Source organism: Synechococcus sp. RC10A2, from assembly GCF_047502605.1.
In genome coordinates this window covers 49,091-164,433 of the sequence record NZ_JANSHP010000097.1, presented here as the reverse complement: position 1 = coordinate 164,433, position 115,343 = coordinate 49,091, and the positions used below count along the sequence as shown (strand labels likewise).

Annotated in this window: 97 protein-coding genes and 3 pseudogenes (1 of these 100 cut by a window edge); 56 read left to right on the top strand and 44 right to left on the bottom strand. The window is 62.1% G+C overall.

The genetic code is table 11. The annotated features are described in order from the left end of the window. Both rpmE and NW848_RS13855 read left to right on the top strand, forming a co-directional pair. A protein-coding gene (gene rpmE, locus NW848_RS13860; RefSeq protein ID WP_414511330.1) for a 50S ribosomal protein L31 crosses the window boundary here: on the top strand, positions 1 to 104 show its final stretch. 115 nt of this gene lie to the left of the window's left edge; only the last 104 of its 219 coding nucleotides appear in the window; the start codon falls outside the window, past its left edge; the stop codon is at positions 102 to 104. Further along, a complete protein-coding gene (locus tag NW848_RS13855; RefSeq protein ID WP_414511329.1) occupies positions 101 to 1,060 on the top strand; it encodes a DUF1385 domain-containing protein in 960 nt (319 codons plus the stop codon). Before rpmE ends, NW848_RS13855 begins: the two co-directional genes overlap by 4 nt. A 15-nt stretch (positions 1,061 to 1,075) precedes the next feature. Here the strand turns inward: NW848_RS13855 and NW848_RS13850 are convergent, their stop codons facing one another. After that, the gene (locus tag NW848_RS13850) at positions 1,076 to 2,281 is read right to left on the bottom strand and encodes a YeaH/YhbH family protein (RefSeq protein WP_414511328.1); all 1,206 of its coding nucleotides are present in this window, start codon (positions 2,279 to 2,281) and stop codon (positions 1,076 to 1,078) included. A 94-nt stretch (positions 2,282 to 2,375) separates the two neighbouring features. On the opposite strand from NW848_RS13850, the gene NW848_RS13845 reads away from it, so the two are divergent. The 8 genes from NW848_RS13845 (at position 2,376) to NW848_RS13810 (ending at position 9,960) form a co-directional block, all read left to right on the top strand. After that, a complete protein-coding gene (locus NW848_RS13845) occupies positions 2,376 to 4,349 on the top strand; it encodes a tetratricopeptide repeat protein (RefSeq protein WP_414511327.1) in 1,974 nt (657 codons plus the stop codon). Positions 4,350 to 4,511: 162 nt separating this feature from the next. Next, the gene (locus tag NW848_RS13840; RefSeq protein ID WP_414511326.1) at positions 4,512 to 5,099 is read left to right on the top strand and encodes a cob(I)yrinic acid a,c-diamide adenosyltransferase; all 588 of its coding nucleotides are present in this window, start codon (positions 4,512 to 4,514) and stop codon (positions 5,097 to 5,099) included. Continuing rightward, positions 5,096 to 6,088: a YgfZ/GcvT domain-containing protein gene (locus NW848_RS13835; protein ID WP_414511325.1), complete on the top strand. Its 993-nt coding sequence runs from the start codon at positions 5,096 to 5,098 to the stop codon at positions 6,086 to 6,088. The genes NW848_RS13840 and NW848_RS13835 overlap by 4 nt, the downstream gene beginning before the upstream one ends. Before the next feature lie 83 nt (positions 6,089 to 6,171). After that, positions 6,172 to 6,354 (top strand): DUF433 domain-containing protein, encoded by a 183-nt coding sequence (locus NW848_RS13830; protein WP_414511324.1) that lies wholly within the window; start codon positions 6,172 to 6,174, stop codon positions 6,352 to 6,354. Positions 6,355 to 6,399: 45 nt separating this feature from the next. Beyond that, positions 6,400 to 6,846 carry a hypothetical protein gene (locus NW848_RS13825; RefSeq protein ID WP_414511323.1) on the top strand — a complete coding sequence of 149 codons (447 nt, stop codon included), beginning with the start codon at positions 6,400 to 6,402 and terminating at the stop codon, positions 6,844 to 6,846. 162 nt (positions 6,847 to 7,008) lie between these two features. Further along, positions 7,009 to 7,725, top strand: coding sequence for a hypothetical protein (locus tag NW848_RS13820; protein ID WP_414511322.1), 717 nt, complete (start codon positions 7,009 to 7,011; stop codon positions 7,723 to 7,725). Between the two features lie 266 nt (positions 7,726 to 7,991). Next, a complete protein-coding gene (locus tag NW848_RS13815) occupies positions 7,992 to 9,302 on the top strand; it encodes an HD-GYP domain-containing protein (RefSeq protein WP_414511321.1) in 1,311 nt (436 codons plus the stop codon). 1 nt (position 9,303) lies between these two features. After that, positions 9,304 to 9,960 carry an HD-GYP domain-containing protein gene (locus tag NW848_RS13810; RefSeq protein WP_414511320.1) on the top strand — a complete coding sequence of 219 codons (657 nt, stop codon included), beginning with the start codon at positions 9,304 to 9,306 and terminating at the stop codon, positions 9,958 to 9,960. On the opposite strand, the gene NW848_RS13805 is transcribed toward NW848_RS13810, so the two are convergent. After that, complete coding sequence (locus tag NW848_RS13805; protein ID WP_414511319.1) at positions 9,931 to 10,998, bottom strand: 6-phosphofructokinase; 1,068 nt, start codon at positions 10,996 to 10,998, stop codon at positions 9,931 to 9,933. The genes NW848_RS13810 and NW848_RS13805 overlap by 30 nt on opposite strands. A gap of 103 nt (positions 10,999 to 11,101) precedes the next feature. Between NW848_RS13805 and NW848_RS13800 the strand changes: the two genes are divergently transcribed. Then, complete coding sequence (locus NW848_RS13800; RefSeq protein ID WP_414511318.1) at positions 11,102 to 12,415, top strand: hypothetical protein; 1,314 nt, start codon at positions 11,102 to 11,104, stop codon at positions 12,413 to 12,415. Here NW848_RS13800 and fliL read toward each other — a convergent pair. Continuing rightward, complete coding sequence (gene fliL / locus NW848_RS13795) at positions 12,402 to 12,881, bottom strand: flagellar basal body-associated protein FliL (protein WP_414511317.1); 480 nt, start codon at positions 12,879 to 12,881, stop codon at positions 12,402 to 12,404. The two genes, NW848_RS13800 and fliL, sit on opposite strands and share 14 nt — an antisense overlap. A 115-nt stretch (positions 12,882 to 12,996) precedes the next feature. On the opposite strand from fliL, the gene NW848_RS13790 reads away from it, so the two are divergent. Beyond that, positions 12,997 to 13,203 carry a ribbon-helix-helix domain-containing protein gene (locus NW848_RS13790; RefSeq protein WP_414511316.1) on the top strand — a complete coding sequence of 69 codons (207 nt, stop codon included), beginning with the start codon at positions 12,997 to 12,999 and terminating at the stop codon, positions 13,201 to 13,203. A gap of 9 nt (positions 13,204 to 13,212) precedes the next feature. On the opposite strand, the gene NW848_RS13785 is transcribed toward NW848_RS13790, so the two are convergent. Beyond that, positions 13,213 to 14,739 carry an ArnT family glycosyltransferase gene (locus tag NW848_RS13785; RefSeq protein WP_414511315.1) on the bottom strand — a complete coding sequence of 509 codons (1,527 nt, stop codon included), beginning with the start codon at positions 14,737 to 14,739 and terminating at the stop codon, positions 13,213 to 13,215. Next, complete coding sequence (gap, locus tag NW848_RS13780; protein ID WP_414511314.1) at positions 14,664 to 15,677, bottom strand: type I glyceraldehyde-3-phosphate dehydrogenase; 1,014 nt, start codon at positions 15,675 to 15,677, stop codon at positions 14,664 to 14,666. Before gap ends, NW848_RS13785 begins: the two co-directional genes overlap by 76 nt. 86 nt (positions 15,678 to 15,763) lie before the next feature. Here gap and NW848_RS13775 point away from each other — a divergent pair, with 86 nt between their 5' ends. Continuing rightward, positions 15,764 to 16,477 (top strand): rhomboid family intramembrane serine protease, encoded by a 714-nt coding sequence (locus tag NW848_RS13775; protein ID WP_414511313.1) that lies wholly within the window; start codon positions 15,764 to 15,766, stop codon positions 16,475 to 16,477. A 1-nt stretch (position 16,478) separates the two neighbouring features. On the opposite strand, the gene NW848_RS13770 is transcribed toward NW848_RS13775, so the two are convergent. Then, entirely contained in the window at positions 16,479 to 16,841 is a 363-nt protein-coding gene (locus NW848_RS13770; RefSeq protein ID WP_414511312.1) for a type II secretion system protein, read from the bottom strand. 280 nt (positions 16,842 to 17,121) lie between these two features. Between NW848_RS13770 and NW848_RS13765 the strand changes: the two genes are divergently transcribed. From NW848_RS13765 to NW848_RS13755, 3 genes are all read left to right on the top strand, one after another. After that, positions 17,122 to 18,039, top strand: a complete 918-nt coding sequence (locus NW848_RS13765) for a DNA adenine methylase (RefSeq protein ID WP_414511311.1) — start codon at positions 17,122 to 17,124, stop codon at positions 18,037 to 18,039. A 93-nt stretch (positions 18,040 to 18,132) separates the two neighbouring features. Then, a complete protein-coding gene (locus tag NW848_RS13760) occupies positions 18,133 to 19,371 on the top strand; it encodes a serpin family protein (protein ID WP_414511310.1) in 1,239 nt (412 codons plus the stop codon). Between the two features lie 103 nt (positions 19,372 to 19,474). Continuing rightward, complete coding sequence (locus NW848_RS13755; RefSeq protein ID WP_414511309.1) at positions 19,475 to 23,680, top strand: hypothetical protein; 4,206 nt, start codon at positions 19,475 to 19,477, stop codon at positions 23,678 to 23,680. A gap of 60 nt (positions 23,681 to 23,740) precedes the next feature. Here the strand turns inward: NW848_RS13755 and NW848_RS13750 are convergent, their stop codons facing one another. The 5 genes from NW848_RS13750 to NW848_RS13730 form a co-directional block, all read right to left on the bottom strand. Next, positions 23,741 to 24,265 carry a thioredoxin family protein gene (locus NW848_RS13750; protein WP_414511308.1) on the bottom strand — a complete coding sequence of 175 codons (525 nt, stop codon included), beginning with the start codon at positions 24,263 to 24,265 and terminating at the stop codon, positions 23,741 to 23,743. Next, entirely contained in the window at positions 24,240 to 24,590 is a 351-nt protein-coding gene (locus NW848_RS13745) for a hypothetical protein (RefSeq protein WP_414511307.1), read from the bottom strand. The genes NW848_RS13750 and NW848_RS13745 overlap by 26 nt, the downstream gene beginning before the upstream one ends. A 16-nt stretch (positions 24,591 to 24,606) precedes the next feature. Next, positions 24,607 to 24,915, bottom strand: a complete 309-nt coding sequence (locus tag NW848_RS13740; RefSeq protein WP_414511306.1) for an NAD(P) transhydrogenase subunit alpha — start codon at positions 24,913 to 24,915, stop codon at positions 24,607 to 24,609. Positions 24,916 to 24,984: 69 nt separating this feature from the next. Continuing rightward, positions 24,985 to 26,220: a DUF4097 family beta strand repeat-containing protein gene (locus NW848_RS13735; protein ID WP_414511305.1), complete on the bottom strand. Its 1,236-nt coding sequence runs from the start codon at positions 26,218 to 26,220 to the stop codon at positions 24,985 to 24,987. An 18-nt stretch (positions 26,221 to 26,238) separates the two neighbouring features. Further along, positions 26,239 to 26,643, bottom strand: coding sequence for a DUF2089 domain-containing protein (locus tag NW848_RS13730; protein WP_414511304.1), 405 nt, complete (start codon positions 26,641 to 26,643; stop codon positions 26,239 to 26,241). A gap of 530 nt (positions 26,644 to 27,173) precedes the next feature. Between NW848_RS13730 and NW848_RS13725 the strand changes: the two genes are divergently transcribed. From NW848_RS13725 to NW848_RS13715, 3 genes are read left to right on the top strand one after another with little or no spacing between them, the layout of a single operon-like run. Beyond that, positions 27,174 to 29,066, top strand: coding sequence for a UvrD-helicase domain-containing protein (locus NW848_RS13725; RefSeq protein WP_414511303.1), 1,893 nt, complete (start codon positions 27,174 to 27,176; stop codon positions 29,064 to 29,066). A gap of 53 nt (positions 29,067 to 29,119) precedes the next feature. Continuing rightward, positions 29,120 to 29,587: a hypothetical protein gene (locus tag NW848_RS13720; RefSeq protein WP_414511302.1), complete on the top strand. Its 468-nt coding sequence runs from the start codon at positions 29,120 to 29,122 to the stop codon at positions 29,585 to 29,587. A gap of 59 nt (positions 29,588 to 29,646) precedes the next feature. Then, positions 29,647 to 31,974, top strand: a complete 2,328-nt coding sequence (locus NW848_RS13715; protein WP_414511301.1) for a 3-hydroxyacyl-CoA dehydrogenase NAD-binding domain-containing protein — start codon at positions 29,647 to 29,649, stop codon at positions 31,972 to 31,974. A gap of 12 nt (positions 31,975 to 31,986) precedes the next feature. On the opposite strand, the gene NW848_RS13710 is transcribed toward NW848_RS13715, so the two are convergent. The 5 genes from NW848_RS13710 to rpsU all read right to left on the bottom strand — a co-directional run bounded on the left by NW848_RS13710 (position 31,987) and on the right by rpsU (position 36,610). Then, positions 31,987 to 33,381, bottom strand: a complete 1,395-nt coding sequence (locus tag NW848_RS13710) for a hemolysin family protein (protein WP_414511340.1) — start codon at positions 33,379 to 33,381, stop codon at positions 31,987 to 31,989. A 95-nt stretch (positions 33,382 to 33,476) separates the two neighbouring features. Beyond that, complete coding sequence (locus NW848_RS13705; RefSeq protein ID WP_414511300.1) at positions 33,477 to 34,289, bottom strand: diacylglycerol kinase; 813 nt, start codon at positions 34,287 to 34,289, stop codon at positions 33,477 to 33,479. Beyond that, positions 34,276 to 34,926: an rRNA maturation RNase YbeY gene (ybeY, locus tag NW848_RS13700; protein WP_414511299.1), complete on the bottom strand. Its 651-nt coding sequence runs from the start codon at positions 34,924 to 34,926 to the stop codon at positions 34,276 to 34,278. Before ybeY ends, NW848_RS13705 begins: the two co-directional genes overlap by 14 nt. Continuing rightward, positions 34,910 to 36,409, bottom strand: coding sequence for an HD family phosphohydrolase (locus NW848_RS13695; protein ID WP_414511298.1), 1,500 nt, complete (start codon positions 36,407 to 36,409; stop codon positions 34,910 to 34,912). The genes ybeY and NW848_RS13695 overlap by 17 nt, the downstream gene beginning before the upstream one ends. 33 nt (positions 36,410 to 36,442) lie before the next feature. Further along, complete coding sequence (gene rpsU, locus NW848_RS13690) at positions 36,443 to 36,610, bottom strand: 30S ribosomal protein S21 (RefSeq protein WP_414511297.1); 168 nt, start codon at positions 36,608 to 36,610, stop codon at positions 36,443 to 36,445. Positions 36,611 to 36,930: 320 nt separating this feature from the next. Between rpsU and NW848_RS13685 the strand changes: the two genes are divergently transcribed. The 3 genes from NW848_RS13685 to srlD all read left to right on the top strand — a co-directional run bounded on the left by NW848_RS13685 (position 36,931) and on the right by srlD (position 40,461). Next, the gene (locus NW848_RS13685; RefSeq protein WP_414511296.1) at positions 36,931 to 38,805 is read left to right on the top strand and encodes a thioredoxin-like domain-containing protein; all 1,875 of its coding nucleotides are present in this window, start codon (positions 36,931 to 36,933) and stop codon (positions 38,803 to 38,805) included. Between the two features lie 534 nt (positions 38,806 to 39,339). Continuing rightward, on the top strand, positions 39,340 to 39,672 hold the full coding sequence (locus NW848_RS13680) for a YbjQ family protein (protein ID WP_414511295.1): 333 nt from the start codon (positions 39,340 to 39,342) through the stop codon (positions 39,670 to 39,672). Between the two features lie 3 nt (positions 39,673 to 39,675). Next, positions 39,676 to 40,461 (top strand): sorbitol-6-phosphate dehydrogenase, encoded by a 786-nt coding sequence (srlD, locus tag NW848_RS13675; protein ID WP_414511294.1) that lies wholly within the window; start codon positions 39,676 to 39,678, stop codon positions 40,459 to 40,461. 77 nt (positions 40,462 to 40,538) lie between these two features. Here srlD and NW848_RS13670 read toward each other — a convergent pair whose 3' ends face one another. Continuing rightward, entirely contained in the window at positions 40,539 to 41,534 is a 996-nt protein-coding gene (locus NW848_RS13670) for a PEP-CTERM sorting domain-containing protein (protein WP_414511293.1), read from the bottom strand. Positions 41,535 to 42,078: 544 nt separating this feature from the next. Between NW848_RS13670 and NW848_RS13665 the strand changes: the two genes are divergently transcribed. From NW848_RS13665 to NW848_RS13650, 4 genes are all read left to right on the top strand, one after another. Next, the gene (locus NW848_RS13665; protein WP_414511292.1) at positions 42,079 to 43,008 is read left to right on the top strand and encodes a hypothetical protein; all 930 of its coding nucleotides are present in this window, start codon (positions 42,079 to 42,081) and stop codon (positions 43,006 to 43,008) included. A 24-nt stretch (positions 43,009 to 43,032) separates the two neighbouring features. After that, positions 43,033 to 43,650 carry a PEP-CTERM sorting domain-containing protein gene (locus NW848_RS13660; protein ID WP_414511291.1) on the top strand — a complete coding sequence of 206 codons (618 nt, stop codon included), beginning with the start codon at positions 43,033 to 43,035 and terminating at the stop codon, positions 43,648 to 43,650. Further along, positions 43,647 to 44,048: a SaoD/DsrE family protein gene (locus NW848_RS13655; protein WP_414511290.1), complete on the top strand. Its 402-nt coding sequence runs from the start codon at positions 43,647 to 43,649 to the stop codon at positions 44,046 to 44,048. The genes NW848_RS13660 and NW848_RS13655 overlap by 4 nt, the downstream gene beginning before the upstream one ends. A 154-nt stretch (positions 44,049 to 44,202) precedes the next feature. After that, positions 44,203 to 44,880, top strand: a complete 678-nt coding sequence (locus NW848_RS13650; protein ID WP_414511289.1) for a DUF1559 domain-containing protein — start codon at positions 44,203 to 44,205, stop codon at positions 44,878 to 44,880. Between the two features lie 79 nt (positions 44,881 to 44,959). Here the strand turns inward: NW848_RS13650 and NW848_RS13645 are convergent, their stop codons facing one another. After that, the gene (locus NW848_RS13645; protein WP_414511288.1) at positions 44,960 to 45,946 is read right to left on the bottom strand and encodes a TIGR03790 family protein; all 987 of its coding nucleotides are present in this window, start codon (positions 45,944 to 45,946) and stop codon (positions 44,960 to 44,962) included. 65 nt (positions 45,947 to 46,011) lie between these two features. Between NW848_RS13645 and NW848_RS13640 the strand changes: the two genes are divergently transcribed. Continuing rightward, entirely contained in the window at positions 46,012 to 47,064 is a 1,053-nt protein-coding gene (locus NW848_RS13640; protein WP_414511287.1) for an Mrp/NBP35 family ATP-binding protein, read from the top strand. Here the strand turns inward: NW848_RS13640 and NW848_RS13635 are convergent. Both NW848_RS13635 and folE2 read right to left on the bottom strand, forming a co-directional pair. Further along, entirely contained in the window at positions 47,061 to 47,792 is a 732-nt protein-coding gene (locus tag NW848_RS13635; protein ID WP_414511286.1) for a metal ABC transporter ATP-binding protein, read from the bottom strand. The genes NW848_RS13640 and NW848_RS13635 overlap by 4 nt on opposite strands. A 6-nt stretch (positions 47,793 to 47,798) precedes the next feature. After that, positions 47,799 to 48,596, bottom strand: a complete 798-nt coding sequence (gene folE2 / locus NW848_RS13630; protein WP_414511285.1) for a GTP cyclohydrolase FolE2 — start codon at positions 48,594 to 48,596, stop codon at positions 47,799 to 47,801. A gap of 91 nt (positions 48,597 to 48,687) precedes the next feature. Between folE2 and NW848_RS13625 the strand changes: the two genes are divergently transcribed. After that, complete coding sequence (locus tag NW848_RS13625; RefSeq protein WP_414511284.1) at positions 48,688 to 49,440, top strand: sugar phosphate isomerase/epimerase family protein; 753 nt, start codon at positions 48,688 to 48,690, stop codon at positions 49,438 to 49,440. 6 nt (positions 49,441 to 49,446) lie between these two features. Here NW848_RS13625 and NW848_RS13620 read toward each other — a convergent pair whose 3' ends face one another. From NW848_RS13620 to NW848_RS13600, 5 genes are all read right to left on the bottom strand, one after another. Then, positions 49,447 to 50,544 (bottom strand): hypothetical protein, encoded by a 1,098-nt coding sequence (locus tag NW848_RS13620; protein WP_414511283.1) that lies wholly within the window; start codon positions 50,542 to 50,544, stop codon positions 49,447 to 49,449. A 116-nt stretch (positions 50,545 to 50,660) separates the two neighbouring features. Continuing rightward, complete coding sequence (locus tag NW848_RS13615; protein ID WP_414511282.1) at positions 50,661 to 54,449, bottom strand: tetratricopeptide repeat protein; 3,789 nt, start codon at positions 54,447 to 54,449, stop codon at positions 50,661 to 50,663. A 22-nt stretch (positions 54,450 to 54,471) separates the two neighbouring features. Then, positions 54,472 to 56,031 carry a hypothetical protein gene (locus tag NW848_RS13610; protein ID WP_414511281.1) on the bottom strand — a complete coding sequence of 520 codons (1,560 nt, stop codon included), beginning with the start codon at positions 56,029 to 56,031 and terminating at the stop codon, positions 54,472 to 54,474. Positions 56,032 to 56,061: 30 nt separating this feature from the next. After that, entirely contained in the window at positions 56,062 to 57,390 is a 1,329-nt protein-coding gene (locus NW848_RS13605) for a hypothetical protein (RefSeq protein ID WP_414511280.1), read from the bottom strand. 38 nt (positions 57,391 to 57,428) lie between these two features. Further along, positions 57,429 to 58,280: an RNA polymerase sigma factor gene (locus NW848_RS13600; RefSeq protein ID WP_414511279.1), complete on the bottom strand. Its 852-nt coding sequence runs from the start codon at positions 58,278 to 58,280 to the stop codon at positions 57,429 to 57,431. A 323-nt stretch (positions 58,281 to 58,603) separates the two neighbouring features. Here NW848_RS13600 and NW848_RS13595 point away from each other — a divergent pair, with 323 nt between their 5' ends. Continuing rightward, complete coding sequence (locus NW848_RS13595; RefSeq protein ID WP_414511278.1) at positions 58,604 to 60,592, top strand: DUF6785 family protein; 1,989 nt, start codon at positions 58,604 to 58,606, stop codon at positions 60,590 to 60,592. A gap of 1 nt (position 60,593) precedes the next feature. On the opposite strand, the gene NW848_RS13590 is transcribed toward NW848_RS13595, so the two are convergent. Beyond that, positions 60,594 to 63,182 (bottom strand): VPS10 domain-containing protein, encoded by a 2,589-nt coding sequence (locus NW848_RS13590; RefSeq protein WP_414511277.1) that lies wholly within the window; start codon positions 63,180 to 63,182, stop codon positions 60,594 to 60,596. Positions 63,183 to 63,288: 106 nt separating this feature from the next. On the opposite strand from NW848_RS13590, the gene NW848_RS13585 reads away from it, so the two are divergent. Then, positions 63,289 to 64,632, top strand: coding sequence for a hypothetical protein (locus tag NW848_RS13585; protein ID WP_414511276.1), 1,344 nt, complete (start codon positions 63,289 to 63,291; stop codon positions 64,630 to 64,632). Positions 64,633 to 64,638: 6 nt separating this feature from the next. Here NW848_RS13585 and nusB read toward each other — a convergent pair whose 3' ends face one another. The 4 genes from nusB to NW848_RS13565 all read right to left on the bottom strand — a co-directional run bounded on the left by nusB (position 64,639) and on the right by NW848_RS13565 (position 68,562). After that, positions 64,639 to 65,091 carry a transcription antitermination factor NusB gene (nusB, locus tag NW848_RS13580; RefSeq protein ID WP_414511275.1) on the bottom strand — a complete coding sequence of 151 codons (453 nt, stop codon included), beginning with the start codon at positions 65,089 to 65,091 and terminating at the stop codon, positions 64,639 to 64,641. Then, positions 65,088 to 66,455 (bottom strand): acetyl-CoA carboxylase biotin carboxylase subunit, encoded by a 1,368-nt coding sequence (gene accC, locus NW848_RS13575; RefSeq protein WP_414511274.1) that lies wholly within the window; start codon positions 66,453 to 66,455, stop codon positions 65,088 to 65,090. The genes nusB and accC overlap by 4 nt, the downstream gene beginning before the upstream one ends. Before the next feature lie 27 nt (positions 66,456 to 66,482). Further along, positions 66,483 to 67,226 (bottom strand): phosphate ABC transporter ATP-binding protein PstB, encoded by a 744-nt coding sequence (gene pstB, locus NW848_RS13570; RefSeq protein ID WP_414511339.1) that lies wholly within the window; start codon positions 67,224 to 67,226, stop codon positions 66,483 to 66,485. A gap of 106 nt (positions 67,227 to 67,332) precedes the next feature. Next, positions 67,333 to 68,562: a Gfo/Idh/MocA family protein gene (locus tag NW848_RS13565; RefSeq protein WP_414511273.1), complete on the bottom strand. Its 1,230-nt coding sequence runs from the start codon at positions 68,560 to 68,562 to the stop codon at positions 67,333 to 67,335. A 59-nt stretch (positions 68,563 to 68,621) separates the two neighbouring features. Here NW848_RS13565 and NW848_RS13560 point away from each other — a divergent pair, with 59 nt between their 5' ends. Then, complete coding sequence (locus NW848_RS13560) at positions 68,622 to 69,176, top strand: Uma2 family endonuclease (RefSeq protein WP_414511272.1); 555 nt, start codon at positions 68,622 to 68,624, stop codon at positions 69,174 to 69,176. A 62-nt stretch (positions 69,177 to 69,238) separates the two neighbouring features. On the opposite strand, the gene NW848_RS13555 is transcribed toward NW848_RS13560, so the two are convergent. The 3 genes from NW848_RS13555 to NW848_RS13545 are packed head-to-tail and all read right to left on the bottom strand — an operon-like array spanning position 69,239 to position 72,355. After that, complete coding sequence (locus tag NW848_RS13555; RefSeq protein ID WP_414511271.1) at positions 69,239 to 70,204, bottom strand: 2-hydroxyacid dehydrogenase; 966 nt, start codon at positions 70,202 to 70,204, stop codon at positions 69,239 to 69,241. 14 nt (positions 70,205 to 70,218) lie between these two features. After that, a complete protein-coding gene (locus NW848_RS13550) occupies positions 70,219 to 71,160 on the bottom strand; it encodes a R2-like ligand-binding oxidase (RefSeq protein ID WP_414511270.1) in 942 nt (313 codons plus the stop codon). Between the two features lie 37 nt (positions 71,161 to 71,197). Beyond that, positions 71,198 to 72,355 carry a Gfo/Idh/MocA family protein gene (locus tag NW848_RS13545; protein ID WP_414511269.1) on the bottom strand — a complete coding sequence of 386 codons (1,158 nt, stop codon included), beginning with the start codon at positions 72,353 to 72,355 and terminating at the stop codon, positions 71,198 to 71,200. 222 nt (positions 72,356 to 72,577) lie between these two features. On the opposite strand from NW848_RS13545, the gene NW848_RS13540 reads away from it, so the two are divergent. Next, positions 72,578 to 72,820 carry a hypothetical protein gene (locus NW848_RS13540; RefSeq protein WP_414511268.1) on the top strand — a complete coding sequence of 81 codons (243 nt, stop codon included), beginning with the start codon at positions 72,578 to 72,580 and terminating at the stop codon, positions 72,818 to 72,820. Beyond that, positions 72,820 to 73,200 (top strand): HEPN domain-containing protein, encoded by a 381-nt coding sequence (locus NW848_RS13535; protein WP_414511267.1) that lies wholly within the window; start codon positions 72,820 to 72,822, stop codon positions 73,198 to 73,200. Before NW848_RS13540 ends, NW848_RS13535 begins: the two co-directional genes overlap by 1 nt. 46 nt (positions 73,201 to 73,246) lie before the next feature. On the opposite strand, the gene NW848_RS13530 is transcribed toward NW848_RS13535, so the two are convergent. The 3 genes from NW848_RS13530 to NW848_RS13520 form a co-directional block, all read right to left on the bottom strand. Next, on the bottom strand, positions 73,247 to 74,914 hold the full coding sequence (locus tag NW848_RS13530) for a ribonucleoside-diphosphate reductase subunit alpha (protein WP_414511266.1): 1,668 nt from the start codon (positions 74,912 to 74,914) through the stop codon (positions 73,247 to 73,249). Between the two features lie 60 nt (positions 74,915 to 74,974). Continuing rightward, positions 74,975 to 75,949, bottom strand: a complete 975-nt coding sequence (locus NW848_RS13525; protein WP_414511265.1) for a ribonucleotide-diphosphate reductase subunit beta — start codon at positions 75,947 to 75,949, stop codon at positions 74,975 to 74,977. Between the two features lie 201 nt (positions 75,950 to 76,150). Next, complete coding sequence (locus NW848_RS13520) at positions 76,151 to 77,038, bottom strand: alpha/beta hydrolase (protein ID WP_414511264.1); 888 nt, start codon at positions 77,036 to 77,038, stop codon at positions 76,151 to 76,153. A gap of 414 nt (positions 77,039 to 77,452) precedes the next feature. On the opposite strand from NW848_RS13520, the gene NW848_RS13515 reads away from it, so the two are divergent. The 13 genes and pseudogenes from NW848_RS13515 to NW848_RS13455 all read left to right on the top strand — a co-directional run bounded on the left by NW848_RS13515 (position 77,453) and on the right by NW848_RS13455 (position 89,604). After that, positions 77,453 to 78,331 carry an SDH family Clp fold serine proteinase gene (locus NW848_RS13515; RefSeq protein WP_414511263.1) on the top strand — a complete coding sequence of 293 codons (879 nt, stop codon included), beginning with the start codon at positions 77,453 to 77,455 and terminating at the stop codon, positions 78,329 to 78,331. 36 nt (positions 78,332 to 78,367) lie between these two features. Next, on the top strand, positions 78,368 to 79,444 hold the full coding sequence (gcvT, locus tag NW848_RS13510) for a glycine cleavage system aminomethyltransferase GcvT (protein WP_414511262.1): 1,077 nt from the start codon (positions 78,368 to 78,370) through the stop codon (positions 79,442 to 79,444). Between the two features lie 3 nt (positions 79,445 to 79,447). Beyond that, positions 79,448 to 81,049 carry a hypothetical protein gene (locus tag NW848_RS13505; protein ID WP_414511261.1) on the top strand — a complete coding sequence of 534 codons (1,602 nt, stop codon included), beginning with the start codon at positions 79,448 to 79,450 and terminating at the stop codon, positions 81,047 to 81,049. Between the two features lie 90 nt (positions 81,050 to 81,139). Continuing rightward, the gene (locus NW848_RS13500) at positions 81,140 to 82,060 is read left to right on the top strand and encodes a sugar phosphate isomerase/epimerase family protein (protein WP_414511260.1); all 921 of its coding nucleotides are present in this window, start codon (positions 81,140 to 81,142) and stop codon (positions 82,058 to 82,060) included. A gap of 2 nt (positions 82,061 to 82,062) precedes the next feature. Further along, positions 82,063 to 83,469 (top strand): tRNA lysidine(34) synthetase TilS, encoded by a 1,407-nt coding sequence (gene tilS / locus NW848_RS13495; protein WP_414511259.1) that lies wholly within the window; start codon positions 82,063 to 82,065, stop codon positions 83,467 to 83,469. A gap of 33 nt (positions 83,470 to 83,502) precedes the next feature. Beyond that, a complete protein-coding gene (locus tag NW848_RS13490; RefSeq protein ID WP_414511258.1) occupies positions 83,503 to 84,108 on the top strand; it encodes an RNA polymerase sigma factor in 606 nt (201 codons plus the stop codon). Continuing rightward, positions 84,105 to 84,908 (top strand): hypothetical protein, encoded by an 804-nt coding sequence (locus NW848_RS13485; protein WP_414511257.1) that lies wholly within the window; start codon positions 84,105 to 84,107, stop codon positions 84,906 to 84,908. Before NW848_RS13490 ends, NW848_RS13485 begins: the two co-directional genes overlap by 4 nt. Beyond that, positions 84,883 to 85,848 (top strand): S1C family serine protease, encoded by a 966-nt coding sequence (locus NW848_RS13480; RefSeq protein WP_414511256.1) that lies wholly within the window; start codon positions 84,883 to 84,885, stop codon positions 85,846 to 85,848. Before NW848_RS13485 ends, NW848_RS13480 begins: the two co-directional genes overlap by 26 nt. 17 nt (positions 85,849 to 85,865) lie before the next feature. Further along, a complete protein-coding gene (pgl, locus tag NW848_RS13475; RefSeq protein WP_414511255.1) occupies positions 85,866 to 86,753 on the top strand; it encodes a 6-phosphogluconolactonase in 888 nt (295 codons plus the stop codon). A gap of 107 nt (positions 86,754 to 86,860) precedes the next feature. Further along, a complete protein-coding gene (locus tag NW848_RS13470) occupies positions 86,861 to 87,460 on the top strand; it encodes a sigma-70 family RNA polymerase sigma factor (protein WP_414511254.1) in 600 nt (199 codons plus the stop codon). Continuing rightward, positions 87,457 to 87,552 (top strand): annotated as a pseudogene (locus NW848_RS13465) (anti-sigma factor family protein); the annotation flags it as partial. The gene NW848_RS13470 and the pseudogene NW848_RS13465, both read left to right, overlap by 4 nt. A 126-nt stretch (positions 87,553 to 87,678) precedes the next feature. Continuing rightward, complete coding sequence (locus tag NW848_RS13460) at positions 87,679 to 88,059, top strand: hypothetical protein (RefSeq protein ID WP_414511341.1); 381 nt, start codon at positions 87,679 to 87,681, stop codon at positions 88,057 to 88,059. A gap of 12 nt (positions 88,060 to 88,071) precedes the next feature. Then, positions 88,072 to 89,604 carry a Do family serine endopeptidase gene (locus tag NW848_RS13455; protein WP_414511253.1) on the top strand — a complete coding sequence of 511 codons (1,533 nt, stop codon included), beginning with the start codon at positions 88,072 to 88,074 and terminating at the stop codon, positions 89,602 to 89,604. A gap of 19 nt (positions 89,605 to 89,623) precedes the next feature. On the opposite strand, the pseudogene uvrA reads toward NW848_RS13455, so the two are convergent. Beyond that, positions 89,624 to 91,744: pseudogene (gene uvrA, locus NW848_RS13450) on the bottom strand (excinuclease ABC subunit UvrA); the annotation flags it as partial. Between the two features lie 477 nt (positions 91,745 to 92,221). Between uvrA and NW848_RS13445 the strand changes: the two are divergent. From NW848_RS13445 to rpoC, 3 genes are all read left to right on the top strand, one after another. After that, the gene (locus tag NW848_RS13445; protein WP_414511252.1) at positions 92,222 to 93,199 is read left to right on the top strand and encodes an NlpC/P60 family protein; all 978 of its coding nucleotides are present in this window, start codon (positions 92,222 to 92,224) and stop codon (positions 93,197 to 93,199) included. Between the two features lie 238 nt (positions 93,200 to 93,437). Beyond that, positions 93,438 to 97,487, top strand: a complete 4,050-nt coding sequence (gene rpoB / locus NW848_RS13440) for a DNA-directed RNA polymerase subunit beta (RefSeq protein WP_414511251.1) — start codon at positions 93,438 to 93,440, stop codon at positions 97,485 to 97,487. 12 nt (positions 97,488 to 97,499) lie between these two features. Then, entirely contained in the window at positions 97,500 to 102,101 is a 4,602-nt protein-coding gene (gene rpoC, locus NW848_RS13435) for a DNA-directed RNA polymerase subunit beta' (protein WP_414511250.1), read from the top strand. A gap of 6 nt (positions 102,102 to 102,107) precedes the next feature. Here the strand turns inward: rpoC and NW848_RS13430 are convergent, their stop codons facing one another. The 6 genes and pseudogenes from NW848_RS13430 to NW848_RS13405 form a co-directional block, all read right to left on the bottom strand. Then, positions 102,108 to 102,680, bottom strand: a complete 573-nt coding sequence (locus NW848_RS13430) for an LptA/OstA family protein (RefSeq protein WP_414511249.1) — start codon at positions 102,678 to 102,680, stop codon at positions 102,108 to 102,110. Positions 102,681 to 102,728: 48 nt separating this feature from the next. After that, a complete protein-coding gene (locus NW848_RS13425) occupies positions 102,729 to 103,484 on the bottom strand; it encodes a type II secretion system protein (RefSeq protein WP_414511248.1) in 756 nt (251 codons plus the stop codon). A gap of 1,277 nt (positions 103,485 to 104,761) precedes the next feature. Continuing rightward, positions 104,762 to 105,139 (bottom strand): annotated as a pseudogene (locus tag NW848_RS13420) (lamin tail domain-containing protein); the annotation flags it as partial. A gap of 181 nt (positions 105,140 to 105,320) precedes the next feature. Continuing rightward, positions 105,321 to 105,866, bottom strand: a complete 546-nt coding sequence (locus NW848_RS13415) for a ribonuclease HI family protein (RefSeq protein ID WP_414511247.1) — start codon at positions 105,864 to 105,866, stop codon at positions 105,321 to 105,323. A gap of 15 nt (positions 105,867 to 105,881) precedes the next feature. Further along, positions 105,882 to 106,919, bottom strand: a complete 1,038-nt coding sequence (queA, locus tag NW848_RS13410) for a tRNA preQ1(34) S-adenosylmethionine ribosyltransferase-isomerase QueA (RefSeq protein ID WP_414511246.1) — start codon at positions 106,917 to 106,919, stop codon at positions 105,882 to 105,884. Beyond that, complete coding sequence (locus NW848_RS13405; protein WP_414511245.1) at positions 106,895 to 107,128, bottom strand: DUF2905 domain-containing protein; 234 nt, start codon at positions 107,126 to 107,128, stop codon at positions 106,895 to 106,897. Before NW848_RS13405 ends, queA begins: the two co-directional genes overlap by 25 nt. Before the next feature lie 447 nt (positions 107,129 to 107,575). Between NW848_RS13405 and NW848_RS13400 the strand changes: the two genes are divergently transcribed. From NW848_RS13400 to NW848_RS13385, 4 genes are read left to right on the top strand one after another with little or no spacing between them, the layout of a single operon-like run. After that, positions 107,576 to 108,835 carry an RNA polymerase sigma factor RpoD/SigA gene (locus NW848_RS13400; protein ID WP_414511244.1) on the top strand — a complete coding sequence of 420 codons (1,260 nt, stop codon included), beginning with the start codon at positions 107,576 to 107,578 and terminating at the stop codon, positions 108,833 to 108,835. Positions 108,836 to 108,879: 44 nt separating this feature from the next. Further along, the gene (locus NW848_RS13395; protein ID WP_414511243.1) at positions 108,880 to 109,554 is read left to right on the top strand and encodes a redox-sensing transcriptional repressor Rex; all 675 of its coding nucleotides are present in this window, start codon (positions 108,880 to 108,882) and stop codon (positions 109,552 to 109,554) included. Next, positions 109,544 to 111,121 (top strand): L-aspartate oxidase, encoded by a 1,578-nt coding sequence (gene nadB, locus NW848_RS13390; protein WP_414511242.1) that lies wholly within the window; start codon positions 109,544 to 109,546, stop codon positions 111,119 to 111,121. Before NW848_RS13395 ends, nadB begins: the two co-directional genes overlap by 11 nt. After that, positions 111,118 to 111,453 (top strand): P-II family nitrogen regulator, encoded by a 336-nt coding sequence (locus tag NW848_RS13385; RefSeq protein WP_414511241.1) that lies wholly within the window; start codon positions 111,118 to 111,120, stop codon positions 111,451 to 111,453. The genes nadB and NW848_RS13385 overlap by 4 nt, the downstream gene beginning before the upstream one ends. A 4-nt stretch (positions 111,454 to 111,457) precedes the next feature. Here NW848_RS13385 and NW848_RS13380 read toward each other — a convergent pair whose 3' ends face one another. Beyond that, positions 111,458 to 112,039 carry a DJ-1/PfpI family protein gene (locus NW848_RS13380; protein ID WP_414511240.1) on the bottom strand — a complete coding sequence of 194 codons (582 nt, stop codon included), beginning with the start codon at positions 112,037 to 112,039 and terminating at the stop codon, positions 111,458 to 111,460. Between the two features lie 153 nt (positions 112,040 to 112,192). Between NW848_RS13380 and NW848_RS13375 the strand changes: the two genes are divergently transcribed. The 3 genes from NW848_RS13375 to NW848_RS13365 form a co-directional block, all read left to right on the top strand. Continuing rightward, positions 112,193 to 113,863: a DNA methyltransferase gene (locus NW848_RS13375; protein ID WP_414511239.1), complete on the top strand. Its 1,671-nt coding sequence runs from the start codon at positions 112,193 to 112,195 to the stop codon at positions 113,861 to 113,863. Between the two features lie 147 nt (positions 113,864 to 114,010). Further along, positions 114,011 to 114,469, top strand: a complete 459-nt coding sequence (locus NW848_RS13370) for a DUF6992 family protein (RefSeq protein WP_414511238.1) — start codon at positions 114,011 to 114,013, stop codon at positions 114,467 to 114,469. A gap of 15 nt (positions 114,470 to 114,484) precedes the next feature. After that, positions 114,485 to 115,343: cytosolic protein (locus NW848_RS13365; protein WP_414511237.1), on the top strand; the 859-nt coding region annotated here is incomplete at its 3' end.

Below are 115,343 nucleotides of genomic sequence, written 5' to 3'. Positions count from 1 at the left end.
GCCACCCTGCGTTCACAGGGGAGGGCACGCGCCGCGTGGTGGACACCGAAGGGCGCGTGGAGCGCTTCAAGCGGAAGTATCAAAACTACGGCAATCGCGGATGAACGCACAAAGACCCGCGTATTGGCGCTACGGGGGGCAGGCGGTCATCGAGGGCGTGATGATGCGCAGCCCTTGCTATTTCGTAATCGCCTGCCGCAAGCCCGACGGCGAAATGATTGTGCATGCCGAGCCAATCGAAAAGACCATTCTCGGCAAACTTCAATTCCTGAACCGCCCCCTGCTGCGCGGCATTTTCATGCTCATCGACGCACTCGCGTTGGGCATCAAGTCGCTCCATTTCTCCAGCCAGGTGCAGATTCAGCACGACCCCGAAATCAAGCCCGTTTCCAAGCCCGTGCAAGATATTGCAATTGGCGCGTCCGCGCTGGGCGGGTTCGCGATTGGGCTATTTTTGTTCTTCGTGCTGCCGACGCTGCTAACCGATTGGCTCGCGCGCGAGGGCTGGGGCTCAGTCGCGCGGAACATGGTGGATGGGGGGCTGCGCATCGCGATTTTCCTGCTTTATGTGGGGCTGATTGGGCTGATGCCCGACATTCGGCGCGTGTTCCAATACCACGGCGCGGAGCATAAGGCAATCAACGCGCTGGAGGAGGAAGGCGTCGTCTCGGTGGAGGCAGCACGCCGCCAAACGCGCTTGCACCCCCGCTGCGGCACCAGTTTCGTGCTGCTCGTGCTAATCCTGAGCATTTTCGTATTCGCGTTTCTGGGGCGACCACCTGCTTATATTCGAATACCGATGCATCTTGCGCTGTTGCCCCTCATCGCCAGCGTCACCTACGAGATTATTCGGTTGGCAGGGATGTTCAAGAGCGGGTTTCTGGCGCGGGTGTTGCTGGCGCCTGGGCTGTGGACGCAGTATTTGACCACGCGCGAGCCAACCGACGACCAGATTGAGGTCGCCGTCGTCGCGCTGCAGAAGGTGCGCGAGCTGGAAGAGGGACTGACCCCAGCGGAGAGCGTTGCGCTTGAGGCATCCGCCGCTGGGAACACGAGTTAGCGGAAGCGACTCTGCTCACCACTCCGCCGCAGCGACTTCGGGGTGCTTACTGAAAAACCGCTTCAGTGCGGGCCACACATCCTCTTTGGAGGTGATTTTGACCACCACCACGCGCGCGTCGTCTTGGAACGCTTCGGTGATTGCCTGCCCCAGCGGCGCAAGCCCGCCCGAACTGCCCCACAGGTCGTTGGCAATCTCGCCGTAGCCGATGAGGTTCGAATATTCCACCAGCTTGCGCATATACTCCACCACTTCCTGGTCGCCCCAGTTGTAGCCGTCGGAGAACATGAACGGGTAGATGTTCCACTCGCGCGGGTTGTAGCGTTTCTCGATGATTTCGAGCGCGAGTTTGTAGGCGGCGGAGAGGCGCGTGCCGCCTGAATCGCCTGCCGCGAAGAAGGCATGTTCGTCCACCTCCCTCGCCTCGGTATGGCAGGTGATGAACACAATCTCGGTGGCGGTGTATTTCGTGCGCAGGAAGCGCGTCATCCAGTAGTAAAAGCTGCGCGCGATATATGCCTCGAACTCGCCCATGCTGCCTGACACATCGCGCATCGCAATTACGACCGCGTTGCGCTGTTTTTCGGGCACAATCTCCCAGCTTTTGAACCGCTTGTCCTCGTCGCGAATCTCCCAGCCGGGCTTGCCCTCGATAGCGTTGCGTTTCCAAGCGTTGATAAGCGTGCGCTTTTTATCGATATTGGACTGGGGACCGCGCCGCGCGATGGTATCGAAGCGAATCTGGTCTGCCAAGATGTCTTTCGTGCCCTTCTCGCGCAGGTTCGGTAGGTGCAGGTCTTCGAAGACCATCTGCACCAGCTCTTCGATGGTGAACTCGGCTTCGTAGAAGTCGATGCCAGGCTCCGTGCCTGCCTGCTTGCCTGCGCCCTGCCCTTGTTGTCCTGAGCGACCGATGACATCGCCTGGTTGGCTCCCGCCAGGACCTTGCCCGACGCCCTTTTTGCCGTGCGGATCGAAGCGAATATGCGGCAGCTCCAGCCCGCGGATGGGGATCTTGATGATTTTGCCGTCCTCCGCCGTAATAATATCCTGCTGCCCGATAATCTCGCCCAGGTTCTGCTTGATGACCTCTTTGACCTTCTCGTTATGGCGCAGCCGATCCTTCTCGGCTCGGCGGTGCAAGTCCCACGAGTCGGTCGAAAGCCAGTAGCCCTGTCTGCCGTTTTCCACCGTGTTCAGCCCCCGCTTATAAGATACCATGAATTTCGGCGAAAGTTCCATTTTCGGTCAGCCCTGCCGCGCGAGTTTTTCGTGGGCGAGCCTATTTCTATCTCCGCTGCGTGTATACTATCGGGTGTTTCAGAAACGCACCGAGTGGACACTGCGCTTAGGGTTGCTTGCTGTGCTGGTTCTGGTGGGCGCGCTCTATGCCGCAACGCTCGGCTTCGGCTTTGTTTGGGACGACGATCAGATTATCTACGGGCGTGCGGACTATCGGTCGCCATCGCGTTGGTTGGAGGCGGTGCGCCAGCCGCTGGACTTCTCGCCGAACTATTTCCGCCCTCTCGCGCTGAGTAGCCTACTGGTGCAAATCTGGCTTTGGGGTGACAAACCTGCGCCATTCCACGCGGCGAATGTGCTGATTCACCTGTTGAATACCGCGCTGGTGAGCGCGCTGGGGGTGCGCCTCTTTCGGGGGCGCTGGTATGGGTTGCTGGCAGGCGCGCTGTACGGCATTCACCCTGCGCTGGTCGAAAGCGTGGCGTTCGTGTCTTCGCGGTATGACCTGATGGCGACGCTCTTTCTGCTAACGGCGTTGTGGCTGGAGGGACGATTGCGTGGCGCGGCGCGCGTAGCAGGCGTGGCGACGGCGTTCCTGCTGGCGCTCTTGTGCAAGGAGGTGGCGCTGACCCTGCCGCTCGTAATCGTGCTCTGGCAACTTGCCCAACAGGAGGGCAGTCGCTCGCGAGCCAGCCTTATGCGCTTGCTGCGTCAAGAACGCGCTCTGTACGGAGGGCTGCTACTTGCGCTCGGCGTTTACCTTGCGATTCGGTACGCCGCGCTGGGTTACCTGCTCACTGCCGTATCCAGCAGCGTCCAAATCGATATAGGAACGCCCCTGCAGCACCTGCTGTTGGTGGGGCGCACACTGACGACGCTCGTTGGGCTGGTGGTGTTCCCGTTTTTCAGCATCACGGCTGCACACCATTCGGATTTGCCCATCCCGCTGAGCGATAGTTGGGCGTGGGCGCAGCTGGCGTTCGCTGTGGCGATTGTGGCAGGCGTTGTCTGGTCTGTGCGACGCTACCCCCAGGCGGGGTGGTTGCTCACAGCAGGGCTGGTGGGGCTACTGCCCGTGCTGAACCTGCGCCCGTTGGAGATGGCATTCGGTATCTTCACGGCAGAGCGGTTCCTCACCTTTCCCTTGGCGTTGTTCCTGCTGGGGCTGACGATAGGCATGTTCGCATCGGCGTCGGCAGCGCAGACTCCCGTGCGCCGCCTTCTGGGTGCAGTTGCCGTGTGGGGCGTCGCGCTGTTCATCACCACTGCCTACAACCTCCCCAACTGGCGCGACTCCGAGTCGTTCTGGAAGTGGCTCGCAGCTGCCTCGCCTCGCTCGCCCATCGGCTACAGTAACTTGTCTGACCTCTATAATAAGCAGGGACGCCACACAGAAGCGTTAGAATATGCTGAAAAGGCAATTCAAGTTGCCCCCCGCAGCGGGATGGGCTATGTGAACAAAGGGGTCGCCCTGCTCAAACTGGGCAACCGCAACGAAGCCACTGCCCTATTCCGCCGCGCCACTGAGCTTGAGCCCCACAACATCATCGGCTGGAACAACTTAGCGGTGATGCTCTCGGAGCAGGGGGCAAACGACGAGGCGGAGCGAATCATTCGCGAACATGTGTTGGGACGCCCCCCTCAATTTATGGCGCATCAAGCGTTAGGGCTTATCTACTCGCGAAAGGCGCGGCTGGACTTGGCTGAAGCCGAGTTTCGCAAGGCATACGCGCTGCTGCCCATCGCGAAAGGCTCCGTCGCCGAGCAGGGGTTGCACGAGCTGCAGCGCGCCGACAAGTGGATTGCTGCTGCGCACTACTGGATGAACGAGCGCAACTTAGAGCTGGCGGAGCGGCATCTTCAAGGCGCCGTCGCGCGCGACCCGAATAAAATTGAGTACGGCGTCGCGCTAAGCCGCTTGCGCATCCTACAAAACCGCCCCGCCGAAGCGAAGCAAATTTTGACGGAACTCGTAGAAAGCGGTTATCGCACGGACACAATCGAAGGGCTTTTAAAAGAAGCGGAACAAATGCTTGCGCAGCAATGATACCCCCTCCCCCACAGAGTAGGAGGGGTTGGGGATGAGGACAACACAGCGCACTCACTCAGCGCGTGGCGAACCTCGCGGAAGAGGGTTCGCAAAAAGCGCTCACTCGCCGATTGATAGCGAGTTGCTGTCTGACATGAAAAGCGGGGTACACTTTGTGCGATGCGCATCTACACGCGGACGGGGGATACAGGCGAGACGGGGCTGATTGGTGGGCAGCGCGTGCCCAAAGATGACCCGCGCGTGGAGGCTTACGGCACAGTGGACGAACTGAACGCCGTGCTGGGCGTGGCGCGCGGCTACCTGCGCGACCAACACGAACTGGATGCCCTGCTGGAGCGAATTCAGAACGAACTGTTCGACATCGGCGCAGAGTTAGCCTCGCCGCCCGAACGCGCCGCCCAGTTCCAAACCATCGAGGAACGGCACATCAGGGCGATGGAAGAGGCAATAGACCGTTTCGAGGAGGAGCTGCCCCCGCTGCGCCAGTTCATCTTGCCAGGGGGAACGCAGGCAGCGGCGTACCTGCACTTGGCGCGTACCGTGTGCCGTCGCGCCGAGCGTCAGGTGGTGCGCCTGAGCCACAGCAGCACGATTAACGCCGCGATTGTCAAGTACCTGAACCGCCTGAGCGACCTGCTGTTCGTGATGGCGCGGGTCGCCAACCACCGCGCGGGCGTGGAAGATGTGAAGTGGGGCGAGCCGGGCTGGCGACGCAAACGCGCCAAATCACAGGAGGAGACGCCGTGAACGCCACCTACGCGCAAGTCGCCGAGTACGCAGGCTGGCTAAATCTGACCGACTGGGGGCTGGTGCGCCTCTTTGGCGCAGACCGCCTGCGCTTCCTGCAGGGGCAGACGACGAACGACCTGCGCCACCTACGCGAGGGGCAGGGCGTCTACACCGCGTTCTGCACCCCGACGGGGCAGTTGCTGTCAGACGGCTATGTGCTGGAGGCGGAGGACGGCTTCCTGCTGGTGTTGCCTGCCGAGACTTGGGGCGAAATCACCGCGCGGCTGAGCGAGGCGGTCATCTTGGATGATGTGGTGCTGATGCCCCTGCAGGAAGGGATGGGATTGCTGAGCGTGCAGGGCGGCGCGGCGGACGAGGTGCTGGAAGAGGTCGGGCTGGACGCGCCCCCGCGCGAGCCGCTAACGCACCATACGCGCCTCTGGCAAAAGGCGGAGATACGCCTCGTGCGCAACGACCGCACAGGCTTCGGCGGGGTAGACCTGCTGGTGCCCTACGCGGTGATGGAGGAGCTTCAGACGGCGTTGGTGGCGACGGCGTGCCTGCCCATCGACGACGCGCTGGCAACCGTGCTGCGCTACGAGGCGGGCATCCCGCAGGCAGGCATGGACTGGAGCGAGCGCACTCTCGCCGCCGAGATGGGCGAGCCGTTCGTGAGCCGCCACATCAGCTACACCAAAGGGTGCTATGTGGGGCAAGAGGTGCTGATGCGCATTCACGCGCGCGGGCACACCAACCGCACTTGGGTTCCGCTGCAGATGCAGGGCGAGGCGTTGCCTGCGCGCGGGACAGCGGTACATGCGTCTGACCGCGCCGATGTGGGCTGGATTACGGGCGCGGTGCGATCGCCCGCGCTGGGGGGCGCAATCCTGGCGTGGGGCTTCGTGCGCAACGAATACACTGCGCCCGACACGCGCCTGCAGATTGCGACCGAGCCATCTGCGGAGGCGTCCGTGCTGCCCTCCGCACCGCGCCCTGCGGAACGATAAGGGGAGCTGTATTCCGCGCCTGCGGGCATACTCGGTATAATGGTTGTATGCCGAATCCTGCGGTTGATTGGCGGGAATATATTGTGAGCGAGCCCGATACCTGCCACGGGCAGCCGCGCATTAAGGGCACGCGCATCCCGATTGCCGTGATTTTGGACAATCTGGCAGCGGGGGTGAGCGAAGAGGAACTGCTGAAAAGCTATCCGACTCTCTCGCCCGAAGCGATTCGCGCCGTCCTCGCCTACGCTGCGCAACACGAAGATTAACAATCGCAAGCCCACTCAACTGCGAATCAGGTACAATCCATTCGTATGTGGACGCGGAGAGAGTCGGCGAAGATACACTGGGTCTTTATTCTGTTTATCGCGTTGCTGGCGGTGTTTGCGGCGATGGCGCTTGCGCCTGTGGTGAGCGAGATGCGCCGCCCGCCCTACGAGGTGAAAGCCTTACGCTTTATGGAGCATATTCGCTTGAACCAGTTCCCTGAGGCGGCGAAACTGCTCGATATGGAGTCTGTACCCAAAGAGAAACGCGATCCAAAAAAGGTGCTGGAGGAGCGCATGCCGATGTGGGGTACGATTGAGAAGGTGACCTTAGTAGATGTCATTCAAAGCCCCGCTGATTTGAAGCACCCGAACGCCAAAGAGGGTGTGCGCGTGGATATCCACCTGCAGTGCTACTTGGCGCAGGGCAGCGCCTTCATCTACTTAGTGCCCAAAAACGGCGACTGGGTGATCGTGGACTACATTCTGCAGTAGGCTTTGACATAGCAGAGAGGGGCTATTTAACAGGAATTTGCCCCTGAATTCCCCGAAATTCTTGCAGGAGTCCGCTGACAAGGGGAGTATAATTGACACACCTTGCTAAAGGCATGACTCGCGAGGGTGAAAAGGGTCAGTTTCGTAGCGGAGGGCGGAGTCATGCCAGAACGCAGACATAGCGCCACACAAATAGAGGGTGTGCTAAGGGAGCTGCGCGGCGTATGCGGCGCACGAGTCGTTACGGATGAAAGCGGTCTGATTCAGGAGATTCACCTGCTGGTGGAAGCAGACCGCAATCCGAAGCAGGCAGTGCGTGATGTGGAGTCGGCGCTGCTAACGCACTTCGGGATTCATATCGATCATCGGAAGGTGAGTGTTGCCCAAAAGGGGAGCGCCTCGAAGCTAATTGACCCCAATCGCCTGCGCTGGCTGGATGTTCAAATTTCCCATGAGGGCACGCGCGCTACGGTTGCCGTGCTGCTGGAGCGTAGCGGCACGGTATTTCGGGGCGTGGCGTCGGGCGTGCGCGCCAGCACGCAGATTCCGCGCTTGGTCGCCGCGGCGTCTCTGCGGGCAGTGGAAGCGGCGCATGGGCTGTGCGAGCGCTTCGGGTTGGAGGATGTCTCCACCACTGCGACCGTCGGCGGCTACCCTGTGGCAATCGTGCTGGTAAGCGCGGTACGCGAGCAGGGCGAAGACCTGTTAGTGGGCAGCGCGCTCATCCGCCAAGATCCCCTGCGCGCGGTAGGGCTGGCAACGCTGGACGCGGTAAATCGGCGCGTGTCGGCGTTCCCAGCCGATGCGGAGGCAACTGCCGTCGCTCACATGAGCGAACCAGCAGCGGTAAGCCCAGAGAACGATTTGGGGCGCGCCTGAGGCGCTCTCCAGAGGCAAGGCAAGCAGGAGCGGAGCGACCATGAGCGGCTGGACCATTCTAATCACTGGAGGGACAGTCGATGAAACGGTGGCTCATTCTGATGGCAATGGTCGTCGCCATGATGTCCGTTGCCAGCGCGAAACGGGTCTACTACCCAAACCGGTGGGATGAACCCAAGGAAAGCGCGTCGCAGACAGTGCAGATACCGTAAGCTGAGCCAACACTGGGTAGGAAGCTTGCCTTGCCTTCCCTTGACTAACACACGATGAGTTGGCAGGAGCGGATTAAATACTGGACTGTTGCCTTAGGCGTCTTAGCGGTAGGGCTGCTGGTACTTACGGGGACGCCGCTGATTCACGAGCGATTGCTGCCAGACCTGCTTGGGATTGTGGCGTTGGCAATTACTGCTGAGCTCCTGCTGATTCGGTATCCGCTGCGTCCCGAATATAGCGATCGAGGCATCTGGCTGAGCGTCAGCACGCCGATAGTGATTGCTGTTGTTCTCGTTTACGGCTGGCAGTTCGGCGTCTGGTTGGACGCGCTTACCTCATTCGTGGCAGGGGTTGTTACTGCGCATTTACGAAATGTTCGCCTCCAGTGGGTTGCTGTGAACACGGCGCACAGTGTGTTGAGTGCGTCGGCAGTTGGACTGGTGGCGGTTCCGTTCGATGTATCCCAGGCGGGCGTGCTAAGCGCGGCAGCCCTTGGCGCGGTTGTGCTGGGACTGTTCGTCTACATGCTGGTCAACACGGCGCTGGTGAGCGCGACGGTCGCACTGGCGGAAGGCGTGCGCCTGCGCTGGGTGCTGGCGCAGACAACCCTGAGCCTCCCGCGCGACATCCTGCTGATGACACCTATCTCGTTTCTGGCGATGGCAGCGCTGAATGCCTACGGGGCTGTAGGGCTGCTTGGCGTCCTCGCGCCCTATTTGGCGTTGCGGCAGGCGTTCATCCTCGCGCTGCGCCAGCAGGAACTCTACCATCAGACCATTCGCAGCTTGGGCTTTTTGGTGCAGCGGGCGCATCCGTATACAGGGGGGCATCTGCAGCGCGTGTCGCTATGGGCGCGGCGCGTCGCGGAACGGCTGGGGCTACCTCCCGATCGATGCGAGTTGGTCTACGAAGCCGCGCTGCTGCACGATCTTGGCAAAACCGTGCTGGACGAGCGCATCCTCAATAAACCTGCCCGCCTCACAGCAGAAGAGTGGGAGGAGATTAAGAAGCACCCCCAGCTCGGTGCGGAGATTCTGCGTGATACTCCCTTCCTCGCGCCGATTATCCCGTGGATTGCGATGCACCATGAGCGCCCCGACGGCGCAGGGTATCCTTTCGGGCTAAGGAGCGAGCAGATTCCTGTGGAGGCGCGTGTGATTGCGGCGGTGGACGCTTTTGATGCGATGATTGGCGGCGAGGCGCCGAACCAGCGCCGCCCGCATAGACGCCCCCTAAGCCTTGACGAGGCGCTGACCGAGTTGGAGCGCGGCGCAGGCACGCAGTTTGATACGCAGGTGGTACGAGTCTTTAAAGAAGTCGTTCAGGAGTGGCGCGAACAGCGCGAGGCAAAGGCAGGCGCATAAGATGCAAGGCGCTTGGTGGGCATTCGGGATCACGATTGCGTCGCTTGCGGCGCTGGCTTATTACGCATTCGTAATATTGCCTGCGCGGATTCATCGCTGGCGGTGCGAGGGGCTGCGCGCCTTTGCACGGCTGATTGAACTGCGCACGCAAGGACGCTACGGAAAAGCCGAACCGATGGCGGAACTCGCCAGCGCAGTCGCCCAGCGGCTCGGCATCCCCTTACACGAACGCCGTCGCATGGAACTGGCGGTCTACCTGCGCGACATCGGGATGGTCGCTATCCCGTATCCCGTGCTGAACAAACGGACGCCGCTCACACCTGCGGAACGCGAACTCATCGGTCGCCACGCCGAAATCAGCGCCTCAATCACGGAACAGATTCCAGGGTTGTGGCATGTCGCGCCGATTGTGCGCTTGCACCATGTGGTCTACAGCGAGCAGCCTGACGCACCGCTGACTGCACACATTCTAAGTGCGCTCGATGATTGGCTTCGCATCGCCGAATGCGCTGATGCCGACACCGCCTCGTCGGTTCTCAAGCAAGGCGCTGGGGCGCGTTATCACCCACTGGCGACGCAGGCGATTCTCAGCGAGGTTCACCAGCGCGCGCTGAACAGTGTCCAGACGCTAACTCGCTCCGCTGCGCTGTGGTTGTAGCACGGCGCGCTGGAAGATCTGCCGCGCCTCCTCGTACAACTCGTAGGGCACGAGTTTCGGGGCTTGCAGGGCTTCCTCCAGCGGCACGGCGACAATCTCCACCCCGTGTAGCGCGGCAAGCATTCCGAATTGACCCGTGCTGACCAGTTCTGCCGCTTTGAGCCCCAAGCGCGTCGCCAGCACGCGGTCGTACACGGTTGGCGGTCCCCCGCGCTGAATGTGCCCAATCACCGCATCGCGCGTTTCAATCCCCGTAATCTCCTCGATGTAGCGGGCGACGCGCGAGCCGACAGCGCGCTCTTTAAGCACCTTGTGCCCAAACTCGTCGGTCTGGAGCGGTTCGTCGGAGCCAGCGAAAGGCAACTCGACGCCCTCCGAGACGACCACCAGCCCGTAGCGCTTGCCGCCGTGATAGACCTGCTGCAGGTAGTGGCACATCGCGTTCAGGTCTACGGGCACTTCGGGGATGAGGATCCAGTCCGCGCCGCCGCCAATCCCCGCATACAGCGCAACCCAGCCTGCGTGCCGTCCCATCACCTCCAGTACGATGATTCGCGCGTGCGACTTGGCGGTGTCGCGCAGCCGATCCATCGCCTCCACCGCGACGGAGACCGCGCTATCGAAGCCGAAAGTAAAATCCGTGCCGCCCAGGTCGTTGTCCATCGTTTTAGGCACGCCGACCACGCGCACGCCATGCTCGGTATACAAGCGTCGGGCGACGCCCAGCGTATCTTCGCCGCCAATCGCAATAATCGCGCCGAAGTTGAAATCCTCGATATTTTCCAACAATCGTTGCACATCGGCTGGGTCTTTAAATGGATTCGTGCGCGAAGTGCCCAGAATCGTGCCGCCTTCGCGGATAATCTCATCTACGCGCTCTTCGGTGAGCGGGACGGTCAAGCCCTCAATCAGCCCCTTCCAGCCTTGCAGGACGCCGATGGGGGTATGCCCGTCTCGGATTAGGCGCAGCGTCGCGCCCCGAATCGCAGGATTGAGTCCGGGGCAGTCGCCCCCGCCCGTCAAAATGCCAACTCGCATACTGTGAACCTCCTGATGTTCCCGTGCGATCGGGGCAGTCTCAGCGAATGGTCGCTGGCGTGTTAATTATAGCGCATGGCGAGGCGGTATCCTATAGCGGTCTATGAAAACGCGCGTGCAAGGCTCCGTTCTGTTTTGGCTTTGGCTGCCGTTGGCGCTGAGTTTCACCCTGATGATGTTGGAATCGCCCGTGACGAACGCGGCACTGGCGCGTTTTGCGGAGCCGTCGGTGCAGATTGCGGGCTTTGGTGTTGCGCTGGGGCTGTCGCTGCTGATTGAAAGCCCCGTGATTATGCTGTTGGCGACGGCGATTGCGCTGGTGCAGGGGCGCGAGTCGTTTTTTGCTGTGCTGCGCTTTGTGCTGACGCTGATAACGAGCCTCACGCTGCTGACTGCGCTGATTGCCTTCACGCCGTTGTATGACCTGATTGCGCTGCGCCTGCTGGGACTGCCTGTACGCGTGGCGGAGGCGGGACGCGGCGCGATGCAGGTTATGCTTCTCTGGACGGCGGCGATTGGCTGGCGACGCTTTTTGCAAGGCGTGCTGGTGCGCTATGGCGGCGCGCGCTTCGTGACTTGGGGCACTGCCATTCGTTTGGCGACGATTACGGCGGTCGCTGTGGGGCTACTCTGGTGGAATGTGCTGCCAGGCGCGGTGGCAGGTGCGTGGATTGTGATGGCGGGCGTGCTGGTGGAGGCGGCGGTTGCGACGCTATTTACCCTGCCTGTGCTGCGCGAGCGTGTATTGCCCCATCACGAGGCGACGCCGCCGCTTACTCAGCGCGTGATTGGGCGGTTTCACCTACCGCTGGCGGGCACGACGCTGCTGACGCTGCTGGTGCATCCGCTGACTGCCGCCGCGCTGGCACGCCTGCCCCAGCCTGAGTTGGCAATCGCCGCGTGGCAGGTGGTGTTCGGCTCGCTGCTGGCGGTGCGCAGTTGGGGCTTCGCGCTGCAAGAAGCCAGCGTCGCCGCGCTGCAGCAGCGCATCTCGGAGCGCGCGCTGTTTGCCTTTACAGGCAAGGTCGCGCTGGGCACGACGCTCGCGCTCGCGCTGCTGGCGTTCACCCCACTGGCGGGGCTGTTCACCGAGCGGCTGCTCGCGCTCAATGCAGAGTTGGCGTCGCCCGTAGTGTATGGGTTCCAGATGTGCCTGCTGCTGCCCGCGCTGACGGCGTATGGCTCCACCCTGCGCGGGGTGCGGATATACGCCAAGCAGACTGCCGTCGTCTACTGGGGGATGGCGGTGAACCTGTTGGTGAACGCGCTGGGACTGGCAGCAGGCGTGCTGTTGGCGCGGGCGCTGGGCGCGCAGTCGGTCGAGGCGTCGCTACTGGTGGGCGTTATGGCGTTCCAGCTCGCGGCGCTTGCCGAGATTGCCTACCTGTTGCGCGGTCGCACGCCTACTGCGTCGTAAACGAGGTGAAGTAGACCTCCAGCACGCTCTCTTTCGCGTGTGTCTTGTGTTCCAGCACCTCGTTCACGCGCTCGCGAATCTCCTCTTTGACCTTGTGCTTGCCTTCCAGCGAGTTCAGTTGCGAGCGCGTTTTGCCTGAGAACGCCATCAGCGCGGCGTCGCGCAACGGCGCGGTGTCCTCCTCCAGTTTCTTGGGGTCAATGCCCTCTTTGAGACCGAGCGCGACTCCCGCTTTGAGGTAATGTTCGTCGCCCAGATTGATGATAAACTCCCCCAAATCCAGCGTCTTGCCGACGGTTGGCGGTTTCGGAGGGGGCGGCGCTTTCGGCGCGAGGAAGTTTTTGCCTGCGAACACGCCGCCCGCCAGCCCCGCAATCAGCACGACAACCATCATCAGCATCGGGCTTTTGCCCTTGCCGACGCCTCCGCCGCCGTCGCCTTCGGATTTCTTCGCCTTGCCAGCCATAGGTATCCCCGAAGGGGTTATTCCACATTTTGCAGGCGGTCATTAGCGGCTGAAACTGCATTTCAGCGTTCCCCAAACATAGTGCTGTGTGGGTACAATATGCGAGGTGATCTCGATGACAACACTTCAAGTTAAGTTACCCGACCGTCTGGCGCAACTGCTCCGTGAGACGGTTCAGGAGGGCTGGTTTACAAGCGAAGAGGAAGCCGTGCGCGCGGCGCTCTGGGAGTTCTTTCGACGCTACCCACTTCAACTGACCGAACAGTTCCAGCTGGAGGACATCGAATGGGCGCGTCAGCTGCGCCAGAATCGCAACTTATAGTCCGTGAATTTAGCCTAAGTACCTTAAGCATCCCAATGCCAACGCCAACAGTACCCCCGTAATCCCCAGCAGCGCAGTCGGTCGATAGCGTTCAGGCACAAGCCGCTCCCAGCCGAGCGCCCAGAAGACGCTGATGGGCAGCAGCGCGGGGTAGAAGTAGCGTCCCTGCGTCTGGAAAAAGACGCGCACAAACAGCACGAAACTGACCAGCGTCAGCAGCAGGCACAGCCCCGCCAGCAGCAGCCACACCCGCGCCCACAGAGGCGACGGCTCGCGCAGGCGCAATGCAAAGCCGACCATCGCGCCCAGCGTCAGCGCGCCCAGCCCGAAATAGACGCTGCTCGGCAGGAAGTTCGGCAAGCCTGTGTGCGCCGTGTCGGGCACACCGTAGGCAAACCAGAAACTGCGAAAAGTCCAGTCCGCTACCAACTGCGCGTACTGTCCCCAAGTCATCCCCTGATCGAGGAAGTCCTGCGCCTTCGCCGTGCCTGCGAACACCTCTAGGAAGGTGCGCTGCAGCAGCGGGTCGTCATACAGAATATAGTTGCGCACAAGCCACCAGCTGCTGATACTCAAAGTGAGCAGGAGCGCGAGAAACCCCATACCCAATCCCCGAACCCAATCCCTGAATCGCAGCCATCCCCACAGAAGGGTACCGAGTAGCATAATCGGGATGAGCAGGATGCCTGTCGCTTTGGTTAGAAGGGTTAGCCCTGTGAGGATGGGGAGTAGGAATAGTTGATATAGACGCCCCCCTCCTGCAGGTTCCCCCCGCTTCGCGAGGGGAACCGAGTGGGGGCTGGGTTCCCCCCGCTTCGCGAGGGGAACCGAGGCGTGAGTGTCCCGCTTTTCAGGTTCCTCCCGCTTTGCGGGGGGAACCGAATCGGCGCGGTTCCCCCTGCCCGCAGGGGGAACCTTAAGGAGGGGGTTCGAATTTTCTGGCGCGGTAGTTGACGCTGTTGCGTTGTGCAGGTTGGTTAGCAGCGCATACAACACCGCTGCAAACAGCAGGTTGGTCAGCGCGTCGTTGCCGACTGCGCTGCCGATGGCGATGTGCATCGGCAAGAACGCCGCGAAGCCCATGCCTGTCAGCGCGAGCAGCGGGCGTTCAGGCGCGAGCCGACGCAGCGTCAGCCACACCAGCCACACCACACCTGCGCTGCAGAGCGTCGAGAGCAGCCGCACCGCCTTGCCCTCGCCGCCCGTGAGGGCGTAGACCACTGCCGCAAGGAAGTAATACAGCGGCGGCTGGTGCGCCTCGTAGCCGACGCCCGCGTAGCCCTCGAACTTCGGCAGTCGCCACTCCCGCGCGGCATACGCCACATACTGGAAATGTGCGCCTTCGTCGGGGGTGTTCGGGTAGCCGTTGTTGCCGAAAGGAGTCGCGAGGTTGTAGGCAATCGCCAGCAGGCTATGCGCCGCCAGCACGACCCACGGCGCATAGCCCAGCCACGAGGGGGTTAGTAGCCCTTGCTGGCGAGGTATTTCGCGAGGTCGGCGACGCGGCATGAGTAGCCCCACTCGTTGTCGTACCACGCCATCACTTTCGCCAGCCGCCCGCCCATCACCAGCGTCGAGGGCAGGTCGACAATCGCGCTGCGCTCGTCGCCGCGAAAGTCCATCGACACCAGCGGCTCGTCCGTCACGCCGAGAATGCCCCGTAGCGCGCCTTCAGAGGCTTGGCGAAACGCCTCGTTGACGGCTTCAGCGGTCGCCTCGCGCGAGAGCGTGACAGTGAGGTCTACAATCGAGACGGTCAGCGTCGGCACGCGCAGCGCAATCCCGTGCATGCGCCCCTTGAGTTCGGGCAGCACGAGGTGAATCGCCTTCGCCGCGCCCGTGGAGGTCGGGATGATGTTCGCCGCCGCCGCGCGCGCCCGACGCAGGTCTTTGTGAATCTGGTCTTGGATGCGCTGGTCGTTTGTGTAGGCGTGGACGGTGGTCATAATGCCGTGTTCGATGCCGAACGCCTCGTGCAAAACCTTGCTTACAGGCGCGAGGCAGTTCGTGGTGCAGGAGGCGTTCGAAATCACATGGTGCTGGCTGGGGTTGTACGCCTCGTGATTGACGCCCATGACGATGGTGATGTCCTCGTTGGTGGCGGGGGCGGTGATGATGACCTTTTTCGCGCCGCCGCGCAGGTGCGCCGCCGCCTTCTGCCCGTCGGTGAACACGCCCGTCGACTCAATCACAATATCCGCGCCGACATCGCCCCACGGAATCGCCGCAGGGTCTTTCTCGGCGAACACGCGGATGCGGTCGCCGTCGACGATAATCGCGTTCTCCTCTGCCTTCACTTCGCCTGAGTATGTACCGTAGGTCGTGTCGTACTTGAACAGGTGCGCGTTGCTGTGCGCGTCGGTCAAGTCGTTGATGGCGACCACATCGAAGTCGTTGGGGTAATGCTTGCGAATCGCTCGCAGGGTCATCCGTCCGATGCGCCCAAAGCCGTTGATTCCTATTCGAATAGGCATAGTCTCCTCCCAGAACGGCAGTAGTGTACCTGAATTTTGCGGGGAGGCTGGCAGGAGAGACGCGCCCGACAGGGAATAATGTCCTCGTGTTATTGCCGATACGCGACCACAACCCATCGCACAGTTTCCCGTTCGTGACGGTGGGGCTAATCGTGGTGAATGTGCTGGTCTACATCATGCAGGTCGTAGACCCGCGCATCACCTATGTGTACGCCGCCATCCCCGCCGAAATCACGGGGGCGGATGTGAACCCGCTGGTGCGGATGCAACTGGAGATGCAGCATGGCATCCGCGCGGAGCCTGTCGTCCATCCGTGGCTGACGATTCTGACCAGCATGTTTTTGCACGGCGGCTTTCTGCACATTCTCGGCAACATGTGGTCGCTGTGGATTTTCGGCAACAATGTGGAGGACGCGCTGGGGCACTTTCGGTACCTGCTGTTGTATCTGATTTGGGGGGTGGCAGCCGCGCTTTCGCATGTGGTGTTCAACTGGGCGTCGCCGATTCCTGTGGTGGGCGCAAGCGGGGCAATCGCAGGCGTGATGGGCGCGTATCTACTACTATTTCCACACGCGCGAATCGACTGCGTGCTGTGGTTCGTGATTATCACCTTCGTGGAAGTGCCTGCTATCTTCTTCCTAATTGTTTGGTTCGTGTCTCAGTTTCTGGTCTACAATCCTGGGGTGGCGTATCTGGCGCATATTGGCGGTTTCGTGGCGGGGTTCATTACCATCAAGTTGCTCGGCGGCGCGGCGCGCATTCTGCGCGGGCGACGGCACTGGTATTACGACGAGTGGTGATTCAGTAGCGCATGTGTCCAGGCGTGGTGCAGCGCACCTGTCCTGTGGTGGGGTCGTACTGGTAGGGTTGCCTGGAGACGGGGCATATCAGCATGCTGGCGGGCAGTCCCAGTTCGTTGAGGCTGGCGGGATAGGTCTCGTCGGTGGTCGTGCGCATCTGGATGGCGGCGCGGATTTGGCTAAGGTTGTTGCGGCATTCGACGCTTTCGGCGGCTTGGCGCACCTCGCCGACGCGACTGGCAGGCGGCGGGGCAGCAGGGTTGGACGCGCCATTGCCCGATGCGCCGCCCGTACCGTAATACAGCCACACCACCATCAGCACGCCCAATATCGCGATAGAGACCAGTATCCCGACAAGACGCACGATGTGAATTATACTCCAGTTCCTCAAGATCTTCGCACGCGCGGACAGCCGAGCCTGCTCGAGGTAAACTATGGGCGATGGAGCGTCCAGAAGACACTCTGCTTGCTCGTCTGCAGGAGCGTCTGCCCGTATTCAAGCAAGTTCTACAGTCGCCAGACGGGCGATGGAACGCACGCGGTATCGTTGATCGGGGGAAGCGACTGTATCCCCTTCCGCTTGAGAAACCACCATACTCAAGTTTGCAAGAGTATCTGCAAATCAAAGGGTCAGGAGGCGCACCATGAGGTGGAATGGCACAGGAAAGGTACGAGTCCCGCCCATAAAGTGTCAAGGAATCAAGACGAAGCTGGTTCCATTTATCGCGCGTTCTATTCGATGGCAGGGCGAGGGTCGATGGATTGAGCCTTTTCTCGGCTCTGGAGTAGTCGCGTTCAATCTTAAGCCGCGTCGGGCGCTGTTGGCGGATATCAACCCGCATATCATTCGTTTCTACCAAGCCATTCAGAGAAACGAGATAACCCCCCAAGTTGTGCGCGAATTTCTCACTGAGGAAGGAAGGCGATTGGTGCGTGAAGGCGAGGCGCACTACTACGCTATTCGGGAGCGATTCAACCGCGAACAGAATCCTTTAGACTTCCTGTTTCTCAATCGTGCGGGCTTCAACGGATTGGTGCGATTCAATCGGCAGGGCGAACTGAATGTACCTTTCTGCAGAAAGCCCGAGCGATTCAGCCCTGCGTATATCTCTAAGATCGTCAATCAGGTGCGTTGGGTCTACCAGCTGTTGCAGACGCATGAGTGGGAGTTTCGGGTGGCGCACTGGGAGCAGACACTCAGTGAGGCAACGCCGAGCGACTTTGCCTACTTAGACCCACCCTACGAGGGCAGGCATGCGGATTACTACAATCAGTGGGATACAGAAGATACGCACCATTTGCTGGAGATTCTGAAGCGGCTTCAGTGCGGCTATGCACTCTCGATGTGGTTGGAGAATCCGTATCGTCAGAACATGATAGTTTACTATCTCAGCCAGTCTCATGTGGTGAAGGTTTATGAGCATTTTTATCATGTTGGCGCGGAGGAGAAGAATCGGAACTGGATACGCGAAGCGCTTATCATCCATCCCGACTTTGCGTGTATGGAGGATACGCTCGTTTCACCCTGTTCTGTTCAAGCGGCGCAGGGGTCGTTGTTTTGACACCAGTTCGGCGAAGCCGTCCTTTGCGTAAAAGCCAGAGGGGTATGGGTACTCTCTTCCCTACCCGCTCGTCTAACACGGCAGGAGGAACCGATGATGCGTGCAACGATTCTGCTGTGCGGTGTGGCGGCGGCGCTGCTGAGCGGCTGCGGCGGCGACGCCAGCCCGAAACCGCCCAAGGAGGCAACCCAACCCGTGCAAATCAGTCCCGAAACACACGCGGCGAACACACAGTTCGCCCTGACGATGCTCCAGCAACTGGACGACCCCGCAGCTGGGAACAATCTGTGCTTTTCGCCCCTGTCGCTCGCGCTCGCGTTGAGCATGACGCTGAACGGCGCGGACGGCGACACCTACGACTCCATCGCCAAGACGCTTGGCTACACGGAGCAGAAACTGGACACCATCAATGCTCAAGCACGCGCCCTCAACCGCTTGCTCACCCCCGCCGACAAGAGCATCACCATCCACATGGCGAACGGGCTGTGGGTGCAGCAGGGCTTCCCGCTGAAGCCCGACTTTCTGCGTGCGTTGCTGACGCACTACGAGGCGCGCACGGAGACGGTGGACTTCCTGAAACCCGAAGCTACTGCCGACGCGATTAACGCTTGGGTCAAAGAGCAGACGCAGGGGCTTATCGAGAAGCTCTTCCAAGCGGGCGACTTCGATGAGCGGACGCGCCTTGCACTGGTGAACACGCTTTACTTTGAGGGCAGCTGGCAGTTCCCGTTCCCGAAGGACGCGACCAGCGACGCGCCATTTTACTTGGAAAACGGCAAGACGAAGCAGGTGCCGATGATGCGGTTGTCGGAACGGCTGCCGTACTACAAGGGGGACGGCTTCGAGGCGGTTGCGCTGCCTTATGGCAAGGGCGACTACCGCTTTTACCTGTTTCTGCCTAACAAGGGGCGCACAGTCGCTGACTTACGCAAGCAACTGACCCCCGATAACTGGGCGAAGTGGCTCGGAGCGTTCCGCGTGGAGCAGGGCAGTCTGCAGATGCCGCGCTTCAAGGTAGAAGCGAAGTACGACCTCAAGCCGCCGCTCACGGCGCTGGGGATGGGCGTTGCGTTTGACCCCGACCGCGCCGACTTCAGCCGAATCGCCGATGTAGCGCCCGAACGGCTGTTCATCCAGAAGGCGATTCAGAAGGCAGTGGTGGAGGTAGACGAAGAGGGCACGAAAGCCGCCGCCGCAACGGGCATTACCGTCGGCGTGACCTCCGTGCCCGTAGACCAGTTCAACCTCGTGGTGGATCGTCCGTTCCTGTTCGCGATTGTGCATCAGCCGACGGGCACGGTGCTGTTTCTGGGCATCGTGCGGGAGCCGTAGAGTGTTCTCTCTGGCGTGCAGAGGGGGATGACCTCCGCACGCCAAGCAGCAGGAATCCCAGCGTGCCTCCCGAACGAATTCCTACAGAGGAGGTATGGACAAGATGCGCTGGATTCTGTTGACTCTGCTTGTGGGGCTGGCGGTGTTCGCGTGGTCGCAAGATGCCCCCGATGTGCGTTCTATGGTGCGCGATGTGTTCCCCGTGTCGCAGCTCAAGCCTGGCATGCGCGGCTACGGGCTGACTGTGTTCAAGGGCACGAAGATCGAACGCTTCGAGGTGGAAGTGGTCGGCGTGCTGGACAACGCGCTGCTTGGCTACCCGCTGGTGATGATTACGATGCGCGGCGGCCCCATCACCGAGCGCGGCGCGATGGTGATTGCGGGGATGAGTGGCAGTCCCATCTTTATCGAGGGCAAGATTCTGGGCGCGCTGGCGTATGGGTTTCTCTTTCCGAAAGAGCCAGTCGCGCTGGTGACGCCGTTGGAGGCGATGCTGACGAATCTGCATCCGCGCGCGGAAGCGCAACTCGCCGACCTGCGTGGGGGACACTTGATACGCAAGCCCGTGCAGATTGCGGGCGTGCGCTACGCGGGGGTCTACATCGGGCACGAGGAGCCGACGACGCCGAATGTGGCGTGGGCGCGACCGCTGATGACCCCAGTTATGGTCAGCGGTGTCTCGCCTCGCACAATGAAGTACCTTGAAGCGTTGTTCAAGCGGTATGGGCTGACGCCGCTGCTGGCACCCAGCGGCGGCACAGGCAAACAGGTGCCCGTGCGGTTCGAGCCCGGCGCAGCAGTTGCCACGCCGCTGGCGACGGGCGACATCGACCTCTCAGTAATCGGCACGCTGACCTACCGCAAGGGCGACTATGTGCTGGCGTTCGGGCACCCGTTCTTCGGCTTGGGGACGGTGGAGATGCCCATGCACGCCGCCGAGATTGTGGATGTCTTCTCGTCCTATGCTATCTCATTCAAGTTGGGCAATCGCGCGCAGCCGCTGGGCGCGATTTACTACGACGGCGCGTTCGCCGTTGCAGGGCGCATGGGGCAGCGTGCGCGGATGATCCCGATGACCGCCCGTATCACGAACGCTGCCCGCGCTGTGCAACGCGAATACCGCTGCGAGGTGTTCAACCACCCGATGCACACGGGCTGGATTACCGTAATCGCTGTGTTGGAGTTTGTAGACCGCGTTCACTACGATCTTGGCGAGGCGAGCGCAACCGTGCGCTGGCGGCTGCAGACGCGCCCGTTCGGCGAGATTCGCTACGAGAACCGCGTCGCCACGCGCGACTCGCTGGCGTTCGCCGTGCTGAGCGACCTGAACTACGCGCTGAACCTGCTGCTGAACGCCCGCGAACAAAAAGTCGAACTGGAGCGAATCGAGTTAGAGGTGGAGATACAGCCCGGTAAAGGCGCGGCGGTCATCGACAGCCTGCAGGTAGACCGCTTCACCTACCGTCCTGGCGAGCGGATTGAGGCGACGGTGCAGGTGCGCACGCGCGACGGCACGGTGGACACCTACCGCACGAGCCTGCGCCTGCCCGCCGATATGATGCCTGGTCGGTATGTGCTGCAGGCGAGCGCAGGGGGCGGCGGCGTGCAGATGGGCGCGATGGGGCTGCTTGCCCTGCTGCTGGGCGAGGGTATCGTTGGCGGCGGCGGGGGCGATACCGAAGCGCAACTGCGCGAGTTTCTCAGCCGCGAGCGCAACTATCAGATGTCCGTCGCCCTGAATCTGCCGTTCCCGACGATTAGCATAGGCGGCGCGCCGCTGCTGCAACCCCCACCCCTGATGCGCAGCGTGTTCGTCAGCCAGCGCGTCTCCAAAGCGCAGCAGACGCCCGACCGCATCAAGCAGGTGGTGGACACGCCCCATGTGCTGGAGGGCGGTCAGAGCGTCGTGATTACCGTGCTGCCCGCCGACACGGGACGCACCCCGTTCGGGCGGTTCGTCCCGCCGCCGTTTGTGGAGGGCGAGGAGGCGCATGCGGAGCCGAGCGAGTCGGAGGGGTTCCCGCCTTCTGGCGGTAGCGTGGTGATTACGGATTTGCCGTCGCCGCCTTCGCCCGGCGAGCCGTCGTTCCCAGAGCCTGCGACTGAGGCAGGCGCGCGCCCCGAAACACGCACGGTCAGCCGCACGGCGCGCCAGTGGCAGCCCGAGCGGTTCGAACAGCTGCGGCGGGGCGTGTTCGAGGGCGCGGCGCTGGGGCTGGACGGCGCGATACGCCTATCGGTAGCTCCGCGCGCGTTGCCGAGCGCGCCACTAAGCTTTGTGTGGAGCGTCGCGCCTGACGGCGAGTCGGGGCTGCTGCTGGGCGGCGGGATTGGTGGACGCCTCGTGCGCGTCGGTGGCGAACCATCCGAGCAAGCCTATCCCGCTTTGCCAGGCGCGTTCGTGACCGCGCTCACGCGCAGTGAGAACGGCGACCTGTACGCAGGGCTGTCGCCTGAAGGGACGCTGTGTCGCGTCGGGCAGCGCGGCTCCGAGGTCGTCGCGCAACTAAACGCCCGCTATGTGAACGCGATGCGCTGGCACGAGGGCGTGCTGTACCTTGCCACAGGCTCGCCCGCGCAGGTGCTGGCGTGGGACGGCAACACGCTGCGACGACTGCTGACGATTGATGAGACGCACTTCAGCGCGCTGACCGTCGGCGCGGACGGCGCGGTCTACGCAGGCACATCCGAGCGCGGGATGGTCTATCGCATCACGCCTGCAGGGGCAATCAGCCCAGTTGCGACGCTGCCTGAGCCAAGCGTCGTCGCGCTGGCAACCGACTCGGCGGGCAACCTTTATATCGCCACGGCGCCGTCGGGGCAACTGTATCGCTGGACGCCCACAGGCGGGCTGACCCCCCTGCACAGCCAGCTAAAGCGCGAGTGGCGTGCGCTGGTCTTACACGAGAGCAATCTGTACGCGCTGACGCCCGAAGAGGTCTACCTCCTACCGACCGATTCGGAAAAGGCGCAGCCCGCGCTCATCTTCCGTCAACGGGGGCTGCAACTCGTCGGCGGCGGCGTGGTGGGCGAGCGGTTGCACCTGGCGTCGGCGGATGGACGCTTGTACGCGCTGGAGCCTGCCGCTGAGGGGGTTTATCTCTCGCCCGTGCTGGATGCAGGCGCGCCTGCGCGCTGGGGCGCACTGCGCTGGAGCGCGAGCCTGCCCGACGGCGCACAGCTTATGCTGCAGACCCGTTCGGGCAACACGCCCGAACCCGACGCGAGCTGGAGCCCGTGGACAACCGCCTACGAGAATGCGGAGGGGAGCGCGATTCTCAGCCCGCCCGCGCAGTACCTGCAGGTGCGCGTGCATCTGAAAAGCGCGGCGGACGCCTCGCCAACGCTGCACCGCTTCAGCGTAAGCTACCTGCCCCAGAACCGCCCGCCAGAGGTGCAACTGATAGGCATCACGCCCTACAAGGCGATTAGCGGGAAGCATACCCTGCGTTGGCGCGGGCGCGACCCCGACGGCGACACCCTGCGCTTCGAAGTGCAAATCGCGCGCGACGGCACAGGCAACTGGCAGCCGCTCAAAAACGGGCAGCCGAAACCGAATGGAAGCCCCACGCCTAACACGCAGACCGCTCCCGATACGACACCGCCTATCGACGCGCTGAACCTGGAAGACCTGCCCGAAGAGTTCCGCGCGCAGATTCAGCAGCAGATGGCGCAGGTAAGGCAGACGATACAGGTTCGTCTGGAGGTTAGCGCGATGGACGCGCCCGAACCCGAATCAGACGATGCGCCGAGTCGAGCCGAACGCCCCGACGCCAAAAACCGCTTCGAATGGGACACGACGCAAGTGCCCGACGGGGTGTACCTGCTGCGCGTAATGGCGACTGACGAACCCGCCTCGCCGACCGATTACGCGACGGTCTACTCGCCTGCTGTGCCTATCGTGGTGTGCAACACGCCGCCTGTGGTCTCCATCCGCGCGCGGGATGTCAAGGTCGCCGAGAACGGCGTTGCCGAGCTGTCGGGCGTCGCGTTCCAATACTTTGAAGAGCGCAAGGAAGGGGCAACAGAGGGCGACGAGCAAAAATCGGAGAACGCGCGCACCCGCCGCATCCTGCGCCAGAGCGCGCCGATAATCGGCGTGCAGTACCAAATCGGCAACGGCGACTGGTTCAGCGCGGAGCCGCTGGATGGGATGTTCGACTCGGCGTTCGAGCCGTTCCGCATTCGCACCAAGCCGCTGCCCGCAGGCGAGCATACCCTGCGAGTCAAGGTCTTCAACGGCGCGGGCAAGAGCGCGGAAATCGAGCAGAAGGTCTCTGTGCCTGCGAAGCAAACAGCGACCCAGTAAATGCCTTACAGGGTTCAGATTGAACAGGGCTGCGGGCGGGCTACGCCCGCAGCCTATTGCTTAGTGCTTCCACTTAATCGTGCAGCCAATAGGCGGCACATGGGAGACATGGGGGATGTCGTTTTCCAGAAGGTATCGGATAGCGTCCCGCACATACTCGTGGCGTACTTGGTCGGGATGCTCCCAGTTGTCGTCGAGCCGCCCGTGATACTTCAGGTCGCGCTCCTCGTCGAACACGAAGAATTCGGGCGTGCGCGAGGCTTTGTAGGCACGCGCGACCGATTGCGTCTCGTCGAACAGATACGGGAACGGGTAGTTTTTCTCTTGGGCGACGCGCTGCATGTTCTCGAAGCTGTCTTCGGGGTACTGTTTTGGGTCGTTCGAGTTGATAGCCACAAACGCCACGCGGTCTTTGAACTCGTTCGCGAGTTGAATCACGCGGTCTTCATATGCCTTGACATACGGGCAGTGATTACACCAGAAGAAGAGCACCAGCACAGGTTTGTCCGCAAAGTCCTTGAGCGAGTAGGTTTTGCCGTCCACCCCAGGCAGCTGGAAGTCATACGCCGATTGACCGATTTCCATAACCGTCACCTCCTTCAGTGGATGGGTTGCGCAGGGCGGCGCGTAGCGTCATAAGCGAGGGCAGGGGCGACAGTCGCCCGTCCTCGTGTTGAAACGCGCGGCAGGTCAGGCGATAGGGCAAGTGTGGCTGCGGCTGTATCTCGCGCCCATCGATGCGAATGGTGGGCGACCCCACGAACCGGTACTGCTCCGCCTGCTCCTGCGTGTCGATGCGAATCACTTCGATGTCAGCAGTGATGCCCTCCAGCGTCAGCGCGTCGCGGATTAGCTCCAGCGCACGCTCGTGCGACGGGCACTCAGGGTAATACAGCAGTTCGATTCGCATCGTCGCGCCTCCCAAGTTATTTTACCTGACGGTCGGGCAGTCCGCGACGGCTGGGCTTGAACATCTGCAGCATGCGGTCGGTAACAAGGAAGCCCCCAACCACATTGATGGTCGCCAGCACAACCGCCAGCACGCCCAGCACTGCGCTGAGCGTGGTGTGCTGCGCGCCCGCCGACAGAATCGCGCCGATAATCGTGATGCCCGAAATCGCGTTCGAGCCCGACATCAGCGGCGTGTGCAAGGTCGGGGGCACTTTCGTAATCACCTCGAAGCCCAGAAAAATCGCCAGCACAAAGACCGTCAGCGCGGCAACGAATGCCTCCATAGCCTGTAGGATACCCAAAAAAAGCCCCCGCAGGCGCGGGGGCGATTGGTCTCACCTTGAGTTGCTGGCTCAAGCCGTCTCGTGCGGTCGCAACGCGACGCGCACATCCCCGTGAACGGTCTCCAGCGCGAGGGTTCCCGTACCGTCGCCAGCAACGCCTGTATAATAGCCGCGCCCTGCGTCTACCGCCCGACACTCCAGCGCGCATTCGAGGTCGCCTGCGCTGGTGTGCATCTGCACTTGGCAGTCGTTGCCGTCGGGCAGGTGCACCGAGATGTCGCCTTTCACGGTGGTCAGGCGTACTTCGCCCTGCACGGGCGTCGTCAGGTCTAAACGAATATCGCCGCGCACGGTCTCCACCGTGAAATTACGGGCGGCGATGCGCTCGGTTTCAAGGTCGCCGTTGGTGAGGTGAATACGCGCCGTGTCCACTTGGAGGTCGCGCAGGGAGGCGTCGCCGTTGACGGCGGTGATGGCGACGCGCTCGCCCTGCAGGTCGTGAATAGCGAGGTCGCCGTTGATGGTCTCCAGTGTTGCGCTGCCCCGAATGTGGCGCAGGGTGATGTCGCCGTGCGGCGTGCGCAGGTCAACTGTGCCGTCCAGCTTCTCGATTTCCAGGTCGCCCTTATGTTCCAAGCGGATGCGGAGGTTCACTTGGCGCGGGATACGCAGGCGCAGGTTCACCTTCTGGCGCAGGTCGCCTTCCAGTTCGGGCGCGGTGATGCGCACGCCTGTGTCGGTCTGCTCGATGGTCAGGCTATAACGCTGCTTAGCTTGCTCCACGCTTTGCTGGGAGGCTCCCCGCAGGCGGATGTCGGCTTCGACCCGTCCCCCGTCGAAACCGCCTGTGAGGTGAATATCGCCTGCGGGGAGGTCGATGGACAGCGATTGCCCCCCTTCAATCGCGAAGTCCATCGTTTGCTGCAAGTCGGTCTCGTACTTGCCCCACCGTCCCAAGGACCAGTCGCCTTTTTCCAGCTCGTCGAGGGTTTTGCGCAGTTCGTCAAGACCGCGCTGGGTCTGCTCGCGCACGCTCTGCCCGATTTGCTGCCAGTTGACGCTGCGCACGGCTTGCCCAGTCGCGCGCACGGTCTCTTCCACAGTGCGTAGGATTTGATCAAGCAGCCCACGCGCTGGGTTGGCGCTGCCGTTGCCGTTCGTTTGGCTCGCCGCGCTTTCGGGCGGCGGTGCGGACTGCGCAGGCTCGTAGATGGCGTCGATCAAGTCCGCCGCCTCTTCAGGCGTTACCAAGCCTTGCTGCATCAGGTTCAGTATCCGCAGCAGCGTTTCTTGTCGCTCAGTCATTCCTACATACCTCCTCCTTCAGCGTAGGGTACGGAGTTTGCGCGCCGCCTCTTCGGCGGTGATTTCGCCTTGCTCGAGCAGATCCAGAATTCGGCGTCGTTGCTCGGCAAGATGTCCGTTCAAGTCCTGCGCCGTTGCAGGGGTTAGCCCCAGCGCCAGCAGCAGCGCGTCCAGCTTGTTGCGCGCTGTCGGATAGCTAATCCCCAACTCGCGCTCGACGCCTGCCAGCATGCCCCGATTGCGCAGGAATACCTCCAGGAACCGCAGCTGCTCCTCGTCGAGCTGGCTGAATCGATTGGGCGTGAAGTGTCCTTGTATCGTCACGCCGCACTCTTCGCAGGCGACCTGCGTTACGATAAGCTTCCCGCTGCAGATAGGGCAGCGCGTCGGTTGGGCATACGGCTTTTTCATAATGCGTTGCATGATACCCCATCGGAATCAAAAAAGTCAAGTCTTGACCCTCTCAGAATTCAAAAATTCTCAGGATTGTGTGCAAAATCTTGAGGGCGCAGGAGGGGAATGGGGTAGGAGGGAGCGTATGCAGTTCAGCCTGCGTGGAAGCGGCACAGCTAATCCAGTAAGCCCCGGTACGAATAGGCGTCGGAGATGCAAGATGCCCAAAAAGCAGGAGATTCAGTGATACTGGCGAATATCGTAGGCAGGAAGTAGGATGCTGTTCGTAGTCGCATCTGCCGCTGCGAACAGCGTGGAGGTGAACTATGGGAACTGCGGGACGCAGAGAAGTGTTTCGTACGCGCCGTTACTATAAGGCACGCGAACGATTGCCGCACTTTCACCGCGAGATCGACGAGAAGCTTGAACTCTTTTGCCATGACCCGCTTCATCCCTCGCTCCGATTCCACGAGCTAGATCGCTTAGCGTACAAAAACTGGTGGACTTATCGCGTGAACGACGATATTCGTGTTGTCGTCTCCGACCAGCAAGACTGCTGGGTGGTCTGTTATGTCGCTCACCATGACGACGCCTACCAGTGGGCAAGGCGCAAGCGTTTCACGCTGGACTTGTTGACAGGGAGCTACTCGATGGCGCCGCCTGTGAATGAGGTCGCCGAAACAACATCTGCGCCCGAAGAGACTCCAGAGGTGTTTCGGGTTCCGCTGCGCGGCTACACGCCCGAACAGATTATGCGATTAGGTATTCCCGACCGCGACTGGGCAGAGCAACTGACGCAGGCGACTGAAGAGCAGCTCGCGCGGATACTTGTGAAGGCGCTGGATGACGACTGGTTCCCCGAAGATGTGATTGAGCGGCTGATGCATCTGGCAGACAAGACGAAGCCCTATCGCGAGCTATTGCCCCCGCAAATATCGGTGTTGATGCCGTCGGAGCTGTTCCGTCGTCGCCCGCGTGATTTCTGGTCGCCTGAGAGTGAACAGGACATCCGCAAGGCGATTCAGCGCGGCTGGCAAGAGTGGATTATCTTTCTGCACCCCGCGCAGCGCGATGCAGTGAAGCGTGATTTGAAAGGTGCAATTCGCGTCGGAGGCGGCGCAGGCACAGGTAAAACCGTCGTCGCCGCGCACCGAACCGCGTGGCTGGCAACAGAACGCTATCCGAATGAGCCAATCTTGCTGACGACCTTCACGCGCGTGCTGGCGGACAACCTCAAGCATCGCGTCGAACAAATCATCGGACCGCTGCACGGCACGGGGATTGAGGTAATCAACCTGCACGCGCTTGCCGTTCGTCTGTTCACACAGAAACTGAACCGCACAGAAACCGTCGTTGATACGGAAGCACAGAACGCGCTGCTTGAGCAAGCGATCCGTGAGGTGAACTCTCCTTACAACCTTGCCTTCGTTCGTCCCGAATGGGAGACGATTATTGACCCGTGGCAGGTGCGCGACTTGGAGACCTACCTGCAGATTGAGCGCGTCGGGCGGAAGATGCCCTTGCAACGCACCCAGCGCGAGGAACTCTGGCAGGTGTTCGATCGGATGTGGCGTCTGCTGGAAGAACAACATCGGACGACCTTCAGCACTGTTTGCTATGCCGTTGCAGAGTACTTGAACCAGCATCCCGAAGCGCGCTATCGTTGCGTTGTGGTCGACGAGGCGCAGGATTTCGGACCTGCCGAGCTTACGCTCGTTCGCGCCTTAGCGCCGACCGATTTGGAGAACGCGCTATTTTTATGCGCGGATACCCGCCAGCGCATCTATCGTCCCGCTGTGCCGTGGGTGCGGTTCGGCATCGACACGCGCGGGCGCAGCTACACCCTGCGCGTGAACTACCGCACCACCCGCCAGATTCAAGACTTCGCGGAGCGCGTGCTGCCCGAAGCGATTGAAGGCGTGCAAGAGGACGAGACGCGCATCCTCTCTGACCGCCCAGTCGCGCTGATGCACGGGGTCGTGCCCGAGGCGCACGGCTACGAGAACATCCCCGCCGAAATGCGTGGGCTGAAGGACTGGATTTACCGATGCCTGAACGACAACATCCAGCCTGGCGAGATTGCCATCTTCGCGCGCAGTGAGAACGCACTCAAGGAGGTTGAACACATGCTGCGCGAAGAGGTTCTGCAAGAGCGTGGGATACAAGCGCGTAAGCTCCAACGCGACACCCCGCCCGTGCCCCACGAGCTTAACTACGGCACAGCGCACAACGCCAAAGGGCTGGAGTTCCGCGCAGTGGCAGTCGTGCGAGTCACGGCGACCTACTTCCCCCACTACTCGGCAATCAAAGATATTGTGGACACTGCCGAGCGCAAAGCGAAGGAGGACCAAGAGCGTCAGCTGCTCTACACGGTCTGCACCCGCGCCCGCGAGCGGCTCTATATCAGCTGGTCGCCGACCACAGGAAGCAGCAAATTCTTACCTAATCGCTGAACGATTCTCTGAATGGTTTACATTTGTCTACACGCGCGTCCCATAACAGTGGAATGCGCCGTTCGTTGTCGCGGGACTGGATTGCGCAGGAGATTGCGCACACCTTTCAGTTGCCGTTGGTCAGCCTGCCAGTACGGCTGGCGACGGAGGCGATTCACCATCTGGCGCGTCGCCAGCGCGATAAGAACGCCCGCCCGCGCCGCCTGCCTCCGCACCTCTGGCAAGCCGCCCGCGAGGAAGCCTGCCACTTCTGCCTGCAGACGCTGGCGCAACTGATTCAACTGGAACGCGGTCCCGACGCCTTGCCGCCCGAGACGGCGGCGATGTACGATGCATTCCTGACCGCCGTGCGCCACTACTTGGAGACGCCGCCGCCCCAGGTGTCCGACTCCATGCCCCAACTTTCCGCTTCCGAGCAAATCAAGCAGGAGCAACACCTGTGGCGTCAGGCGCGCGAGGCGTTGGAACTGTGCGAGAAGTGGCGCAAGGCGATGCACGCGCAACGGGACGACCGCCCATAGGCGACGCCAGCGCGCCGCCCCCCAGCAGGTATACTTACCCCCACCGATGGAGGGCTGGCATGGTTAACGGCAACTTGCGCAAAGGACACGCTGTCGTGTTGGGCGCGGGCACGATGGGCGGCGGCATCGCCGCGCTGTTGGCAAGTATCGGATGGCGCGTTCACCTGCTGGATCAAGGCGAGATTGCCCACCGCGCATTGGAACGGCTCCAGCAATCGGGCGCGTTTTATCAACCCCACGACGCGACGCGGATTACCCCCGGCTGTGTGGAGACCGATTTGGACTGCGTGCGCGACGCCGACTGGGTCGTGGAAGCCATCATCGAGCAGATTGAACCCAAGCGTGCGTTGTGGCGTCAGGTCGCCGAGCGAGTGAACCCTAACGCCGTGCTGAGTTCCAACACCTCAGGGCTGGGCATCGCCGAAATCGCGCAGGCGCTGCCCGAACATTTACGCAAGCAGTTTCTGGGCACGCACTTTTTCAATCCCCCGCGTATCATGCGCCTGCTGGAACTCATCCCCACCGAAGACACCGACCCCGACCTCACCGTGCGCTTCACGACCTTCGCCGAGCGGCTGCTGGGCAAGCGCGTCGTGCTGGCGAAAGACCGCCCTGGCTTTATCACCACGCGCATCGGCGTCTACGCGATGATGCAGGCGTTGACAAGCGCAATTCGGCACGGCATAACGCCTGAAGAGGCTGACCTCCTGCTGGGTACGCTGGTCGGTCGCCCGCGCAGCGGCGTGTTCCGCCTGACCGACCTTGTGGGACTCGATGTCGCCGACAACATCATCCGCAATCAGAAAGAGCGGCTGCCCGACGACGCCTACATCCAGTCGCTGGAGCCGCCTGCCCTCTGGCACGCGCTGATTGCGCAGGGGCGTCTGGGCGAGAAGGCAGGCGCGGGCTTCTATCGGCGCGAGGGCAAAGAGATATTTACGCTGGACTACGCGACGCTGGACTACCGACCGCGTATGGAGCCGAACCTACCGATAGATCCCAACCTGAGTCGTGCGCCTATCGAGGAACGCCTGCCCGCCCTGCTAAACCTGCCCGACCCGTATGGCGCGTTCATGCGCGAGGCGTTCCTCAAGCCGTTGGCGTATGGCGCGGCGGTGATGCCCGAAGTCGCCTACGACATCCCGTCGCTGGATATGGCGATGCGACTGGGCTACAACTGGGAACTCGGCGTGTTCGAGACTTGGGACGCGCTGGGCGAGGCGGGACGCGAGGCGTTGGCGCAACTCGACCTGCCCCAAGAGCCTGCCCCGCTGCGCGCCCTGCGCAACGCGGGGCTGAAGACCTTCTACGCCACCAAAGGCGCGAGCCGACTCTACTTCGAGCCGCGCGACGACCAAGGCGACTACGCGCCGCTGATGACCCCGCAGTTTTTCGTGCGCCTCGATGACCTCGCCCGCGCGGGCAGGGTGCTGGACGAGACGCCCGAATGCCGCATAATCGACCTCGGCGACGATGTGGCGTGCCTTGAGTTCCGCACGAAAGCGAATGTGCTAACGCCCAGCCTGATGGAGTTCATGCTGGCGTACTTAGAGCGCGCGGAACGGATGCATGTCGGCGTCGTGCTGGGCAATCAGGGGCGCATGTTCTCCGCAGGGTTCAACCTGAACCTGTTTTTGGACTATATCGCCCGCGAGGACTGGCAGGGCATGGAGCGTGGGCTGACGCTGCTGCAGGAACTGAGCCAGCGCATTCGGTATTGCGGCGTGCCTGTCGTGGCGGCGGTGCATGGCTACGCGCTGGGCGGCGGGCTGGAGGTCGTGCTGCCGTGCGTGCATGTGCATGCGCATGTGGACGCGGGGCTGGGCTTGCCCGAAGCGTCGGTCGGACTGATTCCTGCAGGCGGCGGCACGACGCTGATGACCCGACGCGCCCTGCAGCACCTGCCGCCCGAAGCCGACCCGCTGCCGCACCTGCGCGCGCCGTTCCTCACCCTCGCCTACGGCAAGCGTTCCAGCAACGCCTTCGAAGCCTACACGCTCGGCTTCCTACGCGAGCGCGACACCGTGTGCTGGAACCTCGACCGCTTGCTCTACGAAGCCAAGCAGCATGTGCTGGCGCTCTCGCGCGCGGGCTATCGCCCTCCAGAGCCGACGCCTATCTTGGCAACGGGCACAAACGGCTACAGCCGCCTAATGATGGAAGTCTACTGGATGCACCAAGCGGGGCAAATCAGTGACCACGACCGCCTGATTGCCGAGAAAATCGCCTTCGTGATGACGGGTGGCGACCTGCGCGACGCGACGCCCCTACCCGAAACGCACTTCCACGCCCTCGAACGGCAGGTGTTCCTCGAACTCTGCCAGACCGAGAAGACCGTCGCTCGCATCCGCCACATGCTGGAGACGGGCAAACCGCTGCGGAACTGAGGGTCGCTTCCCTCACCGCAGCACGCTTTCGGCGGTGTCGTCGCTGTCTTCGGCGGGTTCGGGCAGGCGCGCGGCTTGCACGGTGCGAATCCGATGCCCCTCAACCGTGTAGACGCGCAGCTCCCAGCCGTCCACGCGCACGGTCTCGCCCTCCGTCGGCTGATGCCCTAACTGCCCGAACACATAGCCGCCCAGCGTGTCGAACTCCTCCGATTCCAGCGCGATGCCCAGCAGCTCGCTCGCGTCGTCTAAGTGCATCCGCGCGTCGATGAGCAGCGAGCCGTCCTCGAGGGCTTCTACCATCGGCTCTGGCTCCACATCGTACTCGTCCTGAATCTCGCCGACAATCTCCTCCACGAGGTCTTCCAAAGTCACCAGCCCCGAAGTGCCGCCGTACTCGTCTTGCAGGATTGCCATGTGCGTGCGCTGGCGGCGCATCTCTTGCAGCAGCTCGACGACGCGCTTGCTTTCGGGCACAAAGAAGGCGGGGCGCAGCACCTCGCGCAGGCAGAACTTTGCCGTGCTGTCGCAGTAGCGCAAGAGGTCTTTCGCGTGGACGATACCGATGATATTATCGAGGCTCCCCTCGTAAACGGGGATTCGTGTGTGCCCCGTCTCGCGCACCAGCTTGATAATCTCTTGCGCGGTGGCGGTCGCAGGCGCGGCTTTGATGTCCACGCGCGGGGTCATCACCTCGCGGGCAATCGTGTCAGTGAACTCGAAGATGGACTGGATCATCTCTTTCTCTTGCTCTTCGATGACGCCTTGCTCCTCGCCCGCTTCGACCAGCACGCGCAGCTCCTCTTCGCTCACAACGGGCGCGAGGCGCATCATCTGGATGCCAAACAGTTTCAGCACCGCGCGCGTGACGGCGTTCACCAGCACAATCGGCAGCCAGAAGATGCGGTCAAACACAGTGATAGGCACGATTACTGCCAGCGCGACGCGCTCGGCGTGCGTGATGGCGATGCTGCGCGGCACGGTCTCGCCAATCACCACATTCGCGAAGGCAGTGAGGATTGCCACCAACGCGACGCTGAAGCCATACAGTTTCACTCCTGTCGCCGTTTCGAGGGGGCGTAGCAGCGCGTGCAGCGGCTCAGCGAGGTTCGTCGCGGCGACCGCCGACGCCAGGAACGCCACGATGTTTAGCCCGACCTGAACGGTAGACAGAAAGCGCGACGGCTCGCTCTTGAACGCCGCCAGATACGGCGCGAGGCGGTGCTTCTGGTCGGTCAGCATCCGCACCCAGCTGTGGCGGATAGAGGTTAGCGCACTCTCTGCCATCGAGAAGAACGCACTCAATAACAATAGCAAAAGAATAACCAAAAAGCTTGTTGCGGGAGTTAATCCCTGAGCAGGTGGCGTGTCTGCGCCTTCCGCTTGCCCGTAGGTCGCCCACAGCATGCCGAGCGCGGCGACACCTATCAGTAAACCGATTCGTGTTGCGTTCCACCGACGGTGACTGTTTGGGTTATCGGTCATAGGGCATTCGTTCCTCCTCATCGGGGCGTGAGCCAGAAGATGAGCGCGCCCAGTCCGACGCCGAGCAGGCTGCCCAGCACGACTTCGCGCCAGCTGTGGATGTCGGCGTCCACGCGGCTCTGGGCAATCAGCGCCGCCAGCAGCAGCGCCAGCACCGACGCCAGCAAGTCGCCCGACACGACGATAATCGCCATCGCAAAGAAGAAGCCCAGCGCGGCGTGCCCACTTAGTGCGCCCCCACGAAACAGGCGCACCCTGCCTTGCGTCGCCAGCACCTTCACCAGCGAGACGATGACGAATATCATAATCACTCCGATTGTCACGGCGACGGCTAAGGTCGGCTCTGCGCGTTCCATTCGCAGCCGAATCTGCTCCAAGCGCAGGTCGCCCATAAACAGCACCCACGCGACCACCACCGCGTTCAGTGTGGCTACCAGCACCGCACCCGCCGCGATGTCTTTGGCGAACTTCGCCTTCGGGTGGTACTCCTCCGTCACCAAGTCCACCGTCGCCTCAATCGCCGAGTTGAACATCTCGGCAATCAGCACGATAGAGATGGTAAAGAGTAGCACGAGCATCTCGCGCTTATCTAAACGGAAGAGCAACCCCATCAGCAGCACCAGCACGACGCTGAAGAAGTGGAATCGCATGTGTCGCTGGGTGCGCACGACGGCGACGATGCCTTCCAGCGCGTAGCGGAAGCCTTCCAGCGGATGGCGGCGTTCAGGAGGGGGTTCGGCGTCGGGCGTCTCCGATTCGCCGTTGCGCGGGGTCGGGTACGCCAGCGGTTCACGCGCCCGTTCAGGCGGCTCCGAGTCAGATTTTCTCATAACGCGACTGCCAGTCCTCGCGGGCAAGGTAGCCCAGCGTGTGTAGCGTCGACGCGGCGCGCCGATTCATCGCGGCGCGCGCAGCGTCGGTCGAGTCGTCGTAGCCCATCAGATGTAGTGTACCATGCAGGGTCAACATCAGCAGTTCGGTGAGCAGGTCGTGCCCGTTGAGCGGCGCTTGCCGACGGGCGGTCTCCACCGAAATCACGAGGTCGCCAAGCGGGGGGAGGTCGGGCAGTGTGTCCGCAGAATCGGTTTCGCCTCCCTCCTTAAGGTTCCCCCCGCTTCGCGAGGGGAACCCATCGGGAGCGGTTCCCCCTGCAAGCAGGGGGAACCTTAAGGAGGGGGTAGCGTCATCTGGTTTCCCATACCCGAAACTCAACACATCGGTCGGCGCGTCGACGCCGCGATAGAGGCGGTTCAGGGCGCGAATCTCGGCGTCGGTGGTCAGATAGAGGGAGACCTCATACACGCACGGGAACGGCTCGGCAGCCGTCAGCGCATCGACCGCCGCCTGAACCGCGCTGTCCAGACGCTCCGACCACTCCTCTCCAGCGAATCCCAACTCGGTCTGCAGCAGGGGCGCGACCTCAGGCGCGACCTGCACGGCAACCGAGAGGCTACGGGTGTACGGCATAGACGGGTTCATCGTCTTGTCGTGCGCCGCTGGGGTACTCGATGCGCCGATGACGCGCGGCAACCAGCACCCGCACGAACGCCTCCTCAATCAGGCTTAGATCGCGGAAGGTGAGGTTGCACTCATCGAGTTGCCCGTCCTGGCGGCGCATTTCGATCATCTCATGCACGAAGTTCGCCAGTCGCGCGGGGGTCACATCGCCCAGCACGCGCGATGCCGCTTCCACAGTATCTGCCAGCATCACAATCGCCGCCTCGCGCGTCTGGGGCTTGGGACCTTCGTAGCGGAAGTGCTGCTCCAGCACGGGGTCGTGCCCACCGCCGACGGCTTGGTGATAAAAATAGGTAATTAGCGAAGTGCCGTGATGCTGCGCGATAATGTCGCACACGGCGGTCGGCAGGCAATGCTGACGCGCCAGTTCGACCCCTTCGCGCACATGCGCGGCGATAATCCGCGCCGAAAGGGTGGGGTTGATGCCCGCGTGCAGCGTTTCGACGCCGTTCTGGTTCTCAATAAAGAATTCGGGCTTACTTAGTTTCCCAATATCGTGATAGTAGCCTGCGACGCGCGCGAGCAGCGAGTCCGCTCCGATGGCTAACGCGGCTTCCTCGGCGAGTTGTCCCACCTGTTGGCTGTGGAAGTAGGTGCCTGGCGCTCGGTCGCGCAGCTGGCGTAGCAGCGGATGTTCCAGCGCGGCGAGTTCCAGTAGCGTCATCGGTGTCGCCAATCGGAACGGTCGCTCCAGCAGGGTCAGCCCCAGCCAGAAGAGGGCGACCGCGCCGACGCCTGTTGCGACGCCCCACAGCCCGCTGCCCAGCGCGTCTACCCACGACGCCGACGCGCCCAGCGCAGTCCCGAACGCACCCGCTGTTAGCAGCACGCTTAGCAAGCCGCCTGCCCAGAACATATCCGTGCGGCGGCGCATCGACGCAATCGCCAGAATCGCGCCCCAGCCTGCCAGCCCCACCGTGCCGAGCGTGAACGCAGGTAAGCCACGCGAGACGGCTACACCTGCCAATAGCACCGCGAACACATAGAGCGCAAGCAGCGGGTGAATCAGCACACTGAGCAGCATCCCGCCTGCAATCAGCGGCGCGAAGCCCAGAAAGCCCAGTTCATGGGTCAAGGTCGTTCCCTGCCCGACCAGCGACGCCGCGCGTATCCCGACCAGGCTCATCAGCCCTATCAGGAACACCAGCGCCAGCCCGACTTCGCGCGTGCTGTGCGCCACAGGCGAGCGCAACGCCAGCCCTGTCGGACGCAGCAGGCCTGTCTGGTAGAAGAATGCGACGAGCAGCCCAACCTGCGCCGACGCTATCAGCAGTCGCGCCGCCCATTCCGCAGGCGAAACGCGCAGGTCGCCGTTCAGCAGTGCGAGCGCAAGCGTCGCTAACAGCCCCACTGCCACAGGCGCACGCCACAGCAAGCGCTTGGAAATCCGTAAAGCCGCGGATGGCTCCTGCGCGCGCGCCCCGCGCCGCATACTCCGCCTGAGAACGCGCATCGGCGTACAGAGCTACTTCTTGCGTCGCTTCAGCTTCTGGCGCCGACGCCGCTCGCTCGGCTTCTCGTAGTGCGTGTGGCGCTTATACTCCTGCAAAATCCCGCTCTGCTCCAGCGCTTTCTTGAAACGCTTGAGCGCGCTGTCAATCGACTCGTTCTGACGAACCTGTATCTGTGCCAACGGTTTGTCGCCTCCTTCACCTGGCAAGTCTCGGTAGACAGCAAGATTCGAGCCTTGCCGCAACCCTCCTGCCAGGTACGCCATGATTCTATCGGATTCTACCTCGAAAAGTCAAGGTTCTCGCAATCGCCCGAATCCGCCTACAGTGTACCCGATATTCGCGCCCTACCTCTAAAGCAAACGGGCATTTAGCATGCGGGTACAATACCTGCGCTATGAAAACCGCCGTTGCCTTGATAGCGTTCGTTGGAATCGCTATTCTCGCGCTGTGGCAACTGTTTTGGCGCAATCATCCGCGCCTCCCACAGGAGGGTCAACCAATGGAAGGCACAATCCACGCGCCCGACTTCCCTGAAGGCTTGCAGTGGCTCAACACGGAACGCCCACTCAGCCTGCGCGAACTGCGCGGCAAGGTCGTGCTGCTCGACTTCTGGACTTACTGTTGCATCAACTGCATGCACATCCTGCCCGACCTGAAGCGGCTGGAACGCAAATACGCCGACACGCTGGTAGTCATCGGCGTCCACTCCGCTAAGTTTTTCACCGAGCAGGAGACGGAGAACATCCGCCAAGCCATCCTACGCTACGAGATTGAACACCCTGTGGTGAACGACAATCAGATGCTTGTGTGGCAGCAATACGCTGTGCGGGCGTGGCCAACGCTCGTGCTGATTGACCCCGAAGGCAAAATCGTCGGCTACCGTTCGGGCGAGGGTATCTACGAGATTTTCGACCGCGCGATTGCGGAGGTGATACGCACTGCGGAAGCGAAAGGCACGCTCAAGCGGGGCGTGCTGAATATGCGACTGGAGCGCGACAAGGAGCCGCGCACCGTGCTGCGCTTCCCAGGCAAAGTGCTGGCAGACGAACGCACGAACCGCCTCTTTATCGCCGATTCGAACCACCACCGCATTCTGGTCGTCTCGCTCAAGGACAACCGTGTGGAGATGGTGATTGGCGCGGGCGCGATGGGCTTTCGCGACGGCGCGTTCGACAAGGCGCAGTTCAACAACCCGCAGGGGATGGCGTATGACCCCGACGCGGACGCGCTCTACATCGCCGACACGGATAACCACGCGATTCGCAAGGCGAACCTGCGCACGCGCACTGTGGAGACGCTCGCAGGCACAGGCGAACAGAGTCGCGCCTATCCCCCACGCCCTGGCAACGGGCGCGAGATTGCGCTCAACTCGCCATGGGACTTGGTGCTGCTGGGCGACACGCTCTACATCGCGATGGCAGGCTCGCATCAACTGTGGCGGCTGAACCTGAAGACGCTGGAGGCGGAACCTCACGCAGGCACGGGACGCGAAGCGTGCATCGACGGGAGCCTGCGCACTTGCGCCCTCGCGCAACCGTCGGGCATCACGACCGACGGCAAGAAACTCTACTTTGCCGACAGCGAGGTGAGCTGCATCCGTGTCGCCGATATTGACCCCGACGGCGTGTTGGAGACGCTCGTCGGCGGCGATTTGTTCGAGTTTGGTGATGTGGATGGCTTCGGACGCGCGGCGCGCCTGCAACACCCGCTCGGTGTCGTTTATGTGGACGGCACACTCTATGTTGCGGATACCTACAATAACAAAATCAAGCGGTTAGACCCCCGCACGCGCAAAATCGAAACCTTTCTCGGCACGGGCGCAGCGGGCGCACGCGACGGCGAGAATCCCACCTTCGACGAGCCAGGCGGCGTTAGCTACGCGCACGGCAAACTCTACATCGCTGACACGAACAACCACCTGATTCGCGTCGCTGACCTGAAGACCCGCCGCGTGGAGACGCTGGTACTAAAAGGGCTGGAGAGCGCGTCTCCGCCCGCGTTGCATCGCGAGCCGCCCAGCCAGACGCTGGAGCCTGTCGCCGTCGGCACAGAGACGCCTACCCTTGCGCTCACCCTCCGCCTGCCACAGGGACATAAGCTGAACCCGCACGCGCAGTCGCAGGCGCGAATCACGGCGGAAGGCGCGACGGTGCAGGGCAAGGCGGAACTTGTTGCGCCGCTGGCGTCGCTGGAGACCCGCTTCCCCGTGCAACTGACCGCCGACCGCGCGACGCTCACGCTCCACCTTCTGCTCTATCACTGTCGCGAGGGGCAGGAGGGGCTATGCTACCTCTACGAAACGCGGCTGACTGTGCCCCTCCAGCGCGGCGGCGAGGCGAATACGATCCCCCTCACGATAACCGTGAGCTTATAGTCAGTGTCGGGCACCTCTTGTTGCAGGCAGGCGTACAGGATGCCGCCCCCCTACTAATAAGTGTCTTTGCGTTGGTTTTTCGATATGCCCCCCCTCCTAACCTCCCCCGTCAACGGGGGAGGAACCGCGCCCCCTCCCCGTTGACGGGGAGGGTCGGGGTGGGGGCTATGTTTAAATCTCACTGCAAAGACACTTACCAATCGCGCATTCAGAATTTACAATCGCCCTTGCTTTTGTAAAGTATGCTTCAGCAATTGGTAAGTGCCTATGCGGTGGATTTTCGACATGCGCAACACTGCGCGTAAGGGGGGCAACCACAGAGGGTTGCCCCTACAAAACGGCGTCTCTGTAGGGGCAGACCCCCGTGTCTGCCCTGTTCGCATGTCGAAATCATATCGCGAAGGCACTTATTAGTGCATAGACACTTCGTAGGAGGGCGGTCGTTGAATATCGAAAATCCACTGCCGCGCCGCGCCAAAGGCGGCAGGAACCCCCTCCTTTTGGACGAACCCTACTCCCCGAAGGAGGGGAACGATGATTGTGACCACACTCGCAGAAGTGCCTGGCTACCGCATCGTGAAAGTGCTGGGCGTTGTGAAAGGGAACACCGTGCGGGCAACGCACCTCGGCAAGGATTTTTTGGCAAGCCTGCGTCAAATTGTCGGCGGCGAGATGAAAGAGTACACCGAGATGCTCTCCAACGCGCGCGCCGAGTCGGAACGGCGCATGCTGGAAGAGGCGGCGCGGCTCGGCGCGAACGCCATCGTGAATGTGCGCTTCGTGTCGGGCAACATCACCGCCAACGCCGCGGAGATTCTGGTCTACGGCACGGCGGTCGTCGTGGAGCCTGAGTCGCAGGGGGGATAGCCGATGCGCCTACAGGGGCAGGTCGCATGGATTACGGGCGCGGCGCAGGGGCTGGGCGAAGCGTTAGCGTACCGCCTCGCGCAGGAAGGTTGCACGGGGCTTGCGCTCAGCGATATTCAGGCAGAAAAACTCGCGGCGGTCGCGCACGCCCTCCAAGCCCAGCACCCTCACTGCCACGCGGTAGCCATCCCCTGCGACATCTGCCGTGAAGAGGCGGTCGTGCGCACCGCCAAGCAAATCGCCCAGCAGTTCGGCAGGCTGGACATCCTCATCGCCAACGCGGGGGTCATCCACTCCGCCGAGCTGACCGAGATGAGCCTCGAGCAGTGGCAGTGGCAGATTGATGTGAACCTCACGGGCTACTTTCTGTGCGCCCGCGAGGCGGCGAAACTGATGAAGCCGCAGGGCAAGGGCGTGATTATCCAGATTAACTCCAAGTCGGGCTTGAAGGGGAGCTACAAAAACTGCGCGTACGCCGCCAGCAAGTTCGGCGGGATCGGCTTGACACAGAGTATCGCGATGGATCTCGCGCCTTATGGCATCCGCGTGAACGCGGTGTGCCCTGGCAACCTGCTCGACTCGCCGATGTGGCAGGGCACGCTGTTCGAGCAGTACGCCCGCAAGTGGGGCTTGCCCGAAGACGCCATCCGCCGCTACTACGAGGCGCAGGTTCCGCTGGGACGCGGCTGCGCCTACGACGATGTGGCGAATCTGGTGGTGTTCCTCGCCTCCGACGAGGCGAGCTACATCACGGGCGAGGCGTACCGCGTCGCAGGGGGGCAGCTGTGAGAAAGGCGTTCTGAAAAAGAAGGGGACAGCCTACACGGCTGCCCCCACGAAGTCTCGATGGAAGGAGAGAGAGAATGCTACTTCCGTCGGCGGCGCAGCCCGATCAGACCCGCCAGCCCGACGCCTAACGCCAGCATCGACGCAGGCTCCGGCACATTCACCGCGACCGTGACCCAGCCGTTCGCACTCTCGCCTGGTCGCAGCGTGAAGCGCCACTGGTAAGCAGAGGTAACATCGATTGGTCCAATCTCTGTCCCCACTGCGGGGGCGTTTGTGAGATTCGTAATCACAGTATCAGTGAGTCCGAGGCGAGTGGATGTCCAAGCTGCTACTTGATATCCGACAAGATTTGCCCCAGAAGCGATGTAGTTGAAGCCATCGAAGTTGCCGGGCGCTACGCCAGGCGTCGTAAGGGGCGAGGTCGTATCCCACTGCTTAATCCAGCCTCCTATCGACCCACCAGGGTTCCAAATATCCACGCGAGCCCTGTCGTTGCTTCCCGCTGTACCCGAAGGACCGACTACATCCAAGTCTATGTAGTTAAAGAAGTTAACCTCGATGTCCCGATCTGAAGTGTTGGTGACTGTCCATCGGACGGACATAATCGCTACGCCAAGGTTCTGGAAGCCCACTGCACCGCTGTTGATGCCGTCGAAGGCGTAGCTCAGGCGGAAGCGCAGGGCGTTCGCCACGCCCGCGACAGGCTCGTCGTAAGTCAGCACACCAAAGGCGTATTGACCAGGCACCGCGCCAGCATAGCTGAGTGCTGGAACGAGGTTGGACAACGCAAACTCGCGCGTGTCTGCAGGTCCGCCAACGAAACTCCCCCTGTACCACCACCAGTGCTGGAACAGGTGGTCAGGAGCAGTGCCGCGCACATAGTTCGCCAGTCCGCCGCCTGTACCAGCCCGCGCGGCAGATGAGAAAGTGTTGTCCACCCGATAAGTCCACCCGCCGTCAACGAGTTGTAAGAAGCCTGGCGCGGTTGTGCCAATCGTGCCTACTTGCGGGAACGCGCTCCCTGCGGCGAGCAGGGCGCCGAAACATACTGTCAGTCGCGTCGATAATCTCATCGTTCTACCTCCTCGATGTGAGTTTGGGGAAGGGCGTCGGTTCTCGCCCTTTCCATGTAATTAAGACTCAAAAATCGCCCAAAAGCGGACAAATGCCCCTTGCATTTCCAATACACACTGGGGTATACTGAGTCTGCGATGCGACGCTGGGCGGTTTGCGTGGCGCAGCTGCTTAGCTTGCTGTGGGCGACGCTGTTCCTCACAGCGAGCTTACTACACCCGCTGACGCATAGCCCGCTGCAGCACGACGGGAGCGACTGTCTCGTGTGCGTGCTGCAAAAGACGCAGGTCGACGCGCCAGAGACGCCTCTCGCCAACTGGCGTCCCGCTCAAACGGTGGGCGAACCCGTCCTACTCCCCTCCGAATCGGTCGCCCTATCCCTCTCTATAACCTCTCTTCCTCTGGTTCCTCGTGCGCCTCCTGCCTAAATCCGCCTTCTGAAATTCCCTTAATCTAACAAAAATCTAACAAAACGCGCTACTGTGCGCGTGCCGTTTGGCTATCTTACGAACGCCTTTTCAGGCGTGTCAGGAGGTTCGAGCGATGAGGAACGCTATCGTCACACTATCGGTTTTAATGATTATCTCGCTGGGATGGGCGCAGCATGACGACGACCTGCTGTTTGGCAGGGACGGCAATCGGGTGGAGGTACTCCAGCCGCAGCCGCACCCGATTCGGCAGATGTCGAGCGTGCTGGGACGCTTCATCTTGGATGTCGGGCTGGACTTTTACTTCGATTACGATACGGGGCAACCGCACCTGCAGTTCTGCCGTGTGCAGCAGGTGTGGATTACCCCAGGACTGGTCGGCTCGAAGTCGGGCTTCGGCAACCGTTTCTGCGCGTCGGGTTGCGCGAACTTCTTCGACCTCCCGACAGGCGGCACGCCGCATCACCATTTTATCTTCGCGGCGAGCGCGCCGGGCGTCTATGTGTGGGATGTGCGGGGCATAAACGCCATCGCGTGGGACGGCACAGCCCTGCAGGATATGCCCTACGCCTACCGCGTCTACATGGTGGCGGGCAACCCGCTGCGCCTGTTTGGGAGCGTTGCGCCCGCGGCGGGCTATCAGGGCGACCTGTACGGGCTGATGTTGACCGTGCAACTGCGCCGTGGCGGGGCGACTGTCGCCGAAGCGAGCCTGCCCCCCAACCCAACGGCAATCCACCCCTACATGGTGGGCTTCAACCAGCCCGCGGGAAGCTACACGGTCGTCGCCAAGCTGAGCAAGCACCTCTCGCGGCGCATCGATAACCTGTCGCTGAGCGGCAACCACACCCACAACTGGAGCTTCACGACGCTGGGCGACCTGAACAACGACGACCGCATCGACGACGCCGACTTGCTCATCGTGCTGTTCGCGTTCGGTTCGAGCAGTTCTGAATCGGATGTGAACGGCGACGGTATCGTCGATGACGCGGACCTACTCATCATCCTGTTCAACTTCGGCGCTGTCGGGGAGGGCGCCCAATAAATGTCCCCGAAAGGAGGACACACCATGAAACGCTGGATGACATTCGGACTGACAATCGCGCTAAGCGCGCTGTTGAGCGTATCGTTTGCACAGCATGACCACGACCACGAAGGCGACATCCATCTGGGCTTGATGGATGGCGCCGCCGCCGTGATTGAACCTGAAGAGCTGGCGATGCCGCCCTACCGCATCCGCTACACGCTGGAAGAGCTGCTGCCAGGGCTGTTCGGCGTCGATGTCGGCTGGGATTTCCACACCGAAGAGGGCGACGACCACCCGCAACTACGGCGCGTGACGATTCAACAGGTGTTTATCTCGCCGCGCTTGGTAGGCGTCATCGAGGGTCAGGAGGACCCCATCTTCGGCGCGGGCTTGCCGGGCACTTGGACGCTGATCTACGACCCGAACGACCCCGACGCGGTACACCAGCACATCATCTTCGCGACCGACTTCCTGCCCAGCGAGGACAACCCGCTGATTTTCCAGTTCCGCTTGGTGGAGGCGGTCGCGTGGGATGGCACGGCGCTGAATGACTCGGTGGTCTACACGCTGGAGTTCGTGCCAGAGCCTGCGAGCCTGCTGGCGCTGGGCGCGGGTCTGGCGGGGCTGGTCGCGCTGCGCCGCCGAGGAGGCAAGCGATGAAGGTCGCCTATGTGTTTATCACGCCGCGCGCCGCGACCTACAAGCTGGGGCAGATGATACTGCCCCAGCTGGAAGTGGGTGTGCACGGCGTGGAGGTCGTCGGGATGTTCTTCTTCGACGATAACGCCTTCGTACTGCGCAAAGGCGACCCGATTGGCGAGCGCGTGGCGAAGATTGCGAAGGAGAAGGGCATCCTGCTGATGATTTGCGACGCCTGCGCGCTGGAGCGCAACTTAGCCAAGGGCGAGCTGCGCTGGTGCAACCCCGACGGCACAGGGCGCACCACTCCAGGCGACTGCGTGCCCTACAATACCGTCGAGGGCGTGCAGGTGGGCTGCTTCCCCGACCTCTACGCCGCGCTGGCGGGCAACCCACCCGACCAAGTCATCTCGCTATAGCACGAGGGTAAGGATGGAGCAACTTGTGCGTGTTGTGCCATCAACCTCAGAGCGGGAGAGGGGAAGGGCGAACAGCCGTTCGCCCCTACACCCCTCTCCCACCTTGTGGGAGAGGGGCTGGGGGTGAGGGCAAAAATATCTCAGAGGTGACCCTATGCAACGCAACGGCTTCACACTGATTGAACTGCTGGTCGTAATCGCGATTATCGCGATCTTAGCGGCGATTCTGTTTCCTGTGTTTGTGCAGGCGCGGGAGAAGGCGCGGCAGACGCAGTGTCTCAGCAACATGCGTCAGATGGGGCTTGCCGTGCAGATGTACCTGCAGGACTTCGACGAGCGGTTCCCGCTCGACAGCCACACAGGGTCAGGCGCGTACTGGACTTGGCTGTTCACGCTGGAGCCGTACACCAAGACGCGCCTGCTGTACCGCTGCCCCAGCGACCCCAGCACGAACTGGGAGCGACCGCGCCCAGGACAGCGCACGCCGCGCCGCGTCTCGTATGGCACGAACTTCTGGATGCTGCCCCCGCTGTGGGGCGAGCAGGACTGCCTGGGCTACAACAGCCTCGCCTCCATCGTCTCGCCTGCCAGCACTATCTACATCGCCGAGGTCAAAGAGAACACGACCATTGACCACTACCACCCAGGCGCGTGGCGGTTCCCGAACGAGTGCAGCAGTGTCTACTATGTGGAGCCGCACCGCGAGTTAGCGATGACCTGGCACAGCGGCGGGGCGAACTACACCTATGTGGACGGGCACGCGCGATGGCATCGCTTCGAGCAGACTTGGACACCCGACGGCGCGATAGACCGCTACGACCCACGCCGTTAACTTGTAGGGGCAGCTCTGCGTGGCTGCCCGTTGACGGAACAGCCCTGTGTGGCTGCCCGTCGTCGGAACAGCCCAATCATTAGGCGAACGGTGCGCACAGCGGGTCGCCGACCACGAGGTCTTTCCACAGAATGAACGGGCTGGCAGCCCACAGGCTCTCGGCAATCGTGCGCCCGCGCGTGTAAAGGTCGAACATTACCTCCGCGCGACACAGCGCCGCTGTGTACGGCTCCGACACATAGCCCTTCACGCCCGTCGCCCCCTGCGCAATCAGGTCAGCAATCAGCGACTGCCCCTTGTCCGTGAAACGAAAAGTGCGCGCGCTGGTGGAGACGGCGGTCTCGGCAATTGAACCCGGACGGAAGCGCAGACTGCGATAACTCAGCACATTGAACTTATGGTCGTTGCTGCCCCACGAGTAGTAGCCTATGATGTCGCGCACGGCGCCCACGAACGCCTCGTCCTCGTCCAAAATCACCTCGAAGCCGCGCGACTTGAGGAGTTTGGCGGCGGCACGCATGCTCTCGTTGATGGTGCGGTAGCCGCCGCTGTTGCGCTTGGGGTCTAAGTCCAGCACAAACACGCCGTTCGCACGCTTGGCTTTCAGCGCGTTGTCGATAAGGTCGCGAATGTGCTGCATCGTGTAGCCGTCCAAGCGTGTCGCCAAGTAGAAGCCATATTTGCGTCGGCTGAACCGCTCGTTTTTGCCGAAGTAGGGGTTCAGGTTCGCCTCCGTCGGCTGTGTGTTGAACGGTCGCTTGAGCGGGGCGCACATCAGCGCACCGTCCACCGAGAAGCCGCCCTCGCGAATGCGCAACGGCACTCCGCGCGTCAGCACCAAGTAGTCGACGCTCAACTCTAACCCGCGCTGACGCAGCAACTCCATCACGGGCTTCTCAATCGTGTCCCGATACTCCACCAACGGCACTTCCTCTTGGGGCACGCAGTTAATCGTGAAGAGATGCGTGCTGGGCAACTTGCGCTTCTCGGCGTAATACTGCGCAATAGAGACCGAGTCGGGACTGCGCCGTGTGGCAATCACCACCACATTGCTTGCCCGCTGCATACCCACAGTATACCCCCATCGGGTATACTCTTAGCCATGCTAAATATCGGCGCAGGAGACCAACCATGCCAACCGTGACGCGCGAGCAGATTTTGGACGCCTTGAGGAACATCGTCGACCCCGATTTGCACCGCGATATTGTCTCGCTGGGGTTTGTGAAGGAGGTCGCGGTCTGCGACGGCGCGGTCAAGACGGTGATTGAACTCACCACGCCCGCCTGCCCTGTGAAAGACCAGATGAAGGCGGAGGCGGAGCGGCTAATTGCGCAACTGCCAGGCGTGTCGGCGGTGCATGTCGAGATGACGGCGCAGGTGCGCGGGCGCAGCCTTGACCCCGAAGACATTTTGCCCGAAGTCAAGCATGTGATTGCGATTGCCAGCGGTAAGGGTGGGGTCGGCAAGTCCACCGTGTCGGTCAACTTAGCGGTTGCGTTGGCGCAGTCGGGCGCGCGCGTGGGGCTGCTCGACGCCGACATCTACGGTCCCAGCCTCCCCAAAATGATGGGCTGTCAGGGCGAGCATCCGCTGGTGGAGTCAGGGCAGATTATCCCGATACGCCGCTATGGGGTGTCGGTGATGTCCATCGGCTTCCTGCTGGAAGAGGAGCAGGCGGCGATGTGGCGCGGTCCGATTGTGGCGGGCACGGTGCGCCAGTTGTTTGTGGATGTGCGCTGGGGCGCGCTCGACTACTTGCTGGTAGACCTGCCGCCGGGCACAGGCGACGCGCCGATGACCACCGCGCAGCTCGTGCCGCTAACAGGTGTCGTGATTGTGATGACGCCGCAAGCGGTCGCCGCGTCGATTGCGGGCAAGTCGGTCGCGCTGTTTCGGCGGCTCAACGCGCCGATTTTAGGCGTGGTGGAGAACATGGCGGAGTTTGTGTGCCCCTGTTGCGGCACGCGCACGGCGATTTTCCCTGGTCCGGGCGCGCGCGCCTTCGCCGAGAGGTTGCATGTGCCGTTTCTGGGGTCGGTGCCGTTAGACCCTGCGGTTAGCGTCGCCAGCGACGCAGGTCAGCCAGCCGTGATTGCCGCGCCCGACTCGGCGCAGGCGCAGGCGTTCCGCGAGATCGCGGGCAAACTCGCCGCGCAGGTCAGCGTCGCGAGCATGGCAGGCTAAAGCCTATCGTCGTGTTGATGTGTATACACCCCCACAGGATGCCCGTACAGTTCCTCCAGCAGGGGCATCTGCAGCACCTCGTCGGGCGCGCCCGTGCAAATCAGGCGGTGGTGGATGCAGACCACGCGCATGGCGTAGCGGCTGACCACGCTTAGGTCGTGCGAGACAATGAGAATCCCCATCCCCTGCTCGGCGCGCAGCCGCTCGATGAGTTCGTAGAACTGCACGCGCACGCCGACATCGATGCCTGTGGCGGGTTCGTCGAGCAGGAGCAGTTTCGGTTGCTGCGCGAGCGCGGCGGCGATGATGACGCGCTGCAGTTCGCCACCCGAGAGCGTGCGGATGGGCTTGTCCAGCAGGTGGGCGGCGTCCACCGCCGCCAGCACGCCTTGCATCGCCGCGCGGTTGTGGAACTGCTCGCCCAGCATCGCCCACAGCAACTCGCGCGTGAGCAGCGGTAAGGTGTGGTCGAACTGCAACGCTTGGGGCACATAGCCAATCTGCTGGCGGTCGGCGCGGGTGAGCCGCTCAGGCGGTTTGCCCAGCACATACACGCGCCCCTGGTAGGGTAGTAGCCCCAGAAACACGCGCAGCAGCGTCGTCTTGCCCGCGCCGTTGGGACCAATCAGTGCGACCGTCTCGCCCGCATCTACTTGGAGCGAGACGCGCTCCAGCACCGCCCGCCCACCCAGCACAACCGACACATCGGCGGCGTCGATGAGCGCCATACGCCCTCACTTGCGCTTCGGCGACTCGTACATCGCGAAGGCGTTATGGTTATGAATCGACTCGATCGATTCGCACTCTACGCGGAACCAGCTTAGCTCCTCGCGTTCGGTCAGCCGCAGGGCTAACTCCCGCGCGACATCTTCCACAAAGCGCGGGTTCTCGTAGCTTGATTCCGTCACGAACTTTTCGTCGGGGCGTTTCAGCACGGGGTAGACGAGCGAGCTGGCGGATTCTTGAACCAGTGGCAGGTACTCATCGGGCAGGCGTGAGAGGTTGTCCTTCGTCTGCAGCCAAATGCGCACCAACGCGCGCTGATTGTGCGCCCCGTACTCCGAAATCGCCTTACTGCACGGGCAGAGCGTCATCGTAGGGAACTCGAACACGCTGATGGCATACGACGCGCCGTTGCTCAGCCAGCAGTTCCACTCCACTTCCACATCGAGCCAGCCGGGCGTCCTTGTGATGGGCGCTGCCAGTTGCAGGAAGTAGGGGAACTGCATCTTCAGTTGCGCCGAGCGGCTACTCATGCGGTCGCGCGCGCGCCTCAGCAAGGTTTTCACATCTTCGGGCGTGCGCGGCTTGGACGCCCATTCATACAGAGCTTCCACCAGTCGGCTCATGTGCGCGCCGCGCTGCTCAGCGTCTATGTCCACACTTAAATCGGTGACGGCGATTACTTGCTGCACAGTCTTGAGTGGAGTGTGCAGTAGGACGGGCAGCCGCAGCCCGCGAATGCCCACCGCATGCAGCTCGACTCCGCGCGAGTCGGGCTCTGCAGCAACATCGGGAAGCAATACATTCATTTTCATACCTGCAGAATCATACCCTATCGGCGCGGCTGTTTCAAAAACGGTCTTGGCAGGAGCGGCGCGACCCGCGTCGAATCGCGACGCTATGTTCGGACAGCGGAGGCAACGGAACCCCTACGCGCCGTTTCGGATGGGCGTGCAGAGCTACTCGATGCGCAAGATGGGGCTGGAGGCGATGCTTCAGGCGACTCGCGCGCTGGGGCTGGACGCTATCGAGGCGTTCATGGCGCACCTGCCGTACTTTGGCTCGCGCGAGCAGTGGGACGCTCTCAAGCGTACGGTCGCCCAGTCGGGCGTAGAGGTGCTGGCGTATGGCGTGGTGAGCTTCGGCGCGGATGAGAAAGCTGCCCGCACAATCTTCGAGTTCGCGAAGGCGATGGGCATCCCCGTAATCACCGCCGACCCCGCACCCGAAAGCTTCGCCTACTTAGCGCGCCTGTGCCAAGAGTACCGCATCCGCGTCGCGATTCACAATCACGGACCCAACACGCGCTACGATACCATTCGCACGGTGGAGGACGCCATGCGGGGGCAGCCCGACTGGATTGGCGCGTGCATCGACACAGCGCACTTCCTACGGTCGGGTGAAGACCCTGTCGAGGCGGCGCGGCGGCTCGGCAAGCGCGTGCATGCCGTTCACCTCAAGGATGTGAAAGACCGCACACGCTACACGCTGCTGGGCGAGGGCGACTTGGACCTGGTGGGCTTTTTGCGTGCGCTACGGCGGACGGACTTCAAGGGCTGCCTCGCGCTGGAATATGAGGAGAAGCCCGACGACCCGCTGCCCGACCTGCGCGCGTGCCTGCAGGCGATCCAGAGCGCGCTGCGGAAGGTATAGGTCGCCTCACTCCTCAAACTCGGCGACTCGTTGGCGGATACGCGCCTCTACCTGCTTGCGCCATGCGGCGACCAGCCGATCGTTGGGATACTCGCGGCTGGCGCGTTCCAAGCAGCGCAGGGCGTCCGTGTAGCGGTCATTTTCGTAAAAGACCGCCGCGCTTAGCAGGGGGTATCGCTCAGCGTTCTCGCGCGCCCAGCGCAACGCCCGCTGCTGCTCCGTGCTTAGCACATAAAAGTTGCGTTGGAACACGCGAGACCGCCCTTCTTGTTCCACGACAATTGTCAGCGTGTATTCGCCAGGGCGGAGTGGCTGCTCGAAGGCAAGCCGCGTCTGCCCGACCTCCAGAGCGACATCCACAACAGGCTCGGCGCGATTGGCTTGGATCAAGCGCACGCGATAGCCCTTGGCATTGTCTACGGGCGTCCATTCGAAGACAACAACGCCTGGTTCAATCGCGCTGTTGGACTCTATATCGGGTGTGCGTAGGCGCAGCCATGGCGTCTGGGATTGCTCGTCTGAGCGCAGCGTGAGTTGTGCGACGGACTGCTGGAGCCACTCCACCGCGCTTGCGACAAACGGCGGCGACTGGCGTGCGCGGCGGAGCTCCTCTTGTGCGCTGGGCGGCAGCGCGGCGGGCGCTGACAGGCGCGGGTCGGCAATTCGCGGCTGGGCGTCGCTCGTTGGAGCCTCTCCAGCAGGCGGCACTGCGTCGAGCGTGGCGGCGATAACGGATGGCTCGCCGACATTCTGAGGCACGCGGGTTTGCCACAGCACGAAGGCAAGCATGATAGCTACTGCGCTCACTACTGGGGCAAGCGTCAGTGCCATGGGAAAGCGTAGTCGCCTAAGCCAACGCACGAGGCTAGGACGCTGCGCCTCGATAATCCGGCGCGCCTGCAGATAGCTGCGTCGACACGCTGGGCACGAAATGATGTGCGCCATGTGCGCATAGTAGCCTTGCGCACGCCGTCCCCGACGCGCTAACTCCACGACCTGTTCGAAATCTAAGCATACCCCTGATGGAGCATGTCGCAGCCGTCGCGACAGCTTCCGCTCCAGCGGCGTATGCGCCTGCCTGCCCTCATGCATCTTGTTCCTCATAACTCGTATCCTCTTGCGGGATTTCGGTAGGTTCCCGCACTCGACCGCTCTGCTGTCTATTATACAGTCTGCGACTGCCCGTTCGTGACGGGGTTCCAGACTTCTATGCGGGCGATTCAGCGGCAATCGCCGACGATAATGAACCCTGCCCAATAGTAGGGCGGCTCATTGTTGCGCGCCATCGCTTGCTGCGCCTTTTGCAGGGCGCGGTCTTTGGGGAGCCTGTCTTTGACATAGGCGGCGTAGAATGCACTGACCAGCTCGGCGGTCTTTTCGTCGTCCACTTGCCAGAGCGTTGCGCCGACCGTCTTCGCGCCTACCGATAGGAAGGCGCGCGCCAAGCCAAGCACGCCCTCATAGCGATACGCTTTACCAGTACCTGTCTCACACGCACTGAGCATGACCAAGTCGGCGCGCAGCCGCCAGTGGGCAAGAATCTGCGCGGCGGTTACTTGACGGTCATCGTCCGTGCCGAACAGCAGCCGCGAATTGAGGGGCGCATCGCTATCGGCATCCGCGTGGCAGGCGAAGTGGAGGATACGCGCCATGCGCGCCTGTTCCCGCACCACTTCGGGCTGAACCGCCTCTTCGCGCAGCACGATGGCCCCCAAGAACAGGCGTTCGAGGTTGGCGACCTCTTGCGAGACATAGGCTAAGTTACCGAATGCGCGTCTTTGCGTAGCAGTCCGTTCATGGTCTAACGAATCGGCCTCGTACTGGGACACAGCGGCGATTAGCACTCCTTGGGACAAGGGTTCCATAAGCCGCGCGTAGCGATAGACCCCCACGGAAGGCGTTGTGTGGAGGGCGACGCGCTCGATCCAGTAGATAGGCTGGTCGTTGCGCACTTCGGCGACCAGCGCCGCCCACGGCAGCAGATTCAGCACGCCCTCCGAGCAGAGCAGCACGCGCTCATAGCCCTTCAACGCCGCTGCGACGGGCGCAATCAGCGTCTCGTAGAGCCACGCGCCCAACTCAACGACGCGCGAGTCGTTCCTTTCCTGGATTGCTTCGCGGAACTGCTCCACCGCACGGGTCAGCCGTTGGGCGTTAACCGCGCCGTAGTGCGCCTGCACGCCCTCGCGCGTGACCACGAGGATAAGCAGGTTGTTCTCTACCAGCGCGTGGTAGATGAGGGCGACATCAGGCTCTAACTGCTGCTGGATGAGCGCGAGTGTCAGTTGGGGCGGCGCGAGGACGCGCGCCGCTTCGGGAAAGCGTGCGCGCAGTTCCGCCTCCAGTTGCTGCTGCTCGCGCTCGATGGTTGCCAGCGCGTCGTAGAGCGGGCGCGCCTCGCGCTCGGCGTCTTCAGGCGATTTCCGCAGCGACTCGTCAGGAGGCGATTCCACCAGCGCGTAGAGCTGGCTAATCTGGCGGCGCAGTTCCAGCCGCTGGGCTTCCAGTCGTTGCTGTTGCGCAAGGAGAGTCATCAGTGCGGGAGGGGCGTCCACAAATTCCAGCCGATTGCGTTGAATCTGCTCGACGAGCGTGCGTGCGCGGCTCTGCTCCAGCAGCTCGACCGCGCGTGCGTACTGACCGCGCTCCGCCTCCAGCAGCGCGAGCAAGCTGTACGCCGCGTAGTAGTCCTCGCTGAAGGCGACTTGGCTCTCAGGGTCGGGGATGAAACTGCGTTGCTGCTCGATGATTTGGATCGCGCGCTGGAGCCGCTCCCGCGCTTGGGGGGCATCCCCACCACGATAATCGAGCTTGGCGAGGCTTAGCTCCGTCAACGCCACGAACAACGAGTTAGGCGCGAGTTGTTGATAGCGTTGCAGGGCGGCTTCAAAGTCGCTGCGCGCGGAGTCGCCCTCTCCCATACGCATGGACGCAACGCCACGATAGTAGAGCGCGTGCGCCAGCAGCAGCGGGTTGCCGCCTGATCGCTGGAGGGCGGCGACGGCTTGCTGGAGTGGTTCTCGTGCTGCCTCTATACGCTTGGCGCGAATGGCAGCGATGGCTATGCTTAGGTTCACGCGCGCGAGCAGTTCCGCTTGTGAGAAGCGCTCGGCGGCAGCGCGGGCGTTCTTAAAGAGCGTCTCGGCGCGTTCCACATCGCCAAGCTCCAGCGCAAGCGCGCCACGATTGAGTCGGATTTGTACCGCAAGGGGCGACTCGGGCGCGAATTGGTCTAATATCTGGTGGGCTTGCGTGTAGTAGCTCTCGGCGCGTGGGAGGTCGCGCTGGCGTAGGGCGAGATTGCCCAGCCCGCTTAGGGACTGGGCTTTTAGCAGCGGCATGCTCGGCAGTTCTGAGGCGATGGTGTGTGCAAGGGTATAGTGGCGGGAGGCAGCATCGAGTTCGCCGCGGCGCAGGGCGAGGTTGGCTAATCCGATGAGCGTTTGCGCATGGAGCGCGGTTTTGCCTGCGTTGTGTTTCAGCTGCGCCTGGAGCGCGTCTCGCAGGCGGGTCTCAGCTTCCTCGAACGCGCCTAACTCGGTCGCCACAAAGCCCAGCCCCATCAGGGCGCGACTGCGTTCCAACGGCTCCGCGTTCGCTGCGTCATAGGTTGCCAGCGCCTGTTCGAAATAGCGACGCGCCTGCACGAAGTCGCGACTGTAGAATTCCGTCAACCCCAGCGCGACCAGCGTATGGGCAACAGCGACAGATTGAGGCGCTTCTCGCTGGCGGATTTCCAGCGATTGGCGACAGAATTCACGCGCTTGCGCTATCTCGCCCCTCTCCAGCGCGGAAACTCCCAAATTGTAGAGCGTGCGCGCGATGTTCAACGGCGTATCAGGGAGGGCGCGCTGGCGCTCCAAGGCGCGCGTGAGCCGCTCGTGCGCGCCCGCAAAGTCGCCGTGGCGGAGCGCAAGGCGTCCCAGCTCGTGGTCTGCCTGAATCTGCTCGCTCGGCTCCAAGTTCGGGTTCTGAGCGGCTTTCAGGAGCCACTGTTCGGCTTCTTGCAATTGATTGGTTTCGAAGGCGACCGTGCCCAATCCAAGGTATGCCTGTCCCGCTTCGCGCGATTCAGGCGCAACCGATTCGGCGATTTGCCGCGCACGCTCGTAAAGGCTCTTCGCGTCGTCCCAGCGCTGCTGGCGGAGCGCAATCATGCCCAGCCCAATCAGCGTTTGTGCATGTTCGAGGGTGTCTGCGCCACTCTGCGCGTAGATTTGCAACGCGCGTTGATAGAAGCGCTCCGATTCTTCGGGGTTGTTCCGTCGGTACATCAGTTCGCCGAGCGCCTTGAGCGTCGCCGCAAGGGTGGGCGTGTCGGGGAGCAGTTGCTCCTGACTGTTGAGCGCGGCGCGTAGGTAGATTTGAGCCGTATCTAATTGGTTTTGGCGCAGGGCAACCACGCCGAGGTTGTAGCGCGTGCGCGCCAGAAGCGTCTCGTCCGCTTCCAACGCTTGCCGCATTGTGAGCGCGCGCTCCCACAGACGCTGGCAGATTGACCACTCCTTCGCTTCGAACCAATCTTCGGCGCAGAAACTGAGCACCTGTGCGAGTTCAAGGGAAATATCCTGCTCCGTGCGCAGCCGTTGCCAAACCTCTTCGAGCAGTTGTTCTGCGCGGGGGCGGTCGCTTTGCCAGTAGCAGAACGCCAACGAGAGGGTTGCCTCCACCTCGAGAGGGGTATTCCCGTATCGCTTGTAGGTTTGGCGGGTCTGCTCCCAGAGGGCAATGCATTCCTGACGGAGATCTTCGCGGCGCAGGCGGTGTAGCGTGCGCGCGCGTAGGTGCGTGAGAAACGCTTGCTCTAAGGCAGTTGCGCGCCCTTGCGGTTGCTGGCGCAACGCCTCAATCTGTTGTAGGGCGTCGTTATACTCCCGCTGTTCGATTACTTGCTCTATCGCGCGCAGGCGTTCCTGCAGGGTCTGCTGCGTCGTTGCCTCTTTCTGCGACCAGCCGACCAGCATACTTGCAAGGAGTCCCGCAACGACAAACCCGACTTTGGCTCGCATCGCTTCCCTCGTTCCCTTCAGGCTAGTATGAGAACTCGCCCAAGTCGAGGACGAACGCTTCGCGTCTGTCGGTTTCTGGGCAGTAGCCTTCGCCGACGATGTAGCGTCCGTTGGGCGAGATGGCGTAGGCGCGCTCCAACACTTCGCCCGTCGCGCGGAGGTGCGCGAAGAGCACATTGAGATCCTGCATCCCATCTTCTGGTGTCCAGAGAAAGGCGCAGAGACCGCTCTGTTCGTCCAATGCTTCGCCGACGATGCGCGTGCCATCGTAGGAGACGCTATGGGCTTGGCTGATGTCTTCGTCTGCTTGGCGGAGGGCGCACATCCCTTCGTTGGGCGTCCATCGGAAGGCGCGTCCGTCGCTTTTGCCCACGACCACAGTCCCGTCGTGCGAAACGGCGCGCGCCTCGCTTTGTCCACCTTCCAGTGTGCCTAATCGCTGAATCGCGCCCGAAACATCCCAGCGTACCGCCTGATGACGGATATGCCCCACGATATACTTGCCGTCGGCGGAGACGCCATAGGCGGCGCTGGGGTTATCCTGCGCGAGAACTTCAACGGCGTCGTGGTTCCACTGTACGGCGCGACCGTCCTGTTCGCCTACCAACACCTTGCCATCGGCGTTCACTGCGTGGATGTATCCGTTCTTGAGGTCGCGCTGTACCCCGTGCTCCAGTGTCCAACGGAGCGAGCATGCAGTGCTTGAGACGAACACGGCGCTGCCGTCTCCATTCGTGAGGCAGCGCGGCTGGCAGTTCTCGCCTAACTCGCCCAAGGTTTCAAACTGATAGGGTTGCCATCGGAACGCGCACGCAATGTAGACGGGGTAGTTGCCGCGGGTGTCGCTATAGCGGTACTCTTCGCTAAAAGCGACGCCTACGACGGTTCCATCGTCGGCGACGCTATGGGCAACGCTACTGTGCGGATACGCTCTCGGCGTGCCCAGCCAAGTCAATCGCTGTCCAAGCACATCCACGCGCGTCCGAAGCGTCGCGTCGACAGTGGTTGCCTCCCACAGTTTACGCCGTGCGCGTTGAAGAGTCTCCTCTACGGTCGACACAGGCTCTCGATGGAGCGCGGCGATCTCGGTGGGTGCGTAGCCGTTAACCACATAATCGTACCATGCAAGGAACTCGTCTGGGGACAGCGCTTGACGCACGCGGTCAATCAGTTCGCGCTCTTCTGCGCTGAGCGGTTGACGCGGCTGCATCGCTGCAAGTTCTTGCAGCAGGCGCGCTTCGTGTTCATGCAGCGACTCGCGCGGCAGGGAGGCAGCATGGTAAACGAATTCGATAAGCACAGCCCCCATCCAATGCTCGCACGCGAACTCGGTGTCTGCGTGAATCGGTAGAATCAGTGGGAGCCGCTCGAGGAAGGCGTTGGTGAGCCGCTCCGCTTCATGCCCGTCTTGAATCAACATGCGCACCATCTCTAACACGACGGGACGCAGTGCCGTGTTGAGCCGCTCGTAGGCGGCAGGCAGCGACGCCTCCATGGCGCCAATGCCTTCGCGAGCCGCGCGTTCTAATGCAAAGATTTCCAAGCATTGTCGGTTAATTTCGCTCCACTCACGCGATTTCATCGTGTTCACCTCCTGGGGTCGTTGCGGAGATTACTGTCGTGTGCGGGCGCGCAGGTTTTGCAAAGCGCGCGAGATTGCCTCGTCGTCAGGATAGAGTTGCTGGGCGCGTTGCAGCGCATCAATGGCTTCGCGGTAGCGTTCCAGCTGGTGGAGGAGTAGACCTGCCACTAAAGGCGCTTTGGAGGCGTTTTGGCGTGCCCAGCGCAATTCCTCGCGCTGTTTCTCGGACATTATGCGGAATCGAATCTCGGTTTTGAGTGTAGCGCGTTCGCCGCGCGGCGCGCTAAGTATCAGTTCGTACTCGCCCCCAGACGCAAGAGAACGGAGTTGGAACAGGGTCTGCGTTTCGGGCAACTCTTCTTCCAGAAGCGTCTCGCCCGTGTCGCGTCGGTGCAGGACAACCATGTATCTGGTTGCGCCCTCCACAGACTCCCACTGGAGGGTCACGGTCGTCTCCTCCAACAGGGCGGTCTCGCTCAGGTCAGGTCGAAGAACAGGGATTTGCTGGACGCCTCGCGCGCTGCGCCCGCCGCGCACCGCTCTGCCCTGCGCCAGCGAGGCGAGGGTACGGCTCAATGACTCCGCCCCCTGTGAAAGGAGTCGCCCGACGGATGCCAGCTCCTGCTCGAGGGGCGAGCCTCGCACCTTCGCTATCCCCGAAGAAGGCTGTGTCGAGGGTGTCCCTGGTTCTTTCTGCGCAATCTGGGTTCTGTCGGAACGCCCCTGCTTCGTCTGGGGAACCTGCGATTGAGAACCGTTTCCGCCGTTTTGAGAGGGCTGCTTCTTAGCGATTACGACTCTTCCGCCATTCCCCGCTCTTTTGGGGGTAGAAGTTCCGATCCCTGACTTAGGCTTTTGTTCGGAGTCAACGCGCTGATTTTTCTCCTGTTTAGGGACCGTTGGATTCTGTGGTAATTGGGCAATTTGGGAGTTTGGGGGCGTAGTAGGAGCGTTGCTCTGCGCGCCTGAATGCACCTTCGGCGCGGGCGGGTTCGAAGCGAGAAGCGTATTGCTCTCGGGCTTTGGGTACAGCGCCCACACCGCGAACGCGAAGACCACTCCCGCAAACCCCGTTGCCAGCGTCCACTGGGGCAGGCGTGGGGTTGTGAGGCGGCTGAGCCAGCGGACGAGGCTGGGACGCTGCGCTTGGAGAATCACGCGCAGTTCCAAGTAGGCGCGTCGACACGCAGGACACGAAATGATGTGGGTCATCAGCTCGTAATAGCCTGCGGCGCGTCGCCCCCGCTTCGCCACCTCCAGAAACTGTTCGAAGGTGAGGCACTTGCCGATAGGCGCGTGGCGCAGGCGCTGCTTCAGTTGACGCTCCACGGGCGTCCTGTCTATTGTAATCCGTCTCATCTGCGTCGGGCTTTTCATGGTTATCACCTCTTTGCTGCCTACAGACTGCTAAGAATTAGGAGAAGGCATCCTAACAAGTGTGCAAGGATTTTAACGCATGCTTGGCGGAACAGGTTCAGTTGTCGCCAGCCTGGAGGTTTTCGACTGCCGTCGTGCTGTAAAGTTTCCTGCAGCAGCGCAAGCTCGGCTTGGGTGAGCGGCTCTTCGGACTGCATGCATCGCGCGATGGCGGCGCGGATTTCTTCTTCGCCCACGATGTTGGGGTGCAAGATAATCGCGGCGGCGACTTTTTGCCGCGCGCGGAGCATGGTCTGACGCGCCCAATTTTCGCTGCGATCCAGCAGCGCGGCAATCTGACGATACGAAGAATTGTTCACCACCTGCTCGAGCCAGACGAGGTACTCTTCGTTGCTTAGCGCGTCGCGGGCGCAGGCAAGAATCATCTCCAGTCGTTCGCGCTCGCTGATTTGGTCGGTAGGGTCGGCGTCGGGGGACGCTGTCCACTCAAAGAGCGTTGTCGCCTCTCCGTCGGCGTCAGGTTCCAACCATTCCGATTCGCGTACCTCGTGGCGTGTAATGCGCGTGTGGCGTTCCAGCATGTTGTACGCATAGTTGATGACCACACGCCCTGCCCAGTGCTTGAAAGGCGCAATCTTCGGGTTGTATTGAGGCAGTCGACCCCAAAGATGGAGGAGCGTCTCTTGAACCAGATCGTCGACCAAACTCTGGTCGCGCGTGAGTGTAGACATCATGTATCTGACCTGCGGGCGCAACAGATCGATGAGGCGGTCGCGCTCCGCTTCCGATTCGCCTCCCGTTTCGCCTGCGCATTCCGCTTCCAGCACCCTTTCCACGAGCCGCTGGATCTCATCCCACGCACTAACGCTCACAGTTTTCTCCGCGCTCCGCTTTGCTGGTAGCCTATTATACCTCGAAATGATGTGGTAACCGCCCAGTCCACCGAATTGGTTGGCGCATAACTGTCCACCGAATACACTGGGTACCGCTTGCGTAGGCGGCGTTGCGCTTGTCCGGTTCGGGGGGTGAAACCCACCTGCGTGCCACAAAATTCCCTGCATGTATCTGCGGTTGCACCCTGCCATGCGAGTTCCTCCGCCTTAATCTACAACTTTTGCTTGCGGTTTGTGACGGGTTTAGGGGCGGGCGCTTGGGTAGCAGGAAACGCGCCCAGCCCACAGAAATCGTATGCCGTATGTCCATCAAGCCTGTGGTGCAGGAGCCTGCGCAAGCGCAGCCCGACGGGCTACTCAGTACGCCGACGATTGAGCGGGCGCGCGGTCTGCGCCTGCGCGGGCTAATCGTTGGGTTTGCCCTGCTGCCATTCACCACCTACTGGGCGGTGGAGATTGTGCTGAGCGTGATTTTCTCGCTCATGATTCCGCCTGTGGCGACGCTGATGGTCGTCGCGTTGCTGAATGCCATCGGGCGGCTGATTTTCCGTCGCTGGCTGCTGGAGACGCCCGACCTGGTCGTGATTTTCACGATTCTGTTCGTGGGCACGGCGATGGCAGCGGAGTGGATGAATGTGTGCGTCCCGCTGTGGCACTCGTTCGGGCTGTACGCCGAGAACAGCGAGACCTACCGCAACCGCGTACTTCCCCACCTGGTTCCGTGGCTGTTCCACACGGAAGCGGAGCCGATTCGCGAGTACGGTATCGGCGGCTACAAATTCCCGTACGCGCTGACCAAACTAAGGGTGTGGCTGCCGATTTTTCTGGGCTGGATGGGGCTGTTTGGTTTCGCAGCGCTGGCGATGCTCTGTATCAACACGCTGATGCGCCGTCTGTGGACGCAGCAGGAGCGACTGGCGTTCCCAATTATTCAGGTACCGATGCTGCTGTGCCAGCCGCAGTCCCCGCTGTGGCGCAGTCGCTACCTGTGGGGCGCGTTCCTCGTGACCTTCAGCATTGGCGTTATCAACGGGTTGCATGTGTTTTTTCCGTGGATTCCGCGCATCAATGTGCGCTTCCTCGCTGCGCTGAACGATTATTTCACTTCGCCGCCGTGGAATCAGGTGGGGTGGATTCCGGTGGGGCTATTTCCTTACATGGCGGCGATTGGGGTGTTTGTGCCGAACGATTTGCTGTTTTCCAGCGTGCTGTTTTACTTTGTGCGCAAGGGGATGCAGGTGATTACAGCAGCGATGGGCTATGAGCAGGGCGTGTTCGGCGGGGGCTACTTGGTGCCGCAGCCGCCGTACTTCAGCGAGCAGTCGTGGGGCGCGTTTCTGGGGTTGTTTGTGAGCGTGATTTACGCTTCGCGGGGCTACCTGAAGGAGGTCTGGCGCGAGATTAAGACGGGCGAGAACCCCGAAGCGGGCTACGCGCTCTCGGCGCGCGCGGCGTTCATTGGGCTGATACTCAGTTTGGCGGGGCTGATCGGGCTGGGCGTTGCCGTCGGGCTGCCGTGGTGGCTGGTGACGATTTATGTCGCGCTGTTTATGGCGTTCAGCGTGGTGGTGACGCGCCTGCGGGCGCAGCTCGGCGCGCCCATCCACGAGATGGCGTTCATGGGACCGCACCAGCTGATGATTGCCTTCACAGGCACGCAGAACCTGACCGAGTCGACAATCGCGAAGCTGATGACCACCTTCCACTTCATGAACCGTCTGCACCGCACGCACCCGATGCCGTATCAGCTGGAGGCGATGAAGATGGGCGAGCTGGCGCGGCTCAATCAGCGTGCGCTCTTTTTCGTGATAGCGGCGGCGATTCTGCTGGGCATCTTTCTGGGCGAGGTGTTTAGCATCAATCGTTATTATCGGGACGGCGCAGGCGATTGGGGCGGCAGCATGGCGGGCGTGATTACGCAGCTTGCCGACAACCGCTACCCGCCGAATGTTACGGCAATCGCCTTCTTCACGGGCGCGTTCAGCTTCGTGCTGTTGCTGGACTTCATCCGCTACCGCATCCCTGGCTTCCCCATCCACCCCGCGGGCTACGCCTTGTCGATGAACTTCGGCATCGACTATGTGTGGTTCGGGCTGGGGATTGTGCTGCTGATTAAGCTGTTCGTGAACCGCTACTTCGGCTTGACGGGGTACGAGAAGTTGCGCGCGGTAGCGATTGGCGTCATCTTGGGCGAGTTCGCCATCGATATGCCGCTGGCGGTGTACCACCTGATTACGGGTCAGGCGGTCTACACCATCTCCATCAACGGGCACTTGGGCTGGAACCAGTAGTTTAGCACCCGTTGCCGAAGTTGAACAGCACCAGCAACAGGTCGCTGTCGTCCACGACGCCGTCGCGGTTGAGGTCTGCCTGCGCGTTGTTCGCGCCGAAGGCGAACAGCACGAGTAGGAGGTCGCTGTCGTCCACGCAACCGTCGCCGTTCACATCGCCTGTGGGCGTAAGCGGTAGGCGGATGCGCCACATCCCGCGCCCGTAGGTCGCCGCCATCAGGTAGCCTGTGGCGGGCACAACGCGCACGGTGTTGACCTGCACATTCGGCAGCCCCAGCGGCTGCGTGCCGTTGCGCCAAGTCGCGCCGCCGTCCAGCGTGTAGAAAAAGCCGACATCGTTGCCCACATAAATTACGGTATCGGGCGCGGCGGGATCGAGCGCAATCGAGTTCGTATGCACATCGGGCAGCCCTGTCAGCCCTGACCCGCTTATGTTGACCCACACAGGCGTGTTCGCCAGCGTGTTGTCGCAGCGGTACACATGGGGCGTGCCTGTGCCGCCCAGCACGACATAGACCTTGTAGGGGTTCGTCGGGTGGACGGCGATGTCGCTAATGGAGCGATTCGGCAGATTCGCGTTAATCTGTCGCCAACTCGCGCCACCGTTGGTCGTCATCCAGACCTGTCCGTCGTCGCCGCCGGTGTAAATCACATTCGCGTCATTGGGTGCGCCTGCAATCGCGCGGAGCCTACCGTTCGTGAGCATCTGGTTGCCCAGCCGTGCGTCCCAAGTGCGGGTGTTCTCGTTCCAGCGCCACAGGTAGTTCGTACCTGCCAGCAGCCAGTTCGGTTGCGCAGGGTGAAGGGTCAGCGGCGCGATGAACGCCACGAAGTCATCGCCATAGTTCGGCGTAATGTTGGACGCATTGCTCCAGTTGTTGGTGGTACGCAGGATGTTGAGGTACTGATAGCTACCGTATTGGATGTTCGGATTAATAGGGTTGAAGGCGCAGTAGCCGCCATCGCCGCCGATGATGCATCGCCAAGCGTTCAAATTGCCGTTCGCGCGCGGGGTGGCGTTGTCTTGTGCGCCGCCCATTACACGGTTCGGGTCGGTCGGGTGGAACGCCGCGGCGTAGAACTGCGTGATGCCCAGCGTTGCGTTCAAGCCGACGCTGCTAACCGCGCCTGTGCTGGGTGTGTAGGTCAGCCGATAGACGCCGCCGTCCGTGCCGACCAGCAGCTCGTTCGGATTGCGCGGGTTGATTGCCATGCTGTGGATGTCCACATGGATGTTCGCCTGATTGGTAAACGCCAGTCCGATGGAGCGCCAGCCGCGGGCTTGTGTCCACTGCACGAGGTCTACCAGCCCCAGATACAGCACATCGTTGCCTGCGCCGTCATGCGACACATGCATCGTTGCGTCGTACCACGCCTGGTAGAAGCCGCCGTCTACCGTGGGGTTCATCGCTGTCCAAGTGTTGCCCGCGTTGGCGCTGACCCACACCTGCGAGAGATCACCCGACATCACATACACGCGGTTGGGGTTGATGGGCGAAGTTGCGACGCGCAGTGAACGGTGGTTGCCGAAACCGAAAGGCGGCGAGAGGGCAGTCCAAGTCTGCCCGCGGTCGCTGGAGCGTAGCAGTCGTCCGGGGTTGCCATGCCCAACGGCGTAGTAGTAGCGCACGCCTGTGCTGGGATTGCGCGCACTGACGGCGAGGTCGCTCCAAATCGCGCTGACATTGCTCACGCGCGTCCAAGTCTCGCCGCCATCGGTACTGCGCCAAATATCGCCCGCGACGCCTTGATACGGTCCCCAGCCCGTGCAGGCGATGATAATGTTCGGGTTCTCAGGGTCAATCAGGATGTCCGACACGCACAGGTTGCGAAACACCGTCGCGCCGAGTTGTTGCCAGGTCTGTCCGCCGTCGGTGGAGCGCATAATCCCCTGCGAAAACGGGCGCATCCAACCCTGAAAGTCGCCCGTGCCCACATAGAGGATGTTCGGGTTCGTCGGATGCACGGCGATGCAGGCGACCTGCAGGAACTGCCAGTGGTCGGTGAGCGGCTGCCAAGTGAGTCCGCCGTCGGTGGTCTTCCACACCCCGCCCTGCGGCGCGCCCATGTAGTAGACATTCTCGTTGACGGGGTCGTAGGCGACGGCGTTCACGCGCCCTGACACCGCCGCCGTGCCGAAGTAGGTGCGATAGGGCGGGAGCGCGTTGCGCGGCCCGATGAACTCCCAGCGCGGTCCCGCCGCGGGGAAAAACGCGCCTGCCATCTGGTCGCGATGTTCCGCCGCGCGAATGTACGCCAGCCAGTCCACAAAATCGTTCGGATAGGCACGCACATACAGGTAGTCCCACAACGCCTCCGCGTATTCAGGTCCCTCTTCCAGTTTGCGGCGCGTGGCGGGGTCTAACGGCGCGCCCGACTCCTCCAACGCCTTCACGCGAGCTTGTGCCCGCTGCTTTTCGCGTTCCAGCCACTGCTTAAGCTGCTTGAGCGAGTAGTAGGGCGGTTCTGCGATAACGGGCGATTCCGTCGCTGAGTTGCGAGTATCGGCAGACGCCGCGCCTGTGCTGACCTCCTGGGCTGCGCTTGCGAAGAGCATCGCGAGCAGCCCTGTGAACCACAACGAGCGCATAAGCGAATTATACACCAAACCGAGTGAGCGCACACACGCAAGCCCACCGCGAAATCGCTCACTTTCCATTCGCGGATTCCCCTTCGCTAAACCGATAATTAGCCCCATGAGCAACTACAGGCTTCGGCTGGCGCGACTCGCGTTGGAGAACATGCCGTTCCCGTTGCACCAGACGCGCACAGTACTGGATTTGCACGCCGCCGACGGCGCAACGGCGCAGTACCTGCAATACTTTATGCCCTACAGCACGGTGTTTGGGCTAACGACAGGCAGCCCCAATCAGGAGCTTGCTGCCTGTGGACAGCGGTATCTTGCTGCGTTGCCCAGCGGGTTCCAGTGCGACTGCGTCGTCGCGATTGTCGAGCCGTCCCAGCCGATCGAGGCGACGCTGAAGGCGGTTCGGGGCGTCACAGCGCGTTGGGAACTGATTCTTGCCCCCTGGCATGCGGCGCAGACAGTGGACTGGCAGTCGCTGGGCTATCAGGCGCACCACGAGATTACGGAAGAGCCTGACGATGGCGTGGTGGTCGTCGCCGTGCGCGACCGTGAGGCGCAGTTGCCGCCTGAAACGCGCCCGCGCGTGCTTATCGCTTCGCCCGTGCGCCAGAAGCCCGTCATCCTGCAGCACTTTCTGGAGGGGCTGCAACGGCTGGACGCCACAGGACTGGAGGTCGCCTATCTGTTTGTGGACAACAACGACGACCCGCAGGCGTCGCAGATGCTAAACGCATTTGCGAGGCAGGTAAACGCGCCTGTGTATCGCGTGCGCATACCCGTCGCCGAGCCGTACCGACGCACAGAGACCCACCACCACTGGACGGAGAGCCTTGTATGGCGATTGGCGGCAATCAAAGACGGCACCCTGCACGCCGCCCTCCAGCACGGCTACGACTACGCCCTCTTGGTGGACAGCGACCTCGTGCTGCATCCCCAGACGCTACGCCGAATGGCGGGCTGCCAGCGCGACATCCTCTCGCAGGTCTTCTGGACGGTCTGGTCGCATGACAAGCCGCCCCTGCCGAATGTGTGGTATGCAGATCACTACACCCTCTACCGCGTGCGGCGCGGTCAGACGCTGGAACACGCCGAGCAGGTGCGACGCACGGAGGCGTTCCTGAGCGCGTTGGCGTTCTATCCTGGCATTTACCGCGTGAGCGGGCTGGGCGCATGCACGCTGATTGCGCGTCGCGCGATTGAGGCGGGCGTCCGTTTCAGCGAGCTGCGCGGTAGCCTCCATGCAGGCGAAGACCGCCATTTCTGCCTGCGCGCCGAGGCGCTGGGGTTGCGCCTATTCGCCGACACGACCCTGCCCCCACTGCACCTGTACCGCGAGTCGGAGCTGCCGCGCGTCGCGGGCTACTGGAAACTGGTGGGCGCGGGACTACGCGGCGCAGAACTCAATCGGGCGATGTTCGAGTTGCTCTTGGGGCGCGCCTTGCAGGTTGCGTAGGCGCGACTACTCTGGTTCGCGCGGTTCGCCCGCCGCGTCAGGGTACATCTGGCGCACAATTGCGCCCAAGATGCCGTTCACGAACCGCCCCGACTCGGCGGTGCTGTATTTTTTCGCCAGCTCAATCGCGTCATTGATAACCACCTTGAATGGCTGTTCGGGGCAGTGGCGCAACTCATAGAGTGCAAGGCGCAGGAGGTTGCGGTCAATCACTGCCATGCGGTCAATCGTCCAGCCGCGGGCGTACTGCTGAATCAGCGGGTCTAACTCGGTGAGTTGCGTGCGGGTGGCGCCCAGCACCAGTTCGCGCACGGCGTTGGCGTCGTCAGGCTCCAGCGCGGCGACGCTCAGCACCTCCTCGATGGCTTCGTCGGCGGGCTTGCCGCCGAGGTCTATCTGGTAGAGGGCACGTAATGCCCATTCGCGCACGGCGCGTCTGCCCGTCGGTTTGCCGTTCATCGCACGCCTCCTGCGACTCCGCCCTTGAGCAAGCGCGGCACGAACGGAGTCGAGACCGTGCCCGCCCGAAACTCGTCAGTGTGCGCAATCCGCAGCAGGAAGTCGCGACAGGTCTGCACGCCTGCGATGCGCGTCTCGTGCAGGGCGCGCTGCAAACGCGCCACTGCCTGCTCGCGCGTGGGCGCATGGACGATAATCTTCGCCAGCAGCGGGTCGTAATACGGCGGGATGCTGTAGCCCGTGTAGAGGTGACTGTCGACGCGCACGCCCGGACCTCCTGGCGGTGTCCACTCGCTCAGGCGTCCTGTGGACGGCGTGAAGTCTTGCTCAGGGATTTCGGCGGTCAGCCGCGCCTCAATCGCGTGCCCGCTGATGGCGATGTCGCCTTGCTCGAACGGTAGCGGCTCGCCCGCCGCGATGCGAATCTGCCACTGCACGATGTCGATGCCCGTGATGGCTTCCGTCACGGGATGCTCCACCTGCAGGCGCGTGTTCATCTCGATAAAGTAGAAGTTCTCGTCGGCGTCCACGAGGAACTCAATCGTGCCTGCGTTCTGGTAGCCGACGGCTTGGGCGACCTTGACCGCCGCGTCGCCGAGCGCGCGGCGCGTTTCGGGGCGCAGGCTTGGCGCGGGGGCTTCCTCGACCATCTTCTGGTGGCGCGGGTTCTGGATGGAACACTCGCGCTCGAACAGGTGCAGCACTTTGCCGTGTTCGTCGGCGAGGATTTGCACCTCGATGTGGCGCGGTTCGGGGATATATTTCTCCAAATAGACTTCTGGCGAGCCGAAGGCGGCTTGCGCCTCCGATTGGGCGATGCGCAGCGCGGGCAGCAGGTCGTCCTCGCTCATCACGCGCCGAATGCCGCGCCCGCCCCCGCCCGCCGCCGCCTTAATCAGTAGGGGAAAGCCGACTCCGCGCGCGGCAGCGACTGCCTCGTCCTCGCTCTGCAGCGCGCGTTCCGTACCTGGCAACACGGGCGCGCCTGCACGGTGGGCAATCGCGCGCGCCAGCGACTTGTCGCCCATCTGGCGAATCGCGTCGGGCGTGGGACCGATGAACTTAATCCCCTGCGCCGCGCACGCCTCGGCAAAACTCGCGCGCTCAGAGAGGTAGCCGTAGCCAGGGTGAATTGCTTCCGCGCCTGTGATGTGCGCCGCCATCAGGATGTGCGGGATGTTGAGGTAGCTCTCCGTGCTGGACGGCGCGCCGATGCAAACTGCCTCGTCTGCCAGCTGCACATGCAGCGCGTCGCGGTCTGCCTCCGAATAGACCGCTACGCTCTGGACGCCCAGCTCTTTGCACGCGCGAATCACCCGCACGGCAATCTCGCCGCGATTGGCAATCAGGATCTTGCGGAACACAGCAAGGGGTATTGTACCCGCTGGCGGTTAGCCGAACCGCCCGCGAATGTAGTCCTCGGTCTCTTTTTTACTGGGGTTGGTGAAGATTTTCTCGGTCGTGTCGAATTCGTGCAGCACGCCCATCATAAAGAACCCCGTGTAGTCCGAGATGCGCGCCGCCTGTTGCATCCCGTGCGTGACGATGACGATGGTGTACTCTTTTTTCAGCTCGGTCAACAGCTCCTCGATGTAGAAGGTGGCCGTGGGATCGAGCGCGGAGGTTGGTTCGTCCATCAGAATCACTTCAGGGTTGACCGCCAGCACGCGGGCGATGCACAGACGCTGCTGCTGCCCGCCCGAAAGCGCCAAGCCCGATTGCTTGAGCTTGTCTTTGACCTCATTCCACAGTGCCGCTTGACGCAGGCTGGTCTCTACAATCTCGTCCAGAATGCGCTTGTCGCGAATGCCGTGCATGCGCGGTCCGTAGGCGACATTATCGTAGATGCTTATTGGGAACGGGTTCGGTTTCTGGAACACCATCCCGACGCGCTTACGCAAGTCGACCACATCCACATCGGGGTCGTAAATATTTTTGCCGTCCAGCGTGACCGTGCCCGTGATGCGCACCCCCTCGATGAGGTCGTTCATGCGATTGAGGCAGCGCAGGAAGGTGCTTTTGCCGCAGCCTGATGGACCAATCAGTGCGGTAATGCTGTTGGAGCGAATGTCCAGGTTGACATCCTTGAGCGCGTGGAAGTTACCGTAGTAGAGGTTGAGCTGACGCGCCGCCATACGCGGGGGCGGCGCCGCCTGCTGCCCTACCGAGGTCACCGACTGCGTGTCCAAAGTGATACGCTCCACCACTTACAGGATACCTGCTCTGAGTGTTAAAGGCGTGTTAAGTAATACGGAACTCATCAGGCTTGAACTCGTAGACCGCGCCCGTTTCGATGGCGGTCTTCGCGCCCAGCACGCAAGTAAGTGCGGGCATCGCGTCGGCGGCGGTGCATTTCGGTTGCTCGCCTGTGCGCACGCAGTGCAGGAAGTGTTCGAGTTGGGCATAGTAAGCGTTGCGCTGTCCCTGCTGGGCGAGTTGTTCGCCGCGTTGCGGGGCGCGGCGCGTCGGCGTCGGCTCAATCACCACCGCGCGCCGACCGTCCACTTGCACCGTGTTCGCGTCGTCCTCCCATTCCAGCTTCTCGGCGTTGCGCTCGCGGAACAGCAGTCCCGAAGTCTCGTTGGTCAGCACTATCGTGCCCTTGTCGCCGAAGAACCACTCGCCGTAGCCGTCGTAGGCGTTGGTAGTGATGCTGGTATACATCACGCGCACGCCGCCTGGGTAGTTGAAAATCAGCTCCACATTATCGTACACTTCGCGCCCGTCTTTCCAGTAGTCGATGCCGCCATAGCCCATCACGGAAATCGGCAGCGCACCCAGAAACCAGTTGACCACATCGAGCTGGTGGCTCGCCAGCTCGGTCAGCAGCCCGTGCGAGTAGTCTTTATACAGCCGCCAGTTCAGCAGTCGCTCGAACTTGGGGTCGGGCACGGGGCGTCGCCAGCTGTTGTTGCGATGCCACAGCACGCGCACATGGGTGATTTTGCCAATCGTGCCTTCCTTGAGGAGCCAGTAGGCTTGATGGTAGGTGTCGTTGTAGTGGCGCTGGTGCCCGATTTGCAGAATCTTGCCCGTGCGTTGGGCGGTTTGCGCCATCTGGCGCGCCTCATCGATGCTGTAGGCGATTGCCTTCTCGCAGAACACATGCTTGCCCGCCTGCAGCGTGTCGATGGTCATCGGCGCGTGCAGGTGCAGCGGGGTAGCGATTACGACCGCCTCGATGTCCTTGCGCTCCAGCAGGGCGCGGTAGTCGCTGTAGCCTTGAGCGCGGAACTGGGTCAGCTCGATGGCGCGGATGCGGTTCGGCGCGTAGATGTCGCACACGGCGACCACTTCCGCGCTGGGCATGCTCATCAGTTGGCGCAGCAGGTTTTGCCCTTGCGCGCCTGTGCCGATGACGCCGACCTTGACCTTCTCCTGCTGGTTCGCGCGGGCAATCAGCGTGCTGAACGAGGCGGCGGCTGCCGCAACCGCGCTCTGCTTCAGAAACTCGCGACGGGTCATGCGCATAGCCAAATTATACCGCCAATTTGTGGCTAATGGGTATACTCCCGTTTGGTGAATGCCTGATGAGGACGCCAGCGGTTCCCCGCTTGAGTGCAGCGGAGTTTGAACGCGCGTACTTGGGCAAGCGCGCGGAGTTGTGGCGTGGGGAGGTACGCGAGTATATGCCTGCAGGTCCCAAGCACGGTAAGGTGGCGCTCAACATCGGCGCGGAGATACGCGCTTATGCGCGGCGTAGGAATCTGGGCGTTGCGTTCGCTGCCGAGACGGGCTTCATCGTGCGCACGCCCGACGGCGAAAGTGTGCTTGCGCCCGATGCTGCCTTCATCCGCCGCGAGCGACTGCCCGAAGGCGACCTGCCCGCTGGCTTCTGCCCTGTCGTGCCTGACCTCGTGGTGGAGGTGGTCTCACCCAGCGACTCCGAGCCTGCCATGCGCGAGAAGGTCAACGAATGGCTGGCGGGGGGCGTATCGGTCGTGTGGGTGGTAGACCCGCAACGGCGCATCGTGGAGGTGTGGACGGCTGACGGGCTGCGCCTGTCGATAGGCGAGAACGAGTGGCTTACGGGCGAGCCTGTGCTGCCAGGCTTTCGCGTGGCGGTACGCGAGTTGCTGGAGTGAGATACACTCCTCCTGTAGTGTCCGCCGCAGGGAGGGGGAAGCCGAGCCGCTGCGCCGTGCGCTTACCGCGCGCCTTGCACCACCACATCGGCGAGCGGTCTGCCCTCCAGAAAGCGCAGCACATTCTGGATGACGCCCTGCGCGATGCGCTGCTGCGCCTCTTGCGTAACGCCCGCGCCGTGCGGAGTCAGAATCACATTCGGCAGTTTCAGCAGCGGATGGTCAGGCGGGGGCGGTTCTGGCGCGAACACATCGATGGCTGCGCCGCCCAAGTGCCCCTGCAACGCCTCGACAAGCGCGGCTTCGTCCACCAACTCCGCCCGCGCCGTGTTAATCAGAAACGCGCCCTGCTTCATTGCGAACAGCCGCTCGCGTCCAAACAGCCCGCGCGTCTCTGGGGTTAGTGGCATATGCAGCGTGATGAGGTCGCACTCAGGCAGCAGCGCGTCCAGCTCCAGATAAGTGACGCCCAGCGCTTCCTCCTGCTCTGGCGGCAGCGGCTGGATGTCGTAGTAGAAGGTGGTCACGCCGAAGGGCAGTAGCCGCGCGGCGACCTCGCGCCCGATGCGCCCCATGCCGACAATCCCGACCGTTTTGCCCTGAAGATCGCGCGCGTGCGCAATCCAGTAGGGCAGCGACCACTGTCCTTGCGCCAGCATGTTGTGCGCGGGGATGAGACCGCGCAGTAGCGCAAGCGCGACCATCACCACATGCTCGGCGACGCTGACCGTGTTCGCGCCCGTGACGGCGGCGACCGTGATGCCCAACTCGCGCGCGGCGTCGATGTCCACATGGTCTACGCCGACGCCCGCGACCTGTATGAATCGTAAGCGCGGGGCGGCTTGTAGCATTGCGCGGGTGAGCGGCGTGAATGCTGTGGAAATCAGCACCTCAGCGTCGGGCAGGTGCGGCTCCAGCTCAGCGGCGTTCGTCGCCAGCTCGACGGTGTGCCCCGAAAACAGCGCGCGCACCATCGCAACCTGCGCTTGTACCTGCTCCGAAGGGGGAAGTATCGCCACAACCTTCATCGGCTTGCCTCCATTTATCCTGCTACAATCGCTTGGGTCAGCTCGGCGGCTTCCGCTTCCGCCTCTTCCGTTTCGCGGTAAAGTTGTTCCAGTGTGAGGCTGCGCGCCCGCGCCAGCCGATTGTCCCGCCGCATGAACTGATTCATCGCGTAGTTTAGGAACTCCTCCTTCTCCAGCCCGAAGGGCATGTTCGGCTCATACGGTTCGAAGGTCTCCTGCACCACGCCCAGCGCGTAGGGCAGCAGGTCGTTCATCCGCTCCTGAATCGCGTTCCAGACGGAGTCGCCGTGTTCGGCAATCAGGCGCGAGAGCAAGTAGACGCCAAAAGCGATGTGGCGCGACTCGTCTTGCATCATCTTGCCGATGCCCTGCACCAAGCCTGGCATCTTCTGCTGTCGCTTGTATGCCTGGAAGAAGCCGTAGTAGCCCGTCTCTGCCAGCACGCCCTCCACAATCATGTTGTAGGTCACCGACGCCTCCGCTTGAGCAATCGGCGAGGGGTCATAGGTGAGGCGGTGCATCGCTTGCGGCAGCGCCTCGTAGAAGATTTTGCGGTACGAGGGCGAATGATAGCGTGAGAGATCTTCGCCCTGCACGCCCGCCACCTCGGTGAGGAAGCGGTTCATAAACTCCACATGCTTGGCTTCCTCGAACAGGAACGAGGTCAGGAACATCTCCTCTTCGAGGCGTCCCTCGCGGGCGATAACCTGAATTAGGGGCAGAAGGTCGAGCGTCACGCTTTCCTCGCCTGCTTGGAACAGCGAGATGAGGCGCAGGGTCGCGTCTTTCTGCTCGTCGGTGAAGGTCTCCCAGTCGGCGCGGTCTTGCGTAAGGTCGATCGCAGCGGGGTCCCAGACGCCTAACTTTTTGGCTTTCTGGAACATTTTTAGCGCGGGGTGTTCGCGGTTCAGCCCCCGCGGGCTGGTCGTAAGGAATTCCGTATGCACCATCATCATTTGACCACCTCGTCAGTCGAAAATCATACCCAACGCCTCACCGAATCAGGTTAGGATCGGTGACGCGCTGTTCGCGGATGCGCGTTTTGGGCTGGGAGTGTGCCTTCAGCTCGGCTAATAGTGCGTCGTAGGCAGCGCGGTCTACGGGGATAGGCACTGGCTGGCTGCGCTTGCTAGAGAGGATAAGCGCGTTGATGACCTCAATAGTGTTCAGCCCCTCCTCGCCGGGGGCAACGAGCGGCTCGTCGTCAAGGATCGCACGCGCGAAGTTCTGGATGAGCGCAGGTTGCCCCTCCAACGCGCTGTCGGGTCGGGGGGGCATGGGCGGTTCGATGCGCTCGGCGGGGATGCTGTCCCACATCCCTTCTGCCTCGTAGGTGAACTGGCGGATGGCGTGCTTGAGGCGCCACACTTGAAGCACCCCGTCCTGCAGGCGCAGTTTGCCCGTATCGCCGCAGATTTCGATAAGGTTCTCGCCAGGCTCCTCGTTGGTGGTGGCGTAGAGGTAGCCGTGTGCGCCGTTGGGGTACTCTACGAGCGCGAAGGCTTCGTCTTCGGTCTCAATCTCGTGCAGCATGGTCCGTGTTTGCCCAACGACTCGGCTGGGCAGTCCGCCCAGCCAAGTCCACAGGTCGATGTAGTGCGGCGCTTGGTTAATTAGCACGCCGCCGCCCTCACCTGCCCAAGTGGCGCGCCAGCCCCCCGAATCGTAATACGCCTGCGTGCGGTACCATGCGGTGATTAGCAGCGTGCGGCGCACCTCGCCGATAACGCCTTGCTCGATTAGGCGGCGCGCCGCTTGCACTTCGGGGCGGAGGCGGTGCTGGTAGCCCACCGCGAACTTTGTGCCCGCCCGACGCGCGGCGGCAATCATCTGGTCGCCCTCCGACGCCGCCACACACAGCGGCTTTTCCACCAGCACATGCAGCCCGTGTTCGAACGCGCTAATCGCGACGGGCGCGTGCCCGTAGTGCGGCGTGGCAATCAGCACGGCGTCCAACAGCCCACTTCGGAACATCGCCTCGTGGTCAGTAAAGTAGGGGACGCCGAACTGCTCGCCTGCCGATTGGGCGCGGTCGGGGTGCTTATCGCACACAGCGGTCAACTCCGTTTCAGGCACGACCTCTGTGAGAAAGCGGCAGTGACCCAGCCCCATGCCGCCCATGCCCACAACGCCGAACCGAACCGCTCGCATAAGAGCGAGATTCGCGCTCGGCGAGCGGAGTCCTGCAGAAGGTATTCTTGGAAGCAGTCAACGAACATTGGGGTATCATTATAACGGCTCCGATGAGCCAATCACCACACGGGGTACAAAATGGCTAAGAAGTATCACGACTTGGTGGAGGAACTGAATCAACGATACACAATGCGAGAACCGAGCAAGATTCGAGACTTCTTGCGTAGGCACCCTTTTCTAATGCTCTTGCTCTTAGAGGCGCACGAAAAAATCCTAACCCACTTTGGCGCCGAGTCGCATGCAACATTAGAGATTATTACTGACCCAGAGGTGGAGAATGACCAGGAGCTGTTTGTGTTTGTCCAAACGCCGCTGTCCCCGAAGCAAGCCTTCGCACGGCTGGAACAGCTCGATCGGGAGTGGTGGTTAGATGCCAGTGAGAAGGCTCACGGCAAGATGTGTATCCATCTGCGGTTCGCGTGATGTTCGATTGGTACGAGTACCTACGCTTAGCGACTGAACTTGCGGGTCATCCCATCGCGCCAGCGAGTGAGGAGGCGCGCCAGCGCTCAGCAATTAGCCGTGCCTACTACGCCGCTTTTTGCAAGTGTCGAAATTACCTGCAAACGCAAGGATACCAGGTTTCTCGAGAATCTCTGGCACATACACAGGTGCGTAATTTGTTCAAACAGAGCCAAGACAGGCGTTTGAAGCAGGTAGGTCACCATCTTGATCGCCTGCGAAGCGATCGAAACATGGCTGACTACGAAGATTATTTTGCGGACATAGGTGAAAAGACAGAGTTGGCTTTGGAGCTTGCGAACCGAATCTTCTCCATGCTCTCCGAGTTAGAACAGCCGTGAAACCAGTTAGAGCCTAATGCCCCCGCTGGCTTCACGGGCTATTCACTTATGCCTCACACACGCGGCAGCTCAGCAGCAGTTCGCGGTTGAACTCTTGCGCGGCGTTGACGCTGTATTGGTAGTAGAGCGACTTGATACCCAGCTCCGCCGCGCGCAGTACCAGAAGGTTAATATCGCGCACGGGCGTTTCGGGGTGAATCATCAGGTTCAGCGACTGCCCCTGATCGATGTACGCCTGTCGCTGCACAGCTTGCTGCACCAGCGTCATCTGCGAGATTTCGCTGAAGGTCTTGAAGGTGTCGCGCTCCTCGTCGCTGAGGAAGTCCAGGTGCTGTACGGAGCCGTCGTGCGCCGCGATGCTCTGCCACACTTCGTCGGTGTCCTTGCCACGCTCGCGTAGAACCTGCTGCAGATAGGGGTTCTTGAAAGTGGTCTTCACCTTCGCGAGATCTTTCACATGGTAATTGCTCATGAACGGCTCAATGGAGGGGGAGACCTGCCCCAGAATAAACGACGACGACTTGGTGGGTGCAATCGCCAGTAGGGTCGCGTTGCGTCTGCCTGTGCCTTTGAGGTACTCAGGCTCGCCAAAGCGGCGCGCCAAGTCCATCGAAGCGTTGTAGGCGCGGTCGCGGATGGTGCGGAACACCTCCACATTCAGCCGATAGGCGTCGATGCTCTCGATGGGGATGCGCTTGGACTGCAGCAGCGAGTGCCAGCCCAGCACGCCCAGCCCCAGCGCGCGGTGGCGCACGGCGAAGTTGTACGCCCGCTGCATAAACGGGATGCCCTCCACGCGGCGAATGAAATCCTCCATCACCGCATCGAGGAAAAAGACCATCGTCTCGACGGCGTCCGTGTCTTTCCATTCGTCGTAATGGAGCAGGTTCAGCGATGAGAGGCAGCACACGAAGCTCTCGTCCGCGCTGGCGGGCAGCATAATCTCGGTACACAGGTTGGAGGCGTAGATGCGCTTACCGAGCTGTTTGTAGACTTCAGGCGCGCTGTTGTTCGCGTTGTCCTTGAAGAAGATGTAGGGGATACCCACCTCTGAGCGCGCTTGCAACACCTTCGCCCAGAGGCGGCGTTTCTCGGCGTCGCCGTCTTTCATCTGCTGGAGCCACTCGTTGCCGACGCACACGCCCCAATAGAGCAGCTGGATGTCGCACCCCTCGCGCTGAATCCAGAGCCACTCTTCAATGTCGGGGTGTTCGATGTCGATATAAGCAGCGCACTGCCCGCGGCGCGTGCTGCCCTGACTGAACACTTCGATCATGCGGTCGAACAGTTTGGCGAAGGAGAAGCTGCCGTTGCTGTAGCCGTTGTCGCGGATGGGTGCGCCGCGCGGGCGCAGCTTGCCAAAGTACGCCGAAGTGCCGCCGCCCAGCTTGGTCATCATGCCCACTTCGGACGCGGTGAACAGGATGGACGCCGAATCGTCCTCGATGGAGCTGCCGTAGCACGAGATGGGCAGCCCCCGATGCAAGCCGAAGTTCGTCCACACGGGCGTCGCCAGCGAGTACCAGCCCCGCGCCATATAGTCATAGAACTTATCGCCAAAGCCCTCTATCCCCAAGATAGTCTCCGCGTGGTCGGCAATCTGGCGAATGCGCCATTCAGGGCTTACACCTGGCAGCAGGTAATCGCGCGAGAGGAACCGTCGGCTCTCCTCGTTGAGCCAATAGAATGGGGGTCGCTCCGTCCGTGTCTGCATGCCTGCCTCCTTTGGTTGTGTGGAGGGCGACGCAGTGCGCCGCCCCTGCGTCCGCTCCGCTCAAAACAAAGCGTCTTCGCTGAAACTTTTCATCTTCTTGGAGTAGGTGATGCTCCGCTTGTTGAAAAAGTCGTTTTCTTTGGTGGCGAGCAGCTCCTCGTCGAACCAGCGCGTCGCGGCAAGTGCAGATTCGTCCACTGTGAAGTAAGGGCGAATGCCCACACTGCGCAGCGAGTTATTGAAGCGATTCTTCAGGAACTCATCCACCTGATAGCGTGGCAGGTACTCCAGCTCGCCGCGCTCGAAAATCCAGTCTAAAATCCGCTCTTCGGCGGCGTAGGCGCGTTCGACGGCTTGCAGAACAGCGTCCTCCGTCTCTGCACCGAACCATTCAGGGTACTCGTGTTGCAGGATGCGCACCAGCTCCACGCCGAACATGCCGTGAATCTGCTCCTCTTTGCTGGTCGCCTCGACGATGTTGGAGACGCCCTTGAAGGCGGCGCGGTGCTTGTTGAACGCCATAATAATCAGGAACTGCGAGAAGAGCGAGATATGCTCCACGAAGGCGGAGAACAGCAGCACGGTGAGCGCGAACTGACGATTGTCACTGCTGCGCATGCCCTCCTGCGCCTGCTGGAGATACTGCACGCGGTCGATAATCGCGGGGATGCTGTGAATCTTTTCGAACTCGCCGCTCAGCCCCAGCATGTCCAACAGGTGCGAGTAGGCGTTGGCGTGGCGCACTTCGCTCTCGGCGAAGGTCATGCCCACCTCGGCGATTTCGGGCTTGGGCATGCGGTCGTAGATGCGCGCCCAGAAAGTCTTCACCGAGACCTCAATCTGGGAGATGGCGAGCATCGTGTTTTTGAGCGCGTTGCGCTCGTGCGGCTCGGTGCGCGCGTACCAGTCCTGAACATCGCCTGACAGCGAGAACTCCGTATGCAGCCAATAGGAATGGCGGATGGCGTCCCGAAACTTCAGTAGGTCGGGATACTCATACGGCTTCAAATGCACCCGTTTCTCGAACAGCGACATCGTTAGAACCCTCCATGTATTGTAGTGAATCGCGCCGAAACGCGATTTTTCTCGCCCACAACCACAACCTATAGCGGTACACCTTATTGTGGCTGCACGGGCAGTATACCCAATCCGTTGACGGCTCTGTCAAGGGGTTATAGGGGGCGGAATGTTAAATTTGCCCCTAAATCTGGGGGAATTCCGCCGATTTGGGGGCGATTACTTGCCCGAATCGTCCGCGTTGACCGCTTTGAGCATGAAGTCCACCAGCAGTGGGTAGAACTCGTCGGGGCGTTCGTAGCGCGCCTGTACATGCTCGCAGCCTTCTGCCCACCAGAGTTGCTTGGGTTCCCGCGCGGCGCGGAAGAGCCGCTCGGCGTGGTACGGGGGGATGAGTTGGTCGTGCGTGCCGTGTATCAGCAGCACGGGGCGCGGCGCGATATGCCCGATGACCTCTTCGGGGGCGACTTTGTGCGCCGATTGGCGCGTATAAAGCCTACCGATAAGCAGCGTCGGGTGCAACAGCAGGGACATTTTGCCCACCGCGTTGCGCCACCAGTCCTTCACCGCGTGGCTGAGCCGTGCATAGGCGGAGTCGGCGACGACGGCGCGGACGCGCGTATCTTCCGCCGCTGCCAGCAGCGCCGCCGCGCCGCCCATCGACGCTCCATAGACCACCACGGGCAACCCTGGCGCCGTGCGCGTCGCGAAATCCACCGCCGACAGCACATCCAGCCGCTCCAAGTCGCCTATCGTACACAGATCGCCCTCGCTTTTGCCCATCGCGCGGAAGTCAAACACCAGGCAGTGGAAGCCCGCCTGCCAGAGTTCACGCGCGACGGGCAACGGCTCACAGCGGTTCATCAGGTAGCCGTGGCACAAGATGGCAATCCCCACAGGCTTCGGCGCAGGAATCCACCAGCCGTGCAGCCGCACGCCATCGCGCGACGGAAACACCACATTTTGGTAGGGCAGCCCCAAATCGCGCGGGGTCATAAAAAACGGCGTGCGGGGCGGACGCAAAGTCGCACGAGTCGCTAAATAGTTGCCCAGCAACAACACCCCCAGCGCCAACCCGACGCCGACCAGTATCGCAAGCCACATCATGCAAAGTATACCCACAAGGCAAGGAGATAAAGACGCCTCACGACTCTCGCCTACAGTCATACCTGCGCACACAGCAGATATTTCTGCGAAAACCACGCAAGACACGTTCCGTGTTCCAAATACGATTGAAGGTATGGTATACTGTATGTGCGGACTGCCCAGATTTACTCAATGGCGAGTGTCCAGTCAATTTGTTAGGAGGTAAACCATGGTGGTACACAACCGCAACGAACGCTCATACTGCGAGCTTGGCAGGGAATTGAGAGAATTGCGTGAGGCGTTGGAGAGACAGCAACCAGGTCTGAGCAAGGGATATAAGGCTTTTCACGACCAGTATAGCGCCTTTCTCGGAAGCTATCTACAATTTCTGGGAACTTACCTACCTGAGCCGAATTCGCCTCTGGGAGCGCCACGATGGGAGAGGTGAACTTCCCCGAACAGACGCCACTCTATCATGCGCTGCATGCAGATCGATATGCGCGTAGAGACCTGATTGAGCGAGTAGAGCGGATTACGAGGCGTAAACTCATAGTCTACTTCACAAACATTTCTCATCCTCAATCCGCAATTAGCAAAGATGATATAGAACCTTTTCAAGAAATGATTTACGATTGTCTTAAGTCAAAAAGAAAGAGCATAGACTTGATTTTGCAGAGTGGCGGTGGCGATATCGATTCTGCCGAGAAAATCGTAACACTGATTAGACGACAAATTCAGTCGCTGCGAGTAATCGTCACAGAGAGAGCCAAAAGTGCCGCTACCTTGATTGCCCTTGCCTCCAACGAAATCGTTATGAGTGACACTTCAGAATTGGGACCGATAGACCCTCAGATAGTAATCCCTACCCCAACAGGTCGCATGATGTATCCCGCACAATCGTTCCTGGATGGGTTGCGACGAATCATGGACGAAACGCAACAGGCAGGAGCGCTGAATCCAGTCTATTTTCCGATATTGTCTAATCTTAACCCAGCGCTAATAGACTTTTGCGTAAAAGCAATAGAACGCTCCAAACAGTTCGCTCGAAATTGGTTAGAACAATATATGTGTCACCAAAACCCAAACAAAGCGGAACAAATAGCCTCGCAGCTGTGTGACGCCCAACGCTATGCCTCACATGGGGCAGTAATTGACTGGAAAGAAGCAAAAGCCCTTGGCTTGAAAGTTCGGTATGTGCGTCCCACTGACCGATTTTGGGAAGCTGTATGGCGCTTGCATACCGCTTATGAAGTATTCGTTCGACGACAGCAAATTGCCAAGGTGTATGAGACCAGCAGGGTCTCAATTCTTTAGGTAGGACTCTACCCTTCCCCTGCGAATCCTTATCCCATGCAACGCACGGCACTCTACGAGGCGCACCTGAAGGCGGGCGGGCGCATGGTACCCTTCGCAGGCTGGGAGATGCCCGTGCAGTACGCGGGCATTCTGCAGGAGGTGCAAGCCGTGCGCCAGCGCTGGGGCGTGTTCGATGTGAGCCATATGGCGCGCGCCTACTTCCGCGGCGCAGACGCCCGCGCGTTCCTGAGCCGCCTTGTGCCCTCCGACCTCGGCAAAGTCGCGCCGATGACGGGACAATACACGGTGTTGACCAACGAGCGCGGCGGCGTCGTGGACGACATCATCCTCTACGAACGCGCGCCCGACGAGTACCTGATGGTGTTCAACGCCGCCAACCGCCAGAAGGACTTGGACTGGTTCCACCGCTGGCGGGGCGAGTGGGGCATGGGGGTGCAGATCGACGACCAGACGGAACAGACCGTGATGCTGGCGGTGCAGGGACCTGAGGCGACGGCGCGGCTGAGTGCGCTGCTGGGCGCGCCGCTGGGCGAGACGCCGCGCTTCGGGGCGACCTTCGTAGAGTGGCAGGGCATCCGCCTGTTCGCTGCACGCACAGGCTACACAGGCGAGGACGGCTTCGAACTGATTGCCCCTGCAGAGGCGGGCATGCGCCTGTGGGACGCGCTGCTTACGGCTGGGGCGACCCCGTGCGGGCTGGGCGCACGCGATGTGCTGCGCACTGAGGCGGGGCTGCACCTGTACGGGCACGAACTGACCGATGACACGAACCCCATTGAGGCAGGGCTGGGCTGGCTGGTGAGCGAGCGCATTGACTACATCGGCGCGGAGGCGATTGCGCAGGCGAAGCAGCACGGCGTCGCCCGCAAACTGATGGGTATCCGCCTGCTGGAGCGCGGCGTGCCCCGCGAGGGCTACCCCGTATGCATCGACGGCGCGCCCGTCAGTACGCTGACCAGCGGCGTCTACTCGCCCACGCTGGAGCAGGGCATCGGCATGGCGTACCTGCCCACCGAGTACGCAAAGATAGGCACACCCTGCGCCGTCGAGATTCGCGGCAAAGCCATCCCCGCCGTCGTCAGCACGCGCCGATTCCTGAAGGGGGGATGACCCGTGCAGGCGTTCGAGCGCACGCACGACACGCCCTACCCGCCGCGTGAGGCGCGGGTCGCCAGCCGCGCCCGCTGGGACGCCTTCGCGCGACGCCTGCGTGAGCATCTGCGCCTGTCGCTGGGGCTGACGCCGAGCCTGCCCGAACCGCCCCTGCGCGCCCTGCGGACGGAAGCGCATCGCGGCGACGGCTACCGCATCGAACGCTTCGCGCTGGAGACGCTGCCAGGTTTCTACCTGACGGGGAGCCTGTTTGTGCCCGACGCGCCCGCCGACACGCGCGTCCCAGCCATGCTGCAACCGCACGGACACTTCGAGCAGGGCAGGCTGAACGAGGCGGATGTGCGGCGCGCCGTCGCGCTGGCGCAGGCAGGCGTCTATGTGCTGTCCTACGATATGGTCGGCTACAACGACCAGTTCCAACTCCCGCACGGGGGCGCAGAGCCGCTGGAGTGGCGGCGGTGGGGCTTCAGCCGCGCAGGACTGCAGACTTGGAACAGCCTGTGCGCGTTCGAGTGGCTGCGCCAGCAACGGGCGATTGACCCGCAGCGCATCGGCTGCAGCGGGATTTCGGGCGGCGGCACGCAGACCTTCCTGCTGAGCGCATTGGAGCCGCGCCTGAGTTGCGCCGCGCCCGTGAAGATGGTCTCCAGCGTCATGCAGGGCGGGTGCATCTGCGAGAACGCGCCGCTGCTGCGCCTGTTCGCGGGCAACCCTGAGATTGCGGGGCTGACCGCGCCGCGCCCGATGCTGCTGATTTCCGACGCCGGCGACTGGACGCGCGACAACCCCGATGTGGTCGCGCCCTACCTGAAGCGCGTTTACGGGCTGTTCCACGCCGAGGGGCAGTTCGCGCACGCGCACTACAACGAGGGGCATCAGTGGGGCGCAGAGCCGCGCCGCGCCTACTACGAGTGGATTGCCCGCGTGTGGCAGCTGCCGCGCACGCCCCAAGACCCCGACCTGCGCTGGGAGAGCCTTGTGCCCGCGCTGCGCGTGTGGGGCGACGCGCTGCCCAAGCCGAACGACGCGCCGACGGGCGATGCCGTGCTGCGCCTGTACCAGCGGCTGGCAGGCGAGTCGGTTGCCCGCTGGCGGCGCACGCGCCGATTCGAGGCGGAGGCGCGCGCCGCGCTGCTTAGCATGCTGGGGCTGGAGCGCGTCGAGGACGCCCGCGACGACCCCGTGCCCGACGCATGGCAGGGCGCGCTGCCCAGTCGCCGCTACGCTCGCCTTGTGGTCGCGCTGGGCGAAGCGAGCGTGCGCCGCTGGCAACGCGAGGGCTACGCCATCGTGCGCCTGCCCGAACTGCCTCGCCCTACGCCCAAGACCGACTACGCCTACCTCGCGACCTACAACCTGACGCTCGACGCCCAGCGCGCCCGCGCCCTGCTAAGTGTGCTGCTGAATCTCAAGTCGCGCGCCACGCGCCTCGTCGTCGCCGCACACGGCGAGTGGGCAACCCTGTGCGGAATCGCTTGCGCCCTCGCCCAAATCCCGCTGGACACGCCTGACTTCATCGAACCGACGCCATTAGACCTGCCCTGCTACGACCGAATCGGTGGCACAACGACTTTGAGGCGAATAACCTCTGTCCCAGAGTAGTGTTCTGATGGCACACCTCGCACCGACGAGTGGAAGTGGGGGGATTCTGCATGCGGACACGAGCCGCCAGGTGGGGTATAATCCCTCTGGATGAGCCGACATGAGAAACCCACCAGCCGACGCGACTTCCTGCGCGAGGGGTTGCGCTCGCTGGTGAATGCAGGCTTTGGGGGCGTGTTCGAGAAGCTGGAGCGGGTAGGCGAGCTGATGGAGCGCGGCGAGCCGAAGCCTGCGCCGTTGATGCCAATTCTTAGCTGCGAGAGCCGCGCCCTACACCCCCTGCTGGAGGCAGGACAACTAAACCTTGAGGGCTGCGGCGCGCTGCTGAACGAGCTGGACATTCAGGGCGTCAGCCTCAGCGACCGCCACCTCAGCAGCATGCATCCCCGCGCGCTGGAACACCTGCGCGAGGGCTTCCACCGACACGCCGTCGCAATTACAGGCGTGATGGTCTCCGAGCCTGTGAACCTGCACGACGAGGCGAGTCTCAGCCGACGGCTGGACGAGGCGGTAGACCGCCTGCACGCGGCGGCAATCTTGCAAGCCCCGCTGATACGGCTGCATCTTGGCGGCGAGCGCGACGACGAGCTGTTCGAGCGCGCGGCGCAATTCCTGCAACGCTTGCTGCCCGAAGCGCGGCGACGGCGCGTGCGCATCACCCTCGAGAACCGCGACGGCGTCGGGCGACGCCCCGAACTGCTGGCGAGCCTCATTCGGGCGACCGACCCGCGCTGGATCGGCGTGTGCTACGACTTTGGGCACGGCGCACCTGAGCGTATCTACGACGCCGCGCGAATCCTTGCCCCCTACACCTTCCATGTGCATGCTAAGAGCCGCGCTTTCGATTCGCGCGGCGAGGAGACGAGCATCGAGTACGGGCGCATACTCAGCATCCTACGCTTCGCCAGTTATGTCGGCGCCCTCTCGATTGAGTATCTCGGCGACGGCGACCCCATCGAGGGCATCCGCAAGACCCGCGACCTGATTCGGCGCCACTGGCGCGCCTACTGACGATGGAAATTCTGGAGCGCGTGCGCGCGACCATCCACGAACGACAACTACTCCCCCCCGAAGGTGGAACCGTGATTGTGGGCTATTCGGGCGGGGCAGACTCCACCGCGCTGTTGCATCTTATGACGCGCCTGCAAGGCGAGTTCAACCTGCGCGTGCATGCGGCGCACCTGCATCACGGCATGCGCCCTGAAGCGGACGACGATGTGCGCGTGTGCGAAGCGGTATGTGCGGGGCTGGGCGTCCCGTTGCATGTCGAGCGCGTCGATGTGCCTGCGTTGGCGCAGGCGCAGCGCGTCTCGCTGGAGGAGGCGGGACGCAACGCCCGCTACGCCTTCTTTGACAGGCTGGCGCGCGAATTGAACGCCGTCGCCGTCGCGCTGGCGCACACCCGCGACGACCAAATCGAGACCATCCTGATTAACCTGCTGCGCGGCACGGGACCGCGCGGGCTGTGCGGGATGCCGTACAAGCGCGACCACATCATCCGCCCCTTGCTGGACGCCACGCGCGCGCAGACGCACCAGTATTGCGCCGCGCATGGGCTGCCGACCATATTCGACAGCACGAACTTAGACCCGCACCAGTTGCGCCGCCGCGTGCGGATGGAACTCATCCCGCTCCTGCGCGATTTGTCGCCTGCGTTCGATAGGCACTTGTTGCGCCTTGCCAACATTCTGGAGAACGAGGAGGCGTGGTGGGACTACGAGGTGCGTTCCCTTTTGGAGTGCGGAAGCGTAGCTTCCGCCGATGCTGAAACTTTGCTTCAGCACTCCAAAGTGGGGCGAGAGTTTTTCACCCACCTGCACCCTGCCATGCAGCGGCGCGTATTGCGTAAGTGGCTGCGTGCGCGCTTGGGCGCGCTGCGCCTGCCGCCCTACGAGATTCTGGAGGGCATTCGCCGCGCCGCGCTGGAGGGCAAGCGTACTTCGTGGCAGCTGAGCGACACGCTGCACCTGACCACCGACGAAACCGCGCTGACCCTGCACACGAAGCCGCCTGACCCAGAGCCATATGAGTACCCCGTGCAACTGGAGACGCCAATCCTTATTCCGCAAGCGGGCGCGTGGCTGGAAGCGCGCTTACTAAACGCCCCGCTCCCGTCGCTGGAGGCGACGCCCGACGACGCCTTCCTCGACGCCGACGCCGTACAGGGGCAACTGGTCGTGCGCAACGGGCGCAGGGGCGACCGATTCCAGCCGCTGGGCATGCCCGCGCCCAAAAAGCTGAGCGACATCTTCATCGACCGTAAGATCCCCCGCGCCGAGCGGTGGCGGCTGCCGCTTCTGTGCGACGCGGCGGGAATCTTGTGGGTTCCTGGCTACACGATTGCTGCACGCGCCCAAATCACGCCCGACACACGGCGCGTGCTGCACATCACCCTGCGCCGAAACGATACCGATACCTGAGCGTCAGACTATGCGATGGAACGGGCGTTGGCGATGGATAACCTATACGCTGGAGCGGTAGACCGCACGCTCACCGACGAGCAACTCGCAGCAAAGGCGCGCGAGGGCGACACCGCCGCGATGGAGGAACTCTACCTGCGCTATCGGCAGCCCGTGTTCCGAATCGTGTACCGCTCCACGCGCAACGCAGACGAAGCGGAAGACATCGTGCAGGATGTGTTCCTGAAAGCCTTCGAACGCCTGCACACCTTCCGCGAGCAAAGCCGTTTCAGCACTTGGCTAATGCGCATCGCACTGAACCTGTGTACCGACCGCGCGCGGATGCGCCAACGCCGACAGGAACTGCTGGAACGCGAGGCGGAACATAAATTAGCATGGTGCCATCCCGACGCGCCCGACCCGATGGAGACCACGCAGCAGAACGCCTTCCACGAGGCGTTCTACACTGCGCTGAGTCAACTGCCTGAACACCATCGGCAGTTGATTATCCTGCGCGACTTGGAGGAGATGGACTACGAAGCGATTGCCCAGATTTTGGGCACAAGCGTCGGCGCAGTGAAGTTGCGCGTGATGCGCGCCCGACGCGCTTTCAAAGCTAAGTTAGAACCGCTGTTGCGAGCAATTGGAGAAATAGAATGAAACAGTTATGCCGAGAGTTGGAACGACATCTTGAGAGCGGAGCGGAGCGTCCGCCCGACGCGCTGCAGGCGCACCTAACGGGGTGCGCGAAGTGCCAGCGCGTGTGGCGACTACATCAGGCGTACCAGCGCGCCCTGCATGCGGCGCGGCGCGAGCCGACGCCCGCTTGCGAGCTGCCTTGGTCGCGCATTCAGGCGCAGCTGGCGGCGCGCACGGTCAGCCGACGCCCCTTCGCGTGGCTGCGCCCTGCACTGGCGTGGGGGACAGCCGTCGCTGTCGTGCTGGCGGTAGGCGCGGCGCTGTTCCCATTTGGCACGCAGCCGCTGTCGCAGGGTGAGTCGCTTGCGCAGGCGCATCAGGCGGAGCTGCGCGTAGATACGCGCACATCAGCAGACACGGCGCACGACGCGGCACTCACGGGCAGTCGCGCAGAGCCGAGCGTGATGGCTAAGAGCATCGAACTCTGCGTGCCCGCTACCCGAATCATTGCACAGGCAACGCCGCGCATGCGCGAGATTACGCGCCCAGCGCCGCCTGCGCCCGAAACCCCGCAAAGGGGCACCCAGGCGACTCAGCGTCGCGACACAGAAATACTCGCGCGGCGTCGCCTTGATGAGGCTGTAGGAATGCCCGCTTTGGGTTCGGTGACCGAGCAATCGTTCGCGGTCGCCAGTCTGCCGCTCACGCCGTTCCGAGTGGGCGACCAGTCGGCAAGCGTGGAATATCTCCCAATAAGTTATGGTTCGCCATCATCCCATCACGAGGTTTCGAACAATGAGGCTGTTATTGGCTCTTTTTAGCGTCTGTTGGTGGCTGTTAGGTGTCGCGCAGCAGCCGTCGCTGTTGGAGCGCGCGGGTCAGGAGGTGAGCCGCGTGGTCGAGCGCACCCTGCCTGCGATTGTGACCGTCGAGGCGCGATTTGGCGGCAGGTTGGTGCGCAGTAGCGGGTTCGTCATCGACTCGGCAGGCTTTGTGGTGTGCGCGGCGGAGGGCGTGCGGGCGCAGCCACAGGTTTCGCTGTACCTGTCTGAAGGCGAGCCTGTACGCGCCCGCGTGGTCGGCGTGGACAACATCACGGGCATCGCGCTGCTACGCTCAGAAGTGAGCGTGCGCCTGCCCGCGCTCAGTTGGGGCGATTCGGAGCGGCTCCCGCTCGGCTCGACGCTAATTTTGATTGGCAACCGCAGCGGGCTGGAAGGCAGCGTCACGGTCGGCACGCTGGGCGGCAAAGACCGTGTAGGCGTGCGGCGCGACAACCAGCGCGTGGTGCTGCTGCTGCAGTTCAACGGGACGGTCGGCTCTGGCGAGCAGGGCGCGCCGCTGCTCGATTCGCAGGGGCGCGTCGTCGGCGTGATGGTGGGCGAGTTGGCGTCGGTGGAGGGCGCGCCTGTCTCGCCTGTCGCCGTGGTCGGCTTTGCCGTGCCCTCCGAAATCGCCCAGCGCGTGGTGAACGACCTGCGCACGAAAGGACGCGCCGAACACGCTTGGCTGGGCATCGACTATCAGGGCTTGCCCAACGGCGTCATCGTGCGGCGCGTCGCGCCGAACAGCCCCGCGCAACAAGCAGGGATTCAAGTCGGCGACCTCGTGGTGCAGTACAACGACAAGCCCATCCGCACCGCGTCCGACCTGACGCGCGAACTCTACTTCGCCCAGCCGAACCAGCGCATCACGCTTACCGTGCTGCGCGAAGGGCAACAGGTGCGCCTGACCGTAACCTTGGGCGTGCAGTCGCTCTAACTGGTATAATCGCTGCGATGGCGCAGCAGAACGGGCAGTCGTTGCAGCGCGTGCGGCAGGTGTTTCGCTACGAGGAGCAACTGCGCGCAAACGCGCAATTCTTGGAAGAGAACCCCGATATGAAGGTGCGTTTGCGCCTGATGTTCCTGTACGGGCGCGTCAACGGTCGGGGCACCGTGCTGTACCTGAACTGGTCGCGCGCCGCCGATTACTTGCTGGAGATTTGCACAGAGGCGATTAAACTGCGCGGGGTATGCAACCTCGCGCTTTCGGGGGGCAAGACGCCTGAAGCCTTGTTTCGCGCTTTGGCGCGACAGTGCATCCTCCAGCCAACGACGGACTGGCAGCATATCCACCTGTTCTGGAGCGACGAGCGCTATGTGCCCCACGATGACCCGCGTAGCAACTTTGCGCTGGCGTATGAGGCTTGGCTGCGCGAGGCGCCCATCCCGCGCGAAAACCTCCATCCGATGCCCACCCGCTACGCCAACCCCGAAGACGCCGCACGCGCCTACGAAGCGGAGCTGCGCGCCCACTTCGGCGACGCGGACGAGTATCCGATGTTCGACATAGTGCTGCTGGGCATGGGCAACGATGGGCATATCGCCTCGCTATTCCCAGGCGACCCTGTGTTAGAGGAGACCGAACGCTGGGTGGTTCCCAGCCGCGCGCCTGCCGAACCGCGCCAACGGTTGACCCTCACCTTGCCCGTCCTGAAAGCAAATCATCTCTGGTTCCTCGTCGCGGGCGAGTCCAAAGCGCCTCTTATCGAGCAACTCTTTGCAGGCACGATTGACCCCACCCTGCCCGTCGCGATGCTTGGGGAAGAACTTACCTGGCTTTGGTGGCTCAGCGAGGAACTCTTTGCGCGGGCGTTCCCCTACACAAGGCTCTGGTGGCGTTAGAAACCTGCGGAAACTTTCAGCCGTCTAAGTCTCATGAGGAGGGATTGGGATACCGTGGGGGAACTTTTTTCGCCGTCGATTCGTAAGCCCAAGTAATGGAGACGGCGATGACCCACACGGCAGTCGCGTACAGCATGGACGACCGCTCACAGCAAGAGTTTGACGAGCTGGTATATCGATATTACCAGCAAGCGTACAATATTGCGTACCGCCTGACGGGCAACGCCGCCGACGCCGAAGACCTCGTTCAGGAGGCGTTCCTGCGCGCCTACCGCTTCTTCGATCGGTACGACCGCAGTATGCCCTTTATGAATTGGTTCAACCGCATCTTAACCAACCTTTATATCGACGAGTATCGTCGGCGCGGGCGATTGCGCACCGTCTCCATCGATGAGGTCTACAGCAACGAAGACGGCGACGAGGGCACGACGATGGACATTCCCGACAGCGCGCCTGACCCGCTGGAGCGCGCCCTCAGCAACGAGTACCGCGAAGCCATCCACGAGGCGCTTCAGCACCTCTCGCCAGAGTTCCGAGTCGCCGTCGTATTAGCCGACCTGGAGGGCTACTCCTACGAAGAGATCGCCGAAATCACCAAAACCTCCATCGGCACCGTGCGCTCGCGCATTCATCGCGGACGCAAGCAACTCCGTGACCAAATCAAAAAACGCCATCCCAATCTTTTCGAGCGAGGTGACCTGAAATGAATTGCCGCTATGTGCAGTCTCGCCTTTCCGCTTATTTAGATTGCGAGCTTTCGGGAGCAGAGCAACAGCAGATACGGAGCCATTTGGAGGTATGTATAGAGTGTTCATGTGAATTAGAAAGTTTGCGAAGAACAAAGCAGCTACTAAGGCAGATGCCTGTTGTGAAACCGCGGTCAAGTCCAGAGCAAGTGCTTTTACGGGTGCGTCATCCACAGCCCGTGGCGCCGCGTTCCCCCTTCGGCGTTCGCTGGCATGCGCCGCGCTTCTGGCAGTATGCGGGCGGTCTCGCGCTGGCATCGGCGCTCATCTTTTGGGGGCGCTCCGAAGATCCAGAAACGACGCCGCTCACCACTACTAGCCCGATTCTCACCTATACCACCGCTCCCTCCACGCCGCTCCTTCCCGCTGTTGCTCCCGAACTCTCCACTGTGTACCGATCCTACTCCCCACCGCTGTTTAGACGCGCTCCTCACCCGATGTATGAACCTGGCTTGATGCCCAGCGTCTCTTATCCTATAGATCCGATGCTGGGATACCAGCCCGTGAGCGCGTGGAACACGATTCCACCGCAACCGAAACTGATCGAGACACAACGGTAGGAGGTTGGAACGATGGTGAAGCGTTGGCATCTGATTCTGGGGTTGGGTGCGCTGATAGGCGCAGGGATTGTCTATGTTGCACTGCAGGGCGGCGCGGTCGCGCAAGAGCGCGCCGTGGTTGCTTTCACCCCGCAGGAGCGTGCGACGCTGACCAGCTTGGAGTCTGCGCTTACACGGATTGCAGAGACAGTGCAGCCGACAGTGGTGCATATCCGCGCGACGCGCCAATACCAATGGCGATGGACGCTCCCTCGACCAGATGACCGAATGCCAGAATACCGATGGAGGACGTTTCCTACGCCACCAGATGACCGAATGCAGGAATTCTTATTCGAGTTCGGGCGCGGGCAAATCCGAGTTCCGCCGCCCGTAGAGGGGCAAGGCTCTGGGGTCATCGTTCGCAGCGACGGCTACATCGTCACGAACGACCATGTGGTCAGCGGCGCGACCGATGTGGAGGTGACCTTCCACGACGGCACGAAAGCCAAAGGCGAGGTGCTGCGCGCTCCCAGCGCGGACATCGCCGTCATCAAAGTAGACCGCAAGAACCTGCCAGTCGCTGTGCTGGGCGACTCGTCTACGGTCAAGCCCGGACAGATTGTGTTCGCCATCGGCAGCCCGTTTGGGCTGGCGAACACGCTCACGATGGGGGTTGTCAGCGCGACGGGCCGGCGCGAGGTCATCCCAGGCGCAGGGCGTGTACGCACCTACTCCGACCTGATTCAGACCGACGCCGCCATTAACTCTGGCAACTCCGGCGGACCGCTGGTCAACTCGCGCGGCGAGGTGATTGGCATCAATACCGCTATCGTGGCGAACGGGTTCACGGGTGGGAATGTCGGGATCGGCTTCGCCATCCCCATCAACCGCGTGAAGACCATCGTGCAGCAACTCATCGAAAAAGGCTCCTACCGACGCGGCTATCTGGGCGTTGCGCTGAGCGACATCCCCGCTGATATGAAGGACGAACTCAAGGCAACTCAGGGCATCCTCATCCGCTCGGTAGAGAAGGGCATGCCCGCTGAGCGAGCGGGCATCGAGCCAGGCGACATCGTCACGGAAGTGGACGGCGCGCCCGTGCGCAACGAGAGCCACTTCCGCGAGATGATTGCCGACAAGGGACCAGGCGCGACCGTCACGCTGAAGATTCTGCGCGACGGCAAGCCCCTCACGGTCAGGGCGACGCTCACGAATCACCCTGACGATGTAGAGGAGGAGAAAACCGCGCGCGCGGAGCCTTCCCGCGGGCAGAACACGCTGGAGCGGTTGGGCATCACGGTTGGCGAAATCCCCACCGAGCTGCGGCGTGAGCTGGGCGAGGTGCAGGGCGTCTATGTGAGCCGTGTCGCGCCCGATAGCCCCGCCGCCAACGAACTCCAAGAGGGCGATGTCATCGTCGCGGTGAACCGCACGCCCGTCAAAACCGTCGCCGAGTTGGAGCGGGCGCTGAAAGAGGTACCCTCTGGGCGCGTCGTGCGCATGCGCGTGCTGCGCAAGGTGGAAGAGCGCACGATGGAGGTTCTCATAATGTTTCGGATGCCGTAGTTGTTGGGAAGGGACGCGGCTACGCCCCCTTCCCCTCCAAAATCGGCTTGAGGAACTGCCCCGTGTAGCTGTGCGCACACTGGGCAACTGCTTCAGGCGTACCTTCGGCGACCACCCAGCCGCCTGCGTCGCCCCCTTCGGGACCTAAGTCGATAATCCAGTCCGCCGTCTTGATGACATCGAGGTTATGCTCAATCACAATCACCGTGTTGCCCGCGTCTACGAGGCGGTGTAGCACGCCGAGCAGTTTGCGCACATCCTCGAAGTGCAGTCCCGTCGTCGGCTCATCGAGGATGTATATCGTGTTGCCTGTGGCGCGTTTGCTGAGTTCCGTAGCGAGTTTGACGCGCTGCGCCTCGCCGCCCGACAGAGTCGGCGCAGGCTGCCCCAGCCGAATGTAGTCCAGTCCGACATCGTACAGCGTCTGCAGTTTGCGGGCAATCGCAGGGAACGGCGCGAAAAACGCCAGCGCCTCCTCGACGGTCATGTTCAGCACATCGGCGATGGTCTCGTCCTTGAACTTGACCTCCAGCGTTTCGCGGTTGTAGCGCTGCCCACAGCATACTTCGCACGGCACATAGACATCGGGCAGGAACTGCATCTCGATTTTTATCATGCCGTCGCCGCGGCACGCCTCACAGCGTCCGCCTTTGACATTGAAACTGAACCTGCCTGGCGCGTAGCCGCGCGCCCGCGCTTCAGGTGTGCTGGCAAACAACTCGCGGATGGGGTCGAACACGCCCGTGTAGGTGGCGGGGTTGCTGCGCGGCGTGCGCCCGATGGGGGATTGGTCGATATCGATCACCTTGTCGACATGCTCCAGCCCTTCGATGGCATCGTGTTCGCCCCACACGCGCCGCGTGCCGTACACATGGTACATCAGGCGCGGGAAGAGAGTCTCCTGAATCAGCGTGCTTTTGCCCGACCCCGACACGCCCGTGACGCACACAAACAGCCCCAGCGGGATGCGCACGGTGATGTTTTTGAGGTTGTTCGCGCGTGCGCCGCGGATGGTCAGCCAGCGTTCGGGGTGCGGCGGGCGGCGCATCGCGGGCGTTTCAATCCGCCGTTTGCCCGACAGGTACTGTCCCGTGAGGCTGTCGGGGCACTGCATCACCTCTTCCACCGTGCCCGCGACGACGACTTCACCGCCGTGTTCGCCCGCGCCAGGACCAAGGTCAATCACATAGTCGGCGGCGCGGATGGTCTCCTCGTCGTGTTCCACCACCAGCACCGTGTTGCCCAAGTCGCGCAGGCGTTGCAGCGTGCGAATCAGTTTCTGGTTGTCGCGCTGGTGCAGTCCAATACTTGGCTCGTCCAGCACATACAGCACGCCCATCAGCCCCGACCCGATTTGCGTGGCGAGTCGGATGCGCTGCGCCTCGCCGCCCGATAGCGTGGTCGCCGCGCGATCGAGCGTGAGGTAGCCCAGCCCGACATCGAGCAGAAAATTCAGCCGCGCGCGCACCTCCTTGAGGATACGCTCGGCAATCGTGCGCTCGCGCGGGGTCAGCTGCGCCTCCAGGTCGGCGAACCACTGCGCCGCCGCCTCGATACTCATCGCCGTGACCTCCGCGATGTTCTTGCCTCCGACCGTCACAGCGAGGCTTTCGGGCTTGAGACGCTTGCCCCCGCAGGCAGGGCACGGGCGCGTCGCCATGTATTGCTCCAACTCCTGCTTGATGTATTCGCTCTCGGTCTCCTCATAGCGACGCTTGAGGATGTTGAGGACGCCTTCGAACTCCGTGTCGATGTAGCGGGTGCGCCCCCAGCGGTTGCGGAAGGCGACCGTCACATTGCCGTCCGTGCCATACATCAGGGCGTGGAACTGTTCAGGCGCGAGGTCTTGCAGGGGCGTGTCGAGCGTGAAGCCCAATCGCTTGGCGACGCCTGCCAGCATCGCCGTGCGCCAGTCGGTCATCTCGCCGTCGCGCTTGACAAAGGGACGCAGCGCGCCCTGCCGAATCGAGAGGCTGCGGTCAGGCGCAATCAGGTCGGGGTCGAACTCGGTCTTTGTGCCCAGCCCTGTGCATTCGGGGCACGCGCCATAAGGGCTGTTGAACGAGAAGTTGCGCGGCTCCAACTCGCCCAGACTGATTCCGCAGTCGGGACAGGCGAAATGCTCGGAAAAGTGGAGTTCGGTATCGGGCGCGATGGTCTCTCCTGCAATCACAGGCGCGTGCGGCATAGCAAGATTATACCCGCCGTCGGGTATAATTGGCTCATCCTGCCGTGTGCGTGACGCCCGCGGTGGACCGAACCGTCGCCAATCGTAGCAGGGAGTGACGGCTTGGCTAAGTGGCAGCGTTGCAGAGGCAACGAATCGCGAGGCGGGTCGGACCTCCCAAAAAGGGACCTGGGGTTCGCAGCCCCAACGGCGCACGGCACGGCGGGGGATACGCCCGCGCACAGCTTTTCGAGCCCCCTTTGCAGGAGAGAGTGTTCGAAAACAGGGTGCGGTTCCCGCGCTCACGCAAAAGCCCCTCAAATCTGCCTGCTGAACGATTTTTCGAACCCCCCTCTTGCGGGGGTTGACATCCCCCCTCAGAATGGGGTATACTGCCCCCGCTTTGCGACCGAGGTCGCAGGGCACGAGACTATCACCAAGGAGGGAACTATGAGAACCATAGTACGCTTGGGGTTGATAGCCCCGCTCGTGAGCCTGATTGTCGCAGCCTCGGCGCAGCGAACCATCACTTACACGGTGCAACCGGGCGACTCGCTTTATCTCATCGCCCGCAAGCACGGACTGCGCCTGCCCGACCTACTGAAGGTCAACAACCTGCGCAACCCACACGCGCTGCAGGTGGGCGACCAAATCAAGATTCCCGTTCAGGGCACGGCAACGGCGCAGCGTATGGCTCAACCTGCTGCCCCCGCTTCAGGTTGGGCGGAGATTAACAAAGACCGCATCAACATCCGTACCGCGCCATCGACGGACGCTCGGCGCATCACCCTCGTCGATCGTTGGACGAAGGTGCGCGTGCTGGGGCGTCAAGGTGACTGGAGCCGCATCAGGCTCCAGAGTGGCGCAATTGGCTGGGTGCTTTCGAAGTACCTCAGCCCGACCAAGCCCCCGCAAACAAGGCAAGTAACCACTCGCTCCTCTTCACGGAAGCCTGCTTCTCGAACCGCGCACGCTTCGGCGTCGCGCACAGAGCGCGGCGAGCGGAAGCTGACTGCCTCCGAGAAGCCAAAAACGGCGGACGCGCCTGCGGTTGCGAACGCTCAACCAGCCCCTGTGCGCCGTGCGCTGGGGTACTTAGGGGCGCGCTACCGCTACGGCGGCAGCGGCTCGCGCGGGTTCGACTGCTCAGGCTTCACAGCCTATATCTATCGGCAGCACGGCATTAGTCTTCCGCACAACTCCGCCGCGCAGTACCGCGTGGGCAAGCCCGTCAGCCGCAGCGAACTGCGCCCAGGCGATTTGGTCTTTTTCCGCACGCGCGGACGCCGAATCTCGCATGTGGGCATCTACATCGGCGATGGGAAGTTTGTGCATGCTTCCAGCGCGCGGGGGCGCGTGCGCGTCGACACGCTGGACTCCGGATACTACCATCAGCGTTATGTCGGCGCACGGCGCATCAGCAAGTGATTGCACGGACGCTCAAGGCTGCGACAACCGACCCCCTGCGAACCCTCGCAGGGGGTTCTTGAAGTCTGCCATTTCGAGCAGGCGCGAACACACCAAGTAGACCCTAAAATCGCTCAAATGCCCACACAAAAACACACCCAACACGCCCTCGGCGCATGCGCCCCACCACTTGACAAGAGCAATATCGGGTGGGGTATACTACTAAACTGGGCAAGTGTGCGCCTTTGGAGGTTAATATATGCGGATTGTTAGACACGAGCGAAAACGCATCCGTGAAGTCTTAGAACCGCCGAACCTTATCGAGATCCAATACAACTCCTACCGCTGGTTTTTAGAGGAAGGACTCAAAGAGCTGTTTCAGACCTTTTCGCCGATTTATGACCTGACGGGCAATTACTTCCTCGAATTTGGCGACTACTGTCTGGGCGAGCCGAAATACTCGGTCGAGGAATGTCGCGAGCGGGAGATTACTTTTGATGTGCCGCTGCGCGTGAAGGTGCGCTTCGGCAAAGTCGACGGCGAGGTCCAAGAGAGCGAGATTTACTTGGGCGACTTGCCGTTGATGACTGAGGGGGGCACCTTCATCGTGAACGGGCGCGAGCGCGTGATTGTCAACCAGTTGAACCGAACGCCAGGCATCCACTTCCCGTCCCCGTTCCTTTCCAGCACGGGGCGCGAGATGATGTCGCGCACCTTCGGCAAGGTGCTGCAGATGCAAATCATCCCCGCCGAGGGTCCCTGGCTGGATGGCGGCACCGACCCTCAGAATGTGATTCGCCTGAAGGTGCACCAGTCAAAGCAGCTGCCGATTACGCAAATTATTAAGGCGTTCGCAGAGTACGAACAGGCGCGCGTGCCCGCCGAGTTGGAGCTGGAGCGTGCGGTCGGCTGGCGCATGCTGGAACCCGTGGTCTACGAGGGGCGCACGCTGCTCGAGCCAGGCGATGTGCTTACATACGACCTGCTGGAGAACCTGCCTGCCGAAGCGCGCACTTTGCGGGTGAAGTGCGAGCCGCCTTACGACCCTGAGCGCGGACTGACGAACGAAGCCATCGCCGCGATGTTCGGACGCCCCCGCGAGCGGCGCGAAATCACGCACGAGTTCACCCTGCACACGCCACGCGCGGCAGACTTGGTCGGCAAAACCGCCGCCGAGACCATTCAAAACACGCGCGGCAAAGTCGTTGTAGAGGCGGGCGCAATCATCGACGAGAAGACCGCCAAAGCCATTGAGAAGCTCAAGCTGCCCGAAGTGCGCGTGCGCTTCGTGGAGGTGCAGGGCGGCGACTTCGAACTGCCGCCGCTCCTTAAAGCGACGCTGGACGCCGACACGACCACCGACTCGCGTGAGGCGGTGCTGGACTTCTATCGGCGGATGCGCCCAGGCGACCCCGCGACGCCAGAAACCGTCCACAACCTCTTTTACAGCTTGGTTCTGGACCCCCGCCGCTACGACTTGGGGCGCGTCGGACGCTACCAGATTACGCGCAAACTGCGCCATGGCGTCCCGCTCGATGTGCGCAGGTTGACCGTGCCCGACCTGCTGCTCGCGCTGCGCCACCTGCTGGAAATGGCGGAAGACAAGCACGAATACGAAGATACCGACCACCTCGCGAACAAGCGCGTGCGTTCCGTCGGTGAACTGCTACAGGCGCACCTACGCGCGGCGTTCCTCAAACTCGAAAAGACCGCCCGCGAGAAGATGACCGCCGCCGCCGATGTGAGCCAGATTCTGCCCAACGCGGTGCTGAGCGTCAAGCCTGTCGCCACCGCGCTGCAGTCGTTCTTCGCCACCAACCCGCTCAGCACCTTCATGGATCAGACGAACCCGCTGGCGGAGCTGGCGAACAAGCGACGCCTGTCGGTGCTGGGACCGGGCGGGCTGAACCGCCAGAGCATCCCGCCGCAAGTGCGCAACATCACCCCCTCCCAGTACGGGCGTATCTGTCCCATCGAGACGCCCGAAGGACAGAACATCGGACTGGTCAACCAGATGACGCTGTACGCCTATGTCGACGAGTTCGGCTTTCTGCGCACGCCCTACCGCAAAGTGGTGGACGGCAAGGCGACAGACGCGGTGGTCTACCTGCCCGCCGACGAGGACGAGAGCGCGTACATCGCCCCTGCCGACACCCCGCTCGGCGAGGACGGCGCGCTGCCCGAAATGGTGCAGGTACGCTGGCGCGACGAGTACCCCTTCGTACCGCGCGAACAAGTGCAATACATGGATGTCGACCCCGCGCAAGTGTTCTCCGTCTCCGCCTCGATGATTGCGTTTCTGGAGCATGACGATGCGGGACGCGCGCTGATGGGATCCAATATGCAGCGTCAGGGTGTGCCGCTGGTGACCCCCGAAGCGCCGCTGGTACACACAGGCATCGAGCGCGTCGCTGCAAAGTACGCGCAGAGCGTCATCACTGCGCGCGCGAACGGGCGCGTCAAGTATGTCTCGGCGACCGAAATCCGCATCCAGCGCGACGACAACGGCGAGCTGGACATCTATAAACTGCCGCACTTGGTGCAATCCAATAAAGGCACCAGCTTCACCTTCCTGCCCAAAGTGAAGTTGGGGCAGCGCGTGCGCGCAGGCGATATTATCGCCGACGGTCCCTCCACCGAGAACGGTGAACTGGCGCTGGGACGCAATATCTTGGTCGCCTTCCTGCCTGCAGGCGGCTACAACTACGAAGACGCCGTGTTCGTCTCGCAACGGCTACTCTACGACGACACTTACACCAGCATCCACTTGGAGAGCTACCAGACCGACGCTACCGAGACCAAACTCGGTCCGGAAGAGATTACCAGCGACATCCCGAATGTGGGCGAAGAGGCGCGCCGTGACCTCGACGAGAACGGCATCGTCCGCGTCGGCGCAGAAGTTAAGCCCGACGACATTCTGGTGGGCAAGATTCAGCCGAAAGGGCAGACCGAAGCGTCCACCGAGCAGAAGCTGGTGCGGATTATCTTCGGCGGCAAGGCGGAAGAGATGCGCGATGTGTCGCTGCGCCTGCCGCACGGCGAGCGCGGCTATGTGGTGCGCGTCGCCCAGTTCGCCCGATTCAAGTACGAATGTGCCAGCTGCAAAAGCACATTCCACCGTTCCAAGCCGCTGGAGGTGAAAACCTGCCCGCGCTGCGAAGGCACCCTCAAGCCGTTGGAGCCAGACGAACTGCCGCCGAGCGTAAGCCACCGCGTGCGCGTCACCGTCGCCACCCGCCGCCCCCTCACCGAAGGCGACAAGATGGCAGGGCGGCATGGCAACAAAGGCGTCATCTCCAAAATCCAACCTGTCGAGGACATGCCCTTCCTGATGGACGGCACGCCCATCGATATCGTGCTGAACCCGCTCGGCGTGCCCTCGCGAATGAACATCGGGCAGATTCTGGAGTTCCACTTGGGGCTGGTCGCCAAAGAGCTGGGCGTGCGCTTCCGCACGCCTGTGTTCCAAAGTTCGACGCCTGACGAAATCAAGCAGGAGATGCGCATCCTTGCCGACCGCCTGCGTCGGAACGCGCTGCGCATCCTTCTCGACCACGAGCTGCGCCTCCACGACGCCGCGGGCAACCCCGTCGCATGGGGCTACCGCGCGACCTTCGACGAGGCGATTGAGGCGGTGCGCCACGCGCTCGCTGCCGCGTCGGACGAAGAGCGCATGCGTATCGCGCGACGCCTCGCGCTCGCGACCAGAAAACCGCCCAGTGTGGAGACGCTCGTAGATGCCATCCGCCAACGCGCCATCGACCGTTCGGGGTTCGACCCTGAAACGGGCAAGGTCGTCCTGCGCGACGGGCGCACGGGCGACCCGTTCGGCAACCCCGTCGCCGTCGGCTACCTCTACCTGCTCAAACTGGAACACCTGGCGGAAGAGAAAATCCACGCCCGCTCCATCGGGCCCTACTCGCTGGTCACGCAGCAGCCGCTGGGCGGCAAAGCGCAGTTCGGCGGGCAACGACTGGGCGAGATGGAGGTCTGGGCGCTCGAAGCCTACGGCGCCGCGCACACCCTACAGGAGATGCTCACCATCAAGTCCGACGATGTGAACGGGCGCATCCACACCTTCGAAGCCATTATCAAAGGCGCACCCGTCATTCAGCCCTCGGTGCCCGAATCGTTCAAGATTCTGGTCAACGAGCTGCGCGCGCTCGCGCTCAAGGTACAAATCATTGACGAGAACAATGTCGCGCACGACCTGCGCAGCCTCGAAGACCTCGACGCGCTCGACGAACCCAAGCCGAAATCGCAGCTGGGCGATCTGCAGCCCAGTGCGCTGACGGACAGCAATCTGTGAGGTGAAACTCCTATGGCGGATATCTCGCGCATCAAAGCACTGAAAATCGGTCTCGCCTCGCCCGACGATATTCGGGCGTGGTCGTTCGGCGAAGTCAAAAAGCCCGAAACGATTAACTACCGTACCTTCAAGCCCGAACGCGACGGACTGTTCTGCGAGCGCATCTTCGGTCCCACGCGCGATTGGGAATGCTCCTGCGGGCGCTACAAGCGCGTCAAGAACAAGGGCATCCGTTGCGAGCGGTGCGGCGTAGAGGTCACCCGCGCCCGCGTGCGCCGCGAACGGATGGGACACATCGAACTCGCCGCGCCCGTGTGCCACCTGTGGTACCTCAAGGGGCAGCCGCCCAGCCCGCTCGGACTGCTGCTCGACATCTCTCCACGCCAACTGGAGAAGGTTATCTACTTCACGAACTACATGGTCATCGACATCGACCGCGCAGGTATCGAGCAGAATCTGGGCGATCTGCAACGGATGGTCGAGGAAGAGAAGCGCAACTTCGACGCCGAGATCGAGCGCGTATTTGCAGAACTCGACGCACGACTGAAGCGTGAACTGGAGCAGAACAGCGACACCTACACCGAACAGCAGATTATTGAACGCGTGCGCGCCTACGAGAGCCGCAAAGAGAGCGAGCGCCGCGAGCGCGCCGCCCTGCTCCAAGACCTGGAGAAAGCCATCGAGCGGCTCGCCAAGCTCCAACAATACGAACTACTGGATGAGAGCAATTGGCAGGCGATTGACCAGCTCTTGATTACCGGCACGCGCAAGCTGCAGCGCGACCTGCGCCCGCTGGTGCGCGTCGGGCAAGGCGCGGAAGCCATCCGCGAACTGCTCAGGCAGATTGACCTCGAAAAGCTGGATCGCGAGCTGCGCGAGGAAATCAGCAAGACGCAAGGCACGCGCCGCGCCCGCGCCATCAAGCGGCTCGAAATCGTCGAGGCGTTCAAAAACAGCAAGACGCGCCCCGAATGGATGATCCTCGAAGCCGTGCCTGTGCTGCCACCCGAACTGCGCCCGATGGTGCAACTCGATGGCGGGCGGTTCGCCACCAGCGACCTCAACGACCTCTATCGGCGCATCGTGAACCGCAATAACCGCCTGCGCAAAATCATGGAAATCCGCGCGCCCAAGAGCATCCTCAACTCCGAGAAACGCCTGCTCCAAGAGGCGGTGGACGCGCTGATTGACAACAGCAAGCGCAGCAAGCCCGTCACGGGATCGGGCGGACGCCCGCTCAAGTCGCTCTCCGATATGCTCAAGGGCAAGGAGGGGCGCTTCCGCAAGAACCTGCTCGGCAAGCGGGTGGACTATTCGGGACGCTCCGTGATCGTGGTCGGACCGACGCTGCAACTGCACCAGTGCGGGCTGCCCAAAGAGATGGCGCTGGAGCTGTTCAAGCCGTTCGTGATGCAGCGCCTCATCCGCGACCAGCTCGCGAATAATGTCAAAAACGCCAAGAACGCCATCGACCGACAACTGCCCGAAGTGTGGAAGGCGCTGGAGTCGGTAATCAAGGAGCATCCCGTGCTGTTGAACCGCGCGCCGACGCTGCACCGCTTGGGCATTCAGGCGTTCGAGCCGATTCTGGTGGAGGGCAAGGCGATTCAGCTGCACCCGTTGGTATGCCACGCCTACAACGCGGACTTCGACGGCGACCAGATGGCGGTGCATGTGCCGCTGTCGTTCCCCGCGCAGGCGGAGGCGCGCACGCTGATGCTCTCTACGCACAACCTGTTCAAGCCTGCGGACGGCTCGCCTGTGGTGTCGCCCCTGCAAGATATTGTGCTGGGCGCGTACTACCTCACGATGAACGACCCGCAGCACCAGCAGGAGGTACGCCATCGCTTCGCGAACTCCGAAGAGGCGCGATTGGCGTTCGAGCGCGGCGATGTACGCCTGCACGAACCCATCGAGGTGCGCCTCGTGCGCCCCAACACGAACGAACCCGAATTCGTCCAGACCACCGTCGGGCGATTAATCTTCCAAGAGATTATGCCCGACGAGTTGCGCTACGCTCCTGAATGGCTGAACAGGGTTTACAACAAGAAGACGCTTTCGGAAGTCATCCGCGCGGTGTATCAGACCTGCGGGCACGCGCGCACGGTGCGCTTCCTGGACGACCTGAAGGCACTGGGCTTCGAGTGGGGGCTGCGCGGCGGGATTACCTTCGCGTTGACCGATATGGCAGTCCCTGGACAACGCGACGAAATCTTGCAAAGAGCCGCGGAGGAGGCGCGCAGAATCGACGAACTCTACGACCGCGGTGAACTCACTCAAGACGAGAAGCGCCAGCGCAAAATCGAGCTGTGGCAGCGCGTGTACGACGAGGTCTCCAAAGTAATGATGCAGGAACTGCGCGACGACAACCCACTGTTTATCATCACCGATTCGGGCGCGCGCGGCTCCACCAAGCAGCTGGCGCAGCTGGTCGGCATGCGCGGCTTGATGATGGGCGGGTTCGACTTCCGCTCTGGCGGCGAGCGACTGGTCGAAGAGTTGCCTGTGCAGCACAACTTCCAAGAGGGGCTGACCACGCTGGAATACTTCGTGTCGGGCTACGGCGCACGGCGCGGGCTGGCAAGCACCGCGCTGCTGACCGCGAACGCGGGCTACCTCACCCGACGCATGTGCGATGTCGCCCAGGATGTGGTCATCCGCGAACACGACTGCGGTACGCCTGAAGGCATCGTTGTTAGCCGCATCGAGCGCGAAGGCGACCTCATCGAGCCGCTATTCCAGCGCATTCGCGGGCGCACGGCGCGCCGCGACTTGCGCCACCCCATCACGCGCGAACCCCTCGTCGCCGAGAACGAGATTATCCCCGAAGCCGTCGCGACCGAACTCGACGCGCTGGCACAGGCGACCGAACGCTTCACGCAAACGCTGCGCGAGCTGGCAAACAAAGAGGAAGGGGAGCTGTTCACCCCTGACGACGATCAGCCCCTGCGCGACCCCATTACAGGCGAGCCGCTGCTGGAGCCGTATGATGTGATTACTCAAGAAGCCATCGGACGCCTACAGGCACAGCGCGACGCAATTCGCGATCTCTGGATCGAAGCGGGATACGAATGGGTGGAACACGACCGCGTGGGTGTACCCATCCGCTCACCGCTGACCTGCAACACGCGACAAGGCGTCTGCGCGAAGTGCTACGGGCTGGACATGGGCACGCTGCGTCCCGTGGAGCTGGGCACGGCGGTCGGCATCATCGCTGCCGAATCGATTGGCGAGCCTGGCACGCAGCTGACGATGCGCGTGTTCCACACGGGCGGCGTCGCGGGCGCAGGACAGCAAATCGCAGGCTTCAAAATCGGCGGCGCACGCGCCTTAGCTGCCACCGAACTGGAAGAGCGCGGCGCAATCCAAGAAGCCATCGATCTCAGCAAAGACCAGAAACATGTGCTGTTCAAGGTCGCCGCGAACTTGCTCGGCAAACCTGTGCCGCTGCTGACCGCCGACGAGACCAGCGAAGGCGAGGAGAAGCTCGAAAAACGCACCCGCGACTCGCTGCGCCGACTTGCTAAACTGCAAGAGCCGCCCAACACAGGCATCAACCGCGTGGAAGAGCTGTTCGAAGCGCGTAAGCCCAAGGGCGAAGCCATCACCGTCGACTACGAAGGCGAGGTGGTGGAGATTACCCGCTCCGTCGGACGCTGGGTCGTCATCAAAGCGAAATTGCCCGTCGGCGACCTGCTGGTCGGCAAGATGAGCCTTGAGACCATCGAAGACCCCAAATCAGGCGCGGTCATTCTCGAAGAAATGGAAGAGATTCGAGTCTCGCACCTCGCGCGCTTAGAAGCGGCGGGCGTGCAAGAGGTTACGGTGTTGGACGCGGTGCTGGTACCGTCCTTGGGGTCGCTGGAAGTGGTCAAAGGTGACACGGTGCTACCTGGCGACCGCCTCACCCCTGGTCCGCTGAACCCGCACGAGCTGCTGCGCCTGCGCGGCGTGCGCGGCGTCCAAGAGTACCTCATCCAAGAGATTCAGGCGGTCTACAAGGCGCAGGGCGTCGACATCGACGACAAGCACTTGGAGATCATCATCCGCCAGATGCTGCGCAAACGGCGCGTAATTGACCCTGGTGACACTTACTTCCTGCCTGGACAAACGGTAGACCGCTTCGTGTTCGAGGACGCCAACCGCAAGGTCGTCGCCGAGGGCGAGCGACCCGCCACCGCCGAGTGGGTGCTGCTGGGCGTCTCGGAAGCGGCGCAGCAGACCGAGTCGTTCCTGTCGGCGGCGTCGTTCCAGCGCACGGTCAGAGCGCTCACCGAAGCGGCGGTGCGCGGCAAGGTGGACGAACTCGTCGGCTTGAAGGAGAATGTGATTATCGGGCGGCTGATTCCCGCAGGTACAGGCTATGTGAAGCCGCGCTTCGAGCCGAAGTTTGAGTGGGGCGCACGCGCCGAAGAGGCGAAAGCAGCCGTCGAAACGCGCGAGCCGACGCTGGAAACGCTCTTCAAAGAGGAACTGGCAGAGGAAGGCACACCTCCTGTGGAAGATACGCTGAGCCTTGCCGAGGTGGAGCCTGACGCGACGGCGACAGCCGACGAAGCCCCTGAAGCCGCGCCGAAGCCGAAACGCTCCCGCAAAAAGCAAGACGACACATAAACGCGCTCACGGCGTCTGTTTCCCCTTCGGCTCGATGGTCATCGAGCCGAGGGGGACGCCGTCGCGCTCCTTGGATTTGGCTTCCACGCGCTGGAGTTCCTCTTCCAAGTAGACCACGATGCGCTCGTTGTTGCGCCAGCGGACGAGGTAGAACTCGTCCTCGCCGTCTAACGACACATCACCCTCCAGCGTCACAGTGCGTTTCTGGTCGTCGTAGCGGACGCGCTGCGCTGTGCCGTTGAGTTTGCTCAGCGGCTGCGGACGATTGTAGACGAACTCTACCTGCCCCGTCGCCTCCGCCGTGCGCACGGTAAGGCGACGCTGCTCATCGGGTCCCAGCGTGGCTCTCAACTGCATACAGGTCATCGTGAAATACTGATCGGGCGACTCGACCCGCACGGGCGCGCTGCGCTTGCCGCGCACCTCCACCTCATAGGTATCGCCCTTGAAGCGGCGTGCGGAGACCAGCACATCGTAGCGGATGTTCACTTTGCCGAAGCGTATCTCCTGCCCGCCCTGCGGTTGTTGCCCCTGCAACAGCCACACGCCGATGAGTAATGCCACGCACAGCCCACGCATGGCATAAGTGTACCCAGCCAGCTAACTGTCTATCTGTCTATGGGCACCCTACTGCTGCCACTTCCACACTTTGGCTGCGCCGCTGGGGTGAACCACTACCATCGTGGCGATGCTGCCGCCTTGGATGTGGCGCTGCTCGTACATGTAGTTGTCCAAAATCACGCGCACACGGTCATCAAGCGCGTCGTCCGGACGCCCCCAAATCATGTTTTCCGCTGCCAACTGGTTCGCCTCTTCAGGTGGAGACCCTGTGAATCGGAACGCGCCCAAGTCGTAGTTAGGGTAGTAGTAGCTGGAGCGTCCGCGCGTGCGCGCGGGGTCGTAGAAATAGCCGTTGTTGAACCCGGAAGTGTCAAACGGGTTCGGGCAGTTGCCGTCGATCCAGCACTGCGGCACATTCGGGCAGTAGATGACCTTGTTGTCTTTGATGTACGGTTCCAGAATCGGGCGACGCCCTGCAGGGGTCGGCAACCAGACAGGCAGCGCAGTGCCAAACATCGTGCAGCCGGCGTTCTGGCGCACCACAGGACCCTCCCAATTGAAGATAATCTGCGACCGATCCCAGCGCGTGCAGTCGTTCACATTTCGGGTTGGATCGAAGTCGATGCCGTAGGGGTAGATGTTATCATAGTCGCTACGGTACATCGTCAGGGCAAGCCAGTTCTGACGGATATTGCTGATACAGGCAGTCTGACGCGCCTTGTTGCGCGCCTGCGCGAACACGGGGAACAGGATCGCCGCTAAAATCGCGATAATCGCGATAACCACCAGCAGTTCGATAAGCGTGAAGCCCTTACCTCGCATAGATACCTCCATGGGGGCTAATATACCCGTTAACCTCGTTGTACTGTGGGTATACCAGTTATCCGCAAGCAGGGTTCGTCGCGTTTCCCTCTCCCCGCGTAGGGGGAGAGGGAAGGGTGTGCGCATCAGCAGCCGTTGCCGAAGTCGAACAGCACGGTCAGCAGGTCGGCGTCGTCTACGACACCGTCGCCGTTCACATCGGCGCGAGTGCAGCCCGTGTTGCCAAACGCGAACAGCACCTCCAGCAAGTCGGCGTCGTCCACACAACCGTTGCCATCCACATCGCCATCCACTGGAATATAGAGGTTCAGCGCGTCGATGCGCACGGGGTTCGCGAACTGGTCAGTAGTGTAGGCTTCGCGGTAGCCAATGTAGAACGCCCCGATGCAAGTGCCTGCACTGGCAGTGCCCTCAATCGTGGCGTTAATGTCACCGCCGCTGAAGCGACCAATCACCTTGTTGCCTTTCACCTCCAGCTGCAGGCGATACCAGCCAGACACCGCCTGCGAGAGGTCGATCTCGCCGAAGACTGTCCACTGCTGCGTGCCCGCTGAGCCGCAGCCCGGATTACTGTCGCCACCAGGGCCTGCGTCCACCAGGCGCAGCTTGACCTCCACAGGGTCATTCGCGGTATTGGCGCGCTTGAATAGCCAGCCGACGCCCGTAGGACCGCTGGCGTTCACCAGACAGCGGAAGGGGATATTGTAGAAGGAGCCACAGGTACCCATCAGCCCGATCATCCACGACTCCAGTTCGCCTGGGATGGGCAAGGTAGTGTCGATATAGATGTAGAGGTCATAGCCCGCGCGGTTCTGGAAGGCGAAGGTGGAGGTCGCCATGTTGCCGCCACCTGCCCAGTCCCACGCAATCATCGCGTTCCCGCCATCGGGCGAAGCGGGGATGGCGTTCGGGTTGGGGGTGGTGTTGTAAGGTGGCACATCGAATTGGGTGGGATCAATCACGCGGGGTGCGCGGAACGAACCACTCAGGTTCGGCACGAGGTCGTACACACTCCGCGCGTTGAAGGTATCGCTGAACGGGGTGGGCGTGGTGTTGTTGGACGCGCCGGGAGTCCATGGCATATGCCCGAAGTCGCGCCCGTTGTCGTTGGTGTCCAGCCCATCTTTCCACCGCTGCAGCGAGAGCAAGGTGTTATCTATAGAGGCAGTGCCCTGCAAGGTGATGTAGTTGCCCCAGATGCCACGCCCCAGCTGCGGAATAATGTCTGCGGGCACCCACGCAGTAAGGTCGGGACGCTTGTTCGTCTCGTAAGCAACCGCGTCGACCACTGTGCCATCGGGCATCTTGAGAACGATCCACTCGTTGTCATTCTCGAACAGGTCGTTCGCGCCGACAATCAGGTTCACATTCGGCACATTGCCAGAGCCAATCACATAGAATTGACCGGGCTGCAATACCACTGTCCCGCTACCGGGTGCGCCGGGGATGGTGTAGTCGGGGTTGTTATCGCCGCTTAACTGGTCACCGCTTTCCAAAATCCATCCCGAAATGTCCACGGGTACGATGTCCGCGTTGTAGAGTTCGACGAACTCCACATCATCGACGCCCGTATCGTCGTAGGCGATTTCGTTGATGACGATGCGCGGTTGCGCCAACGCCAATCCCGCTATGCAAACTACGCCAAGCGTACTCATCAGCCATCGGTTCATCATTGTTAAGCCTCCCTTCGTTGGAATGAGGGAACGAAGCCCCTTGCAATTGTACCCCGTGTCGGGGCATGCTATTATATACGGTCTCATGCAGAGGATTCCTGCTTGAAAGTACAGGAGTTTTGCGGTTTACGGACCGCTTTTCTCTCGCATGAGCGCAGTTGGCTCATTCGTCCTGCGAAAACAGTCCCATCTGGCGTTGCGCCTTTTTCGAGCCTTTGCGCTGGGCAGGCATACTTCTGGGGGAGGGCACGGAGGGTGCCTCTTGGGAGAGGGACGGCGCAATCGGCTCCAGTTCCCCCTCCGCGACCCCGCGCGCCCAGCGGTCGACCTGCGCCATTTCGGGCGAGCTGTTGCGCGGCACGGCATAGGGACGGATAAGCATTCCCTGCGCCAGCCGACGCGCCTCCTGCATCAACTGGCGTAGCCCCGCGTCTTTGATTCTGTAGACCCCCTGCCACTGCTTCACCAGCAGTTCACTGTCCGAGAACCATTCAATTTCGCATGCGCCCAAGCAACGCGCCAGCTCCAGCCCGCGCAGGAACGCGCGGTACTCCGCCTGATTGTTGGTCGCTGTGCCCAGCGGCTCGCGCCCTTCTGCAAGCGTGTTGCCCGACTCGTCCTTAAGCAGGTAAGCAATCCCCGCCGCGCCAGGGTTGCCTATCGATGAACCATCCGTGTATAGGCGTATCCGCCTTTTCTCAAGAGCCACTTGCCGTAGTGTACCCTATAGAATCAGCATCGCGTCGCCGAAGCTCAAGAATCGGTACTTTTCGCGAACCGCCTCTTGGTAGGCTTGCAGCACGAACTCGCGCCCTGCGAACGCGCTCACCAGCACGAGCATCGTCGTGCGCGGCATGTGGAAGTTGGTGATAAGCGCCTCGACCACCTGGAACGCATAGTCAGGCGTGATGTAGAGGCGCGTTTCGGCGGAGCCTGGACGCACCTGTCGGCGTCCGACCGCCGCGCTCTCTAAGGTGCGCACGCAGGTCGTGCCCACTGCCACGATGCGCCCGCGCGTGGCGTTAATCACGGCGGCAGCTTCGGGGCTAATGGTGTACCATTCGCCGTGCATTTTGTGTTCCTCGACCTGTGCGGTTTGCAGGGGGCGGAAGGTGTCCAAGCTCACATGCAAGGTGATGAAGGCGATTTGTACCCCCTGCGCCTTGAGCCGTTCCAGCAGCGCGGGCGTAAAGTGCAACCCTGCAGTGGGCGCGGCGGCGGAGCCAGGCGCATGCGCGTACACCGTCTGATACCGCTCGGGGTCGGTCAACTGCTTGTGGATATAGGGCGGGAGCGGCACTTGCCCGACGCGCGGGAGTACCTGTTCCAGTGGCTCGTCGCTGTGCAGGCGCACAAGGCGCAGCCCCCCTTCCAGCCTGCCCTCGATGACCACCTCCAGCTGGTCGCCCACCCGCACGCGACTGCCGTCAGGAAGACGCCGACCAGGGCGCACCAGCGCGTGCCAACGACCATCGGCGAGCGGGTGGAGCAGGAACACCTCCGCCTGCCCGCCTGTCGGCTTGCGCCCGAGCAATCGCCATGCCGACACGCGCGTGTCATTCAGCACCAGCGTGTCGCCCGCTTGTAGGTATTCGGGCAACTCGTAGAAGCGGCGGTGGTCAATCGTTTGCGACGCGCGATGCAGCACCATCAGGCGCGAATGGTCGCGCGGCTCGATCGGCTCCTGCGCAATCAGCGATTCGGGCAGTTCATAATCGAACAGGCTCGCGTCCATCGCTATCGTCCGCGCGCTGACAGCCACGCCCAAAAGGTCAAAAGCAGGGTCAGCACGATGCTAATTAGGATACTCGTGCCCAGCGGGAAGTAAAACGAGAAGCCGTCGCGCTGAATCACAATATCGCCAGGCAGCCGCCAGCCACGCACGCCCAGCCGCTCCAGACCAATCAGCAGCAGCCCCACCACTACCAACACTGCGCCCAGCCCAAGCAGCACCTTCCCAATCGCGCTCATCTCTATAAAGGATACCCGTCCTCTACTTGCGCAGACGGCTTGCGTGTTTTGCGCTTACCCTCCGTTCCTCACTGCACGACACTTTTTGGGGCGGGCAGAATGTAAGCTCGGATTTGCCCCTTACGCGACTGGGGGAACCTAAAGGAAGGGACTGTTTTCGAACACCCTCCCACCCCCTTGACAAATGCAAAAATCGTTGCTATAATTTTAGGGAGTGGCGCCGAGGGGGGCGCTTTGCCCGTGAATTCGGGCGCAAACAGCGTTCGAAACGGCAGGAAACACGCCTCGTCGCCTATAATTAACATTTGGCGCGATGGGCATGGAACTTGCCGCAGGGGCGAATCGTATACTCTCACAGGTGCGAACGCCGCTATATGAATGATAAGCGCGTAGGCGGGGTTGTGAAACACTTCACAATCACGCCCCACTATAGGAGGTGTTATCGAAGTGCCTGTATTGGATGAGGAGATGGATATTTTGATGGACACGCAGGCAACGGACCGTTCTGGCAAGGCAGGGCGGGACGCGCTCTATGACGACCCGTTGGGTCTGGAGATGGAGACGCCCGAGCTGGACGATCTCGATGTCTTGGACGACGAGTTCTCGTCGCTGGGCATCGGCGGCTTGGACCTAGGCGATGAGCTGGGGAGCGAGGAAGAGGTGGACTTCTGGGGCGGCGTCGGCGAGGAGACCCCGCACGAAGACGACAGCGTCGAGGTCGAACTCTGGATGCTGCAGAGCCGCCGCTCGCAACTGCTCACCCCAGAAGAAGAGATACGCTTCTCGCAACAGGTACAAGAGGGGGAACGGCTCCACAAGGTTCGCCGACAACTTGCCGAAAAGCGTCGGGTAGACCCCGAAAGCGTCCCTGAGGAAGAATGGGCGAAGGCGGCGAACCTGCCGACCTGGGAGCTGGCTGTGCGTCTTCAGGAGGCGGAAGAGGCGAAGCGCCGCCTGATCGAATCGAACCTGCGCTTGGTGGTCAGTATCGCCAAGCGGTACGCCTCGCGCGGCATCTCGCTTGCCGACCTGATTCAGGAGGGGAATCTGGGGCTAATCCGCGCCGTCGAAAAGTTCGACCCCGAGCGCGGATTCCGCTTCAGCACCTACGCCACTTGGTGGATTCGACGCGCCATCGCCCGCGCGGTCATCAACAACAGCCGCACCATCCGAATCCCTGTCTATGTGGCGGAACTGATTAACAAGGTCATCAAGACCGAGTTGCGCCTGCAACAGATTCTGCAGCGCGAGCCGACCGACGAGGAAATCGCCGCCGAGACGAAGATGTCCGTCGAGCGCGTGCGCGAAATCCGACGCGCCGCGGTGGAGCCTATCTCCATCGAAAGCCCCGTCGGCGAACGCGACAACGCGACGCTGGGCGAATTCATCCCGTCGCAGGACATCGTGCCTACGCCCGAAGATGTCACGGAGCGACTCATCCTGCGCGAGCAAATCGACATGATTTTGGAGAAGCTGCAACCGCGCGAGCGGGATGTGGTGCGCCTGCGCTTCGGGCTGGACGACGGACACCAGCGCACGCTGGAAGAGGTCGGCGCCGAGCTGAAAATCACACGCGAGCGCGTGCGCCAGCTCGAACTGCGCGCCATGCGCAAACTGCGCCAAATCGGCGAGCAAATCGAAGACCTGCGGCGCAATCAGGGACTGGAGTTCGAAGACGCCCTCGCGCTCGTCAATGTGGATCAGTAGCACCCATCGGGCAGGCAACGACCTGCCCGATTCTTAAAGCGACCATGACGGAAACGCGCGTGCCTGTGCCGACGCTCGAAAGGTTAGCCATCTACCTGCGCGTGTTGCTGGACGCCCACGAAGCGGGCATTCAGACCGTCTCCTCGCAGGAGATGGAGCAGCATTCGGGCATCAGCGCCGCCCAGTTCCGCAAAGACCTCTCCTACTTCGGCGAGTTCGGCAAGCCTGGGGTCGGCTACTCCGTAGCAGGGCTAATCGCCTGCATCGAGCGCATCCTGCGTTTAGACGAGGAGCAGCCTATTTTGCTGGTCGGCGCGGGCAATCTCGGCTCCGCGCTGGTGGGCTACCCGAACTTCAAGGCGCATCGGTTGCGTATCGCCGCCGTGTTCGACAACAACTTCGTCAAAATTGGGCGCCCGTTCGGCGATTTGGTGATTGAGGACATCGCGCGCATCTGCGAGGTCAACGCGCGGATTGGGGCGCGCTTGGGGATTATCGCTGTACCTGCGCACGCCGCGCAAGAGGTCGCCGACGCGCTGGTCGAAGCGGGCGTCACGGGCATTCTGAACTTCGCGCCGACCATCCTGCGCGTGCCCCCGCATGTGCATGTGCGCAATGTCTCGTTTTTGCAGGAACTCGCCGTGCTGTCGTACCATGCGGCGGCGGACGCGCTCTGCGTGAACGGTCAGGCGGCGCGGGGAGGACACGATGGAGTATGACTTTCTGGCGCTGGGCAGCGGTATCGCAGGGCTGACCTTCGCGTTGAACGCTGCGCCCCATGGCTCGGTCGCCATCCTCACCAAAAAACAGCGCTCGGAGTCGAACACCAACTACGCGCAAGGGGGCATCGCCGCCGCGCTCGGCGCCGACGACTCGTGGGAACTGCACCTGCACGACACGCTGACCGCAGGCGCAGGGCTATGCGCACGCGACGCCGTCGAAGTGCTGGTGCGCGAAGGACCCCGACTCGTCCACTGGCTTATCGAACAGGGCGCACAGTTCGACCGCAACCCCGACGGGAGCCTCGCGCTCGGCAAAGAGGGCGGGCACTCGCGCAACCGCATCGTCCACGCCGCCGACCATACAGGCTACGAAATCGAACGCACCCTGCTCATCGCCGCACGCAAGACCCCGAACATCTCCATCTTAGAGCATTACCAAGCGCTGGACTTACTCCTGGAGGGCGGGGTATGCGTCGGCGTGCGCGTGCTGGACACGCTCACGGGCGACCTGTTCGACATCCGCGCGCGGGCAGTGCTGCTGGCGACAGGCGGCTGCGGGCAGGTCTACCTGCACACGAGCAACCCGCTGATTGCCACAGGCGACGGAATCGCGATGGCGTGGCGCGCGGGCGCAACGATTGCCAACATGGAGTTCATCCAGTTCCATCCGACGACGCTGTACCACACCGACGCGCCGTCGTTCCTGATTTCCGAAGCGGTGCGCGGCGAGGGCGGGATCCTCAAGCGGCGCGACGGCTACCGCTTCATGCCCGACTATGACCCGCGCGCCGAACTCGCCCCGCGCGATATCGTCGCCCGCGCCATCGACGCCGAACTCAAAAAAACAGGCGATCCGTGCGTCTATCTTGACATCACGCACTTAGACCCCGACTTCATCAAGCGGCGATTCCCGACGATTTATCAGACCTGCTTGCAATATGGCATTGACATCACGCGGGAGCCGATTCCCGTTGTGCCTGCGGCGCACTACACTTGTGGTGGCGTGTGGACTGACCTCGACGGGCGCACGACGATTCCGCGCTTGTACGCCTGCGGCGAGGTCGCCTACACGGGGGTACACGGCGCGAACCGCTTGGCGAGCAACTCGCTGCTGGAAGCGTTGGTGTTCAGCGAGCGTGCGGCGCGGCATGCGACGACCCGCTTGGACGAGCCGCCCCCGCAGCCGAAGCCGTCGTGCCTGACGGTGCGCCTGACGCCCCCTGCGCCCGCCGCCCACAAGGACGACCGCGCCGAAAACTGGGACGCGATGCGACTATCTATCCGCCAGACCATGCAGCGGCAGGTGGGCATCGTGCGCACGGTCGCGCGCCTGCACGACGCGCATCGCACGCTACAAGCCGCCGCCGCGCAGATAGAGACCGCCTACCGCCAGTCGCCCCCAACCGTCGAATCGTGCGAGGCGCGCAACCTCGCCGCGTGCGCCCTGCTCATCACTGCCAGCGCGCTCGCCCGCCACGAGAGCCGCGGACTCCACTATGTGCTGGACTACCCACAACCGCGCGAGGAACTCGCCGCTTGCCCGACCCTCCTTATGCCCCTATGAAGAAAGTCGATTGCATCATCCGCCCGCACAAACTGGAAGAGGTCAAGACCGCGCTGAACGAACTGGGTATTACGGGGATGACCGTCAGCGAGGTGCGCGGCTGCGGCAGTAGCCCGTCCGAAACCGACTGGCTCGGCGAGGAGACGCTCATCCGCCTGCCCATCCGCCTACGCCTCGAAATGGTCGTGCCCGACGCGCTGGTGGAGCCGATTATCGAGGCGGTGCTTCGCCACGCCCACACGGGTCAGCCTGACGACGGCAAAATCTTCGTGCTGCCCTACGGCGACGCCATCCGCATCCGCACCGAAGAGCGCGGCGAAGCCGCCCTGTGATGCGCTACACGCCCTCTATCCGCACGCCCAGCACCTTCAGGAACTGCGCCAGCCATTCGGGGTGCGCGGGCCATGCAGGCGCGGTGACGAGGTTGCCGTCCACAACCGCTTTGTCGGGGGGCACTTCCTCATAACGCGCCCCTGCCAGCGTCAACTCAGGTCCGACAGCGGGGTACGCCGTCGCCGTGCGCCCCTGCAGCACCCCAGCGGCGGTCAGCACCTGCAGCCCGTGACAGATTGCTGCAACGGGCTTGTTCGCCTCGAAGAAGTGGCGCACTATCTCCAGCACCTTCGGCTCGCGACGGATGTATTCAGGGGCGCGCCCGCCCGACACCACCAGCCCAGCATAGTCAGCAACATTCACCTCGTCGAACGAGTAGTTCAGCGTGAAGTTGTGCCCAGGCTTCTCGGAATAGGTCTGGTCGCCCTCGAAGTCGTGGACAGCCGTGCGCACTTTCTGACCCGCGCGCTTGCCAGGGCAGACCGCATGTACCTCGAAGCCGACCATCTGCAACGCCTGAAACGGCACCATAACCTCGTAGTCCTCTGCGTAGTCCCCAACCAACATCAGAATCTTACGCGCCATCGTTTACCTCCTCGCAAGGCGGCTACGCCCTGCTATAGTAGGATACCCTATACGCATCTATCGCGAATCCGCCGTCTCGCTGCGCAGTACGATTTGCAACTGGACGAGAACATCGCCGAACCTCCCCCAACGATTCAGGGTAATATTTCCCATATGCCCGAAAACACGCTCTACTACGGCGACAACCTGGAAGTGATGCGCAAGTACCTGCCCGACGCGAGCGTAGACCTCGTCTACCTCGACCCGCCCTTCAACAGCAACCGCGACTACAACCTGCTGTTCCGCGAACAATCGGGCGAACCCGCGCAGGGACAAATCAAAGCCTTCACCGACACTTGGCAGTGGAGCGAACGCGCCTACGACGAGTTCTGCCAGACCTGCGCTGTGCCCGCGCTGGTGGCGTTGGTGCAGGGGTTTGTGCGCACGCTGGGGCGCAACGACATCACAGCGTACTTGGTGATGATGGCGCCGCGCTTGGTGGAGTTGCATCGGGTGCTGAAGCCGACGGGGAGTTTGTATTTGCACTGCGACCCGACGGCGAGCCACTACTTGAAGGTGATGCTGGATGTGATTTTCGGGGCGCGCAACTTTCGGAACGAGATTGTGTGGAAGCGTACAGGCGCACACGGCGGCGCAAAACGCTGGGGACCCGTCCACGACATCATCCTGTTCTACACCAAGAGCGACCAATACCTCTGGAACCGCGTCTATGAGCCGCTGGACAGGGACTACATCGAGGGGTTCTACCGCTACACCGACGAGCGTGGGCGCTACCAACTTGTTTCACTCACGGGGGCAGGGGTCACCAAAGGTGATTCGGGCAAGCCGTGGCGAGGCGTAGACCCCACGCAAGTCGGCAGGCATTGGGCAGTGCCGCAGTCGATTGTGGAGCAACTGGTGGGCAAGGAGCGTGCCCAGCAGATGAGCGTGCAGGAGAAACTGGACTTGCTTGACAGTGCGGGGTACATCGTATGGCCTGCGCGGGGGCGCGTGCCGCGATACAAACGCTACTTGGAGATGAGCGAGGGCAACCCAATACAGGATGTGATTACGGATATTCAGCCGATTGGGGCGCACGCCCGCGAGCGTCTCGGCTACCCGACGCAGAAGCCTCTCGCCCTGCTGGAACGCATTATTCAAGCCTCCAGCAACGAGGGCGATACCGTCCTCGACCCCTTCTGCGGCTGCGGCACCGCCATCGTCGCCGCCCAAAAACTCAACCGACGCTGGATCGGCATCGACATCACACACCTCGCCATCGCACTCATCAAATACCGACTCAGCGATATGTTCAACCTCCAAGAAAACACAGACTACCGCGTCGTCGGCGAGCCAACCACCGTCGCCGAAGCGCGCGCACTGGCACAGCAAGACCGCGACGAGTTCCAAAAGTGGGCGATTGGTCTCATCCCGCGCGCCCGCCCCTACCAAGACAAAAAGGGCAAGGACACAGGGATAGACGGCGTGCTCTATTTCAAGGACGACCTGAAAGACCCCAAGCGTGCGCTGATACAGGTCAAGAGCGGCAGGGTCGGCGTGAAGGATGTGCGCGATTTTCGGGGTGTGTTGGAGCGCGAGGGGGCGACTTTGGGGTTGTTCGTGACGCTGGAGCCGCCGACGCGGGAGATGGTGCGCGAGGCGGAGCAGGCGGGTTTTTACACGACGCCGTTGGGGAACCTGCGGATACCGCGTTTGCAGGTGCGGACGGTTGGGGAGTTGTTGGAGGGCAAGGGTTTTGCGATACCGAGTGCGGCGTTGTTGATGGGTGTGGCGCAGGCGGAGCGCGTTGTGCCGTCTGGGGAGCAGGGGTCGTTGGAGATGTAGGGCTACAAAAAATGCGCATACCCCGCACGCGGGGAGGGGGACGCAGTTCCTCCCCCGTGTACGGGAGAGGTTAGGAGGGGGACTTGTTGAAAAGCCAGCGCAAAGACACTTATTAGGTACGGTCTTCTGCAAAGGTACACTACGGGCGTGCCCTTTCTGCAGTATCAGGCGCGGATGATGAAGCAGTTGCTGTTCTGGGCGGCGCTGAGTTTCGGTGCGGGGCTGCCGATGATGCTTTCCACGCGCGAGTGGGTGCGCTCGTTCGGGGGGATGACCGTCGCGTGGGCAGTGATTAACGCGCTGATTGCGCTGTTTGCACTGCGCGGGGTGTGTCGCAAAGCATCGCAAAACGCCGACGCGCCGACTCAGCAAGGCTGGATGCGCCAACTCGTGCGCTTGCTGTGGGTCAACGCCGCACTGGATGTGGTGTATGTCCTTGTCGGGGTGGGGCTGATTCTGTGGGATCCTGCCAATCGGATGCTGCACGGCTTCGGCTGGGCGGTAATCGTGCAGGGCGGGTTTCTGTTGGTGTTCGATGCGTGGCACGGCTGGCGATTGCCGCGTGTGGCGCGCATCGAGGCGGGACAGGAACTCCCAAGCGGATAGCGAAGAACAGAGGTTATGCGTTCCCCTCGCACGCGGATGCGCTTCGACGCAGGCTGGAAGCATGCCCTGCGTGCCTTTTTGCCCGAATGCGTCGAGTTGCTGTTCCCCAGCCTCCACGCGCAGATCGACTGGTCGCGCGGGTATCAGTTCCTGAACACCGAGTTGACTCGCCCTGTGCCGTTTCTCGGCAGAGCGCGGCACTTCGTCGATGTGTTGGCGCGCGTCTACTTTCACGACGGTAAGGAACGGATGGTGCTCCTGCATATCGAGGTTCAAGCCCAGCGCACAGTGGACTTCCCCTTGCAAATGTTCGTTTACTACTACCGCGTCTTCGACTCGTATGAGTTTCCCGAACTGATTAGCCTCGCGATACTGGCGGATAACGACCCGAATTGGCGTCCCGATACCTTCGAGCGTGCGCTGGGCGGTTGTGAATTGCGCTTTCGTTATCCTATCGTCAAACTGCTCGATTTCGACGAGGCGGAACTGGAGCAGTCGGGGAACCCCTTCGCGCTGATTGTGCTGGCGCACCTGCGCGCGCTCAAGACGCGCGGCAACTCCGAACTGATGCTGCGCGAGAAACTCGCCCTCGTGCGCCAGATGCACGCCAGAGGGTATAATCCCAAGCAGGTCATAGACCTCTACAAGGTGGTGGATTACCTCATGAACCTGACGAAGTTGCAGAACCAGGTCGTGCGCGAACTCATCGAGCAGCTGGAGGCAGAGAGCGAGACGCCCCTGACCAGCCTCGAGGAACTCGCTATCGAGGAAGGGGTCAGGAAAGGGCTGCGACAAGGTATTGAGCAAGGACTGCAGCAGGGACTGCAGCAAGGACTGCAGCAAGGACTGCAGCAAGGACTGCAGCAAGGACTGC

Bases quoted from the DNA above. Each gene is read 5' to 3' on its own strand.
- NW848_RS13535 (WP_414511267.1), top strand. From the start codon at position 72,820: ATGTTCGATTGGTACGAGTACCTACGCTTAGCGACTGAACTTGCGGGT.
- NW848_RS13715 (WP_414511301.1), top strand. From the start codon at position 29,647: ATGGTTAACGGCAACTTGCGCAAAGGACACGCTGTCGTGTTGGGCGCG.
- NW848_RS13720 (WP_414511302.1), top strand. From the start codon at position 29,120: ATGCGCCGTTCGTTGTCGCGGGACTGGATTGCGCAGGAGATTGCGCAC.
- NW848_RS13515 (WP_414511263.1), top strand. From the start codon at position 77,453: ATGGGAGAGGTGAACTTCCCCGAACAGACGCCACTCTATCATGCGCTG.
- NW848_RS13635 (WP_414511286.1), bottom strand. From the start codon at position 47,792: ATGGCGCTCATCGACGCCGCCGATGTGTCGGTTGTGCTGGGTGGGCGG.
- NW848_RS13850 (WP_414511328.1), bottom strand. From the start codon at position 2,281: ATGGTATCTTATAAGCGGGGGCTGAACACGGTGGAAAACGGCAGACAG.
- tilS (WP_414511259.1), top strand. From the start codon at position 82,063: ATGGAAATTCTGGAGCGCGTGCGCGCGACCATCCACGAACGACAACTA.
- NW848_RS13485 (WP_414511257.1), top strand. From the start codon at position 84,105: ATGAAACAGTTATGCCGAGAGTTGGAACGACATCTTGAGAGCGGAGCG.
- NW848_RS13825 (WP_414511323.1), top strand. From the start codon at position 6,400: ATGTGGACGCGGAGAGAGTCGGCGAAGATACACTGGGTCTTTATTCTG.
- pstB (WP_414511339.1), bottom strand. From the start codon at position 67,226: ATGGCGGCGCGTCAGCTCAACCTCTACTACGGTAACTTCCACGCGCTC.
- nadB (WP_414511242.1), top strand. From the start codon at position 109,544: ATGGAGTATGACTTTCTGGCGCTGGGCAGCGGTATCGCAGGGCTGACC.
- fliL (WP_414511317.1), bottom strand. From the start codon at position 12,881: ATGGCTGGCAAGGCGAAGAAATCCGAAGGCGACGGCGGCGGAGGCGTC.
- NW848_RS13730 (WP_414511304.1), bottom strand. From the start codon at position 26,643: ATGCAACGCATTATGAAAAAGCCGTATGCCCAACCGACGCGCTGCCCT.
- NW848_RS13540 (WP_414511268.1), top strand. From the start codon at position 72,578: ATGCTCTTGCTCTTAGAGGCGCACGAAAAAATCCTAACCCACTTTGGC.
- NW848_RS13550 (WP_414511270.1), bottom strand. From the start codon at position 71,160: ATGATGATGGTGCATACGGAATTCCTTACGACCAGCCCGCGGGGGCTG.
- nusB (WP_414511275.1), bottom strand. From the start codon at position 65,091: ATGAACGGCAAACCGACGGGCAGACGCGCCGTGCGCGAATGGGCATTA.
- NW848_RS13610 (WP_414511281.1), bottom strand. From the start codon at position 56,031: ATGAAATCGCGTGAGTGGAGCGAAATTAACCGACAATGCTTGGAAATC.
- NW848_RS13430 (WP_414511249.1), bottom strand. From the start codon at position 102,680: ATGCGTGGGCTGTGCGTGGCATTACTCATCGGCGTGTGGCTGTTGCAG.
- NW848_RS13755 (WP_414511309.1), top strand. From the start codon at position 19,475: ATGCGCTGGATTCTGTTGACTCTGCTTGTGGGGCTGGCGGTGTTCGCG.
- NW848_RS13855 (WP_414511329.1), top strand. From the start codon at position 101: ATGAACGCACAAAGACCCGCGTATTGGCGCTACGGGGGGCAGGCGGTC.
- NW848_RS13695 (WP_414511298.1), bottom strand. From the start codon at position 36,409: ATGCGGCGCGGGGCGCGCGCGCAGGAGCCATCCGCGGCTTTACGGATT.
- NW848_RS13615 (WP_414511282.1), bottom strand. From the start codon at position 54,449: ATGCGAGCCAAAGTCGGGTTTGTCGTTGCGGGACTCCTTGCAAGTATG.
- ybeY (WP_414511299.1), bottom strand. From the start codon at position 34,926: ATGCCGTACACCCGTAGCCTCTCGGTTGCCGTGCAGGTCGCGCCTGAG.
- NW848_RS13455 (WP_414511253.1), top strand. From the start codon at position 88,072: ATGGTGAAGCGTTGGCATCTGATTCTGGGGTTGGGTGCGCTGATAGGC.
- NW848_RS13470 (WP_414511254.1), top strand. From the start codon at position 86,861: ATGACCCACACGGCAGTCGCGTACAGCATGGACGACCGCTCACAGCAA.
- NW848_RS13520 (WP_414511264.1), bottom strand. From the start codon at position 77,038: ATGATGTGGCTTGCGATACTGGTCGGCGTCGGGTTGGCGCTGGGGGTG.
- NW848_RS13375 (WP_414511239.1), top strand. From the start codon at position 112,193: ATGCCCGAAAACACGCTCTACTACGGCGACAACCTGGAAGTGATGCGC.
- NW848_RS13605 (WP_414511280.1), bottom strand. From the start codon at position 57,390: ATGAGACGGATTACAATAGACAGGACGCCCGTGGAGCGTCAACTGAAG.
- NW848_RS13590 (WP_414511277.1), bottom strand. From the start codon at position 63,182: ATGCGCTCGTTGTGGTTCACAGGGCTGCTCGCGATGCTCTTCGCAAGC.
- NW848_RS13650 (WP_414511289.1), top strand. From the start codon at position 44,203: ATGCAACGCAACGGCTTCACACTGATTGAACTGCTGGTCGTAATCGCG.
- NW848_RS13620 (WP_414511283.1), bottom strand. From the start codon at position 50,544: ATGAGGAACAAGATGCATGAGGGCAGGCAGGCGCATACGCCGCTGGAG.
- NW848_RS13490 (WP_414511258.1), top strand. From the start codon at position 83,503: ATGGATAACCTATACGCTGGAGCGGTAGACCGCACGCTCACCGACGAG.
- NW848_RS13480 (WP_414511256.1), top strand. From the start codon at position 84,883: ATGAGGCTGTTATTGGCTCTTTTTAGCGTCTGTTGGTGGCTGTTAGGT.
- NW848_RS13565 (WP_414511273.1), bottom strand. From the start codon at position 68,562: ATGCGCATGACCCGTCGCGAGTTTCTGAAGCAGAGCGCGGTTGCGGCA.
- NW848_RS13800 (WP_414511318.1), top strand. From the start codon at position 11,102: ATGAAAACGCGCGTGCAAGGCTCCGTTCTGTTTTGGCTTTGGCTGCCG.
- NW848_RS13555 (WP_414511271.1), bottom strand. From the start codon at position 70,204: ATGAAGGTTGTGGCGATACTTCCCCCTTCGGAGCAGGTACAAGCGCAG.
- NW848_RS13385 (WP_414511241.1), top strand. From the start codon at position 111,118: ATGAAGAAAGTCGATTGCATCATCCGCCCGCACAAACTGGAAGAGGTC.
- NW848_RS13680 (WP_414511295.1), top strand. From the start codon at position 39,340: ATGATTGTGACCACACTCGCAGAAGTGCCTGGCTACCGCATCGTGAAA.
- NW848_RS13815 (WP_414511321.1), top strand. From the start codon at position 7,992: ATGAGTTGGCAGGAGCGGATTAAATACTGGACTGTTGCCTTAGGCGTC.
- NW848_RS13545 (WP_414511269.1), bottom strand. From the start codon at position 72,355: ATGCGAGCGGTTCGGTTCGGCGTTGTGGGCATGGGCGGCATGGGGCTG.
- rpoC (WP_414511250.1), top strand. From the start codon at position 97,500: ATGGCGGATATCTCGCGCATCAAAGCACTGAAAATCGGTCTCGCCTCG.
- gap (WP_414511314.1), bottom strand. From the start codon at position 15,677: ATGCCTATTCGAATAGGAATCAACGGCTTTGGGCGCATCGGACGGATG.
- NW848_RS13380 (WP_414511240.1), bottom strand. From the start codon at position 112,039: ATGGCGCGTAAGATTCTGATGTTGGTTGGGGACTACGCAGAGGACTAC.
- NW848_RS13655 (WP_414511290.1), top strand. From the start codon at position 43,647: ATGAAGGTCGCCTATGTGTTTATCACGCCGCGCGCCGCGACCTACAAG.
- NW848_RS13595 (WP_414511278.1), top strand. From the start codon at position 58,604: ATGTCCATCAAGCCTGTGGTGCAGGAGCCTGCGCAAGCGCAGCCCGAC.
- NW848_RS13740 (WP_414511306.1), bottom strand. From the start codon at position 24,915: ATGGAGGCATTCGTTGCCGCGCTGACGGTCTTTGTGCTGGCGATTTTT.
- NW848_RS13640 (WP_414511287.1), top strand. From the start codon at position 46,012: ATGCCAACCGTGACGCGCGAGCAGATTTTGGACGCCTTGAGGAACATC.
- NW848_RS13670 (WP_414511293.1), bottom strand. From the start codon at position 41,534: ATGAGATTATCGACGCGACTGACAGTATGTTTCGGCGCCCTGCTCGCC.
- NW848_RS13705 (WP_414511300.1), bottom strand. From the start codon at position 34,289: ATGAGAAAATCTGACTCGGAGCCGCCTGAACGGGCGCGTGAACCGCTG.
- NW848_RS13665 (WP_414511292.1), top strand. From the start codon at position 42,079: ATGAGGAACGCTATCGTCACACTATCGGTTTTAATGATTATCTCGCTG.
- NW848_RS13810 (WP_414511320.1), top strand. From the start codon at position 9,304: ATGCAAGGCGCTTGGTGGGCATTCGGGATCACGATTGCGTCGCTTGCG.
- srlD (WP_414511294.1), top strand. From the start codon at position 39,676: ATGCGCCTACAGGGGCAGGTCGCATGGATTACGGGCGCGGCGCAGGGG.
- NW848_RS13645 (WP_414511288.1), bottom strand. From the start codon at position 45,946: ATGCAGCGGGCAAGCAATGTGGTGGTGATTGCCACACGGCGCAGTCCC.
- NW848_RS13745 (WP_414511307.1), bottom strand. From the start codon at position 24,590: ATGCGAATCGAACTGCTGTATTACCCTGAGTGCCCGTCGCACGAGCGT.
- NW848_RS13820 (WP_414511322.1), top strand. From the start codon at position 7,009: ATGCCAGAACGCAGACATAGCGCCACACAAATAGAGGGTGTGCTAAGG.
- NW848_RS13750 (WP_414511308.1), bottom strand. From the start codon at position 24,265: ATGGAAATCGGTCAATCGGCGTATGACTTCCAGCTGCCTGGGGTGGAC.
- NW848_RS13625 (WP_414511284.1), top strand. From the start codon at position 48,688: ATGTTCGGACAGCGGAGGCAACGGAACCCCTACGCGCCGTTTCGGATG.
- NW848_RS13805 (WP_414511319.1), bottom strand. From the start codon at position 10,998: ATGCGAGTTGGCATTTTGACGGGCGGGGGCGACTGCCCCGGACTCAAT.
- NW848_RS13525 (WP_414511265.1), bottom strand. From the start codon at position 75,949: ATGTCGCTGTTCGAGAAACGGGTGCATTTGAAGCCGTATGAGTATCCC.
- NW848_RS13685 (WP_414511296.1), top strand. From the start codon at position 36,931: ATGGAAGGCACAATCCACGCGCCCGACTTCCCTGAAGGCTTGCAGTGG.
- NW848_RS13585 (WP_414511276.1), top strand. From the start codon at position 63,289: ATGAGCAACTACAGGCTTCGGCTGGCGCGACTCGCGTTGGAGAACATG.
- NW848_RS13445 (WP_414511252.1), top strand. From the start codon at position 92,222: ATGAGAACCATAGTACGCTTGGGGTTGATAGCCCCGCTCGTGAGCCTG.
- NW848_RS13710 (WP_414511340.1), bottom strand. From the start codon at position 33,381: ATGCTGTGGGCGACCTACGGGCAAGCGGAAGGCGCAGACACGCCACCT.
- gcvT (WP_414511262.1), top strand. From the start codon at position 78,368: ATGCAACGCACGGCACTCTACGAGGCGCACCTGAAGGCGGGCGGGCGC.
- NW848_RS13530 (WP_414511266.1), bottom strand. From the start codon at position 74,914: ATGCAGACACGGACGGAGCGACCCCCATTCTATTGGCTCAACGAGGAG.
- NW848_RS13790 (WP_414511316.1), top strand. From the start codon at position 12,997: ATGACAACACTTCAAGTTAAGTTACCCGACCGTCTGGCGCAACTGCTC.
- NW848_RS13395 (WP_414511243.1), top strand. From the start codon at position 108,880: ATGACGGAAACGCGCGTGCCTGTGCCGACGCTCGAAAGGTTAGCCATC.
- pgl (WP_414511255.1), top strand. From the start codon at position 85,866: ATGGCGCAGCAGAACGGGCAGTCGTTGCAGCGCGTGCGGCAGGTGTTT.
- NW848_RS13760 (WP_414511310.1), top strand. From the start codon at position 18,133: ATGATGCGTGCAACGATTCTGCTGTGCGGTGTGGCGGCGGCGCTGCTG.
- NW848_RS13500 (WP_414511260.1), top strand. From the start codon at position 81,140: ATGAGCCGACATGAGAAACCCACCAGCCGACGCGACTTCCTGCGCGAG.
- NW848_RS13735 (WP_414511305.1), bottom strand. From the start codon at position 26,220: ATGACTGAGCGACAAGAAACGCTGCTGCGGATACTGAACCTGATGCAG.
- NW848_RS13660 (WP_414511291.1), top strand. From the start codon at position 43,033: ATGAAACGCTGGATGACATTCGGACTGACAATCGCGCTAAGCGCGCTG.
- NW848_RS13840 (WP_414511326.1), top strand. From the start codon at position 4,512: ATGCGCATCTACACGCGGACGGGGGATACAGGCGAGACGGGGCTGATT.
- rpoB (WP_414511251.1), top strand. From the start codon at position 93,438: ATGCGGATTGTTAGACACGAGCGAAAACGCATCCGTGAAGTCTTAGAA.
- NW848_RS13560 (WP_414511272.1), top strand. From the start codon at position 68,622: ATGAGGACGCCAGCGGTTCCCCGCTTGAGTGCAGCGGAGTTTGAACGC.
- folE2 (WP_414511285.1), bottom strand. From the start codon at position 48,596: ATGAATGTATTGCTTCCCGATGTTGCTGCAGAGCCCGACTCGCGCGGA.
- NW848_RS13765 (WP_414511311.1), top strand. From the start codon at position 17,122: ATGAGGTGGAATGGCACAGGAAAGGTACGAGTCCCGCCCATAAAGTGT.
- NW848_RS13405 (WP_414511245.1), bottom strand. From the start codon at position 107,128: ATGAGCGCGATTGGGAAGGTGCTGCTTGGGCTGGGCGCAGTGTTGGTA.
- NW848_RS13425 (WP_414511248.1), bottom strand. From the start codon at position 103,484: ATGCGAGGTAAGGGCTTCACGCTTATCGAACTGCTGGTGGTTATCGCG.